At 71.9% G+C, this 113,884-nt stretch carries 102 protein-coding genes, 1 other RNA gene and 1 riboswitch (2 of these 104 cut by a window edge); of the genes, 39 read left to right on the plus strand and 64 right to left on the minus strand.

Annotated elements, in window-relative coordinates; translation table 11 throughout:
* Positions 1-1,177 carry the 5' portion of a PucR family transcriptional regulator gene (locus ADL05_RS04015; RefSeq protein ID WP_053615483.1) on the minus strand. The gene continues 260 nt to the left of window position 1, outside the view, so 1,177 of the gene's 1,437 nt are visible here — the first part of the coding sequence; it begins with the start codon at positions 1,175-1,177; its stop codon lies off the left edge, out of view.
* 283 nt (positions 1,178-1,460) lie between these two features.
* Between ADL05_RS04015 and gabT the strand changes: the two genes are divergently transcribed.
* Positions 1,461-2,801, plus strand: a complete 1,341-nt coding sequence (gene gabT, locus ADL05_RS04020; protein WP_053615484.1) for a 4-aminobutyrate--2-oxoglutarate transaminase — start codon at positions 1,461-1,463, stop codon at positions 2,799-2,801.
* A 277-nt stretch (positions 2,802-3,078) separates the two neighbouring features.
* Here gabT and ADL05_RS04025 read toward each other — a convergent pair whose 3' ends face one another.
* From ADL05_RS04025 to ADL05_RS30275, 5 genes are read right to left on the minus strand one after another with little or no spacing between them, the layout of a single operon-like run.
* A complete protein-coding gene (locus tag ADL05_RS04025) occupies positions 3,079-3,447 on the minus strand; it encodes a DoxX family protein (RefSeq protein ID WP_053615485.1) in 369 nt (122 codons plus the stop codon).
* Positions 3,448-3,493: 46 nt separating this feature from the next.
* The gene (locus tag ADL05_RS04030; protein ID WP_053615486.1) at positions 3,494-4,093 is read right to left on the minus strand and encodes a 3-phenylpropionate/cinnamic acid dioxygenase subunit beta; all 600 of its coding nucleotides are present in this window, start codon (positions 4,091-4,093) and stop codon (positions 3,494-3,496) included.
* 28 nt (positions 4,094-4,121) lie between these two features.
* Positions 4,122-5,402 carry an aromatic ring-hydroxylating dioxygenase subunit alpha gene (locus ADL05_RS04035; protein ID WP_053615487.1) on the minus strand — a complete coding sequence of 427 codons (1,281 nt, stop codon included), beginning with the start codon at positions 5,400-5,402 and terminating at the stop codon, positions 4,122-4,124.
* A gap of 45 nt (positions 5,403-5,447) precedes the next feature.
* Positions 5,448-5,795 (minus strand): non-heme iron oxygenase ferredoxin subunit, encoded by a 348-nt coding sequence (locus ADL05_RS04040; protein ID WP_053615488.1) that lies wholly within the window; start codon positions 5,793-5,795, stop codon positions 5,448-5,450.
* A 5-nt stretch (positions 5,796-5,800) separates the two neighbouring features.
* Positions 5,801-6,409, minus strand: a complete 609-nt coding sequence (locus ADL05_RS30275; RefSeq protein ID WP_053615489.1) for a TetR/AcrR family transcriptional regulator — start codon at positions 6,407-6,409, stop codon at positions 5,801-5,803.
* 139 nt (positions 6,410-6,548) lie between these two features.
* On the opposite strand from ADL05_RS30275, the gene ADL05_RS04050 reads away from it, so the two are divergent.
* Positions 6,549-7,781: an NAD(P)/FAD-dependent oxidoreductase gene (locus tag ADL05_RS04050; RefSeq protein WP_053615490.1), complete on the plus strand. Its 1,233-nt coding sequence runs from the start codon at positions 6,549-6,551 to the stop codon at positions 7,779-7,781.
* A 147-nt stretch (positions 7,782-7,928) separates the two neighbouring features.
* Here ADL05_RS04050 and ADL05_RS04055 read toward each other — a convergent pair whose 3' ends face one another.
* Positions 7,929-8,903, minus strand: coding sequence for an EamA family transporter (locus ADL05_RS04055; RefSeq protein WP_053615491.1), 975 nt, complete (start codon positions 8,901-8,903; stop codon positions 7,929-7,931).
* Positions 8,904-8,975: 72 nt separating this feature from the next.
* Here ADL05_RS04055 and ADL05_RS04060 point away from each other — a divergent pair, with 72 nt between their 5' ends.
* On the plus strand, positions 8,976-9,902 hold the full coding sequence (locus ADL05_RS04060; protein WP_053615492.1) for a LysR family transcriptional regulator: 927 nt from the start codon (positions 8,976-8,978) through the stop codon (positions 9,900-9,902).
* A gap of 24 nt (positions 9,903-9,926) precedes the next feature.
* Here the strand turns inward: ADL05_RS04060 and ADL05_RS04065 are convergent, their stop codons facing one another.
* Both ADL05_RS04065 and ADL05_RS04070 read right to left on the minus strand, forming a co-directional pair.
* Positions 9,927-10,415, minus strand: a complete 489-nt coding sequence (locus tag ADL05_RS04065; RefSeq protein ID WP_053615493.1) for an Lrp/AsnC family transcriptional regulator — start codon at positions 10,413-10,415, stop codon at positions 9,927-9,929.
* Between the two features lie 153 nt (positions 10,416-10,568).
* Positions 10,569-12,173, minus strand: coding sequence for a PucR family transcriptional regulator ligand-binding domain-containing protein (locus ADL05_RS04070; protein WP_053615614.1), 1,605 nt, complete (start codon positions 12,171-12,173; stop codon positions 10,569-10,571).
* 184 nt (positions 12,174-12,357) lie between these two features.
* On the opposite strand from ADL05_RS04070, the gene ADL05_RS04075 reads away from it, so the two are divergent.
* A complete protein-coding gene (locus ADL05_RS04075; protein ID WP_053615494.1) occupies positions 12,358-13,644 on the plus strand; it encodes an aspartate aminotransferase family protein in 1,287 nt (428 codons plus the stop codon).
* A 98-nt stretch (positions 13,645-13,742) separates the two neighbouring features.
* Positions 13,743-15,251: a CoA-acylating methylmalonate-semialdehyde dehydrogenase gene (locus tag ADL05_RS04080; protein ID WP_053615495.1), complete on the plus strand. Its 1,509-nt coding sequence runs from the start codon at positions 13,743-13,745 to the stop codon at positions 15,249-15,251.
* A 290-nt stretch (positions 15,252-15,541) separates the two neighbouring features.
* Here the strand turns inward: ADL05_RS04080 and ADL05_RS04085 are convergent, their stop codons facing one another.
* Both ADL05_RS04085 and ADL05_RS04090 read right to left on the minus strand, forming a co-directional pair.
* Positions 15,542-15,787, minus strand: coding sequence for a hypothetical protein (locus tag ADL05_RS04085; RefSeq protein ID WP_053615496.1), 246 nt, complete (start codon positions 15,785-15,787; stop codon positions 15,542-15,544).
* A gap of 246 nt (positions 15,788-16,033) precedes the next feature.
* Complete coding sequence (locus ADL05_RS04090; protein ID WP_053615497.1) at positions 16,034-16,834, minus strand: carbon-nitrogen hydrolase family protein; 801 nt, start codon at positions 16,832-16,834, stop codon at positions 16,034-16,036.
* A 272-nt stretch (positions 16,835-17,106) separates the two neighbouring features.
* Between ADL05_RS04090 and ADL05_RS04095 the strand changes: the two genes are divergently transcribed.
* The 4 genes from ADL05_RS04095 to ADL05_RS04110 all read left to right on the plus strand — a co-directional run bounded on the left by ADL05_RS04095 (position 17,107) and on the right by ADL05_RS04110 (position 21,310).
* The gene (locus tag ADL05_RS04095; RefSeq protein ID WP_053615498.1) at positions 17,107-17,778 is read left to right on the plus strand and encodes a TetR/AcrR family transcriptional regulator; all 672 of its coding nucleotides are present in this window, start codon (positions 17,107-17,109) and stop codon (positions 17,776-17,778) included.
* A gap of 52 nt (positions 17,779-17,830) precedes the next feature.
* Entirely contained in the window at positions 17,831-18,766 is a 936-nt protein-coding gene (locus tag ADL05_RS04100; protein WP_053615499.1) for an ABC transporter ATP-binding protein, read from the plus strand.
* Positions 18,763-20,361: an ABC transporter permease gene (locus ADL05_RS04105; RefSeq protein ID WP_053615500.1), complete on the plus strand. Its 1,599-nt coding sequence runs from the start codon at positions 18,763-18,765 to the stop codon at positions 20,359-20,361. The genes ADL05_RS04100 and ADL05_RS04105 overlap by 4 nt, the downstream gene beginning before the upstream one ends.
* A gap of 112 nt (positions 20,362-20,473) precedes the next feature.
* Positions 20,474-21,310: an alpha/beta hydrolase gene (locus ADL05_RS04110; RefSeq protein WP_053615501.1), complete on the plus strand. Its 837-nt coding sequence runs from the start codon at positions 20,474-20,476 to the stop codon at positions 21,308-21,310.
* Positions 21,311-21,320: 10 nt separating this feature from the next.
* Here ADL05_RS04110 and ADL05_RS04115 read toward each other — a convergent pair whose 3' ends face one another.
* From ADL05_RS04115 to rlmN, 4 genes are all read right to left on the minus strand, one after another.
* Complete coding sequence (locus ADL05_RS04115) at positions 21,321-21,647, minus strand: transcriptional regulator (RefSeq protein ID WP_053615502.1); 327 nt, start codon at positions 21,645-21,647, stop codon at positions 21,321-21,323.
* Entirely contained in the window at positions 21,647-22,252 is a 606-nt protein-coding gene (locus tag ADL05_RS04120) for a hypothetical protein (RefSeq protein ID WP_053615503.1), read from the minus strand. The genes ADL05_RS04115 and ADL05_RS04120 overlap by 1 nt, the downstream gene beginning before the upstream one ends.
* A gap of 391 nt (positions 22,253-22,643) precedes the next feature.
* A complete protein-coding gene (locus tag ADL05_RS04125) occupies positions 22,644-23,117 on the minus strand; it encodes a VTT domain-containing protein (RefSeq protein WP_053615504.1) in 474 nt (157 codons plus the stop codon).
* Complete coding sequence (gene rlmN / locus ADL05_RS04130; RefSeq protein ID WP_053615505.1) at positions 23,114-24,211, minus strand: 23S rRNA (adenine(2503)-C(2))-methyltransferase RlmN; 1,098 nt, start codon at positions 24,209-24,211, stop codon at positions 23,114-23,116. Before rlmN ends, ADL05_RS04125 begins: the two co-directional genes overlap by 4 nt.
* A gap of 175 nt (positions 24,212-24,386) precedes the next feature.
* Here rlmN and ADL05_RS04135 point away from each other — a divergent pair, with 175 nt between their 5' ends.
* Positions 24,387-25,472, plus strand: coding sequence for a suppressor of fused domain protein (locus ADL05_RS04135; RefSeq protein ID WP_053615506.1), 1,086 nt, complete (start codon positions 24,387-24,389; stop codon positions 25,470-25,472).
* A gap of 161 nt (positions 25,473-25,633) precedes the next feature.
* Here ADL05_RS04135 and ADL05_RS04140 read toward each other — a convergent pair whose 3' ends face one another.
* Entirely contained in the window at positions 25,634-26,128 is a 495-nt protein-coding gene (locus ADL05_RS04140; RefSeq protein WP_053615507.1) for a DUF3592 domain-containing protein, read from the minus strand.
* Between the two features lie 154 nt (positions 26,129-26,282).
* Positions 26,283-26,657: a BlaI/MecI/CopY family transcriptional regulator gene (locus ADL05_RS04145; RefSeq protein ID WP_053615508.1), complete on the minus strand. Its 375-nt coding sequence runs from the start codon at positions 26,655-26,657 to the stop codon at positions 26,283-26,285.
* Positions 26,658-27,303: 646 nt separating this feature from the next.
* Here ADL05_RS04145 and ADL05_RS04150 point away from each other — a divergent pair.
* Together ADL05_RS04150 and ADL05_RS04155 are read left to right on the plus strand one after the other, a co-directional pair.
* Positions 27,304-30,930 (plus strand): multifunctional oxoglutarate decarboxylase/oxoglutarate dehydrogenase thiamine pyrophosphate-binding subunit/dihydrolipoyllysine-residue succinyltransferase subunit, encoded by a 3,627-nt coding sequence (locus ADL05_RS04150; RefSeq protein WP_053615509.1) that lies wholly within the window; start codon positions 27,304-27,306, stop codon positions 30,928-30,930.
* 3 nt (positions 30,931-30,933) lie between these two features.
* Positions 30,934-31,113 carry a DUF6104 family protein gene (locus tag ADL05_RS04155; RefSeq protein WP_053615510.1) on the plus strand — a complete coding sequence of 60 codons (180 nt, stop codon included), beginning with the start codon at positions 30,934-30,936 and terminating at the stop codon, positions 31,111-31,113.
* A gap of 68 nt (positions 31,114-31,181) precedes the next feature.
* Here ADL05_RS04155 and ADL05_RS04160 read toward each other — a convergent pair whose 3' ends face one another.
* Both ADL05_RS04160 and ADL05_RS04165 read right to left on the minus strand, forming a co-directional pair.
* The gene (locus tag ADL05_RS04160) at positions 31,182-31,685 is read right to left on the minus strand and encodes a hypothetical protein (RefSeq protein WP_053615511.1); all 504 of its coding nucleotides are present in this window, start codon (positions 31,683-31,685) and stop codon (positions 31,182-31,184) included.
* A gap of 109 nt (positions 31,686-31,794) precedes the next feature.
* Positions 31,795-32,076, minus strand: a complete 282-nt coding sequence (locus tag ADL05_RS04165) for a hypothetical protein (protein WP_053615512.1) — start codon at positions 32,074-32,076, stop codon at positions 31,795-31,797.
* 89 nt (positions 32,077-32,165) lie between these two features.
* Here ADL05_RS04165 and ADL05_RS04170 point away from each other — a divergent pair, with 89 nt between their 5' ends.
* From ADL05_RS04170 to ADL05_RS04180, 5 genes are all read left to right on the plus strand, one after another.
* A complete protein-coding gene (locus ADL05_RS04170) occupies positions 32,166-32,927 on the plus strand; it encodes a Scr1 family TA system antitoxin-like transcriptional regulator (RefSeq protein WP_053615513.1) in 762 nt (253 codons plus the stop codon).
* Positions 32,924-33,100 carry a DUF397 domain-containing protein gene (locus ADL05_RS29320; protein ID WP_082376085.1) on the plus strand — a complete coding sequence of 59 codons (177 nt, stop codon included), beginning with the start codon at positions 32,924-32,926 and terminating at the stop codon, positions 33,098-33,100. The genes ADL05_RS04170 and ADL05_RS29320 overlap by 4 nt, the downstream gene beginning before the upstream one ends.
* A 27-nt stretch (positions 33,101-33,127) precedes the next feature.
* Positions 33,128-33,301, plus strand: coding sequence for a DUF397 domain-containing protein (locus tag ADL05_RS29325; RefSeq protein ID WP_082376086.1), 174 nt, complete (start codon positions 33,128-33,130; stop codon positions 33,299-33,301).
* 206 nt (positions 33,302-33,507) lie between these two features.
* The gene (locus ADL05_RS04175; RefSeq protein WP_053615514.1) at positions 33,508-34,359 is read left to right on the plus strand and encodes a DUF4097 family beta strand repeat-containing protein; all 852 of its coding nucleotides are present in this window, start codon (positions 33,508-33,510) and stop codon (positions 34,357-34,359) included.
* The gene (locus tag ADL05_RS04180) at positions 34,360-35,454 is read left to right on the plus strand and encodes a PadR family transcriptional regulator (RefSeq protein ID WP_053615515.1); all 1,095 of its coding nucleotides are present in this window, start codon (positions 34,360-34,362) and stop codon (positions 35,452-35,454) included.
* Positions 35,455-35,610: 156 nt separating this feature from the next.
* Here ADL05_RS04180 and ADL05_RS04185 read toward each other — a convergent pair whose 3' ends face one another.
* On the minus strand, positions 35,611-36,813 hold the full coding sequence (locus ADL05_RS04185) for an NADP-dependent malic enzyme (protein WP_053615516.1): 1,203 nt from the start codon (positions 36,811-36,813) through the stop codon (positions 35,611-35,613).
* A 384-nt stretch (positions 36,814-37,197) separates the two neighbouring features.
* Between ADL05_RS04185 and ADL05_RS04190 the strand changes: the two genes are divergently transcribed.
* From ADL05_RS04190 to ADL05_RS04220, 7 genes are all read left to right on the plus strand, one after another.
* A complete protein-coding gene (locus ADL05_RS04190; RefSeq protein WP_053615517.1) occupies positions 37,198-38,121 on the plus strand; it encodes an ABC transporter substrate-binding protein in 924 nt (307 codons plus the stop codon).
* Between the two features lie 34 nt (positions 38,122-38,155).
* A complete protein-coding gene (locus ADL05_RS04195; RefSeq protein WP_053615518.1) occupies positions 38,156-39,115 on the plus strand; it encodes an amino acid ABC transporter permease in 960 nt (319 codons plus the stop codon).
* The gene (locus tag ADL05_RS04200) at positions 39,115-39,930 is read left to right on the plus strand and encodes an amino acid ABC transporter ATP-binding protein (RefSeq protein ID WP_053615519.1); all 816 of its coding nucleotides are present in this window, start codon (positions 39,115-39,117) and stop codon (positions 39,928-39,930) included. The genes ADL05_RS04195 and ADL05_RS04200 overlap by 1 nt, the downstream gene beginning before the upstream one ends.
* A gap of 305 nt (positions 39,931-40,235) precedes the next feature.
* The gene (locus ADL05_RS04205) at positions 40,236-40,826 is read left to right on the plus strand and encodes a class I SAM-dependent methyltransferase (protein ID WP_053615520.1); all 591 of its coding nucleotides are present in this window, start codon (positions 40,236-40,238) and stop codon (positions 40,824-40,826) included.
* Between the two features lie 72 nt (positions 40,827-40,898).
* Positions 40,899-41,423: a GNAT family N-acetyltransferase gene (locus ADL05_RS04210; protein WP_053615521.1), complete on the plus strand. Its 525-nt coding sequence runs from the start codon at positions 40,899-40,901 to the stop codon at positions 41,421-41,423.
* A 91-nt stretch (positions 41,424-41,514) separates the two neighbouring features.
* On the plus strand, positions 41,515-41,940 hold the full coding sequence (locus tag ADL05_RS04215) for an anti-sigma factor (RefSeq protein ID WP_053615522.1): 426 nt from the start codon (positions 41,515-41,517) through the stop codon (positions 41,938-41,940).
* Positions 41,941-41,981: 41 nt separating this feature from the next.
* The gene (locus ADL05_RS04220; RefSeq protein WP_082376087.1) at positions 41,982-42,740 is read left to right on the plus strand and encodes an RNA polymerase sigma factor SigF; all 759 of its coding nucleotides are present in this window, start codon (positions 41,982-41,984) and stop codon (positions 42,738-42,740) included.
* A gap of 127 nt (positions 42,741-42,867) precedes the next feature.
* On the opposite strand, the gene ADL05_RS04225 is transcribed toward ADL05_RS04220, so the two are convergent.
* Together ADL05_RS04225 and ADL05_RS04230 are read right to left on the minus strand one after the other, a co-directional pair.
* A complete protein-coding gene (locus ADL05_RS04225; RefSeq protein ID WP_082376088.1) occupies positions 42,868-44,274 on the minus strand; it encodes an acyltransferase in 1,407 nt (468 codons plus the stop codon).
* Between the two features lie 136 nt (positions 44,275-44,410).
* Positions 44,411-44,800, minus strand: a complete 390-nt coding sequence (locus tag ADL05_RS04230; protein ID WP_053615524.1) for a hypothetical protein — start codon at positions 44,798-44,800, stop codon at positions 44,411-44,413.
* A 100-nt stretch (positions 44,801-44,900) separates the two neighbouring features.
* On the opposite strand from ADL05_RS04230, the gene ADL05_RS04235 reads away from it, so the two are divergent.
* Both ADL05_RS04235 and ADL05_RS04240 read left to right on the plus strand, forming a co-directional pair.
* Positions 44,901-45,833, plus strand: a complete 933-nt coding sequence (locus tag ADL05_RS04235) for a diacylglycerol kinase family protein (RefSeq protein ID WP_053615616.1) — start codon at positions 44,901-44,903, stop codon at positions 45,831-45,833.
* A gap of 366 nt (positions 45,834-46,199) precedes the next feature.
* Positions 46,200-46,463 carry a WhiB family transcriptional regulator gene (locus ADL05_RS04240; protein ID WP_053615525.1) on the plus strand — a complete coding sequence of 88 codons (264 nt, stop codon included), beginning with the start codon at positions 46,200-46,202 and terminating at the stop codon, positions 46,461-46,463.
* A gap of 648 nt (positions 46,464-47,111) precedes the next feature.
* On the opposite strand, the gene ADL05_RS04245 is transcribed toward ADL05_RS04240, so the two are convergent.
* Entirely contained in the window at positions 47,112-48,656 is a 1,545-nt protein-coding gene (locus ADL05_RS04245) for a sensor histidine kinase (RefSeq protein ID WP_053615526.1), read from the minus strand.
* A gap of 142 nt (positions 48,657-48,798) precedes the next feature.
* Here ADL05_RS04245 and ADL05_RS04250 point away from each other — a divergent pair, with 142 nt between their 5' ends.
* Positions 48,799-49,539, plus strand: coding sequence for a GntR family transcriptional regulator (locus ADL05_RS04250; RefSeq protein WP_053615527.1), 741 nt, complete (start codon positions 48,799-48,801; stop codon positions 49,537-49,539).
* 475 nt (positions 49,540-50,014) lie between these two features.
* On the opposite strand, the gene ADL05_RS04255 is transcribed toward ADL05_RS04250, so the two are convergent.
* The 4 genes from ADL05_RS04255 to ADL05_RS04270 form a co-directional block, all read right to left on the minus strand.
* Entirely contained in the window at positions 50,015-51,343 is a 1,329-nt protein-coding gene (locus tag ADL05_RS04255) for an HD-GYP domain-containing protein (RefSeq protein WP_053615528.1), read from the minus strand.
* A complete protein-coding gene (locus ADL05_RS04260) occupies positions 51,343-52,713 on the minus strand; it encodes an HD-GYP domain-containing protein (protein ID WP_053615617.1) in 1,371 nt (456 codons plus the stop codon). Before ADL05_RS04260 ends, ADL05_RS04255 begins: the two co-directional genes overlap by 1 nt.
* Before the next feature lie 848 nt (positions 52,714-53,561).
* Positions 53,562-53,879, minus strand: a complete 318-nt coding sequence (gene rsrA, locus ADL05_RS04265) for a mycothiol system anti-sigma-R factor (protein WP_053615529.1) — start codon at positions 53,877-53,879, stop codon at positions 53,562-53,564.
* Positions 53,879-54,550 carry a sigma-70 family RNA polymerase sigma factor gene (locus ADL05_RS04270; RefSeq protein WP_053615618.1) on the minus strand — a complete coding sequence of 224 codons (672 nt, stop codon included), beginning with the start codon at positions 54,548-54,550 and terminating at the stop codon, positions 53,879-53,881. Before ADL05_RS04270 ends, rsrA begins: the two co-directional genes overlap by 1 nt.
* 348 nt (positions 54,551-54,898) lie before the next feature.
* Between ADL05_RS04270 and ADL05_RS04275 the strand changes: the two genes are divergently transcribed.
* Both ADL05_RS04275 and ADL05_RS04280 read left to right on the plus strand, forming a co-directional pair.
* A complete protein-coding gene (locus ADL05_RS04275; RefSeq protein ID WP_053615530.1) occupies positions 54,899-55,720 on the plus strand; it encodes a methyltransferase in 822 nt (273 codons plus the stop codon).
* 149 nt (positions 55,721-55,869) lie between these two features.
* The gene (locus tag ADL05_RS04280) at positions 55,870-56,841 is read left to right on the plus strand and encodes an acetylxylan esterase (protein WP_053615531.1); all 972 of its coding nucleotides are present in this window, start codon (positions 55,870-55,872) and stop codon (positions 56,839-56,841) included.
* Between the two features lie 72 nt (positions 56,842-56,913).
* On the opposite strand, the gene thiC is transcribed toward ADL05_RS04280, so the two are convergent.
* From thiC to ADL05_RS04315, 8 genes are all read right to left on the minus strand, one after another.
* The gene (thiC, locus tag ADL05_RS04285) at positions 56,914-58,590 is read right to left on the minus strand and encodes a phosphomethylpyrimidine synthase ThiC (RefSeq protein WP_053615532.1); all 1,677 of its coding nucleotides are present in this window, start codon (positions 58,588-58,590) and stop codon (positions 56,914-56,916) included.
* A riboswitch (TPP riboswitch) is annotated at positions 58,584-58,695 on the minus strand. (Overlaps the previous gene by 7 nt.)
* 108 nt (positions 58,696-58,803) lie before the next feature.
* The gene (locus tag ADL05_RS04290) at positions 58,804-59,655 is read right to left on the minus strand and encodes an SOS response-associated peptidase (RefSeq protein ID WP_053615533.1); all 852 of its coding nucleotides are present in this window, start codon (positions 59,653-59,655) and stop codon (positions 58,804-58,806) included.
* Between the two features lie 10 nt (positions 59,656-59,665).
* Positions 59,666-60,781 (minus strand): DUF3068 domain-containing protein, encoded by a 1,116-nt coding sequence (locus ADL05_RS04295; RefSeq protein WP_082376090.1) that lies wholly within the window; start codon positions 60,779-60,781, stop codon positions 59,666-59,668.
* Positions 60,778-65,430 (minus strand): alpha-(1->3)-arabinofuranosyltransferase, encoded by a 4,653-nt coding sequence (locus ADL05_RS04300; RefSeq protein WP_231640588.1) that lies wholly within the window; start codon positions 65,428-65,430, stop codon positions 60,778-60,780. Before ADL05_RS04300 ends, ADL05_RS04295 begins: the two co-directional genes overlap by 4 nt.
* Positions 65,427-66,761, minus strand: coding sequence for a glycosyltransferase family 4 protein (locus ADL05_RS04305; protein WP_053615534.1), 1,335 nt, complete (start codon positions 66,759-66,761; stop codon positions 65,427-65,429). The genes ADL05_RS04300 and ADL05_RS04305 overlap by 4 nt, the downstream gene beginning before the upstream one ends.
* Positions 66,762-66,978: 217 nt before the next feature.
* Positions 66,979-67,119, minus strand: coding sequence for a hypothetical protein (locus ADL05_RS30990; protein ID WP_017542507.1), 141 nt, complete (start codon positions 67,117-67,119; stop codon positions 66,979-66,981).
* Complete coding sequence (locus tag ADL05_RS31525; RefSeq protein WP_231640589.1) at positions 67,116-69,542, minus strand: hypothetical protein; 2,427 nt, start codon at positions 69,540-69,542, stop codon at positions 67,116-67,118. The genes ADL05_RS30990 and ADL05_RS31525 overlap by 4 nt, the downstream gene beginning before the upstream one ends.
* Positions 69,543-69,579: 37 nt before the next feature.
* Positions 69,580-71,178 (minus strand): GDSL-type esterase/lipase family protein, encoded by a 1,599-nt coding sequence (locus tag ADL05_RS04315; RefSeq protein ID WP_156365714.1) that lies wholly within the window; start codon positions 71,176-71,178, stop codon positions 69,580-69,582.
* 528 nt (positions 71,179-71,706) lie between these two features.
* On the opposite strand from ADL05_RS04315, the gene ADL05_RS04320 reads away from it, so the two are divergent.
* Complete coding sequence (locus ADL05_RS04320) at positions 71,707-72,627, plus strand: hypothetical protein (RefSeq protein ID WP_053615536.1); 921 nt, start codon at positions 71,707-71,709, stop codon at positions 72,625-72,627.
* Between the two features lie 445 nt (positions 72,628-73,072).
* Here the strand turns inward: ADL05_RS04320 and ADL05_RS04325 are convergent, their stop codons facing one another.
* Positions 73,073-73,588, minus strand: coding sequence for an NADPH-dependent FMN reductase (locus ADL05_RS04325; RefSeq protein WP_053615537.1), 516 nt, complete (start codon positions 73,586-73,588; stop codon positions 73,073-73,075).
* 609 nt (positions 73,589-74,197) lie between these two features.
* On the opposite strand from ADL05_RS04325, the gene nagA reads away from it, so the two are divergent.
* From nagA to ADL05_RS04340, 3 genes are all read left to right on the plus strand, one after another.
* Positions 74,198-75,331 carry an N-acetylglucosamine-6-phosphate deacetylase gene (nagA, locus tag ADL05_RS04330; RefSeq protein WP_053615538.1) on the plus strand — a complete coding sequence of 378 codons (1,134 nt, stop codon included), beginning with the start codon at positions 74,198-74,200 and terminating at the stop codon, positions 75,329-75,331.
* A 99-nt stretch (positions 75,332-75,430) separates the two neighbouring features.
* A complete protein-coding gene (locus ADL05_RS04335; protein WP_053615539.1) occupies positions 75,431-75,739 on the plus strand; it encodes a hypothetical protein in 309 nt (102 codons plus the stop codon).
* 165 nt (positions 75,740-75,904) lie between these two features.
* Entirely contained in the window at positions 75,905-76,696 is a 792-nt protein-coding gene (locus ADL05_RS04340; RefSeq protein ID WP_053615540.1) for an isocitrate lyase/phosphoenolpyruvate mutase family protein, read from the plus strand.
* Positions 76,697-76,739: 43 nt separating this feature from the next.
* On the opposite strand, the gene ADL05_RS04345 is transcribed toward ADL05_RS04340, so the two are convergent.
* From ADL05_RS04345 to ADL05_RS04425, 18 genes are all read right to left on the minus strand, one after another.
* Entirely contained in the window at positions 76,740-77,000 is a 261-nt protein-coding gene (locus tag ADL05_RS04345; RefSeq protein ID WP_053615541.1) for a Txe/YoeB family addiction module toxin, read from the minus strand.
* 30 nt (positions 77,001-77,030) lie between these two features.
* On the minus strand, positions 77,031-77,306 hold the full coding sequence (locus ADL05_RS04350; RefSeq protein WP_053615542.1) for a type II toxin-antitoxin system Phd/YefM family antitoxin: 276 nt from the start codon (positions 77,304-77,306) through the stop codon (positions 77,031-77,033).
* 71 nt (positions 77,307-77,377) lie between these two features.
* Positions 77,378-79,321 (minus strand): glycoside hydrolase family 127 protein, encoded by a 1,944-nt coding sequence (locus ADL05_RS04355; RefSeq protein ID WP_053615543.1) that lies wholly within the window; start codon positions 79,319-79,321, stop codon positions 77,378-77,380.
* Positions 79,322-79,412: 91 nt separating this feature from the next.
* Positions 79,413-80,228 carry a carbohydrate ABC transporter permease gene (locus ADL05_RS04360; RefSeq protein WP_053615544.1) on the minus strand — a complete coding sequence of 272 codons (816 nt, stop codon included), beginning with the start codon at positions 80,226-80,228 and terminating at the stop codon, positions 79,413-79,415.
* Positions 80,225-81,205, minus strand: a complete 981-nt coding sequence (locus ADL05_RS04365) for a carbohydrate ABC transporter permease (RefSeq protein WP_053615545.1) — start codon at positions 81,203-81,205, stop codon at positions 80,225-80,227. Before ADL05_RS04365 ends, ADL05_RS04360 begins: the two co-directional genes overlap by 4 nt.
* A gap of 43 nt (positions 81,206-81,248) precedes the next feature.
* Entirely contained in the window at positions 81,249-82,496 is a 1,248-nt protein-coding gene (locus ADL05_RS04370) for an extracellular solute-binding protein (RefSeq protein ID WP_053615546.1), read from the minus strand.
* Between the two features lie 73 nt (positions 82,497-82,569).
* Complete coding sequence (locus ADL05_RS04375; protein WP_053615547.1) at positions 82,570-83,616, minus strand: LacI family DNA-binding transcriptional regulator; 1,047 nt, start codon at positions 83,614-83,616, stop codon at positions 82,570-82,572.
* Between the two features lie 307 nt (positions 83,617-83,923).
* Positions 83,924-84,409, minus strand: a complete 486-nt coding sequence (locus ADL05_RS04380; RefSeq protein ID WP_053615548.1) for a hypothetical protein — start codon at positions 84,407-84,409, stop codon at positions 83,924-83,926.
* Between the two features lie 56 nt (positions 84,410-84,465).
* Positions 84,466-84,801 carry a type II toxin-antitoxin system PemK/MazF family toxin gene (locus tag ADL05_RS04385; protein WP_053615549.1) on the minus strand — a complete coding sequence of 112 codons (336 nt, stop codon included), beginning with the start codon at positions 84,799-84,801 and terminating at the stop codon, positions 84,466-84,468.
* Entirely contained in the window at positions 84,798-85,070 is a 273-nt protein-coding gene (locus ADL05_RS04390) for a hypothetical protein (RefSeq protein ID WP_053615619.1), read from the minus strand. The genes ADL05_RS04385 and ADL05_RS04390 overlap by 4 nt, the downstream gene beginning before the upstream one ends.
* Positions 85,071-85,195: 125 nt before the next feature.
* Positions 85,196-85,567, minus strand: a transfer-messenger RNA (tmRNA) gene (gene ssrA / locus ADL05_RS29335).
* A gap of 359 nt (positions 85,568-85,926) precedes the next feature.
* A complete protein-coding gene (locus tag ADL05_RS04395) occupies positions 85,927-87,930 on the minus strand; it encodes a penicillin-binding transpeptidase domain-containing protein (protein WP_053615550.1) in 2,004 nt (667 codons plus the stop codon).
* Between the two features lie 23 nt (positions 87,931-87,953).
* Entirely contained in the window at positions 87,954-88,418 is a 465-nt protein-coding gene (gene smpB / locus ADL05_RS04400) for an SsrA-binding protein SmpB (protein WP_053615551.1), read from the minus strand.
* A 75-nt stretch (positions 88,419-88,493) separates the two neighbouring features.
* The gene (ftsX, locus tag ADL05_RS04405) at positions 88,494-89,405 is read right to left on the minus strand and encodes a permease-like cell division protein FtsX (protein WP_231640590.1); all 912 of its coding nucleotides are present in this window, start codon (positions 89,403-89,405) and stop codon (positions 88,494-88,496) included.
* 84 nt (positions 89,406-89,489) lie between these two features.
* Positions 89,490-90,179 (minus strand): cell division ATP-binding protein FtsE, encoded by a 690-nt coding sequence (gene ftsE, locus ADL05_RS04410; protein ID WP_017596794.1) that lies wholly within the window; start codon positions 90,177-90,179, stop codon positions 89,490-89,492.
* Positions 90,180-90,576: 397 nt separating this feature from the next.
* Positions 90,577-91,689, minus strand: coding sequence for a peptide chain release factor 2 (prfB, locus tag ADL05_RS04415; RefSeq protein ID WP_369800889.1), 1,113 nt, complete (start codon positions 91,687-91,689; stop codon positions 90,577-90,579).
* A gap of 172 nt (positions 91,690-91,861) precedes the next feature.
* Positions 91,862-96,733, minus strand: a complete 4,872-nt coding sequence (locus ADL05_RS04420; RefSeq protein ID WP_053615553.1) for an NAD-glutamate dehydrogenase — start codon at positions 96,731-96,733, stop codon at positions 91,862-91,864.
* A 333-nt stretch (positions 96,734-97,066) separates the two neighbouring features.
* Entirely contained in the window at positions 97,067-97,762 is a 696-nt protein-coding gene (locus ADL05_RS04425) for a haloacid dehalogenase-like hydrolase (protein WP_053615554.1), read from the minus strand.
* A 312-nt stretch (positions 97,763-98,074) separates the two neighbouring features.
* Between ADL05_RS04425 and ADL05_RS04430 the strand changes: the two genes are divergently transcribed.
* On the plus strand, positions 98,075-98,467 hold the full coding sequence (locus tag ADL05_RS04430) for a MerR family transcriptional regulator (RefSeq protein ID WP_053615555.1): 393 nt from the start codon (positions 98,075-98,077) through the stop codon (positions 98,465-98,467).
* A 2-nt stretch (positions 98,468-98,469) separates the two neighbouring features.
* The gene (locus ADL05_RS04435) at positions 98,470-98,820 is read left to right on the plus strand and encodes a co-chaperone YbbN (RefSeq protein ID WP_053615556.1); all 351 of its coding nucleotides are present in this window, start codon (positions 98,470-98,472) and stop codon (positions 98,818-98,820) included.
* Here ADL05_RS04435 and ADL05_RS04440 read toward each other — a convergent pair whose 3' ends face one another.
* From ADL05_RS04440 to ADL05_RS04465, 6 genes are all read right to left on the minus strand, one after another.
* Entirely contained in the window at positions 98,821-99,252 is a 432-nt protein-coding gene (locus ADL05_RS04440) for a DUF6912 family protein (protein ID WP_053615557.1), read from the minus strand.
* Between the two features lie 31 nt (positions 99,253-99,283).
* Positions 99,284-99,931 (minus strand): HAD family phosphatase, encoded by a 648-nt coding sequence (locus tag ADL05_RS04445; protein ID WP_053615558.1) that lies wholly within the window; start codon positions 99,929-99,931, stop codon positions 99,284-99,286.
* 82 nt (positions 99,932-100,013) lie between these two features.
* Positions 100,014-101,651: a glycoside hydrolase family 3 protein gene (locus ADL05_RS04450; RefSeq protein ID WP_053615559.1), complete on the minus strand. Its 1,638-nt coding sequence runs from the start codon at positions 101,649-101,651 to the stop codon at positions 100,014-100,016.
* Between the two features lie 109 nt (positions 101,652-101,760).
* Entirely contained in the window at positions 101,761-102,249 is a 489-nt protein-coding gene (locus ADL05_RS04455; protein ID WP_053615560.1) for a PTS glucose transporter subunit IIA, read from the minus strand.
* 15 nt (positions 102,250-102,264) lie between these two features.
* The gene (locus ADL05_RS04460) at positions 102,265-102,513 is read right to left on the minus strand and encodes a glucose PTS transporter subunit EIIB (RefSeq protein WP_053615561.1); all 249 of its coding nucleotides are present in this window, start codon (positions 102,511-102,513) and stop codon (positions 102,265-102,267) included.
* A 133-nt stretch (positions 102,514-102,646) separates the two neighbouring features.
* Positions 102,647-103,690: an SIS domain-containing protein gene (locus ADL05_RS04465; protein ID WP_053615562.1), complete on the minus strand. Its 1,044-nt coding sequence runs from the start codon at positions 103,688-103,690 to the stop codon at positions 102,647-102,649.
* Between the two features lie 306 nt (positions 103,691-103,996).
* Between ADL05_RS04465 and ADL05_RS04470 the strand changes: the two genes are divergently transcribed.
* The 3 genes from ADL05_RS04470 to ADL05_RS04480 all read left to right on the plus strand — a co-directional run bounded on the left by ADL05_RS04470 (position 103,997) and on the right by ADL05_RS04480 (position 107,035).
* Positions 103,997-104,734 (plus strand): GntR family transcriptional regulator, encoded by a 738-nt coding sequence (locus tag ADL05_RS04470; protein WP_053615563.1) that lies wholly within the window; start codon positions 103,997-103,999, stop codon positions 104,732-104,734.
* Between the two features lie 45 nt (positions 104,735-104,779).
* A complete protein-coding gene (locus ADL05_RS04475) occupies positions 104,780-106,333 on the plus strand; it encodes a PTS transporter subunit EIIC (protein WP_053615564.1) in 1,554 nt (517 codons plus the stop codon).
* Positions 106,334-106,438: 105 nt separating this feature from the next.
* The gene (locus tag ADL05_RS04480; RefSeq protein ID WP_053615565.1) at positions 106,439-107,035 is read left to right on the plus strand and encodes a DM13 domain-containing protein; all 597 of its coding nucleotides are present in this window, start codon (positions 106,439-106,441) and stop codon (positions 107,033-107,035) included.
* 286 nt (positions 107,036-107,321) lie between these two features.
* Here ADL05_RS04480 and secA read toward each other — a convergent pair whose 3' ends face one another.
* Positions 107,322-110,216 carry a preprotein translocase subunit SecA gene (gene secA / locus ADL05_RS04485; RefSeq protein WP_053615566.1) on the minus strand — a complete coding sequence of 965 codons (2,895 nt, stop codon included), beginning with the start codon at positions 110,214-110,216 and terminating at the stop codon, positions 107,322-107,324.
* A 471-nt stretch (positions 110,217-110,687) separates the two neighbouring features.
* On the opposite strand from secA, the gene ADL05_RS04490 reads away from it, so the two are divergent.
* On the plus strand, positions 110,688-111,176 hold the full coding sequence (locus ADL05_RS04490; protein WP_053615621.1) for a hypothetical protein: 489 nt from the start codon (positions 110,688-110,690) through the stop codon (positions 111,174-111,176).
* Positions 111,177-111,325: 149 nt separating this feature from the next.
* On the opposite strand, the gene hpf is transcribed toward ADL05_RS04490, so the two are convergent.
* From hpf to ADL05_RS04505, 3 genes are all read right to left on the minus strand, one after another.
* Positions 111,326-112,000 (minus strand): ribosome hibernation-promoting factor, HPF/YfiA family, encoded by a 675-nt coding sequence (gene hpf, locus ADL05_RS04495; RefSeq protein ID WP_053615567.1) that lies wholly within the window; start codon positions 111,998-112,000, stop codon positions 111,326-111,328.
* 801 nt (positions 112,001-112,801) lie between these two features.
* Positions 112,802-113,527: a ComF family protein gene (locus ADL05_RS04500; protein ID WP_053615568.1), complete on the minus strand. Its 726-nt coding sequence runs from the start codon at positions 113,525-113,527 to the stop codon at positions 112,802-112,804.
* Positions 113,528-113,722: 195 nt separating this feature from the next.
* A protein-coding gene (locus ADL05_RS04505) for an LpqB family beta-propeller domain-containing protein (RefSeq protein ID WP_053615622.1) crosses the window boundary here: on the minus strand, positions 113,723-113,884 show its 3' portion. Its footprint extends 1,755 nt past the window's final position; only the last 162 of its 1,917 coding nucleotides appear in the window; the start codon falls outside the window, past its right edge; its stop codon occupies positions 113,723-113,725.

Raw genomic sequence — 113,884 nt, forward strand, 5'->3', positions numbered from 1 at the left:
CGAGCCCGAGCAGCCCGCCCGGCAGGTCCCCCGCCCGCACCAGCCCGCCGTCGCCCTCCTCGGCCGCGGCCAGGGCGCGCTCGGCCTGGGACAGGGCGGGGGCCAGGTCGCCGTACCCCGCCGCCTCGCTCACCCCGGCCGGCCCCTCCAGGGCCTCCGCCAGCGCCTCGTCCGGAGTGTCGGCGGGAGCCAGGAGCAGTCCCCGGCCGTCGTGCTCGGTGGCGAGCACGCCCTCGGCCGGGCCGGAGTCGCCGAGGCCCGCGGCCACCGCCACCACGACGGGTTCGGGCGGGAGCAGTCGGCGCAGGTCCGCCGCGCCGGGGGCCCGGGGGTCCAGTGCCCCGGTGACCAGCGCCGCCAGGACGCCCTCGCCCCACGCGGCGCCCCGGCCCGGCGCGGTGCGCTCCAGTTCCAGGGAGAGCAGGGACACGGCCGCGTTGACCAGGGTGCGGTCGTCGGAGCCGAGCCGGCGCTCGGTCCCGACCGCGAGGAAGCCCCGCACGCGGCGCCCGGCGGACAGGGGCTGCGCGGAGAGGTGCAGGCCGTCCGCGGTCAGTGACACGCTGGCGCGGGGTCCGGCACCGCGCAGGCGGGACAGTTCCGCCGCCACGACGGCGGAGGACTCGGCCGCCCGCGCGGGCGCGGCGTGGCGGACGCCGCCGTCGGAGGCCAGCAGCAGCACCCGGCCGTCGAGTTCGCGCGCCAGGCGCTCCACGACCGCCGCCGCCCCCGACAGCGCGGCGCGGGTCAGCGCCCGTTGCGCGGTGAAGGCCCGGGTCAGGCCCTCGTACTCCTCCTTGGCCAGGAGCCGGGAGACCTCCTTGCCGACCGCGATGAACGGGGTCTCGCGGGCCACCTCGATCAGGGCGAGACCGAACTCGGCCGCCGCGGCGCGCAGCGGTTCTGGGGTGCGCTCCAGCACCACGCCGGCTCCGAAGCCGAGTCCGGCCACGCGGCGCTCGGCGAGGCGGCGGACGTACTCGCGCGGGTCCGGGGCGGCGTCGGCCCAGCGCACGCCGGTGGTGAGGACGAGTTCGCCGCCCGCCAGGTAGGGCGTGGGGTCGGTCAGCTCGCTGACGGCCACCCACTCCACCCTCTGGTCCAGCCGTTCGTGGCCGGTCAGCAGGGACAGCCGCAGGTTGGGCGTGCGCAGCAGGGCGCCCAGGGTCGGGGGCATCGGGGCCTCCCCTCCACGTGTTCGACCGCCCGGACCCCGCCGCATTGGCACAGGGCCCTGGATCGATTATCCACTGTGTCCATGTGTGTCGGCGACCGCCGACCTTAGGGTCACTCTCTGAGACCGCCCGGCCCGTGGGGCCGGGTCGGGCGCCGCCAGGATTCCGGCGGGTCCGGAGGCGGGTTCGCAGGAAGAGCCCGCGCCGCAGGCATCCGCCGAACGTGGTGGCGGGCGGGGGCGCGGGAGAGCGCAGCGAATAAGCAAGCACAGAGGAGGCAGCCGCATGGCCACGACCGAGGTCGTCCAGTCCCGTCGGATCGTCACGGAGATCCCCGGCCCGAAGAGCCGCGCGATCCAGGAGCGGCGCGCGTCCGCCGTCGCCCAGGGCGTGGGCAGCGTCCTGCCGGTCTACGTCGAGCGCGCCGGCGGCGGGATCGTCGAGGACGTCGACGGCAACGCCCTCATCGACTTCGGCTCCGGCATCGCGGTGACCAACGTCGGCAACGCCGACCCCCGCGTGGTGGAGCGGGCCGCCGAGCAGATGGGCCGCTTCACGCACACCTGCTTCATGGTCAACCCCTACGAGGCCTACGTGGACGTGTGCGAGGCCCTGAACCGGGTCACGCCGGGCGACCACGAGAAGCGGTCGATCCTGCTCAACTCGGGCGCCGAGGCGGTGGAGAACGCGGTCAAGATCGCCCGCAGCGCCACCGGGCGCCAGGCCGTCGTCGTCTTCGACCACGCCTACCACGGCCGCACCAACCTCACCATGGGCCTGACCGCGAAGAACATGCCCTACAAGCAGGGCTTCGGCCCGTTCGCCGGTGAGATCTACCGGGTGCCCATGGCCTACCCGTACCGCTGGGCGACCGGCCCGGAGAACTGCGGCCCGGAGGCCGCGGCCCAGGCGATCGACCAGATCACCAAGCAGATCGGCCCCGAGAACGTCGCCGCCGTGGTGGTCGAGCCGATCCAGGGCGAGGGCGGCTTCATCGAGCCCGGCGCCGGGTTCCTGCCCGCCGTCGTCGACTTCTGCCGGGCCAACGGCATCGTGTTCGTCGCCGACGAGGTGCAGACCGGCTTCGCGCGCACCGGCGACATGTTCGCCTGCGACCACGAGGGCATCGTCCCGGACCTGATCACCACGGCCAAGGGCATCGCCGGCGGCCTGCCGCTGGCCGCGGTGACCGGCCGCGCCGAGCTCATGGACGCCGTGCACGGCGGCGGCCTCGGCGGCACCTACGGCGGCAACCCGGCGGCCTGCGCGGCCGCCCTGGCCGCGCTGGAGGCCATCGAGTCCGACGGCCTGGTCGGCCGCGCGCGGGAGATCGGCGACCTGATGCTGGGCCGCCTGCGCGAGCTCGCCGCCAAGTACGACGTCATCGGCGACGTGCGCGGGCGCGGCGCGATGGTCGCGATCGAGCTGGTCCGGGGCGAGGACAAAGCGCCGAACCCCGAGGCGCTGGCGAAGATCCTGTCCTACTGCCACGCGCAGGGGCTCGTGCTGCTCAGCGCGGGCACCTACGGCAACGTCGTGCGCATGCTGCCGCCGCTGGTGATCGGCGACGAGCTCCTGCACGAGGGCCTGGACATCCTGGCCGAGGCGTTCGCCGGGCTTTCCTAGGGCGTGCTCCGTGGACGCTCTCGGTTGGCTCGGCGCTTGCGCCGATCGCCGCGAGCCCGGAATGATCCGCGGAACACGGCCGAGGGTCTCCGCGCTCTCCTCGCTTCGGCCCGTGCTCGGGCCGGCCCCTCGCGAGACCCCCTTGGCGGACATCGCCCGGTCACGGCGGCGCGTGCCCTGGTTCTGGTAGACCCCGCGCCCAGTGACCCCGCCGAGGTCCCGGCTCCGCCCGCGTCCCCTGTCCGGGACGCGGGCGGAGCCGCGTGGGCGTGTCTCCTCACGTCCACACCAGCAGACCGGCCAGCAGCACCACGAGCGCGCCCGTGTAGGCGGCCGGGATCCGGAGCGCGGCCGCGACCAGGGATCCGCGGTCCCGCTGGGCCCACACGTGGACGGCCACGGCGAGCGCCGACTGCACGGCCAGCACCGCGGCGGCGGCCAGACCGAGCGGGTGCAGCCACACCCCCGCGACCAGGCCCGCGGCGCACACCACCTCCACCAGTCCCGCCGTGCGCAGGACGCCCGCGCCGACCGGCAGGTAGGCGACCCGGTCCAGCAGCGCCCGGGAACCGAGTGCCTTCGCTGCGCCGGTCGCGCCGAAGGCGATGGCCAGCACCACCGACAGGACCGTCACGGCCAGGGGCATGGCCGCACCTCCTCTCGCTCCGCGCCGCCCGCGGCGGCGGTCCGGTTCACAGGAACAGCGACGCGTTCTTGGCCAGGATCACGCTGTCGGCCAGATAGACGGTGCGCTCGGCCAGCAACAGCCCCTCGGGCCCCCGCCTCAGCACGTCGGCCCGGAAACCCGTGAAGTGGTCGGTGTCGTCGGCGAGCCGGTTGCGGTAGGCGTTCACGACGCTGCGGACCGCGAAGACGTCCTCGCCCCGATCGGGCGGTCGAGTGGCCTGGACGTTGGTCACCGCGCGCACGACCCTCGGCGGCGGGTTGTCCGACCAGGCGACCGTCTGCTGCACGCGCGCGGTGCGCAGGCGCAGGGTGGCCAGGTCCTCGTCGTAGTGGCCCAGGTCGCCGGGGCCGCCCGCCTCCCTCGTCAGGTCGCGGTGCAGCCGGTTGCCCCGGGAGGGCATCCGGTAGGCGACCTCCTCGGCGAGCAGGTCCAGCCAGTCGGAGTAGCGCGCCTCGTCCAGGAGTTGGGCCTCGAAGTACAGGAACTGCTCGATCTCGTGCTGCTCGGCGGGGTCCACGGGTCGTGGCCGTTCCACGGGACCGGCTTCGGGCGGCCGGGGCCGGAAGGACTGTGTGGAGATCGTGGTGGTCGGGGTGGCTGTCATGGCGGCTCTTCACTTCCTCATCGGTGGGTCAGCGCCCGCTCGGGGCGGGCATGGGGGCGGGCGCGGTCTGGGGCAGCGTCGGAGCGGGGCCTTCCATGAGTTCGAGCCACCGGCGGTAGAAGGCCCGCGCGCCGACGTCGTTGAGGATGTGGCCGACCTCGCCGGTGAACCCGGGGACGGCCGGGTCTCCCGTGGTCGTCGAGCCCAGCCCCATCTGGTAGTTGAGCGCGGTCCGGCCGGTGACGTGGCCGCCGCCGACCGCCTGGATCTCGGACCAGTTCTCGCTGTCGTCGGTCTCGACGATGCCGGTGCTGGAGAAGGTGAGGGTGGCCATCCGCATCGCCTGCCGGCGCTGTTCGGGCGACCAGCTCGCGTCGACCAGCACCCAGGACCAGATCTCCATGTCGTCCACCGAGCGGGGGTGCCACACGCGCAGGACGCGGTCTCCGAGCATCGAGAAGTTGGGGAAGACGGTGCCGTGGATGAGCGCCTGGTGCCCGGGCTCCGCCGAGTCGGGATCGCGCCCGAAGGTGAAGGCCGCGTAGTTGGGGTCTTCGGGCAGGATGATCGTCCAGCCGTGGCCGTAGCGGCTGCCCAGTTCGCGGCCCTCGGTGGGCATGTTGACGCCGAGCAGGGACGTCGCGGACAGGTGCGCGGTCTGCGGGTGGTAGGTGTCGTTGGCGAACTGCTCGGCGGCGAGCTTCCAGTTGCCCTGGAGGCGCCACTTGATCGGGCCGACGAGCTCGGGCTCGTCGAGTCCGTCCGTGGCCCAGTCCAGGACGCCCCGGTAGCCGTCGAGGTACTCGGCCAGCGGGGGCGCGTCCTCGTCCCAGCAGCCGAAGACGAATCCGCGGTAGGACTCGACCCGGGTGACCGGGACCAGGCCCCAGCGGTCCAGGGGCAGGCGTCCCTCGTAGCCGTCGTCGTGGTTGGGCACCTCGACCAGCGCGCCCGTGCCGTCGTAGGACCAACCGTGGTAGGAGCAGGTGAACCGGGTGGCCGACCCGGAGTCGGCCCGGCACACGCGCATCCCGCGGTGGCGGCAGACGTTGAGGAAGGCACGGATCCGGCCGTCCCTGCTCCTGGTCACGATGACGTGGTCCTGACCCATGACGGCGGTGGTGAAGTCGCCGGGGCGGCTTAGCCGGGACTCGTGGCCCAGGAACAGCCAGCTGCGGGTGAAGACGGTGGCCAGCTCCGTGCGCAGGAGGGGCCCGGACTCGAAGACCTCGCGGTTCAGCGTTCCGAGGTCGAGGTCGATGAGGTCCCGTGCGGCGGCCGACGGGCCCTCGGGAGGTGCGGTGGTCATGTTCGCTCCGATCGTCGTGGTGTGTTCGGTCCGGTCGATGGCGGGTCAGCCGGCGCCTTCCGGCCCGGTGGCGTCGAGGAGGACGCCCACCGTGTCGCCGCGCACCTCGACCCGGTAGGCGGTGGCGGGCTCGGTCGCGGGCCCGGACAGGGCCTGGCCGGTGCGCAGGGAGAACACGGCCAGGTGGGCTGGGCACTCGACGGTGCCGTCCTCGACCCAGCCCTCGCAGAGCGAGGCCTGGCCGTGCGTGCAGGTGTCGCTGAGGGCGCGCGGCCCCTCAGGGGTGTCGAAGACGGCGATCGCCCCGCGCGGCCCTGACACCACCAGGGCTCCCTCGGCGGCCAGGTCGGCTCTGGACCCGGCGGGCAGCCAGGTCGGCTCGCGGTCGGTCATCGGTCTCACTCCTCCGGTCCGGGGCGGGGGGCGATGCCGTGGACGACGAGTGCGGCGAGGCCGAGAACGTGCTGTTCGGCCAGACGGTCCCACTGCTCGTCGTCGTCGCGGCGGTGTTCGAGGAAGAAGAACGACAGGGACGAGGTCACGGCCGAGGCCGCGGCCGCCGCGGGGGCGTCGGGCCCGGCGGCACGGGTGAGCCACTGGGCCAGTTCCGCGCGGAACTCCTCGACCACCTGCCAGAACAGGCCGTTCAGCTCGCCGTCGAGCTGGCCCTCGGCGGCCAGGACCGCCATGAGGTCCGCGCGTTCACGCAGGTGGGCCAGCAGGGCCGTGCCGAAGGCGCGCACGCCCTCACCGGGCGACGCGGGGTCGCAGGCGCGCAGCGTGCCGGTGACGGCGGCGCGGTCCAGCTCCGGGGAGTCGGCGATGTCGCGGAGCAGCTCCACCTTGTTCTTGAAGTAGTGGAAGAGCAGCCCCTCGGCCACCCCGGCCTCCTTCGCGATGAGCTTGGTGGTCGTCGCCGCGAACCCGTACCTCGCGAAGAGCTGTAGCGCGACCTCGCGGATGTGGCGGCGCCGCTCCTCGGCCGCCTGCTGTCGGCTCGTCGCCATCGGTGCCTCCTGTGGGTCGGAATATTCGTTGAGCAATCACTCATTGAGTATTTGCTCATTGAGCGTATGCTCAACGAAGACTCCGGTCAAGGGGACGCGCCGACGGGGCGCGTCGGCCGGAGGAACGAGGAGGTTCACGATGCGGACCACAGGCGATGTCGTGGTGGTCGGCGGCGGAATGGCCGCGGGCCACCTGGTGGCGTCGATGCACCGGAGGGGCCTGGCCCACCGGCTGACGGTGCTCGGAGCCGAGCCCCACCCGCCGTACGAGCGCCCGCCGCTGACCAAGGACGAACTCACCGGCGCGGCGGGCACGGAACCGGTCGGCACGGAGGCGGACCTGGCACGGCGGCTGTCGATGTACTCGCCCGCGTGGCTGGCCGAACAGGGCGTGGCGGTCCGCGTCGGCGCACGGGTCATCGGCATCGACCGCACCCGGCGCACGGTGGCCGTGGACGGCGGCGAGGCGGTCTCCTACCGGCACCTGGTGCTGGCGACCGGCTCACGCCCGGTGGTCCCCCCGCCGTGGGCGGAGCGGCCGGGCCTCGTGCACACCGTCCACACGGCCGCTGACGGAGCGCGGCTGCGACCCCTGCTGCGCGAGGGGGTCCGGCTGGTCGTGGTGGGCGGCGGCTTCGTCGGGCTGGAGGTCGCCGCGGCCGCACGAGGGCGCGGCTGCCCGACCGCGGTGGTCGAGGCCGGCCCCCGCGTCCTGGGCCGCGTGTGCACCCCGGTGACGTCGGCGGCGGTCGCCCGCCTGCACGAGGAGCACGGGGTGCGCGTCATCACCGGCACCAGGTGCGTGGACGTGGCACCAGGGGAAGGGGGAGCCCCCCGGGTGGTTCGCCTGGCCGACGGCACCGCGCTGGCGGCGGATCTGGTGGTCGTCGGGCTGGGGGTCCGCCCCGAGACCGGACTCGCGTCGGCCGCGGGCCTGGAACAGGACTCCGGGACGGGCGGGATCGCCGTGGACGACGCGCTCCGCACGACGCGCGACCCGCTGGTCAGCGCGGTCGGCGACGTGGCCGCTTTCCCCCGCGCCGGGTACGGCGGGCGACTGCGCCTGGAGTCGGTCGGCCACGCCTCCGCCTCGGCCGAGCACGTCGCGGCCCGTCTGGCGGGCGAGGACCCGGGCCCCTACGCCGGGCAGGGCTGGGTGCCCGTGTTCTGGTCCGACCAGTACCACCACACGCTGCGGATCGCCGGGCTCTCGACGGGCTACGACACGACCGACGTCGGCGGAGCTCCCGGCGAGGGCCCGTTCACCGTGCGCTGCCTGGCCGGGGGCGGCCTGCTGGCGGTGGAGAGCCTGGACCGCCCGCGCGACCACTCGGCCGCGCGGCGCGAACTGCGGGCCGCACCCGTGCCCTGAGCCGGTCCGTGGTCTCGAACCCTCGCTTCGCCTCGTACCCCGTGGCGCGGGAGCCGTTCCGGACGGCACCTGGGGCAGGTGTTTGGCCGCGGCCCGGGCCCGTTCCACCGTCCCGGACCGGGCTCATCCCACCGTCCCGGACCGGGCTCATTCCACCGCCCCGGGGCGGGAGGCGCCCACCCTCCCGCTCCGGGGCGGTCCCACCGCCGCCACCGGCTCCGCCGTCGCGCGGACGTCCGGCACCGGCACGCGTGGCGCGCGGCGCCGGGTGCTGCCCAGCAGCACCCCGCCCACGACCAGGGCGCCGCCGATCAGCTCGCCGGGGCTGACGGTCTCGCGCAGGACCACCCAGGCCGCGGTCATCCCGACGACCGGGACCAGCATCGAGAACGGCGCCACCACGCCCGCCGGGTGGCGGGCCATCAGCCAGGTCCACACACCGGACCCGAACACGGTGCCGACCACCACGGTGTAGGCCAGACCGGCCACGGCGGCGAGCGCGCCGGGTTCGTCGAACGAGGTCAGGGACGTGCCGATCCGCGCGGGCCCCTCGACGGCGAGGGCCAGGGCGAGCATCGGCAGCGGCGGGACGACCGACATCCACAGGGTCAGGCGCAGCGGATCGGCCGGCTTGGCCAGCCGGTTGCAGGTGTTGCCGATCGCCCATCCGAACGCGCCCGCCAGGGTCAGCAGGAACGGGACGACCGTGGCGTTCTCCGCGCGCTGCCAGCCCACCAGGGTCATCCCGCACACGGCGACCACGATGCCGACCAGCTGCCGACCGCTGACGCGTTCGCGCAGGAACGTCGCACCGAGCAGCACGGTGAACGGCGCGGAGGACTGCAGGACCAGGGAGGCCAGGCCCGCGGGCATCCCGGCGGCCATGCCCCAGTACAGGAACAGGAACTGCAGGGTGCCGAAACCGAGCCCGTAGCCCACCAGCCAGCGCGCGGGCACCTTCGGCCACGGGACGAACAGCACCGTGGGGACGGCGATCAGCGCGAAGCGCAGGGCCACCAGGAAGAACGGGGGGAAGTGCGCGAGCGAGGCGTCGATGGCGATGAAGTTGAGGCCCCACATGAGGGCGACGGACAGGGCGAGCAATCGGTGACGGATCGGCATGTGTCCAAGATCAGCAGCCTTTTTCCTTAAGCACAATCAATAGTTTCGACAACTACTCTGTAGGCTGCCTACATGGACGTTCGACATCTGGAGTTGTTGCGCGAACTCGCCGAGCGCGGCAGCGTCACCGCCGTGGCGCAGGCCACCTACCGGACCCCTTCCGCGGTCTCGCAACAGCTCAAGACCGCCCAGCGGGAGTTCGGGGCGGAACTGGTGGAGCCGTTCGGCCGGGGCCTGCGGCTGACCGAGGCGGGCCGCGTCCTCGCCGAGGGCGGCGCCACCGTCGCGACCGCCGTCGAACAGGCGCGGGCGCGCTGGGACGCGTTCCGCGGCGAACCGGCCGGCACGGTCGCCGTCGCCGCCCTGCCGAGCGCGGCGACGTTCCTCCTCCCCGACGTCCTGCGCGAACTCGCCGACACCGCCATCACGCTGCGCTGCGCCGACGTCGACCTCGCCGAGGCCGCGTTCGCCGACCTGGCCGCCGACCACGACATCGTCGTCGCGCACAGCCTCACGAGTGTCCGGCCCGCCGGCGCCGAGGGGCTGACCGTCGTACCGCTGGCGCGCGAACCCCTGGACATCGCGATGGCCGCGGACCACCCGCTCGCCGACCGCGCCTCGGTCAGCCCCGGGGACCTGGTGGACTGCGAGTGGATCGGGGTGCCCGAGGGCTACCCCTTCGACACGGTCCTGCGGATGATCGCGCAGGTGACCGGCCGGGAGCTGCGGGTCGTCCAGCGCCTGGTGGACAACCGGCTGATCGAGGCGCTGGTGGCGTCGGGCGACCAGGTCGCCGTCCTGCCGCGCTTCACGACGCCGGCCACGGTGCCGGCCGGCGGGGGCATGGTGCTGCGCGAACTCACCGGCCTGCCGTCCGCGCGGCACGTCTCCGCCGTCCTGCGCCCGGACAAGGCCGAGCGGCTGGCCGTCCAACGGGTCCTGCGCTCCTTCGAGCGGGTGGGCGCGGAGGTGGAGCACCGCTTCCAGGGCCCGGCGTGAGAGCCCGGCGGACGGGACGACCGCTCAGCGCGTACCCCAGGCGTAGGTCTGCTTGCGCAGCTTGAGGTAGAGGAAGGTCTCGGTGGTGTCCACCGAGTCCACCTCGCGGATGTCGGCCAGGATGTCCAGCAGCTTGGGGTCGTCCTCGGCCACCACCTCGACCAGGAGGTCGAAGGAGCCCGCGGTGATGACCACGTACTCCACGCCCTCGATGTCGGAGATGGCGTCGGCGGCGACGTTGAGGTCGCCGTTGGTGCGCACGCCGATCATGGCCTGGCGGCTGAAGCCCAGCATCATGGGGTCGGTGACGCCCACCACCTGGACGACGCCCGCCTCCAGCAGCCGCTGGACGCGCTGGCGCACGGCCGCCTCGGACAGCCCGACGGTCTTGCCGATGGCGGCGTAGGACCGGCGGCCGTCCTCCTGGAGCACCTCGATGATGCGTTTGGCCGTGTCGTCGAGCACGACGCCGTTGTTGCGCCGGGGGTGACCCGGATCCGACTGCTCACTCACGAGGCTCTCCGTTGGTTCCGAAGGAATCCGAGAATACGCGGTGCGGCCAGGGGCGGAAAACCTCGCCGCGATCACGACCGACAACGGAATCAAAGTTACTGCACGGTTCGGTCACGGGTGGAGGGAGCGTCGCCGACCGGGTCTTCGTGCTGCTCAGCGCTCGTCCCGCACCGAGTCCAGCGACAGCAGGGCCACGTGCAGTGACAGGCAGGTCTCCACCGACTCCAGGTCGGCGTCGAGGATGTTGGCGATCCGGCGCAGCCGTTCGTAGAAGGCCGGCCGCGACAGGTGTGCCCGGCTCGCGGCCAGCGCCTTGTTGCGCCCCGCGCCCAGGTAGCACCGCAGCATGTCGGTGAGGTCCCCGGCGTGCCGGGCGTCGTGGTCCAGCAGCGGCCCCAGCTCCCGCTCCACGTAGGTCTGCAGCCGCTCGTCGTCGCGGAACAGGTGCAGCAGGCCGCGCACGTGCAGGTCGGGCAGGCGGTAGAAGGGCCGCTGGTCGCTCTGGCGGATGGCGACGTCGCCGACCTGGCGGGCCTCCAGGAAGGAGCGCCGCACCTCGCGGATGTCGTCCGCCGACGACCCGACCGCGAGCACGGCGGCACCGCCGACCGCCTGGTGGACGCGGTCGGCGAGCATGTTCAGCGTGGGGTCCAGGCGCTGCTTGGTCGGCAGCGCCAGCAGGACGCCCACCCGCAGGTCGTCGAGCGAGCCCACGAGCGCGGGCAGGCGCAGCTCGCGGCAGGCACGCGCGGCGCCCTCGGCGGTGTCGGACAGGCGGGCCTGGGCGGCCAGACCGGTGCCGCTCTCCCGCAGCCGCAGGACCAGGCCGACCAGCGCACGGCCCTTGAGGGGAACGCCGACCGCGCGGGCCCGCACCAGGGCCTCCTCCGGGTCGGAGTAGGCCCGGTCGATGATGCCCGCGATGATCGTCCGGTGCGTCTGGCGCTCCAGGCTCTCCTGGTGGCGTTCCAGGAGCCGGCCGAGCGCCAGCGTGGTGGCGGCGCGCTCGATGAGCATGCTCTGGCGCGGGGTCGGCGCCGCGCCCGCGATGAGGATGAGGCGCCCCCAGTCCTGGCCGCGCGCGCCGACCATGGTGACCAGCCAGCCCGTGGCGGGGTTGTGGACCGTGCGGGAGCCGGAGCGGATCGCGCGCGAGCGGCTCTCCCACGAGGTCAGCAGCGTCCCCGGGTCCTCGCCGTTGAGGTCGCAGGCCAGCACCTGGTGGGTGAGGTTCTCCAGGACCACCGGGCACCCGGACAGCTGCGCGGCCTCGTGCAGGATCTGGGCGGTGTCGGCGCCCTCGACGGAGAGCTGGGTGAACACCGAGTGCAGCTTCTCGGACTCGCGCAGCTCCTCCAGCTGCTGGTTGACCACGCGGACGTGGACGGCCTCGGTGATCTCGACGAAGCGGGCCTCGCGGTCGAGCTGGATGACGGGGACGCGGGCGTCCCGGGCCGCGTCGAGGAAGGCGGCCGGCAGCTCGGCGTGGTACTTGCGGCCGAGTTCGACGGCGATCCCGCTCACCCCCGCGGCGGCCAGGTCGTCGATGTAGCGGCGCAGGGCGTCGGGGTCGTCGGGCATCGCGATGCCGGTGCTCAGCACCAGCTCGCCCCCGCGCAGGAGGTGGGCGAGGTCGGTCACCTCGGCGATGTGGACCCAGCGCACGGCCACGTCCAGGTACTCGGATCCGACCACCACACGGGGACGGGCGCGCTGGAGGGCGGGCAGGCTCAGGACCTCGGCGAGAGTGGGTAGCACCCCCACATACTAGGACGGGGTGTCGTCTCCGGGACGAATCGCCTTACACGTTGGCGTACGCGGCAGGCGCCCTGACCACCGGTTCCGCCCGCGGGGAACCGGGTTTACAGTCCGTAACACCGGCCACCATGTTGTCAACACACTGACGCTGGCCAAGCGCCCGGGGCGGGGTGAGACTGGGATCATGTCCGAACTTCTCTCGCGCCACCGCGCGGTCATGCCCTCCTGGCTGCCCCTGTACTACGAGTCCCCGCTGGAGATCGTCAGCGGCAAGGGCTCCCGCGTCACGGACGCCGACGGCCACACCTATCTCGACTTCTTCACCGGCATCGTGACCAACATGCTCGGCTACGACGTGGCCGAGGTGCGCGAGGCGGTGGAGCGCCAGATCGCCAAGGGCGTCGTGCACACCTCCACCCTGTACCTCATCCGCGGCCAGGTCGAACTCGCCGAGAAGATCGCCCGCCTGTCGGGCATCCCGGACGCGAAGGTCTTCTTCACCAACTCCGGGACCGAGGCCAACGAGACCGCCCTCCTGCTGGCCACCTTCGCGCGCGGCAGCGACGAGGTGCTCGCGATGCGCGGCAGCTACCACGGCCGCTCCTTCGGCACCGTCGCGGTGACCGGCAACCGGGCGTGGAAGAACTCGTCCCTGTCGCCGCTGAACGTGCACTACCTGCACGGCACCGACCACGCCGCCCCGGCCTTCCGCGGGATGTCCGAGCAGGAGTACGTCGAGGCGTGCGTCGCCGACCTGCGCGACGTCCTGGACACCACCGCGCCCAACGTGGCGTGCCTGATCGCCGAGCCGATCCAGGGCGTGGGCGGGTTCGCGATGCCGCCGGACGGGCTCTACGCCCGCTACAAGGAGGTCCTGGACGAGCACGGGATCCTCTTCGTCTCCGACGAGGTGCAGACCGGCTGGGGCCGCACCGGGACGAGCTTCTTCGGGATCGGCAACCACGGCGTGGTGCCCGACGCCATGACCTTCGCCAAGGGGCTGGGCAACGGCTACGCGGTCGGCGGCGTCGTGGCGCGCGGCGACCTCATGGACCGCCTGGGCGCGCTGGGCGTGGCCACGTTCGGCGGCAACCCCGTGTCCATGGCCGCGGCCGGGGCCACCCTCGACTACGTCCTGGAGCACGACCTCCAGGGCAACGCCCTGCGCCAGGGCGCGCTGATCACCGACGGGCTGCGGGCCCTCACCGAGCTGCCGAGCGTCAGGGACGTGCGCGGCAAGGGCCTGATGTTCGCCGTGGAGATGGTCGACCCCGCGACCGGCGCTCCGTCGCCGTCCCTGGCCGGCCGCGTGCTGGAGGAGGCCCGCGAGCGCGGCCTGCTGGTGGGCAAGGGCGGCGTGCACGGCAACGTGCTCCGCATGGCCCCGCCGCTGACCCTGTCGGCGCAGGAGGCGGCGGAGGGCCGCGACGTCCTGCTGGACGCCGTGCGCGCGGTCGACGCCCGGGCCTGAGCGCCCCGCCCCAGAGGCCGTGTTACGTGGGCGCCGCCCGCCACGAGCGGCGCGGGCACCCGCGGGACACGGCCGCACAACACCGAGGAAGAGGAAGTATGAGCAAGCACGTCACCCACTGGATCGGTGGGGCGCTCTTCGACGGCGGCGCCGAGCGCCGCGGGGACATCTACAACCCGGCGTCGGGCCGGGTCACGGGCACCGTGGACCTGGCCGGGGCCAAGGAGGTCGACGCCGCGGTCTCCGCCGCCCGCGAGGCCTTCCCCGGCTGGCGCGACACCTCGCTGTCCAAGCGGGTGCAGATCCTGTTCCGGTTCCGCGAGCTGCTCAGCGCGAACAGGGACAGGCTGGCCGAGCTGGTCAGCGCCGAGCACGGCAAGGTGTTCTCCGACGCCCAGGGCGAGGTGGCGCGCGGCCTGGAGGTCGTGGACTTCGCCTGCGGCATCCCCCACCTGCTCAAGGGCGGGTTCTCCGAGAACGTGTCCACGGGCGTGGACTCCTACTCGATCCTGCAGCCGGTCGGCGTGGTCAGCGGCATCACACCGTTCAACTTCCCGGCGATGGTCCCGATGTGGATGTTCCCGGTGGCGATCGCCTGCGGCAACACCTTCGTCCTCAAGCCCAGCGAGAAGGACCCCTCGGCGTCGCTGCTCATCGCCGAGCTGTGGACCGAGGCGGGGCTGCCCGACGGCGTGTTCAACGTGGTCCACGGCGACAAGGCCGCGGTGGACGCCCTGCTGGAGCACCCGGACGTCGCGGCGGTGAGCTTCGTGGGCTCCACCCCGATCGCGCGCTACATCTACCGGACCGCCGCCGAGCACGGCAAGCGCGTGCAGGCGCTGGGCGGGGCCAAGAACCACATGGTCGTGCTGCCCGACGCGGACCTGGACCTGGCGGCGGACTCGGCGGTCTCGGCCGGGTTCGGCTCGGCCGGTGAGCGGTGCATGGCCATCTCCGCGATCGCGGTCGTGGAGTCGGTCGCCGACGAGCTGGTCGAGAAGATCCGCGAGCGCGTCTCCCGCCTGCGGGTGGGCCCCGGTGACGACGACCGCAGCGAGATGGGACCGCTGGTGACCCGGGAGCACCGGGACAAGGTCGCCTCGTACCTGGAGTCGGGCGTGCGCGAGGGCGCGACCCTGGCCATCGACGGCCGGGTGCACCCGGTACTGGGCGGCGGGGAGGACGGGTTCTGGCTGGGCCCGACCCTGCTCGACCACGTCGGGCCCGAGATGTCCTGCTACCGGGACGAGATCTTCGGGCCGGTGCTGAGCGTGCTGCGCGTGGGCGGCTACGACGAGGCCGTGAAGCTGATCAACGACAACCCGTACGGGAACGGCACCGCGATCTTCACCAACGACGGGGGCGCGGCCCGCCGGTTCCAGAACGAGGTCGAGGTCGGCATGGTGGGCATCAACGTGCCCATCCCGGTGCCGATGGCCTACTACTCGTTCGGCGGGTGGAAGCAGTCGCTCTTCGGCGACTCGCACGCGCACGGCACGGAGGGTGTCCACTTCTACACCCGGACCAAGGCGGTCACCGCGCGCTGGACCGACCCGGGCAAGCGGCCCGAAGGCGGCGTCGACCTGGGGTTCCCGACCAACGGGTAGCCCAGAGTTCAGCGAATTAACGGATGGATGTCTCTCACTGACGGTCGGTGGTGGACAACACGGAGTATCGTTGGTGACGGTCGCCCCTCACAGCACGTGGTCGGCTGCCGTGACGGCGACCGGAGACCATCCGGGATAGACGCGCTCATTTCCCCTCCTCCCCATGGAAGCGGGTGCGTCAGCGGAAGCGCTCCGGGTCCGATTCTCCCCCTGGACCCGGAGCGCGACCGTACCTCCCGACCTCCGCGGCGGGGCGTGCTCCGTGGAGCGCGCCCCCGCCGCGCGACGCGCTAGCGCGCGGCCACCATCACCTCGCGTGCGGGGATCCGTGCCTCGGCGCCGATGATCCGGGCGCACTCGTCACAACCGAACACGGGGCCTCCGTCCGGCAGTACTCCCAGGACCCGGCGGGGGCGGGGCCACTTGGTGTGGCAGGCGACGCAGGCGTCCCCCTCGCACTGCGCCCGGCTCAGCAGCCCTGGGTCGTAGACGTGGAGGCCCGGCGAGTGATCGGGCCGCGTGTCTGGTTGGCACATCGTGCTCGTTCCGCGCAATGTCCTTGCTCCCCCCGTGGTTTAGGACAGTCTGGCGGGCCGATAGATACCGGCTCTCAAGTGAATCAAAGTCTGCGGGCGTCCGGAAGGCCCCGGACCAATCTAAATCACTCCGTGCAGGGCAATCATAACCCTAAGTAACGAAGCCTGGGAAGACCCCAGGTCACAGAGGATCTTTACTGCCCTTCGTCCGTTACTCCCCAGGGGATGGAGCTCGGGACCTTCGGCCTACGCGCGCGGAACGACGCCGAATCGGCGCATCGACAGGCTCGGATTGGTCACACGAACCTCGTCCACCCTTGCGGCCGAAACCCCGGCCGCGGCGACCGCGAAGGCCTGCTCCCCCAGGGCCGCGAGGGGGGTGCCCATCGGGTCGATCACCATGCTGTTGCCCGCCCCGGAGGGCGCCGCCTGCCCCGCCGCCGCCACGTACACGGTGTTCTCCACCGCGCGGGCGCGGGCGAGCGTGCGCCAGTGCTCCTCCTTGAGCGGGCCGGGCACCCACTGGGCGGCCAGCAGCACCACGTGCGCGCCCGCGTCGGCGATCCGCCGGGTCACCTCGGGGAAGCGCAGGTCGTAGCAGGTCTGCAGGCCGAACACGACACCGTCGACGGTGAAGGTCTCCGGCTCCTCGATGGGGCCCGGCGCGACCACGTCCGACTCCCGCACGCCGAAGGCGTCGTAGAGGTGGATCTTGCGGTAGTGCGCGACCCGCTCGCCCTGCGGGGACAGGGCCACCAGGGTGTTGGTGAAGTGGGTGGGACCAGCGGTCTCGTTCACCCCCACCACGAGGTGGACGCCCTCCTTGCGCGCGGCCTCGGCCGCGGCGGCGACGAAGGGGCCCTCCAGCGGCTCGGCCGCCTCGACGTAGCGGTGGTCGGTGCGCGGCGCCGTGAACATCGCGTACTCCGGGCACAGGACCACGTCGGCCCCCTCGGCCGCCGCCCGGCCGGCCAGCTCCGCGACCGACCGCTGGTTCTCGGCCTTGTCCTGACCGGGGGCGAACTGGGCGACCGCGACGCGCACCATCGGACCACTCCTCACACACTGCTCGTGCGGGCGCGCCCCGGCGGGCGGCCCGCGGGACGTCTGCCCGGGACGGGCGTCTCCCGAGTGTACGACCCGGAGGGCCGACGGCCCGGCCGCGCGGTTCGTGCGGTCGGCACGGTCGGCACGGTCGGCACGGTCGGCACGGTCGGCACGGTCGGCTCCTGCGTCCCGGGCGGGCCCGGTGCCGCGGTCGAGATCGGCGGGGCTGAACGGCTTGCCAGGAAGCTGAACACGTGTTTAACCTATTGAACATGAGTTCAACACCGAAGCGCCCTCCCGACCGGGACGAGGACCTCACCGCACGCGCCCGCATCCGCGACGCGGCCGTCGAGTGCTTCGCCCGGCACGGCTTCGACGTCACCGTCCGGGCCATCGCCGAGCGCGCCGGGGTCTCCCCCGGCCTGGTCCTGCACCACTTCGGGTCCAAGGCCGGGCTGCGCGAGACCTGCGACGAGTACGTCCGCCAGACGATCCGCGAGACCAAGACCGAGGCGGTCACCGCGCACGGGGAGCAGACGTTCCTCCAGCAGCTGGCCGAGATCGACGAGTACTCCGACCTCCTCGGCTACGTGCTGCGCTCACTCCAGGCGGGCGGGCCGATGGCCGTCGCCCTCTTCGAGCACATGGTCGAGGACATCGAGGAGTACCTGGCCAAGGGCGAGGAGGCGGGCACCATCCGCCCCAGCCGCGACCCGAAGGCACGGGCGCGCTGGCTGGCCGCCAACGGCCTGGGCTCGATCACGATGCTCTTCACGCTGCAGGGCCTCGGGCCGGACACCGACTTCCGCGAACTCCTGCGCCGCGCGACGCACGACATCATGCTCCCCGCGCTGGAGGTGTACACCGAGGGCCTGCTCACCGAGCGCACGATGCTCGACGCCTACCTCCTGTACATCAGCGATCCGCCGGAGGAACCGCGCTGAACGGCCCCGAGACCAGAGCACGCCCACCCCCCGCCGCACGAAGGAATCTCCCATGCCATCACCCGCCATCGACGTCCGCGGACTCGACAAGTACTTCGGCCGGTTCAAGGCCCTCGACGGCCTCGACCTCACCGTCGGGACCGGCCAGGTCGCCGGCTTCCTCGGACCCAACGGCGCCGGGAAGTCCACCGCCATCCGGGTCCTGCTCGGGCTGCTCAGAGCGGACGGCGGGACCGCCCGCGTCCTGGGCGGCGACCCGTGGACCGACGCCGTGGCCCTGCACCGCCGCCTGGCCTACGTGCCCGGCGACGTGGCGCTGTGGCCGAACCTGACCGGCGGCCAGGCCATCGACCTGCTCGGCCGGCTGCACGGAACGGCCAACCCCGCCCGGAAGAAGGAGCTGCTGGCCCGCTTCGAGCTCGACCCGGGCAAGAAGGCGCGCACCTACTCCAAGGGCAACCGCCAGAAGGTCGCCCTGGTGGCGGCCCTGGCCTCGGACGCCGAGCTGCTCATCCTGGACGAGCCCACCTCCGGGCTGGACCCGCTGATGGAGTCCGTCTTCACCGAGTGCGTCCGCGAGGCGAAGGCGCAGGGCCGCTCCGTGCTCCTGTCGAGCCACATCCTGGCGGAGGTCGAGAAGCTCTGCGACACGGTCACCATCATCCGCAAGGGTGTGGCCGTGGAGTCCGGGACGCTGGACGAGATGCGCCACCTGACGCGCTCCACCGTCCGCGCCACCACCGACGGCGACCCGTCCGTGCTCCGCGGCATGGCCGGGGTCCACGGGCTGGAGGTGGACGGCGACACCGTCACCTTCGACGTCGACAACGCCGAGCTGGACGACGCCGTCCGCGCGCTCTCCGGCCTGGGCCTGCGCTCCCTGGTGTGCAACCCGCCCTCGCTGGAGGAGCTGTTCATGCGCCACTACGGCGACGAGCTGGCCGCCCTCAACGGCAGCGGTGCCGGGAACGGGACCGGTGCCGAATGAGGACGTTCACCGGAACCGGCAGCCTGATCCGGTTCATCCTGCGCCGTGACCGCGTCCGCATGACGGTGTGGACGGTCTCGCTGGTCGGCATGATGGCGATGACCGTCCCGACGCTGGACGAGATGTTCCAGACCCCGGAGCAGCGCCTGGGGCGCGCGGCGATCATGGAGACCCCGACCGGGATCGTCCTCGGCGGCCCCGGGTACGGGCTGGACACCTACGGGCTCGGCGCGATGGTCGCCAACGAGATGACCATGACCCTGCTGGTCGCGCTGGCCGTCATGAGCGTCCTGCACGTGGTCCGGCACACGCGGGCCGAGGAGGAGAGCGGCCGCGCCGAACTGCTGCGCGCCAACGTCGTGGGCTCCGGCGCCCAGATGACCGCGGCGCTGGCCACCAACGCCGTCGTCAACGCCGTCATCGGCGGGCTGATCACGCTGTCCCTGGTCGCCAACGGCCTGGACGCGCCCGACTCCGTCGCCTACGGCGCGGGGCTGGCCCTGGCCGGGATCACCTTCGGCGCGATCGCCGCCGTGTGCGCCCAGGTCTCGGAGCACTCGCGCGGCGCCAGCGGGCTGGCCTTCCTGGTCGTGGGCGTGCTGTTCATGTTCCGCGTGGTCGGCGACATCGCCGAGCGCGGCGGCAGCGCCCCGTCGTGGTTCTCGCCGTTCGCCTGGGTGCAGCAGACCCGGATGTACGACGACCTGCGGTGGTGGCCGCTGGCGCTGTACGCGGTGGTCATCGTGGCGGTGTTCGCGGTGGCCTTCCTCCTGGCGGGCCGGCGCGACCTCGGCGCCGGGCTGGTCGCCGCGCGGCCGGGCCCGGTCAACGCGAGCCCGCTGCTCAACGGGGTGTTCGCGCTGCACCTGCGCCAGCAGCGGACGTCGATCGTCGCCTGGACGGTCGCGGTGGCCCTGTTCGCGCTGTCCTTCGGCACGCTCATCGCCGAGATCGACACGATGGTCGAGCAGAATCCGGAGCTGGTCACGCGGATGGGACTGGACGCGCAGAACATGTCCAGCGCGTTCCTGGGGATGCTGCTGCTCTACGTGGTGATGACGGCGGCCGCCTTCGCCACGCTGTCCGTGCTCCGCACCAGGGCGGAGGAGACGTCCGGTCGCGCGGAGCTGGTCCTGTCCACGGCGGTCGGCCGGATCCGGTGGATGGGTTCGGCGATGCTGGTCAGCACGCTGACCGCGATCGTGATGACGCTGCTGGGCGGCGCCTCCCTGGGACTCGGCGCGGCCCTGGCCACCGGGGACGACGACTGGGTGGGCACGGTGACCGAGGCCGCCGCGGCCCAGCTGCCGGTGGTCCTGATGTTCGTCGGGCTCACCGCGCTGTTCGTCGGCGTCGCGCCGCGCCTGGTCGGCGTGGTGTGGGCGTGGTTCGGCTACGGCCTCGTCGCGACGATCTTCGGACCGCTGCTGGACCTGCCGGAGTGGATGATGGACTACGGCCCGTTCGGGCTCGTGGCCCAGCTGCCGGTCGAGGAGTTCGAGACGGCGCCCTTCATCGTGGTGCTCGGCGCGGCCCTGGCCACGGCGGCGGTCGGCCTGGCCGGGTTCCGCCGCCGGGACCTGGCCACGGTCTGAGGTGGCGTGCCGCCGGTGCGCACCGGCGGCACGCCCCCGCGCCGGGCCTCCGCGCGTCGGGGCCGCCGCTCCGGGGGAGGTACTCCGGGAAGGCGACCCGGAAGGGGGTCACATGGCCACGCGCCGCGGGCGCCGCCGCGTGCTCGTACCGATCGCCGCCGTCATCGTCGTCGTCGCGCTCCTGGGAGTGTGCATGTGGAGCCTGCAGCGCTCACTGGTCTACCTGCCCGCACCCGGCGGGGTGCCCCCGGCCGGGAGCGTGCTCCAGGGAGCCGAGGACGTGCGCCTGCGGACGTCGGACGGACTCGGCCTGGGCGCCTGGCTGGTCCCGCCGAGCGGCGCCGACCGGGACACGGCCGTGCTGGTGGCCAACGGCAACGCGGGGAACCGGCAGACCCGCGCCCCGCTGGCCCGCGCGCTGGCGGACGAGGGCTTCACGGTGCTCCTGTTCGACTACCGCGGCTACGGGGGCAACCCCGGGCGGCCCTCCGAGGAGGGACTGGCCGCGGACGCGCGGGCCGCCTCCGACCTCCTCGTCGCGCGCGGCCACCCGCCGGAGCGGACGGTCTACTTCGGGGAGAGCCTGGGCACGGGCGTGGTGACCGCGCTGGCCGCCGAGCGCCCGCCCGCGGCCCTGCTCCTGCGCTCCCCGTTCACCTCGCTGGCCGACGTCGGCGCCCACCACTACCCGCTGCTTCCGGTCCGCGCCCTGCTGTGGGACCGCTATCCCGTGCTCGACACCATCGGCGGGATCGAGCGCCCGGTCACGGTCGTGCTCGGCGACGCGGACGGCATCGTCCCCCCGCGACAGAGCCTGGCCGTGGCCGAGGCCGCCCCGCACCTGGTCGAACGGGTGGTGGTGGCGGGCGCCGGACACAACGACGCCGCGCTGGCGTTCGGCCCCGAGGTGGTCGCCGCGACCGTCCGCCTGGCCGACCACGCCCTCTGACCGGCGGGGCTCAGGCGACGGGCGCGGTCCACGTCCGGGCCGCCTCGCGCAGGCGCATCAGCCGCTCCCAGTGCTCGGCGACCAGGGTCCGGCCGCGTCCGGTGAGGCGGACGGTGGTGCGCGGCCTGCCGTCGCCGCTCTTGTGGACCTCCACCACCTCCGCCGCCGCCAGCTTGGACAGGTGGCTCGACAGATTGCCCTTGGACAGGCCCGTGATCCGCTGGAGGAAGAGGAAGTCCGCGCTCTCACAGGAGAGCAGCGCGCTCGTGATCGCCAGCCGGGCGGGCTCGTGCACCAGACGGTCCATCTCCGCCATGTCCTCGAAGGGCGTCCCCATCATCCGCTCCCGTTCGCGGTCCCCACCGCGGGGAGGGTGCGCACGAGCACGCGGTGGTCGAACAGGCCCGCGACGCACACGGCCGCGCCGCCGACGGCCGTCAGCACGACCATCGACGTGAAGCCCAGCGGGTGCTCGCCCGTGGGCGTCCAGAGCCCGAGGGGCAGCAGACTCGCCACCGCCAGCGCGGCGCCCACCACCAGGTGGTGGACGCGCAGACGCCAGTGCGGGTAGGCGCACAGGGCGATGGCCGCGGCGAACACCAGGCCGCCGACGCCCACCGGCCCCGGCGGAACGAGGTTGGCGGCGAACAGGGCCCCGACGCAGAGGGCGGCGAGCAGGAGGACGTGGGCCGGGATCCGCGGCCGTCCGGCCAGGGCCTCCACGACGCCGAAGCGCCGACGGTAGTACCAGCGGACCAGCAGGGCCAGCCCCGCCGCCACGGGGATCGCGGCGAACAGGGGTTCCACGCCGCGGCCGTGCAGGAGGGCGAGGCCCATCAGGAGCAGCCCGGGGGGAACGAGGTTGAGCCCCTGGTAGTCACGGAACCCGGCGGTGACGTCACGCAGCCGCCGGAGTCGGTCGAAGTCGGGTTCGGTGGGCATCCGCGCCTCCGGTTTGTATCGCAAACCTTTACTCCACCTTAGGCTCCGCTCCCCTCCGGCCGCAAGGGGGCCGTGGCACCGGACGGGCGGGACCGTTATGGGACGGAGCCCCGTCTGCGGGAGACCCGTGGAGGGGAGCCCCATCGCGCAAGCCCCGTGGGAACCCTGCGAGTGGGCCCCCGTCAGCGGGAGGTCGGTGAGCGGGGAGCCCTGTGGGCGGGAGCCTCCTCGCGGGAGCCTGGCGGCTGTGCATGAGGGCACCGCACAGGCGGGAGTCCCGTGAGAGGGGGCCTGGGGGCTGCGTATGGGGGCACCGGACGGGTGGGAGCCCCATGAGAGACGCGAGGGAACGGTTAGGCCGAGGGGCGCGGAGCTGGGGACGCGAGCGCGGTCAGCCGGGGAGATAGGTGAGGGCCCAGGCGGGCGCGTAGACCACGATGAGGAACCGCGCCGTGCGGGTGACGAAGGTGATGACGGCGAACCGCCACACGCCGATGCGCACGACCCCGGCCAGCACCGAGACGATGACGAAGGGCGGCACGCTCGCGAACGAGCTCAGGGCCACCAGCCCCAGGCCCCACACCGGGCGCTCCTGCGCCTTCTCGCGCCAGCGCTCGGCACGCGCGGTCCAGCGGCCCGGGGTGGCGGCCTTGCGGCGCAGCCAGGGCGCGGAGATCGTGCCGCGGCCCACGTAGTAGTACGGCAGCTTGCCCAGGGTCTGACCCAGTCCCGCCGCGGCGGCCATCGCCACCAGGGCGCCGTCGTCCACCGCGACGACGGCCCCCACGAGGTAGAGCTCGATGTTGAGGACCGGGATCAGCCCGGAGAGCAGGGCGACCAGGAAGGCCAGCCCGGTCTCGATCACCCCTCGGCCGCGGCCAGCTGGCCGCAGGCCCCGTCGATCTCCTGGCCCCGGGTGTCGCGGACCGTGACGGAGACCCCGTGGGACTCGAGCCGCCGGACGAACTCGCGCTCGTCCTCCGGCCGGGAGGCGGTCCACTTCGACCCCGGGGTGGGGTTGAGCGGGATGAGGTTGACGTGCACCAGGTGGCCCTTGAGCAGTTCACCGAGCAGGTCGGCGCGCCAGGCCTGGTCGTTGATGTCCTTGATCAGCGCGTACTCGATCGACACCCGGCGGCCGGTGGTCCCGGCGTAGCGCCAGGCCGCGTCCAGGACCTCGTCGACCTTCCAGCGCGTGTTGATCGGCACCAGTTCGTCGCGCAGCTCGTCGTCGGGCGCGTGCAGCGAGATCGCCAGGCGCACCTGCATCTTCTCGTCGATGAGCTTGTTGATGGCGGGCACCAGGCCGACCGTGGACACGGTGACGCCGCGCTGGGAGATGCCCATGCCCTCGGGCACGGGGTCGGTGATCCGCCGGACCGTCTGCAGGACCCGCTTGTAGTTGGCCATGGGCTCGCCCATGCCCATGAACACGATGTTGCTGATCCGCCCCGGGCCGCCGGCGACCTCGCCGCGGGCCAGGTCGCGGGCGCTGGCGACCACCTGGTCGACGATCTCGCCCGTGGACAGGTTGCGGGTGAGCCCCGCCTGGCCGGTGGCGCAGAACGGGCAGTTCATGCCGCAGCCCGCCTGTGAGGAGATGCACAGGGTGACGCGGTCCGGGTAGCGCATGAGCACCGACTCGAACATCACCCCGTCGAACGCCTTCCACAGGGTCTTGCGGGTCATGCCGTTGTCGCAGGTGATGTGCCGGACCGGTGTGAGCAGGGTCGGCAGCAGCGCCTCCCCCAGACGCTCACGGGAGGCGGCGGGCAGGTCGGTCATCGCCCCGGTGTCCGACTCCAGACCGCCGAAGTAGTGCTTGGCAAGCTGCTTGGCGCGGAACGGCTTCTCGCCCAGGTCGGCGACGACCTCGGCACGCTCCTCGGGGCTGAGGTCGGCCAGGTGCTGGGGCGGCTTGGCGCGGCGGGGGGCGACAAAGGTGAGCTCGGCGGGCATAAGCATCCGTAACAAGTGGGTGGTCGATGCCCGGAGTGGAACGGCGGTCGTTATACGACCTATACGCGGTCGCAGTGCGGCTCCGCCGGAGAGGGCACTACCTTCGATTCTACGTCCGGACGGACCGGACTGGTCCGCCGACGGGTACGGCGACGATCGGCGTCTGGGAGGGCCGGTGACCGGAATCGACGTCCTGCTCGACGAGATCAGTCCCTATCAGAGCCGCCGCGTGGTCGTCGAATGCGACTCCCACACCACGGCCGCCTACCTCCTCGACGCGCGCGGGCGCATCCGCGTCCCCGTCTGGCTGGCCAACCATGAGAGCGCTCCCCGCACCAGCGAGTCGAGCGGCCTCTACGAGGGCCGGGCCCCGCTCATGCCGGAGGCCTACACCAAGCACCCGCAGGGCCGCCCGCGGTTCGACCCCGCGTGCCTGCGCGCCGTGTGGTTCGAGGAGGGCGACGGCGTCGCCCTGGTCGACGAGGAGGGCCTCCTGGCGGTCATCCCGGGCTGGGCCGAGGCCGACAGCGGGCTCCCGGGGTACGCGCGCGAGGCGATCGGCCGCAGCGCCTACGCCTGGGAGCTGGACTCGGTGCGCGGACAGCTCTGGCCCCGGGTCGTGCACGCCGAGGCCTACTGGGACTGGCGCCGCGCCTCCGGCGCCTGGCGCAGCGTCCAGCGCACGGTGCTGAGCCACCTGAACCGGCGTGTGGGCGAGGCCGGGCACTACTGGGACGTCTCCGACGGCCATCCCCCGCTGCTGCGGGTCTCGGAGCGCCCGCCCACGGCGGAGCGGCCGTTCACGATCCTGTCCACCGTGGGGATGTGCGGGCAGCGCATGCCCACGCTGGACCGGTACATGGCCAACACCGCCCAGCACGCACGGGTGGAGCTGGCGCTGGCCACGACGCTGCCCGCCCACCACGCGGCGCGCGTCTTCCGGTGGATCGGCGCGTTCCCCTGGCGGGCGGTCACGTGGTTCGGGACCGGCCACACGGTCAAGTGGCTGGACAACCCCGAGGACCGGGCGATGCGCGGCGGCGCGGGCGCCGTCCTGCTCCTGGAGGACCCCGATCCGCTGGTCACGCGGCCGGAGCACCGGCCGCCGGACACCTCCGGGCTCTCCTTCCAGGGCGACCCGGTGCGCTGGCTGTGGATCGTGCCGATCACCCGGCCCGAGCACCTGTTCGCCAAGGAGCACGACAGTGCCACGCTCGTCGACAAGCTCGCGGCGGAGGGCCGCAGCTGGGTGCTGGGCTGACCGGACGGCGCTTCGCCCGGCTGTCGCTCGACCGGGCGGCCGTTTCGACCGGCTGCCGCTTCGCCCGGCTGTCGCTCGACTGGGCGGCCGTTTCGACCGGCTGCCGCTTCGCCCGGCTGTCGCTCGACCGGGCGGCCGTTTCGACCGGACGGCCGTCCCCCTCAGCCGCGCGCGTCCACGACGAGCGCGTACACGGGCAGCACGTAGAAGAAGCCCACGAGCAGGATCCCGGCCACGACGAGCACCGTCGCGGCGGCGACCTGGGAGCGCGCGGTGACGATGTCGGCGCTCGAAGGGTCGGCCGGGTCGTAGGCGATCTCCACCCACTGCCCGCCGCGCAGCCCGTTGTGGCCGAGGGTGAGCCGCTGGCGCGCGGCCACCTCCACACCGTCCAGGGTGTGGAAGGTGAAGGGCGCCCGCGTCCGGCCGCCGCGGAGGAGCCGCCGGGGCTCGTAGTCCGCGTCCACCCGGCCGGCCACCCGCGTGCCGGTGCGGCGCAGCCGGGCGATCCGCCACAGGTGGGTGATCCCGGTCCACCCGACGAGGAGCGGGAACAGCCACAGCGTGAGGAAGAGCAGGGCGTAGCCCAGCAGTTCGCCCAGGATCTCCTTGGGCACGCTCAGGCAGCCGCCGCGTTCCCCACCGTTCCCGCCCATCGCCGTCCGCTTCCCTTCGCTCCGCAGGGTCGCGGACCAGCAAAGCACGACGGCACACCGGCCGGACAGCCCCGGTGGGCGAAAACGCGCTGACGGCCGGGGCGGGGCCGGAGCACGCCCGCACGCCCGCACGGCGCCGGAGGCGGCGTCCCCGTCAGCGGGCGATGCCCCGCCCGTCCCGCGCCTGGTCCAGCACGCGGTGGAAGCGGGCCATGTCCTCGTCGCTGAAGCGCTCCACGAAGCTGCGCAGCGTCGCGCCGGGGTCGGGTCCGGCGTTGAGCACCTCGTCCATCATCCGGGCGGTGTACTCGGCGTGGCTCTCCTTCGCCCAGTACACCCAGGCGCGGCCGGACTTCCTCCGGTCCACCAGGCCCTTGTGGTAGAGGATGTTGGCGACGGTCATGACGGTCGTGTAGGCGATCTCGCGGTCGTAGACCATGGTCTCGCGCACGCGTCGGACGGGCAGCGGTGTCTCGGACCGCCACAGAGCGTCCATGATGGCCGCTTCGAGTTCCCCTAGCCCCCTCAAGGCGATGTCACTCCCCGTGTGTCCAGAGTTCGTATCGCGATCGTAGACACGAGAGGGCTTCATGTGTGGGAAAACCCGGGAGAGGACACAGATACGCCCGCCCCCGTCGGCCGGAACCGGCGATTCCGCACCGGCCGGACCCGCGCGGGAGAGAAAGGGCGCGGTCGGGGCCGCCGACCACGCGCTGGAGGCCGGGCCCGGGTCCCCTCCATCCCCGCTGGAACCGGCGGAGGGGACCCGGCCGTCCTGCCCGGCCTCGCACACACGTTCCGACGCCGCCCCGCGCCGACCGGTTCCACGTGTTCCGCGCCACACTCCCCGTGGCCAGGGGCGGCCATCTCTTTCACACGTCCGAACCACCTGGAATCATCACAAAAGCGACAGGATAGACACGTTGGGCAAGGGGAACCACACGCAGAGGCAACAACCATGTGAAAGATTGTTAGCTATCTCCTAGTTTCAACAACCCTCGTGTTCCCCCGCAGGAGGCCGGGACAAGTAGCCTTGTACCCGACGAGTGCTGGCCAGGTCAGATGCTCCCCACTGGCGTGGGGACGCTCCCGATTCTTCTTGAGCCCGCCTTGCCAGCAGCCACCCGTCTTCCTACACATTCACAAGCGAGCTGCGGAAGTGGGCGATCTCCGCCGTGTCGTCTGAGGCGTCTCAACCCCTGACAGATTTCGGCCCGAACGAGTGGTTGGTCGAGGACCTTTACCAGAAGTACCTCACCGACCCGAATTCGGTTGACAAGGCTTGGTGGAACTTCTTCGCGGACTACAAGCCCGCGGAAACGGCCAACGGGAGGGGTGGGGGCCCTGCGAAGGCGCAGGCCGAGAAGACCCCCAAGGCCCCTGCCGCACCGGCACAGAAGAAGTCCGCCGCGGCCCCGGCACCCAAGAAGGACGAGTCTCTCGAGGTCAAGCAGGAGCGTCTGCGCGGGGCGACCGCGCGGACCGCGACCAACATGGAGTCGAGCCTGACCCTGCCGACCGCGACGAGCGTGCGTGCGGTACCGGTGAAGCTGCTGTTCGACAACCGCATCGTCATCAACAACCATCTCCGGCGCGGGCGCGGTGGGAAGGTCTCCTTCACCCACCTCATCGGGTACGCCATGGTCAAGGCCCTCGAGGCCATGCCCGAGATGAACCACTCCTACGTGGAGGTCGACGGCAAGCCCGGTGTCGCCAAGCCCGAACACGTGAACTTCGGCCTGGCGATCGACCTCCAGAAGCCCGACGGCTCCCGTCAGCTCGTCGTGCCCTCCATCAAGGGCTCCGACCAGATGGACTTCACGGAGTTCTGGAGCGGCTACGAGGACCTGGTACGCAAGGCCCGCAACAACAAGCTGGGCGTGCCGGACTTCCAGGGCACGACGATCAGCCTGACCAACCCGGGCGGCATCGGCACCGTGCACTCCGTGCCGCGGCTGATGCCCGGACAGGGCACCATCCTCGGCGTGGGTGCCATGGAGTACCCGGCCGAGTTCCAGGGGGCCAGCCAGGACACCCTGGCCGACCTGGGCATCAGCAAGGTCATGACGCTGACGTCCACCTACGACCACCGCATCATCCAGGGCGCGCAGTCCGGTGAGTTCCTCAAGCGGATCCACCAGCTGCTGCTCGGCGAGGACGGTTTCTACGACGAGATCTTCCGTTCGCTGCGCATCCCCTACGAGCCGGTGCGCTGGGTCCAGGACATCCGCGTCAACCCCGCCACCCAGCTCGACAAGACCACCCGGGTCCAGGAGCTGATCCACGCCTACCGCGTGCGCGGCCACCTCATGGCCGACACCAACCCGCTCGACCACGAGCAGCGCCGCCACCCCGACCTGGACGTGCTGGAGCACGGGCTCACCCTGTGGGACCTGGACCGCTCCTTCCCGACCGGGGGCTTCGGCGGCAAGCAGGTCATGAAGCTCCGGGACATCCTGGGCGTGCTGCGCGACACCTACTGCCGCACGGTGGGTATCGAGTACATGCACATCCAGAGCCCGGAGGAGCGGGAGTGGATCCAGGCGCACGTCGAGCGCGAGCACGAGAAGCTCGACCGCGACGAGCAGCTGCACATCCTGCACCGGCTCAACAGCGCCGAGGCCTTCGAGACGTTCCTGCAGACCAAGTACGTCGGGCAGAAGCGCTTCTCGCTGGAGGGCGGCGAGTCCCTGATCCCGCTGCTGGACGGCGTGATCTCCCGGGCCGCCAAGGCCGGGCTGGACGAGGCCGTCATGGGCATGGCCCACCGCGGCCGGCTCAACGTGCTGGCCAACATCTGCGGCAAGTCCTACGGGCAGATCTTCGGTGAGTTCGAGGGCAACCTCGACCCGCGCAGCGCGCACGGCTCCGGTGACGTCAAGTACCACCTGGGCACCGAGGGCACCTTCGAGTCGCACGAGGGCGACCAGATCCAGATCACGCTGGCGGCCAACCCGTCGCACCTGGAGACGGTCGACCCGGTCGCCGAGGGCATCGTCCGCGCCAAGCAGGACCTGCTCAACAAGGGCCCGCACGGCTTCACCGTCCTGCCGATCCTCATCCACGGCGACGCGGCGTTCGCGGGCCAGGGCGTGGTCGCCGAGACGCTGAACCTGTCGCAGCTGCGCGGCTACCGGACCGGCGGCACGGTGCACATCATCGTGAACAACCAGGTGGGCTTCACCACCTCGCCGTCCGACAGCCGGTCCAGCGTGTACGCCACCGACGTCGCGCGGATGGTGCAGGCGCCGATCTTCCACGTCAACGGGGACGACCCCGAGGCCGTGGTCCGGGTCGCGCACCTGGCCTTCGCCTACCGTCAGGCGTTCAACAAGGACGTCGTCATCGACATGGTCTGCTACCGGCGGCGCGGTCACAACGAGGGCGACAACCCCGCGTTCACCCAGCCGCTGATGTACGACGTCATCGACGCCAAGCGCTCCACCCGCAAGCTGTTCACCGAGGCCCTCATCGGCCGCGGCGACATCACGGTGGAGGAGGCCGAGTCGGCGCTGCGCGACTACCAGACCGAGTTGGAACGCGCCTTCACCGAGACGCGCGAGGTCGAGAAGAGGCCGATCGAGGCCGGCTCCGTCATCAAGCCGGAGGTGTTCACCGAGGGCCGCCTGGACCACTCCAGGGTCGAGACCGCGATCAGCACCGAGACGGTCAAGCGCGTCATCGACACCCAGGTGTCGCTGCCGGAGGGCTTCAAGCCGCACCCGCGGCTGGCGCCGCAGATCGCCCGGCGGGCGCAGACCGTCCAGGACGACGCCATCGACTGGGCGACCGGTGAGCTGCTGGCCTTCGGGTCGCTGCTGCTCGACGACCACCCCGTGCGGCTGATCGGCCAGGACAGCCGCCGCGGAACGTTCGGCCAGCGGCACGCCACGCTGATGGACCGCGAGACCGGCGAGACGCACACGCCGCTCAAGCAGTTCGACTCGGGCACCACCCGGTTCCACGTGCACGACTCCCTGCTGAGCGAGTACGCGGCGCTGGGCTTCGAATACGGCTACTCGCTGACCCGGCCCGAGGCACTGGTCATGTGGGAGGCGCAGTTCGGTGACTTCGTCAACGGCGCGCAGACCATCATCGACGAGTACATCAGCGCGGGCGAGCAGAAGTGGGGCCAGCGCTCCAGCGTGACCCTGCTGCTGCCGCACGGCTACGAGGGCCAGGGGCCGGACCACTCGTCCGCCCGCATCGAGCGGTTCCTGCAGCAGTGCGCGCAGGAGAACATGACCGTCGCGATGCCGACCACCCCGGCGAGCTACTTCCACCTGCTGCGCTGGCAGGCGAAGTCGCCGCTGGAGCGTCCGCTGGTCGTGTTCACGCCCAAGTCGCTGCTGCGCCTCAAGGCCGCCACCTCGGCGGCCGAGGACTTCACGACGGGCCACTTCCAGCCGCTGATCACGGACGACTCGATCGCGCCGGACAAGGTCCGCCGCGTCGTGCTGTGCTCGGGCAAGGTCTACTACGACCTGGACGCGGCCCGCCGCAACAGCGGTGACAAGCACACAGCGATCATCCGGGCCGAGCGGCTCTACCCGCTGCCGATCGAGGAGATCCGCGAGCAGCTCAAGGCCTTCCCGAACGCGGGCGAGGTCCTGTGGGTGCAGGAGGAGCCGGCGAACATGGGCCCGTGGCCGTTCGTGGCGCTGGTCTTCTCCGAGCAGCTCGACCGCCCGTTCACCCGGATCTCGCGTCCGGCCTCCTCCGCGCCCGCGGCCGGTTCGGCCAAGCGCCACGAGGCCGAGCAGCGCGCCCTGGTGGACACGGTGTTCCCGCCGGCGGACTAGCCCATGTACTACACCGATCGCGGAATCGAGGAGCTGGAGAAGCGCCGCGGCGACGAGGAGGTCAGCTTCGGCTGGCTGGCCGAGCAGCTGCGGACCTTCACCGACGTGCACCCCGAGTTCGAGACGCCCGTCGACCGGCTGGCCACGTGGCTGGCGCGGCTGGACGACGAGGACGAGGAGTAGGCGGCACCTGACGGAAGGGGCCCGGATCGCCGATGCGATCCGGGCCCCTTCCGCGTGCGCGGGGCGCCTCAGGCGGCGGTGCGGAACCAGTCCCGGCTGGCCCGGGTGAGCAGCAGCAGGAGGAAGAGCCCCGGGAAGACGAGGCCGAGCACGGACACGGCCACCGCGACGACGAGTCCCTCCGTGTTGCTGATGGTGGGGATGAGCGCCAGCTGCAGGCCCACGTCGGTGCCGATCGCGATGAGCGCCCACTGGAGTGCGATCGCGTCTCCGCGGCCGAGCCGGGCCGCCGCGATGCCGTAGCTCACTCCCGTGATGATTCCGACGGTCGGTATCAGGACGTGGTCGAGGAGGAGCAGATCCTCGCCTCGGTCCATCCCGGGTGGTGGTGCGAGGTAGGCGCCGATGAGGGCCAGCACGAGCGTGGCGAGGCCGAACAGCGCGAGCAGCGACGCCAGTCCGAAGAGGATGCGGAGGACCCTGAGTCGGCGCGGCATGACCGGAGGCCGGTCGTCCGGCACGCCGATGGGGATCGGCTCCGGTGAGTAGGAGACGGGCTCTGGGGGATGCACGGGGGATCTCCTGACTGTTTTGTCTGGATTGACGAACAGCATCCCATTGAACCCCAGGTCAGGGAGGCCCCGTGCCACCGGGCCGAGCCGGGAACGGTTCTCGTGAGCGCTACGTCGAGATCGTGCGTCCGGCGCGCTGCCGGATGAGTTCGTTCACGCACTCCTCGGGCCGGGTGACGGAGACCCGCACTCGGGCCGTCGTGACGCCCAAGAAGGTGAACTGGTCGTCCTCGACCCGCACCGCCGCCTGGCCGAGATAGGGGTCGCAGCACAGCGTGGGCGTGAGTTCGCCGCGGTGCATGGTCTGGGCGAGCTTGCTGCCCAGCTGTCGGTCGGCCAGCGCTCGCTGGAGATCACGGAGATAGGTGACGCGAGGGTCGTGGAGTTCCATGCTCTGAGCCTCGCCACTCACGGCTGACTTCCACAGCCTTCTGCACGAATCCCGCCACATCCCGGCGTCACTCCCGGTAGTGTCCCCGCATGCCTCCCAACATCTTCACTGATGAGCTGATCCGGTCCCGGGAAGCTCTCGGGCTGACTCAGACCCAGCTTGCACGGCAGGCCGGTATCTCCCTGTCCTCCCTGAATCGGTGGGAACAAGGTGGTTCGCTTCCCAAGAGAGAGAACGCGGAGCGGCTCGACAACGAGCTTCGGACGGACGGGCGGCTGCTCGCCCGGTTCGACGAGGCGAAGGACGGCTTCACGGTTCCCCCGTGGGCCCGAGATCTGGTGTCCATCGAGACCGCCGCCAGGACGGTCCACGTGGTGGCGCTCGCCCTGGTTCCCGGGTATCTCCAGTCGCCCCTGTACGCGTCGATGCTGTTCCGGGCGTCCCGCCCCTGGGCTCCGGACTCGGAGATCGAGCGCCTGGTGCAATTGCGCTGCCAGCGGTTGGAGCAACTGCCCGAGCTTCGTGTGACGGCGGTGTTCCCGGTGTCCGCGATCGACTCGCTTCCCACCGAGATCCGCGCGGAGCAGGTGGCGGCACTTCAGCGGTGGGTCTCGACCGGTCGAGTCACCCTGCACCTGGTCCCGCACGAATCGCTCCTGTTGGTGCCGACCGCTCCCGTGATGGTCTTCCAGTTGGCGAACGGCGAACAGGTGATCTCGTCCGACCACGCGACCGGTAGCGTGGTGGCGGAAACGTCGATGCACCCCCGATTGACCTCCATGGTGTCGACAGCTCTGGCAGCAGCGCTCCCCTCCCGTATGTCCCTTGAAGTGTTGGAAGGTTTCGCGTGAACCACGAATGGCGCACCAGTAGCTACAGCCCCAACGGGAGCGACTGCGTTGAAGCCCGCCGCGTCACGCGGGTCGCCGAGATCCGAGACTCCAAGAACCCCACCGACGCGACCCTCGCAGTACCCGCCGCCGAGTGGACCGCCCTGCTCGCCGGAGTGCGGTCCGTAGCGTAGACCTCCGACTCTCCTGAAGGATCTCGCATGAACGATTGGCACAAGAGCACCTACAGCAACACCGGGGGCAATTGCGTTGAGGTCCGCGAGCATGCGACTGGCGCGGACGTCCGCGACACCCAGAACCGGGACGCCGGGCACCTGACGGTCCCCCGGACCGAGTGGACCGCTCTGCTCGCGGGAGTGCGATCCGTGGCGTAGGGCGCCACGCTGGCGACGGGCCCGAACCGGCCTCCAGGCACCGGAACCATGACGAACCCCCGGACCGGCGTCCGGGGGTTCGTCGTGTCCGGGTCCGGGGGAACCCGGAGCCGCCCCTGAAACACCCCCGGAAAGCCGCGACATATCTTGAGTTACCCCCACTCGCGACATATCGTGAAGACATCGAGCGAGTGAAAGGGTGCACGATGGCACGTTGGACCATCGACCAGCCGATGACACAGACCCTGGACGGCATCGTCGCGCTGCGGGTCCGGATCATCGGCGGTCACGTCAACATCCTCCCCACCGACGACCCGGTCACCTTCGAGGTGACCGACATCGTCGGCGAGCCCGTCCTGGTCACCCAGGAGGCGGGCATCCTCACCATCCACTACGAGGACCTCACCGGCCACGGCCTGCTGGACCGGCTGCGTCCCATCCAGCTCAACAGCTACAAGGGCATGGGCGGCCGGAAGGCCACCGTGAACCTGCGGATCCCCGCGGAGTGCCCGGTCGAGGTCTCCACGGTCAGCGCGCCCGTGGTCGCCGCCGGTCTCAGCTCCCGCACGAGCATCAAGACCGCGTCCGGCGAGATCACGCTGGACGACGTGACCGGCGAGACCGAGGTGACCACGGCATCCAGCAACGCGTCCGTGCGCGGACCGCGCGGCAGCCTCAGCTTCAACAGCGTCAGCGGCCAGCTCGCCGTGGCGGGGGGACGGCTGTCCGACTTCAACGCCAAGACCGCCTCCGGGCAGGTCCTCGCCGACACCGACCTCGCTCCGTCCGGGCGGGTCCGCCTGCACTCGGTCTCCGGTGAGATCGCCCTGCGGATACCCTCCGAGACCTCCGCGACGGTGGAGATGCGCTCGGTCAAGGGCAAGCTGGAGTCCGACTACGGCCTGGACCGCCGCAGCGCGCCCGCCCGCAGCATCCTCAGCGGGAAGATCGGCGTCGGCGTCGACCCCGCGACCATCACGACCACCACCGTGTCCGCCCGCACCGCGCTGCTGCGCCGCGCACCCGAGGCGCCCGCGGCGATCCCCGAGGGAGCCTGAATGAGCACCATCTTCGGCCACGGCAGACTCCGGCTGTACCTGCTCAAACTGCTGGACGAGAGCCCGCGCCACGGTTACGAGATCATCAGCCTGCTGCGCGACCGCTTCCTGGGCGTGTACTCGCCCTCCCCCGGCACCATCTACCCCCGTCTGGCCCGGCTGGAGGAGGAAGGGCTGGTCACGCACACCGAGGAGGGCGGCCGCAAGGTCTACAGCCTCACCGACAAGGGGCGCGCCGAGCTGCGTGAGCGCAGCGGCGACCTGGACGACCTGGAGCGCGAGATCACCGACTCCGTGCGCGACATCGCACGCGCGGTCAAGCAGGACGTGCGCGCCACCATCAGCTCGCTGCGCGAGGAGCTGAAGTTCGCCGCGGGCGGCGTGCGCCGCCCCGCGTCCGGCCCCGAGTCCACCGACCAGGAGCCCGGCACGGACCGGGCCCAGGAGGAGAAGGCCTCGGCTGACGCGGCCGACGCCTCCGGGTCCGGGAAGGCCGGGGAAGCCGGTGAGGAGAAGTCCCAGCGCGGCAAGGACGGCGACCGGGACCGCTGCGGCCCCGAGGGCAGTCCGTGGGCCCGCGAGTGGGAGCGCTTCGCGCAGGGCTTCGGCGCGTTCGGCGCCGTGTGGGGCCGGGGCGACTCCGAGCGCCAGGGCGCACCGGAGTTCGACCAGGCGCTGCGCGACTTCAGCGAGCGCGTCCGCGACGTCACTCGCGAGGCGGGGCACGTGGGCGAGGCCGCCGCGCGCGACCTGCGCCGCATCCTCGACGACACCATCGAGGTGATCCGCAAGGACATGCGCCACTGGGGCCCGCCCCGCGAGGACCCGAAGGGGGACTCAGGCGCCGCCCCGGGCGAAGCACCGTCCGGAACCGGGACACCGGAGCCGAAGACCGAGTCCAGACCCGCGCCCGAGGCACCCGCGCCCGAGGCCGAGCCGAAGGCCGACGCGCCGTCGGACTCCGCTACCGATGGGCAGGGCACCGAGGAACCGCGGGCCACACCGATGCCGCCGTCCGGCGGCGACCCGTGGAGCGCGGCGGTCGACGACCCCTCGCGGCCCGGCGAGGACAAGAACGACAGGAACGACTCGTAGGACCACACACGGACAGGTCCGGAGGTGCCGCGGGGGCGCGCCCTCCGGGCCTCTCCGTGTGTCCGGCCACGGCTCGGGCCGTTCCAGGACCGCGACGGAAAAGCGGGCCCGGCGCGATTCGCGCCGGGCCCGCCTCATACAGGGGTCGCTGCCGGGTCAGCGGCGGGCGACGCCGTCCTTGCGGGCCTGCTCGGCGATCGCGGCGGCGACCGCCGGGGCCACGCGCTCGTCGAAGGGGCTCGGGATGACGTAGTCGGCGCTCAGGTCGTCACCCACGAGTGCGGCCAGCGCGGTGGCGGCGGCCAGCTTCATGTTCTCGGTGATGTCCGTGGCCCCCGCGTCGAAGGCGCCCCGGAACACGCCGGGGAAGGCCAGCACGTTGTTGATCTGGTTCGGGAAGTCGCTGCGCCCGGTGGCGACGACGCTCGCGTACTTGCGGGCGACGTCGGGGTGCACCTCCGGGTTGGGGTTGGCCATCGCGAAGATGATCGCGTCGTCGGCCATGGTGGCCACGACCGTCTCGGGCACCTCGCCCGCCGACAGGCCGATGAACACGTCGGCGCCGACCAGCGCGCTCTCGATGGAACCGCGCACCCCGGCCCGGTTGCTGATGTCGGCCAGCTCCTGCTTGACCGGCGTCAGGCCCTCGCGGCCCTGGTAGATCATGCCCTTGGAGTCGGCCACGGCGATGTCGCCGATGCCGCCGTCGAGCAGCATCTTGGTGACGGCGACGCCCGCGGCGCCTGCACCGGACACCACGGCGCGCAGGTCGCCCAGGGTGCGCCCGGTCAGGCGCGCGGCGTTGTGCAGGGCGGCGACCGTCACGATCGCGGTGCCGTGCTGGTCGTCGTGGAAGACGGGGATGTCCAGGCGCTCGCGCAGCTTGCGCTCGATCTCGAAGCAGCGCGGCGCGGCGATGTCCTCCAGGTTGATGCCGCCGAAGGACGGCGCCATCCGGACGACGGTCTCGACGATGTCGTCGACGTCGGTGCAGGCCAGCGCGATGGGCACGGAGTCGACGCCGCCGAACTGCTTGAACAGCAGCGACTTGCCCTCCATGACCGGCAGGGATGCCTCGGGGCCGATGTCCCCCAGGCCGAGCACGGCGGTGCCGTCGGTGACGACGGCGACCAGGTTGCTCTTCCAGGTGTGGGTCTCGACGAGCTCGGGGGTCTCGGCGATGGCGTCGCACACGCGGGCGACACCCGGCGTGTAGGCCAGGGCCAGGCCCGCGTGGTCGCTGACGTCGACGGAGGAGGTCACCTGCAGCTTGCCGCCCCGGTGCAGGGCGAAGGCGGGATCCTCATCCAGATGGGCATGGGCGTTCTGGGTACGCGAAGTACGCGATTCGGTGGTCACTACTCAAACCCCTCGGTCTGCGTGTACGCCCGCGTCGGCCATGACGGGGCGGACTGAACGATGGAGCGGGTCGCGCGCGATGACGTGTGGGTGCTAGGGGAGCCCTCCCCGGCGCCGGTCGGCCATGACCGGATGTGTCACCGGAGGGGGACAGTCTTCGCCTGACTCTTATGCGAGTGCTGCGCGGCCGCCTCTCACGGGGATGACCCGTTACGCAATCCTCTCACAACGGTGACCCGAGGAGCATCGCGGGTCGGGACGATGTGATGTCACCGGTACACAATGGTTTGACACATAATGTCCTGAACGGTGCTGATGATCGACATGCGGCCTGTCTGCCGACTGTTCATCGGGCACGCCGTGAGCTAGAAGGAGACCCTCACCATGGCCACGTACACGCCACTGTCGCATCGCACGTCACTCGCGGCCCTGGCGGCCGCCGGCGTGCTCACCCTGGCCGCCTGTGGCGGCGGCGGGGAGGACGACACCGCCTCGAACACCCCCGAGGCCCCCGAGGTCTCCGCCGACGAGGAGCTCGCGGCCCTGGTGCCGGACGACATCCGCGAGGCCGGCACCGTCAGCATCGGTGTGGAGTCGGAGTACCCGCCCGGCGAGTTCCTGGACGAGGACGGCCAGACGGTCCTGGGCTTCAACGTCGACCTGCTCGACGCCGCCCTGGCCAAGCTGGACCTGGAGTCGGAATGGGTCTCCGCCAACTTCGACTCCATCATCATCGGCGTCGACTCCGGCACCTACGACCTCGGCTCCTCCTCCTTCACCGTCACGCAGGAGCGCATGGACGCCGTGAACATGGTGGGCTACTTCTCCTCCGGCACGCAGTGGTTCGTCCAGGCGGGCAACCCCGAGGGCGTCGACCCGGAGAGCCCCTGCGGTCTGCGCGTGGCCGTGCAGTCGGGCACCACCCACGACGAGGACATCGAGGCCCGCAGCGACGCCTGCGTCGAGGCGGGCGAGGACGCGATCACGATCGAGAAGTTCCAGAGCCAGCCGCAGGCCACCGAGACCGTCGTCTCCGGCCTGAACCACGCCTCGCTCGCCGACATGCCGACCTCCGCCTACGCGCTGGAGCAGACCGGCGAGGGCGTCCTGGAGTTCGTCGGGGAGCAGTACGACGCGGCCCCGTACGGCATCGTCACGCACAAGGACGACACCGAGATGGCCGAGGCCCTGGCCGCGGCGTTCAACTCGATCATGGAGGACGGCACCTACCAGGAGATCCTGGACGAGTGGGGCATCAGCGCCGGTGCGATCGACGCCGCCGAGGTCAACCCCTCCGTCGAGGAGTAGTCGAGCCGGAACCCCACGAGCGAAGGTCTGACCCTTGTCTTCACCGACCGAGCCGTCGACCGGCGCGGAGACGGCGACCCCGTCCCCGGGCCGGTCGGCCGACCCCGTCACCGCCGTCCCCGTCCGCTACCCCGAGCGGTGGGTGGCCGCCGGGGTCATCCTGGTCCTCGCGGCCATGTTCGTGCACATGCTGTTCACGAACGACGCGTTCAACTGGCCGTACATGTGGGACAACATGTTCTCGCCGCCGGTCGTGCGCGGCGTGTGGATCACCCTCAGCGCGACCGTCCTGTCCATGGTCATCGGCGTCGTCCTGGGCGTGCTCCTGGCGGTCATGCGGCTGTCGGGCAACCCCGTCCTGGTGACGGTCTCCTGGATGTACACCTGGTTCTTCCGCGGTGTGCCCCGCCTCGTGCTGGCGGTGCTCTTCGGCAACCTGGCCATCCTGTACTCCACCGTCGCCATCGGCCTGCCCTTCGACAACTACTGGATGCCGTGGCTCGGCCTGGAGGGCGACGCCCGCTTCTTCGAGATCGACGCCCGCACCCTCCTGAGCGGCTACACCGCGGGTCTGCTCGCGCTGTCGCTGTCCGAGGGCGCCTACATGGCGGAGATCATCCGCGCGGGCCTGCAGTCGGTGGACAAGGGCCAGACCGAGGCGGCCCAGGCCCTGGGCATGAGCCGGACCAAGGTCCTGAGCCGGATCACCCTCCCCCAGGCGATGCGCGTGGTCATCCCGCCGACGGGCAACGAGACCATCGCGATGCTCAAGGACACCGCCCTGCTGGCCTACGTGCCGGTGACGATCGAGCTGTTCTACCAGCTCCAGGCGATCGGCACGCGCAGTTACCAGATCTTCCCGATGCTGGTCGCGGCCTGCCTGTGGTACCTGGCGATCACCAGCGTGCTGATGGTCGGCCAGTACTTCATCGAACGCCGGTTCAACCGGAGCGAACGCGGGGTCCGGGACCGCGTCGTGGGAGGTACGCACTGATGTCACAGACCAACGAGCCGGTCCTGGAGACCGACGAGGGCACCGCGCTGCCCGCCGACGCCCTCGTCGTGGCCGAGGACGTGCACAAGAGCTTCGGCCGCCTGGAGGTCCTCAAGGGGATCGACCTGGAGGTCAAGCGCGGCGAGGTCATGTGCATCGTCGGCCCGTCCGGGTCCGGCAAGTCCACGTTCCTGCGCTGCGTGAACCACCTGGAGAAGCTCTCCTCCGGGCGCCTGTGGGTCAACGGCGAGCTGATGGGGTACCGGCAGAAGCGCGGGCGCCTGTACGAGCTGCGGGACACCGAGATCGCCCTGCAGCGCAGCGACATCGGCATGGTGTTCCAGCGCTTCAACCTGTTCCCGCACCTGACCGTGCTCGGCAACATCATCGAGGCTCCCACGCAGGTCAAGAAGAAGTCCAAGGCCGAGGCGGTCGCCCTGGGCGAGGAACTGCTCGAACGGGTGGGGCTGCCGGACAAGGCCAACGCCTACCCCGAGCAGCTCTCGGGCGGCCAGCAGCAGCGTGTGGCCATCGCCCGCGCGCTGGCCATGGAGCCGTCGCTGATGCTCTTCGACGAGCCCACCAGCGCCCTGGACCCGGAGCTGGTCGGGGAGGTCCTGGACGTCATGCGCGACCTCGCCGAGGGCGGTATGACGATGGTGGTCGTCACCCACGAGATGGGTTTCGCCCGCGAGGTCGGCGACTCCCTGGTGTTCATGGACGACGGCATGGTGGTGGAGACCGGCGTGCCCGCCGACGTGCTCCGCGACCCCCAGCACGAGCGGACCCGCGCGTTCCTGTCCAAGGTCCTCTGAGCCCCCGGACCCCTCGCACGAGGACGGGCCCCGCGACTCCCCGGAGCGCGGGGCCCGGCGCGTTCCGGCAGGCGGGCCCCGGCTCGGAGCCTCGCGGGGCCCGGCGCGCGACCACCCCGCGTGGCGCATCGGGAGTCTCGCGGGTACCCGGTGCCCGACAACCGTCGTTGCGCGCCTCGGAAGCGTCGCGGGGCCCGGCGCGCGACCACCCCGCGTGGCGCGTTCCGGCCAACTCGCGCGGTCTCCTTGACCGCGCGTCGCGCCGGTACCAGAGTCGGAGCACGGGCCCGCCTCAGGGAGTGACGATGGACGCGCGAACAGAAGAGACACGCAGGCTGTGGGACCGGCGGGCGGCCGCGTTCGACCGCTGGGGCCGCACCGAGCGGGTGGCGCTGCGGAGCAGCCGTGAACTGCTCTGCTCGGGCGCCCGGGGGCGCACCCTCGAAGTGGCCGTCGGAACTGGGCGCAACCTGGAGTTCTACCCGCCCGGCGTGGAGCTGACCGGGATCGACCTGAGCCCGGAGATGCTCGGCAGGGCCCGGGAGCGGGCCGGGGAGCTCGGCCGCCACGTCACGCTGGTGGAGGCCGACGCCCAGAGCCTGCCCTTCGACGACGGCTCCTTCGACACCGTGCTGTGCACCCTGTCGATGTGCACGATCCCCGACCAGGGCCGCGCCCTGGCCGAGATGTACCGGGTGCTGGTGCCGGGCGGCCGGCTGCTCATGGTGGACCACATCGAGTACGCCCGGCTCCCGCTGAGGTGGATCGAGCGCCGGCGCGAGCATCCGCGGGGCCTGCCCCGTGACCTGGCGCTGGAGGCCGGCTTCGCGGTCGGCCACCACGACCGCCTGTTCTTCGGGCTGGTCGAGCGGCTGGTCGCCCACCGGCCCGCCTGAACCGGCCCGCCTGAACCGGGCCGGCCCCCGCATATCCTGGGCTCGACCGCGCCCCGCGACCGAGGTGATCCGATGATCCGTCCTGCCCGTCCCGACGACGTCCCCGCCATCTTCCGGATGATCGGGGACCTGGCGGAGTACGAGAAGGAGCCGGAGTCGGTCACCGCCACCGAGGACGACATCCGCGCGGCCCTGTTCGGACCCGACCCGGCCGCGTTCTGCCACGTCGCGGAGCACACCGGGGAGGACGGCTCGGTCGAACACGCCGGTTTCGCCCTCTGGTTCCACACCTTCTCCACGTGGACGGGCAGGCGCGGCATCCACCTGGAGGACCTGTACGTCCACCCGCACCTGCGCGGGCACGGCTACGGCCTGGCCCTGCTCCGGGAACTCGCGGCGCTGTGCGTCGAACGCGGCTATCCGCGGCTGGAGTGGGCCGTTCTGGACTGGAACGAGTCCGCGATCAGGTTCTACGACTCGCTGGGCTCCACCGCGCTGGACGAGTGGACGGACCGTCGCCTGGACGGGGCCGCGCTCGCCGCGCTGGGCGCCGGAACGGGTCGGGGGGCTCCGTCCGTCTCGCCCGGTCGGGGATGATGTGGACACGATCTCGTCTCCCTGCGTCAGCGCGGGGGTGAAACGAGATACATTGCAGTCAAGCGGCAACCTCGCCCCCCGAAGGAGGGACGTGACCGAAGAAACCGCTGTGCCCACGGCCGACGCCATCGGCGTCCGGGACGCCGTCACCGTCAACATGCCCGCGGACAGCGCGTATCTGTCCGTGCTGCGGACGGCGACGGCGGGACTGGCCGCACGCCTCGACTTCACCCTCGACGAGATCGAGGACCTGAGGATCGGGGTCGACGAGGCGTGCGCGATGCTCCTCGCCCAGGCGCTGCCCGGCACAGAACTGACCACGGAATTTGAACTCACCCCTGAGGGGATGCGCATCTCCGTCTCGGTCCACACCGCCGACGGACGCCTTCCCGCCCGCGACACCTTCGCCTGGACCGTCCTCTCCGCGCTCGCGGGAGACGTCGACGCGGGGGTCGGTCCGGACGACAGCGTCTACATCGTCCTGTACAAGCGCCGCGGCACCCTGGAGTCGGCGTGAGCGAAAGGGGGCCCGCTCTGACAGCGAAGACCGAGCACGCGGTGCCCGACCGGGCCCGCGCGAGACAGTTGTTCGAGCGCCTGAACGAACTCGACGCCGACTCGGCCGAACGGCGCCGGATCCGTGACGAGCTCGTGGAACTCCACCTGCCCTTGGTGGAGTATCTGGCCCGCAGGTTCCGCAACCGCGGCGAGTGGCTGGACGACCTCACCCAGGTGGCGACGATCGGGCTGATCAAGTCCATCGACCGCTTCGACCTGGAGCGCGGCGTCGAGTTCTCCACGTACGCCACCCCGACGATCGTCGGGGAGATCAAGCGCCACTTCCGGGACAAGGGCTGGGCGGTGCGGGTGCCCCGCCGCCTGCAGGAGCTCAAGCTCTCGCTCACCAAGGCGGTGAGCGACCTGTCCCAGCGGGAGGGCCGCTCCCCCACGGTCGCGGAACTGGCAGCCCACCTGCAGATGACCGAGGAGGAGGTGCTGGAGGGCCTGGAGTCCGCCAACGCCTACTCGACCGTCTCCCTGGACGCGCCCGACAGCGGGGACGAGGACGCGCCCGCGGTCGCCGACTCGCTCGGCATCGTGGACGAGTCGCTGGAGGGCGTGGAGTACCGGGAGTCGTTGAAGCCGCTCCTGGAACAGCTGCCGCCACGGGAGAAGCGGATCCTGTTGCTGCGGTTCTTCGGCAACATGACCCAGTCACAGATCGCCCAGGAACTGGGCATCTCCCAGATGCACGTCTCACGTCTGCTGGCCCGTACCCTGGCGCAGCTGCGCCAGGCCCTGACCACGGACGACTGAGCGGTGCCCCGGACCGCCACGGTTCGGGGCACCAGCACCGCCCCGCGCGGCCGCGTCACCGGCGCCGGCCGCCAGGGCGTGTTCGGCGGACGCCCTCCCGGTACCGCGGCGACCCGTCGTCGCGGTCCTACTCCTCACGCCCCGTCCCGCCGGGCCCGTCGCGGGCCCTGGCACGCCGCGCCAGACGCAGCGTGCTCGCCCCCACCGCGTACACGAGGCAGGCCGCGGTGGGCAGCGTGCCGATCCCGTGGTGCTCCGGACCGGCCAGCGCGATCCACACCAGGCCGCCGATGACCATCGGTGACGCCACCAGGACCAGCAGGTTCGACACGGCCCGGCCCGCCGGAACGCCGCGCAGGGCACCCGCCCGCCAGCCCGCGCTGGAGGCCGCCGTACGCGCCTCGACGCCGCCGAACACCGCCGCCAGGACCAGCAGCACCGGCAGCACGGCGAGCAGCCACGGGATCCGCATCAGCAGCCACGCCCCCGAGTCCACCGGCGGCTGCGGGAACAGGCCCGTGCCGTACACCAGCGCCCCGGTGAGCACCGCCGCCGTCATGTGCCAGAGGAACAGCGTCAGGACCACCGCGTTCACGGCGATGACCGCCATCCACGGACGGCGCCGGTCCAGCGCCCGCCGGACCGGACCCGCCACCGCGACGACCAGCGCCGTCTGCGTCAGGCCGAGGACCAGCAGGGCGAACGTCGGCGGCGAGGTGTTGCCCAGGTCCGCCCCGGGCACGTCCACCATGCTCGCGGGGTAGGGCCCGGCGGTGGTGAGCAGCACGAGCGCGCCGACGCCGCCGACCGCCAGGGCCGCGGGCACGGCCGGGCGCACCCCCGTCCAGCGGTCGCGCCACACGAAGCCCAGCTGGTGCATGGCCAGCCAGACCAGCAGGTAGTTCGCCTGGCCCACGATCGGGACGCCCCCGCCCAGCCGCAGGGCGTCGAGCGCGAGGACGGCGACGACGAGCACCGCGGGCACGGCGAGGCCGTGGCGGCGGTGCAGGCGGTACATGGCCGGCGCGCACAGGACCACGCCCAGGTACGCGGCGAGGAACCACAGCGGGATGGAGGCGGCCCACACGCCCAGCCCCAGCGGCCCGGGGGGCGCGCCCAGGAGGTAGGCCGCCAGCGCCGTCGTCCACAGCACCGTCAGGAACGCGGTCGTGGGCCGCAGCAGCCGGTCGGTCCGGCCGAGGAACCATCCGGCGCCGTCGCCGCCCCTGCGCCGGTGCGCGTCAATGGAGGCGGCGTTGGCGTAGCCGCCGACGAGGAAGAACACCGGCATGACCTGGAAGATCCAGGTGAGCGATTGCGCCCAGTCCAGGTGGGCGAGGGCGTTGTCGCCGCGCACGCCGTTGTCGGTGACGATCACGGCGGCCAGCCAGTGCCCCACGACCACGAAGCAGATGGCGAGGGCCCGGAGGAAGTCGACATAGCGGTCGCGACGCGCAGGAGTGGCGTCGGCCGCCCTCCTCAGGTACTGGAGGAGGCCGAGGGTTCCGCCCTCCCGCCCGCGTTCGTCCCCCACTGGTCCGCCGTCTCCCCGCGTCCGCGTGGCGGCGCGGGCGAGCGATCCGCGGATCCCGTCCGCGCCCCGTTGCCGACACCATGCCCGCCCCGCGTGCTCCTACGCACTCCGGTGCCGCGCGGGGGCGTCCGCGCCGCTACCCCTCCGGGTCGTGGGGGAACAGCGCGGCGGTCGTCGGCGGGGAGAGCACCGCCGCGGCCGCGGCCACCGCGACCGCGGCCATGACCGCGCCGAGGACGTACTGCCCGCTGGTGAACATGTAGTAGGCCACGACCCCGAGGAAGATCTGGGTGACGAAGACGGGCGTGCGGGCCCAGTCGCGCATCTGCCAGAGGCCGCGGGCGACGTAGACGAGCAGTGCGCCGACCCCCAGGCCCAGGACGGCCAGCGGAATCGCCGACGTGACGTCGGCGGCGTTGCCGGAGACCGCGCTGACGAGGCTGTAGAGGCCGCCCGCTCCGGCGGCGAGCCCGATCAGGGCCTCCAGCGCGGCGGCGATGACGATGGTGAAGGGACGCGAGGACACCCATCGAGACTAGGGCATGTCCCGTGCCGCCCCGCGGCGCCCCGGCCCGCCCGCGCGGCCGTCCCGCGCGTGGCGCCCCCGGGAGACCTACACTGATCTCGTGCGCGCCCTATTCATCGTGAACCCCCAGGCGACCACGACCACCTCGCGCACCCGTGAGGTGATCCTGGGCGCCCTGGCGTCCGAAATGGACGTCACCGTCGCCGAGACCCGCTATCGGGACCACGCCGGGACACTCGCCCGAGACGCGGCGGGCGACGGTTTCGACCTGGTGCTCAGCCTGGGCGGCGACGGGACGGTCAACGAGGTCGTCAACGGGCTGCTGTCGGCGCCGGCCGGACTCAAACGGCCCCGGTACGCGGTCATCCCGGGCGGCAGCGCCAACGTGTTCATCCGTTCCCTGGGCGTGCCCGGCGATCCCGTCGAGGCCACCGGGGTGATCCTGGAGGCCGTGCGCGAGGGGCGCGAGCGGGAGATCAACCTGGGGCGGATCACCAGCGACCGGGACGACCGGTTCTTCACGTTCAGCGCGGGGTTCGGCTGGGACGCCGACGTCGTCCAACAGGTGGAGCACGAGCGCTCGAACGGGCGCAGGGCCACTCCCGCCCTGTACGCGGAAGTGGCCGTGAAGCTCTTCTTCCAAGGGGATATCCAGGATCCGTCACTCACCGTGGCCACGCCCGGAAGGACCCAGGAAGGGGTGTATTTCGCTCTCGTCACGAACACCACCCCGTGGACGTATGCGGGGGCCCTGCCACTCCAGCCGACGCCGTCCTCACGTTTCGAGCTGGGGCTGGACGCTTTCGCGCTGACCCAGTCGTCACACGCCCTGACGGGCTGGATTCTGTCCCAGATGTTCTTCCCGAAAGGGCTTCCCGCGCGTGGCGACGGCTACCTGACCTGGCACGACCAGCAGACGATCACCATCACGTCGAGCCACCCGCGAGCATTCCAAATCGACGGTGAATACCTCGGAGACCGCGAGCAGGTCAACTTCCATTCGATATCGAAGGCATTACGAATCGTGTGCTAATTGGACCGCCGCGCCCTTTCGGGGAGTGCGTGTGCGGAGGTCAGAGGCTGTGTGACGCACCTGACACGCCGATTGGGACCTTTGACCTCGGGAAGCCTTGCACGCGCCCTACAAGCCTGTCACGCTCAACATATCGCCGCGGGTTACGGGCGAGTTAATTGGGGCGCTTCCCATGTGGCCATGGGGTGAAAGCTGGACCTCACTGGCTGCGACTCCCTCCGGTGGAACCCATCCACCGGGCGCTCCACGCACGATACGCGGACACATTCGTACAGGCATACGCACCGCGAGCGTAGACGCAGGTTACGCACACGGTCGTGAAAAGCTTCACAAAACCCGATCGCCTCACCGTGAGGAGTGGACCGCATGGACTGGCGCCATGACGCCGCCTGCCGTGACGAAGACCCCGAGCTCTTCTTCCCGATTGGCAACTTCGGCCCCGCACTGATCCAGATCGAGGAAGCCAAGGCGGTCTGCAACAGTTGCCCCGTCAGCGCCGCGTGCCTGCGCTGGGCACTCGACAGCGGCCAGGACGGCGGTGTCTGGGGCGGGACCAGCGAGGACGAACGCCGACGCATCCGCAAGAGGGAGACCGCCCGGCGGCCGATGGTCCGACTCGGGCGCCCATAAGACGGGGCCTTCGCGCCCTCCGGTGTGCCCGCTCGTTCCTCACGGACCCACCTCCAGGCCCTCACAGGACCCGTCGGCGCCCTCGCCGTGCTTGCCTCGGGCCTCCGCTCGTGCCCACACCGTGGCCCGCCACCACCCTCAACGGACGCCTACGGCGCGGTTCTTCCTGCTTCGGCCCGACCAACCCCCTGCACACCTGTGGGCTGAACGGCCTACCTCTCACCCCCACGGGGTCACGCGGGCCCAACATGTGCACCCTCCACCCCCTGGGGCACAGGCAGGCGCGTATCCATCGCGAACCCCTCCGCGCCCCGGGCACACGGGACTGCCTCTCACCCCCACGAGGTCCCGCGGGCCCAACATGTGCACCCTCCACCCCCTGGGGCACAGGCAGGCGCGTATCCATCGCGAACCCCTCCGCGCCCCCGAGCGCACGGCGCTACCTCATCCCCAGGGGTCCCGCGGGGCCGATCCCGTAGCTTTCCGGGCCCCGGGACAACTCGGGTGGCCCCCGGGAGCAGGACGTCCTGCGTGTGCCCCGGACAGGTGACCATGCGAAAGCCCCGCGGTTCCGCTGACCGCGCGTGAGGACTTGGGCCCAAGGCCCCGAGGGACCGTGCCCGTGGCTTTGATGCTTCGGGGGCGTGTTCAGGGGAGTTCCGGCTCCTCCTGTTCCACGGGCAGGGTGATCGCCACCTCGGTGCCGCCGGTCTCCTTGGGCTTGATGGCCAGCGTGCCACCCAGTTCTCCCACGATGAGGGTGCGCACGATCTGCAGTCCCAGACTCGTGGTCCCCTCCAGGTCGAAGTCGGCCGGCAGGCCGCCCCCGTCGTCGGAGACGGCCAGTTCGAGACTGCTGGTCCCCGGGAACCCGGGACCGGCGTCGTAGCGCTGGACCCGGACCTCGATGCGGCCGGGCCCCTGGCCCAGCCCGTGCTCGACGGCGTTCTGGACCAGCTCGGCCAGGACCATCGACAGCGGCGTGGCCACCAGGGCGGAGAGCAGGCCGAACCCTCCCACGCGGCGGGGCACCACCACCCCGTCGGTCGAGGAGACCTCCGCCGCCATCTGGATGACGCGGTCGGCGATGTCGTCGAAGTCCACGACCTCGTCGGGCGTGTGCGAGAGCATCTCGTGCACGATCGCGATGGAGCCGACCCGGCCCACGGCCTCGTCCAGCGCCGCGCGCGCCTCGGGGATGTCCAGGCGGCGCGACTGCAGCCGCAGGAGGGCGGCGACCGTCTGCAGGTTGTTCTTCACCCGGTGGTGGATCTCCCGGATGGTGGCGTCCTTGGTCATCAGCTCGCGCTCGCGCCGCCGCAGCTCGGTGACGTCGCGGACCATCACCAGGGCGCCGATGCGCACCTCGTCGATCACCAGGGGGATCGCCCTGATCTGCACGGTGACCCCGCGCGCCTCCACCTCCGCCTCCTGGGGCGCCCGGCCGCTGGCCGTGTAGGTGAGCGCCTCGTCGCGCGCCTCCGTCGACTCCGCCAGTTCCAGCGTGGTGCGGTCCAGCCGTGCCCCGACCAGGTCGGCCGCCAGCCCCAGCCTCCGGTAGGCGGACAGGGCGTTGGGGCTGGCGTAGACCACCTCGCCGTTCTGGTCCAGTCGCAGCAGGCCGTCGCCGACGCGGGGCGAGCGCACCATGAGCGGGCCCTGGTCCACGAAGGGGAAGACGCCCTCGGCGATCATCTGCGCCAGGTCACCGGCGCTCTGCAGGTAGGTGAGCTCCAGGCGGCTGGGGGTACGCGCCGAACTCAGGTTGGTGCTGCGCTGGATGACGCCGATGAGGTGCCCCTGCCTCCGGACCGGAACCGTCTCCTCCCGGACCGGGACGCCCCCGGACCAGTCGGGGTCCCCGTCCCGGCATATGCGCCCCTCGTTCCACGCGCGGTCGATCAGGGCCCGGCGGCCGACCACACGGGGCGCCGTCCGCGACGTGAGATCGGTCATGTCGTCGAGCAGCACGGTTTCGACCAGGTCGTCCTGGAAGGCCGTCGGTCCGGTCGTCGGGCGCATCTGGGCGATCGCCACCCAGCCGTCGTCGCCGCGCAGACGCACCCACAGCACGAGGTCCGCGAACGAGAGGTCCGCCAGGAGCTGCCAGTCGGAGACCAGGGCGTGGATCCACTCCAGGTCCGCTTGCTTGAGCGACGTGTGGCGTCTGATGAGATCACTGAGGTGAGGCACTCACAAATCATCCCATGAAGGCGTGCATACTCAAGGGATACGACTCGACCAGTGGTCCACACCAATCGGCGGCCCGCCCCCGCCGCCACGACCACCTCCGGACGGGCGTGTGGCAGAGCTCGGATCGCGGTGGAGGAGACTGATGACAGGTCAGAGCACACTGGACGGCAACCCCAGGGTGCCGAAGTACTACCAGGTCAAGAAGCAGTTGCTGGAGCTGATCGAGGCCATGCCCGCGGGCAACCCCGTGCCCCCGGAGCGGACACTGGCCGCCCAGTTCGGGACCTCGCGCACCACCGTGCGGCAGGCGCTGACCGAGATGGTGGTCGAGGGCCGCCTGCTGCGGATCCAGGGCAAGGGCACCTTCGTGGCCAAGCCGAAGGTCGCTCAGGTGCTGCAGCTGACGAGCTACACGCAGGAGATGCGGGCACACGGACTGCACCCGGCGACTCGGATCCTGGACGTGAGCTACATCAACGCCGACGACCAGCTCGCCGAACTCCTGGCGATCCGGTCCGGCGGACGCGTGCTGCGGATCGAGCGGCTGCGCTTGGCCAACGGCGAGCCCATGGCCGTGGAGACGGCGCACCTCGCCGCGCGGCGCTTCCCGGGGCTCCGACGCCAGCTCGACCGCTACGCCTCGCTCTACGAGGCACTGGCGAGCGCGTACGACGTCTCCCTGGCCGAGGCGGAGGCCTCCATCGAGACGGTCCTGGCCACACCCAACGAGGCCCGCCTGCTGGGCGTGGACGTCGGGCTGCCCCTGGTCCTGCACTGCCAGCACAGCTTCGACGGCGACGGCCACCCCGTGGAGTGGGTCCGCTCGCTCTACCGCGGCGACCGGTACAAGTTCGTCACCCGCCTCCGCCCCCCGACAGACTGACTCGTCCTACCCGAACCCCAGACCCAATGGTCCAGCAACCCACTCCCGCCCCCAAGTGTGAAACCGCGCTCAGCCCCCGCCCCCGTGGCCAAAGGCGCACACCCGAGCCTTCGGACCTCGGGAGCTGAGACACAGGCCGTTCAGCGTGCCCGCCCCGCGGGTCGGACATACCCCATATGTCCCTGTCTGAGCCCCAGGGGGTTGGAGGTGAGCGGTTCCGCTTACCGGCACCACAGGGGGTCGGCCGTGAGCGATGTGCTCTCAGCGATGTGCTCTCGGGGACCACTGGGGGGTTGATTGGGCCAAAGCAGGAAGAACCGCGCCGTAGGCGTCCGTTGAGGGTGGTGGCGGGCGACGGTGTGGGCACGAGCGGAGGCTCAAAGAAGCACGGCGAGGACGGCGACGGGTCCTGGAGTGGCTGGAGGTGCACTCCCGAGGAACGAGGGCGTGCACCGGAAGGCGCGAAGGCCCCGTCTTAGAGCCGTCCGAGCACCACGGCCAGCGCGTCCACCACACGGGGGTCGTACTCGCTGTCGGTGTCCATCCGCAGCCGTTCCAGAACGGCGGCGCGGCGCTCCTCGTCGCTGTTGCCGCCCACGAGGTCGTCGAACGCGTTGGCGACCTTGATGATCCGGCTCCCCAGCGGCGGCACGCCCTCGTCCCCGTCGCCGTCCAGCGGCTCGCACTGGCGCCGGACGAGCTCGGCGACGTTGTCCAGGACCCCGGTCTCGCGGATGATCGCCGATCCCAGCTCCGCGATGCGCCGCTGCTCCCGCGGGGAGGCCAGCACGGTCGCCCCGCCCGCGATGGGCTCGCGCAGGGACAGCTGGCCGATGTCGTGCATCAGGGCCGCGTACTCCAGTTCCAGCAGCTGCGCCTCGACCAGGCCGAGCTCGCACCCCACGGCGCGGGCCAGGTGGCCGACGCGGCGCGAGTGGCCGTTCTCGACGTAGCCGCCGACCTCGGTGACCCGGCTGAGCGCGCGCACGGTCTCCAGGTAGGTGCGCCGCACCTCCGCGTGTCTGCGGAAGGCCACCTGCGACACCAGTAGGGGCGCGGTGAACACCAGCAGCCCCACGAGCCCGGTCACCGTGCAGGCCAACGCGATGAGCACGCCGCTGGAGCCGATGGCGGCACCCGCCGCGGACTGGGCGCGGACCTCGTCGCCGACGGCCACCAGCACACGGGTGCGCAGCCGTTCGGCCCGCAGGACCGCGGCCACCAGGGTGTCCGCCAGCCAGGCGAACACGACCAGGGCCGCCATCAGCAGCGTGGCGGTCGCCGACGGCCCGGACAGGGACAGCCCCTCGACCAGGGGCCGGAAGGCGACCGCCAGCAGCATCGCGACGAGGATCCGCCGGGCGACGCCCTCGACCTGCGGGCCGCGGCCCACGGCCACGTGCGGCAGTTCGCCCAGGGCCACGCCCAGGGCGACCACGGCCACGACCTGCCAGGCCGGGTACAGGACGGGCTCGTCGCCCAGGCTCAGCAGCAGCGAGTAGCTGATCGCCCCGGCCGAGGCGATGGGCGCGAGTTCACGGTGGCCGGGCAGGGTGATGCGCGCCAGCTCACCGATGGCGATCACCAGGCAGAAGGCCAGTGCCGTGTAGGGCCCGGTGAAGCCGGTGACGGCCGTCCAGCCCACGGCGGCCAGGGCGCCCGCCCCCACCGCGCCGACCAGGGCGGCCCGCACGGGCCGGTCGGTCCAGGGCACGCCCGCGCGCCGTCGGCCGGGCGGGCCGACCGCGGTCGGATCGGTCTCGGATCCGACGGACGCGGGTCCTTCGGACTGCCGCTGCGTCATCACCGGTCACGCCCGCCCGTCACTGCCTCGGCCGGCGCGGAGCCGGTGTCGGCGTCCGCGTCGGGCCCGGGTGTCCGCACGGTCGCGGCGTCCTGCTCGGGGGTGTCGGGCACGGGTGCCTCCGGCCCCTCGGGATCGGGGCGGTCGTTCCGGTCGTAGCTGCCGCCGGGCGGCTCGGCGATGTCCGGGGTCTGCCAGCCGTCCCGCTCCACGGCCCGGACCAGGGCCTCGACCATCCGCGGGTCGAACTGGGTCCCGGCGCACCTGCGGAGTTCGGCGATGGCGTCCTCCACCGACCACGCCTTGCGGTAGGAGCGCGTGGAGGTGAGGCAGTCGAAGACGTCGGCGACGCTGATGACACGGGCCGACTCGGGGATCTCCATCCCCACCAGCCCCATGGGATAGCCGCGTCCGTCCAAGCGTTCGTGGTGGTGGCGGATCCCGGCCAGGGCCTCGTCCAGGAAGCTGATCTCGCGGACGATCTCGTACCCGCGCGTGGGGTGCAGCTTGATCGCCGCGTACTCGTCGTCCGTGAGCTTGCCGGTCTTCTGCAACACCTTGGTGGGCACCCCGAGTTTGCCGATGTCGTGCAGCATCCCCGCGTAGCGGATCTTCTGCACCCGCTCGGCGGGCATACCCAGTTCCCGGGCGATCATCGCGGCGCCCTCGCCGACGCGCATGCTGTGGCCGCGCGTGTAGTAGTCCTTGGTCTCCACCGCCTGGCAGAGGGTGGCGAGCGTCGCCTCGTGGGCGCGGGCCTCACCGGACTGCTGCGCGAAGGTCCAGCGGGCGATGAACAGCGGGAGCAGGACGAGCAGCGGCGCGATGAGTCCGACACCGCCCCACACGGCCGCGATGGCCAGGCCGAGCATCTGGTAGCCGATGGACGACAGCTCGACGGCCATCAGCGGGCGCCAGCGGAACCGGCCGCCGCGGCGCTCGCGGACCGCCCCCAGGGTCCACATGAGCAGGCCGATGAGCACGGAGTTGACCAGCGTGTGCGTGAGCACGGCGGCGACGTAGGGGAACACGACCGCAGGGAAGTCCTCCTGGGCCGGTTCCCCCACGGTGCCGCCGAGCAGTAGGTAGACGTGCCCGGCGGCGAAGGCCGCCAGGGCGAACTGGGCCCCGTTGAAGGAGCGCTTGACGATGTTCTGCCTGCGGATGGTCAGGCAGGAGGCGAAACCGACGACGGCCGCGCCCACCGGGCCCACCAGGACCACGGCCGCCAGTGCCACCGCCGAGCTCGGCGAGATCCCGGCCTTGACGTCCGCGACGACGATCGTGCTGATCGACTCCGCGACCACGAACAGAACCGCGACGAAGATCAGTGTCTTCAGATCGATGCCCGAATAGGGCCCGACGAGCATGATGGTGACCGCACTGACAACGACGATTCCGACGTAGACACGCGCGCCCGCGGGAAGAGCCCGCACCCCCGTTCACCCCCCACCAACGACGACCGGACTGTCATGGTTTCACCGGTTCTGTTCTACCACCAAGACCATCCGGAGACAGTGGTCGCGACCCATTGGGTGATAGCCAGCGCCTGGATCATGTGTACGAACATGTCTTGTCCCCTCTCCCCCGACACGGGCGTGCGCGAATTCCCCGGCGCACGCCGCGTAAATTACCCCATTCGTTGGATATGGCGTCCAGTTTAACGGGCCCTCACCGCGCCATGATTCACCACAACCCGAACCGGGGGCGCAGGGGCCCGCCAATTGGGTCACGGATTCCGAAACATGGAATTACGAATTCCATTAGTAATGATGGCCAATGACTCTGCGTAATCAGACGACATCGGACACTCGCCACCGATCGACGGGCACAACGGCACGGAGCGACACCCCCTCGCATCCCTTGGCCAGCATCAACTACAGCCAGTGACCACAGGAACCCCCCAGGCATCGGCCTGGTAAAAATCATTCCGAGTCGGTCACGACGGCGATTCGGCCGGGCGCGCCGGGCGTGTCGGGTCAGTACCGCCGCGGACGCCCGGGGGACGGCATGACCAAAACCCCGACAGGGAAGGGGAATCCGGCACGACGCTCCCACAAACGGCGACAAACAGACCGCATCACGACATAGGACGCCAATGTCCATAAACTCTGGCACGCACGCAGAAAAGCGGCGACAGCTGGCATTTCAGCTGTCGCCGCTCCGGTGTTCGCCGGGGCCCGGCGTTCGGGGAGGACCCTTCTTCCCCGGACGAAGGTCAGGCGGGAGCCCCCGGGGACTCCAGGCGCTCGGCACGCCCCTCGCGTGCCAATTCCTCGTTCCGGGCCCGCGCCAGGCGCCCGAGCACCTTGTCACGCAGATCCTTGGGCACCGGGTCGCACCCGCAGTGCTTGGCGACGAGTTTCTTCACGGCCTCCTCGAGCCCGTACTCGTCGAGGCAGGGGCTGCATCCGTCCAGGTGCCGGCGGATGTCCTCGCAGTTGCCCTCCTCAAGCTCCCCGTCGATGTACGTGTAGAGCTTGTCGAGCACCTCGCTGCACGGGGTGTCGTGGTCCTTGCCGTGGCCGCCGCCCATCACCGATCTCCTCGATCCGACCCAGTCGCCTCTACCCGTCCGGCCGCGGACGACCCCGAGGCGACGGCACCGGCGGCCTCGGCCGCGCGCGTCGCTCCGAGGAAACCGCGGTCCACCGCGTACTCCTCCAGTAGAGACCGGAGCTGGCGACGCCCTCGGTGGAGTCGGGACATGACCGTCCCGATCGGCGTCCCCATGATCTCGGCGACCTCTTTGTAGGCGAAGCCCTCGACGTCGGCGAGGTACACCGCGATGCGGAAGTCCTCGGGCAGCTCCTGGAGCGCCCGCTTGACGTCGCTGTCGGGAAGGTGTTCCAACGCCTCGGCCTCGGCCGACTTCAGGCCCGCGGCCGTGTGCGAGGCGGCCTGCGCCAGCTGCCAGTCCTCGACGTCCTCGGTCCCGGCCTGCTTGGGCTCACGCTGCTTCTTGCGGTAGGAGTTGATGAAGGTGTTGGTGAGGATGCGGTAGAGCCACGCCTTGAGATTCGTCCCCTGTTTGAACTGGTGGAACGAACCGAACGCCTTGGCGAAGGTCTCCTGGACCAGGTCCTCGGCGTCCGCGGGATTTCGGGTCATCCGCAGGGCGGCTGAGTAGAGCTGGTCGAGAAAGGGCAGAACGTCCCTCTCGAAGCGCTCGTCCCGCTCCTCGGCTGTCTCCTGGCCCTGTTCCAAGCCCGTCGGCCTCCTCGCGCTGGTCCCAGCTGCGGCATCCATATCCACACGATACGATCCCATACCTGTGACCCGCGCATCGACGCCGCGAGGCGCCGACACCTCCTCCTCGCGTACGAGGCACGCACCGGCTGTCGCCATGGTCTGGCGCTCCTCCTTGTGATGTCACCCTCATCGGCCCGGAATCCTGACTCCGGGCGCGGTGTCGATCTCAACAACGCGTCCGCCGGACTGATTCCGCCCTGGGCGAAGCCGGTCCCCGCGACCTGCACGACTTTGTCGTTTGCCTCGGTCGACGAGGTGAGGCATGGCAGAGTGCGGGTAGGACCAATGAAGGATGGGAGAGGAGTGCACGTGCGTCCGTCCTCGACTCCGGCGTCCGATCGCCCCCGGTCTCCCGCCGCTCAGTTCGCCACCCCCGACCGACTGTCGGACTACTGGCGTTTCTACTGGGCGGTGGCGGAGGCCCAGACGGCGCGCTGGCTCCCGCCCACACCCTCACGGCTGCTGGACCTGTCCAGCCCCGACTTCCAGGGCACGCCCCGTGCCGTGGCCGCCGGCCACGACGTGGTCACCCTGCTCCCGTCGCTGGACCTGGCCCTGCGCGGCCCGCTCACCCTGGTGAACGGACGCGCCATGGTGCCGCCGCCCGCCCGCAGGGGGCGCCTGCGCCGCGTGGTGGGCGACTCCGACTTCCTGCGCGGGTTCGCCTCCGAGGTCTTCGACGGTGTCATCGCCGACAACCGCGTCCTGTCCCGCCACCTGGCCACCGAGTCGTCGATGGCGGAGATCGCCCGGGTACTGCGGCCCGGCGGGCGGGCCCTGGTGAGCGTGGACTCGGTGGTGCTGGGCATGGCCCTGCTGGCCGAGCAGGACTGCTGGCCGGAACTGAGCCACGCCCCGAGCGCCGACGTCCTGCTGGTCCCCTGGCCGGACGGCTCCATCACCCGGTGCTTCACCGGCGAGCAGCTCACCGAGACCCTCGTCGACGCGGGGCTGGAGCTGGAGTGGATCAAGCCGCGCACGGTCCTGTCGGCGTCCACGGTGGAGATGATGCTGGCGCGGGACCCCCGGTCGATGGGCCGACTGGTCGAGATGGAGCTGCGGGCCACCGAGTCCGACGACTACGTCGGCGTGCACATGGTGGCCAGCGCCCGCAAACCGGACTGACCGGCGGGGCCCCACGGGGGCGGCCCGGCGGGAGCGGCGAAGGCGGGACCAGGTGCGCAACGAGGGTCCTGGCTCCGGGCCCGACGCGGGCAAGCGCTTACACTTGCGCCCGGCGACCCCCGCCGACCCGCCACGGACCCTGGAGAGACATGGCCCTGTTCGACCTCCCCCTCGACGAACTCCGGACGTACAAGCCCGAGCGCACCGAGCGGGCCGACTTCGACGACTTCTGGAGCAGGACGCTCGCCGAGGCCGCCGAGTTCGACCTGGCTCCGGAGTTCGTCCCCGCCGACACCGCGCTGACCGGCGTCGAGGTGCACGACACCTCGTTCTCCGGCTGGGGCGGCCACCGGATCAACGCCTGGCTGCTCGTGCCCAGGGGTGCCGACGGGCCCCTGCCGTGCGTGGTGCGCTTCATCGGCTACGGGGGCGGCCGGGGCTTCGCCGAGGACCACATCGTGTGGGCGGCGGCGGGCCACGCCGCCCTGATCGTGGACAGCCGGGGCCAGGGCGGGGCCGCCCACCACGCGCCCGGCGCCACCGCCGACCCCGACGGCGGCGCGTTCGCGCAGGCGCCCGGGATGATGACCCGGGGCGTGCTCGACCCGGAGACCTACTACTACCGGCGGCTGTTCACCGACGCGGTGCGGGCCGTGGACACCGCCGCCGGCCACCCGGCGGTCGACGCCGACCGGATCACCGTGTCGGGCGCGAGCCAGGGCGGGGCCATCGCCCAGGCCGCGGCGGCCCTGCATCCCGGGGTCCGCGCGGCGGTGATCGACGTGCCGTTCCTGTGCCACATGCGCCGGGCCGTGGAGATCACCGGCAAGGAGCCCTACGCCGAGCTGGTCCGCTTCCTGGCCGCCCACCGCGGCCAGGAGGAGCGGGTGATGGAGACCCTGTCCTACTTCGACGGGATGAACCTGGCCGCGCGGGGCCGGGTGCCCGCGCTGTACTCGGTGGCCCTGATGGACGAGGTGTGCCCGCCCTCCACCGTGTTCGCCGCCCACAACCACTGGGCGGGCCCCAAGGACATCACGGTGTGGCCGTGGAACGGGCACGAGGGCGGCGGCGGTGAGCAGATGCGCGCACAGCTGCGCTTCCTCGCCGACCTCGACTGAAGCGGTCGGGGACCGGCCGGTGTCCGACCGGTCCCCGACGCCGCCGTCCGGCGGGGGCGGCGTGCCCGGGCCTCAGTCGGCCAGGGGCAGGTACACCCGGTTGCCGTGCTCGGCGAACTCCTCGGACTTGTCCGCCATGCCCTTCTCGATCGCGGCGACGGTGTCCAGTCCGTTCTCCTCGGCGTACTTGCGCACGTCCTGGGAGATCTTCATCGAACAGAACTTCGGCCCGCACATGGAGCAGAAGTGCGCGGTCTTGGCCGGTTCGGCGGGCAGGGTCTCGTCGTGGAAGGCCTGCGCGGTCTCGGGGTCGAGGGCGAGGTGGAACTGGTCCTGCCAGCGGAACTCGAACCGCGCCTTGGACAGCTCGTCGTCCCACTCCTGCGCCTTGGGGTGGCCCTTGGCGATGTCGGCGGCGTGCGCGGCGAGCTTGTAGGTGATGACGCCGGTCTTGACGTCGTCGCGGTTGGGCAGGCCCAGGTGCTCCTTGGGAGTGACGTAGCAGAGCATCGCGGTGCCCAGCCAGCCGATCTGCGCGGCACCGATGGCGGAGGTGATGTGGTCGTAGCCGGGGGCGACGTCCGTGGCCAGGGGGCCGAGCGTGTAGAACGGCGCCTCACCGCACAGCTCCTCCTCCAGGCGCACGTTCTCGGCGATCTTGTTCATCGGCACGTGCCCCGGGCCCTCGATCATCACCTGCACGTCGTGGGCGCGGGCGATGTGCGTGAGCTCGCCGAGCGTGCGCAGCTCCGCGAACTGCGCCTCGTCGTTGGCGTCGGCGATGGAGCCGGGGCGCAGTCCGTCACCGAGGGAGAAGGTGATGTCGTACTCGCGGAAGATCTCGCAGAGCTCCTCGTAGTGCGTGTAGAGGAAGCTCTCCCTGTGGTGGGCCAGGCACCACGCGGCCATGATCGAGCCGCCGCGCGAGACGATGCCGGTGACCCGACGGGCCGCCAGCGGCACGTAGCGCAGCAGCACGCCCGCGTGCACGGTCATGTAGTCGACGCCCTGCTCGGCCTGCTCGATGATGGTCTCGCGGTAGACCTCCCAGCTCAGCGCGGTGGGGTCGCCGTTGACCTTCTCCAGCGCCTGGTAGATGGGGACCGTGCCGATGGGGACCGGCGAGTTGCGGATGATGCGCTCGCGGGTCTCGTGGATGCGCTTGCCGGTGGACAGGTCCATGACGGTGTCGGCGCCCCAGCGGGTCGCCCACACCATCTTCTCGACCTCCTCGGGGACGGAGGAGGTCACGGCCGAGTTGCCGATGTTGGCGTTGATCTTGACCAGGAAGTTCTTGCCGATGATGGTCGGCTCGGACTCGGGGTGGCAGCGGTTGACCGGGATCACGGCCCGGCCCAGCGCCACCTCCTGGCGGACGTACTCGGGGTCCATGCCCTCGCGGGCGGCCACGAAGCGCATCTCGGGGGTGATGGTCCCGGCCTTGGCGTGGGCCAGCTGGGTGACCGCGCCGCCGACCGGTTCCCTGGCCTCGATCCAGGGCTGCCGCGTCCTGGGCAGACCGGAGTGGACGTCGATGAGCGCGGAGTCGTCGGTGTACGGGCCTGAGGTGTCGTACAGGTCGAAATGGCTGCCGTTGCTGAGTTCCACCCGCCGCTGCGGGACGCGGAGCGTGAGCCCCTCGGGGGTCTCGATCTCCCGGTGGACCTTGACCGATCCCATGATGGGACCGGTGGTCACCTGGTGGACGTCGGTGGTGGAACCGGTGTCGCGGCCGTCAACAGCCGTCATGGCATGCCTCCCTACGTCGGAATTACCCGAACAGGTTCTGCGGTCGGCGACACCGTTGAGTCGCCCTCTCAGCCCGCCATGGTGCGAGCTCCCGCGTTGCTTATTCACATGTGGCACGTCGCGCGTGCGGGGCGGCCCCCGTGGGGGCGCCCGGCCCTGTGGCCTCGCACACCATATCCGTCCCCCACCCGGACCTGTCCAGGGGCCCAGGGGTCAGAAAAGTGTGTCCGGCTCCGGCCCGGCGACCGCGGCGACCGGTGTGAGCAGGTCGGCGGAGTTGTTCTTGATGGTGTTGACCTCGGTGGAGACCTCGTCCACGGCGAAGGCGTCGGCGGGGGTCTGCGCCAGCACGTGGAGGAGGTCGTCCGGCGCCGCCTCGGGGTCCAGCCAGGTGGACCAGGTGGCCGGGGGCAGGATGACGGGCATCCGCTCGTGGATGTGGGCGAGCGCGGGCGCGGCGTCGGTGGTGACGACCGCGCAGCTCCAGAGCCAGCCGGCGGGGTCGTTCTCGTCGGCCTCGGGGTCGCGCCACCGTTCGAAGATCCCGGCCATGGCCAGGGGCGCGCCGTCCGGGTAGCGGATGGCGTAGGGCTTCTTGGCCGCCTTGGCCTTGCGCTTCTTGTGGTGGGGGTCGGTGACCGGCGAGGTGCTCGGCTCGACCCGGCCGTCCCTGCCGACCAGCTGCCACTCGTAGTAGGCGTCGGCTGGCAGCAGGCAGCGCCGGCGGCGGAAGGCGGTCCGGAAGGCGGGCTTGTCGGCGATGGTCTCGCTGCGCGCGTTGATCATCCGGTAGCCGATGTTGCGGTCCTTGGCCCAGGAGGGGACCAGGCCCCAGCGCAGGGTGTGCAGGGAGGCGGGTCCGGGCTCGGCGGAACCGGGGCCCTGGGGCGGCGGGCCGAGCACCGCGTACACGGGCCGCCCGGGCGAGACGTTGTAGTCCGGGGGCAGGTCCTCCAGCGGCGGCCAGGCCCGGGGGTCGGGATTCTCGGGCAGGGCCTCCTCGGGCAGGTCGAAGGCGAGCTGGAGCTCGTGCTGGTTCCGGGACTGGGCATAGCGACCGCACATGGGTGTGATCCTACGGCTCCGCCGTGACATCCTTCCGGGGGTCCGGCGTCCGGGAGCCGTCGGGGCCGGGGCGGCGCGCGCCGGCGTCCGCGGCGTCGTCGGCCGCTGCCTGCACGGGCGCGGGGCCGGACGGGGCCGGTTCCAGGGGATCGCCCGGGTCCGGGGAACCGGTGTCCCGGGCCCGCCAGGCGCGGCCCAGTCCGACCAGGACGGCCAGTGCGCCCAGCGGCCCCAGCACCGCGGGCGCCCAGGAGTCCAGCGCGCGCAGCAGGACCGAGCGCACCCGGGCCTGCTCGGCGTTGGCCGCGACCTGCGGTTCCTCCAGGGCGAGCGCGGCCCTGAGCAGCGGGATCCCGCCCTGGCCGTCGCGCGGGCGCAGGGTCTCCTCCCGCTCTTCCGTGGCGTTGACGACGACGCCCGTGACGGGCTCCACCCAGAACGTGCGCGTGACCTCCAGCCACCGGGTGGCGGTCACGGTGCCCTCGGCCCCGGCGGAGAACAGCACGGCCGGGACCGGGCGCGCCGAGTCCGGGACCTGGGTGGCGCTCACCGTCTGGGTGTACCGGCCGGTCCGGAGCCCGGCCACCTCCTCCCAGTCGTCGAACTCCAGCAGCGGGGCGGCGCGCACCTCGGCGTCGTAGTAGGGGTAGTCGCCCTCGTCGGCGCCGGCGGGCCAGAAGTGCACCAGGCCCGCCTGGCGCACGGCGCGGTCGCCGTTGACGTGCTCGCCGCAGCAGTTCACGGCGCGCCCGGTCTCGCGGTCGACGATGACGCGCCGGCTGGAGTGGTCGATCATGCGGTCCGGCAGCGAGGTGTCCACGACCATCTCCCACGCCGACCAGTCACGACCGTGGGCGGTGGCGTCGACGCGGGTCACGCGCCGCATCTCGACGCCCTCGACCCAGGCCCACCGGGACGTGTCCAGGTAACCGGCCTCCGCGTCGACCATGGCCACGGAGAACTCGGTGGAGGCCGGGATGAGGGCCACGCGGTCGTGGACGTACAGGGGCAGCAGCGCGGCCAGGGTCAGCAGGAACGCCCCCGCGGCCACGGCGAGGGTGCCCGTGGGCAGCGATCGCCGCGGCGCGGTGAGGGGGCCGACCTGGCTCCCGGTGCCGGTGGTCATGTCCGGGCCTCCTCGGTGTCGGCCGTCGCGGGTCCGTCGGCGTCCCGGCCCCGGTCCGCGTGACCGTTGGCCGCGTGACCGTTGGCCGCGGGTCCGTCGGCCGCGATCGCTCCGTCCGGCTCGGGCTCAACGCCGGACTCGGGCTGGATCGCTCCGTCCGGCTCGCGCGGGTCCCCGGAGTGGGCGTCCGCGACGGCCCCCGGAGCCGGGCCGGGCCCGGTCGTCCGGCCCGCGGCGGTACCGCCCGCCGTGCCCGCACGACCGGACATGCCTGCGGCGGTTTCCTGGGCCGGGTCCGCACCCGTCGTCCAGCCCGCGGTGGAGCCGGAGGCGGTGCCGACTCGGCTGCCGGTCCGGGTTCCGGCGCGTACGCCGGGCGGGTCGTCGTCGGCGTCCTCGTCGAGGCCGCGCTGGCCCAGGGCGAGTACCAGCCGTGCCAGGGCCGGCAGGCACAGCGCCTGGGGCACCCAGCCGCGCAGGGGGCCGCCGAACACCTGGGAGACGTCGTGGAAGGGCATGTACAGGGCCAGGTAGGTCCCGGCGCCCATCGCCAGTCCGGCCAGGGCCAGCGACACGGTCACCGGCCACGGCCCCGCCAGGTGGGGCAGCAGCCGCCCGCCCATCGACGGGCGCCCGGGTTTGGCGTGCCGCAGTGCCTTGGGCGCCCGGCGGCCCAGCCACCACACGCACAGCAGGATGGCGCCCACCAGGGCGGCTCCGGTCCAACCGGCGACCCACACGCCGTAGGCCAGTCCGAGGGGCAGGACGGCCCCGCGGCCGAGCCAGCCGGGTTCGGCGGCGGGCAGGGCGCGCTGGCCGCGCGGCGGCGACGTGCGCGCGGGTCGGCCCCGGGGCCACAGGGCCACGATGACGAGCAGCGCGGCCATCTGGAAGCCGACCAGCAGGGCCGCGTGGTAGGCGTGGTCGGGCGCGTACTCCAGGGTGACGGTCCCCGCGCTTCCCGCGGGCAGGACCCAGCCCTGCTTCCAGCCCTCCAGCCGGATCGGCTCCAGCGGCCCGTCCGAGCCCTCCAACCGGGCGGTCCAGCCCTCGTTGAAGTTCTCGTTGACCACGAGCAGGCTGTCCTCGTCCACGTCCACGTCGAAGCTGCGGCCGCTGGGCCCCCAGCCGTGCACCGCCTCCACCTCGGCCATGGCGACCTCGGAGCGGTCGGCGAGCGCGTCGGCGGAGTCCACCACGGCCGAGCGGACCTCGTAGCGGTTGCCCGGGTCGACCTCCAGACGGTTGGTGCCCCCGTCCAGGTCGAAGTCGGTGCAGGACTCATAGCGCAGCGGCAGGCCGGTGAGCTGGTCGGCCAGCGTGCCCTCGCTGATGCGCGACTCCACGCGCTCGCCGTTGACCCGCAGGGTCGGTCCCAGCCCGCACGCGGTGGAGGCGTCGCCGGAGGGCACCGCTTCCACGGGCTCGACGCCGGGCAGGCCGATGGAGCCGATCTCCAGCGCCTGGCCCTCGGGCCGCTCGAACGTCACGCGCAGGGTGTCGGTGGTCAGGGACGCGAAGTCCACGCGGCCGCTGCCGTCGAGCCAGCCCTCGCGGACGGTGTCCCCGCCCTCGACGGTGACCCTGATCGGCCGCAGCACGCTGTCGGCGCGGGGGAAGTCGACCTCCAGGTACCCGAGCGTGGTGGGTTCGCCGAGATCGATGTCGAGCCAGGGCTCCTTCTCCTCCGGGTCGGGGTACCAGACGGTGCTCTCGTCGTCGTCCAGGGCGCCACGGCCCATCGACGCCGGGTGCTCCACGGCGGTGGAGGAGGAGGTCACGGTCGGGTACCCGCCGGCGCGGTTGGCGGCGTTCTCCGCCTCGCGGGGGTCGGTGAGCACGACCTCGCCGGAGACCCGGTGCGGTCCCGACGCGGACTCCTCCGACAGCTCGAAGGTGCGGTCCAGGCGGCGCGCGTCCTCGCCCCGCACCTGGAGCCGCGAGTTGCACACCCACACGTGGGAGCCCTCCATGCACCCTGGCGCGGTGCCGGTGGAGCCGGTGAAGACCAGGGTGCCGGTGTCGGCGGGGCCGGGCACCACGAGGGTGCGGTCGACCTCCAGGCCGGGGAGGGAGAGCTCCGCGATCCCCACCCGCGTGCCGAAGCGGTACTCCGGTTCCCACGCGAGTTCGTCCACCCGCACGCGCAGGGTCGAGGTGAGCCCGGGCGGGGCCACGATGTCCTGGGGTTCGTCGGTCCCGGCGACGGGGACGTCGGCCTCGCCGTTGTCGGTGACGAGCGTGACGCGGGAGGGCGGCGGTTCACCGGGCAGCTGCTCGAAGGCGAGGCTGAGCCCGTCGAGGTCGCGCGGTTCGGTGAACTCGACCTCCAGCCACTCGCCGAGGGCGCCCGTGAACGCGCTGGAGCGCCAGGAGGTGGCCAGGTCGCCGTCCAGGGCCGCGTGCGGGGCGTTGCCGGGGTCGCGGTCGGAGCCGCGGGCGTCGGCGCCGCTCTCGGCGGAGGAGGCGGTGACCGAGGCGATGCCCAGGTCCTGGGCGTGGGCGACGTGGTCCTCCCACGCCGGGTCGAGGACGTCGGGCGCGGGGACGTCGCGTTCGAGCTCCTGGTCCTCGGTCAGCGTCGCCGAGACGTTGCGGCGGACGTCGGAGTAGACGACCTCGCGGCGGCGCGCGGTGTCGGTGACGACCGTGTCGGCGGCGGAGACCTCCTCGGCGCCGGGGTCGTCGCCGAGCAGGACGGGGCGGTCGTCGGTGATCAGGCCCTGTTCGGCCAGGTGGAGCAGGGACTCGGGCCCGCCGGTGACGCGCACGGCCTCGTCGGCGGGCACGGTGCCGACGGTCGGTGCGGCGTCGGCGACCTCGTAGACGGTCAGGGCCCGGTAGGGCTGGTCGAACCACTGGGAGGCCGACTGGTGGTCCAGGGAGCCGATGACGGGGCCGAACTCCGCCGCCTCGGTGATGCCGGGCGAGGTGCGCAGGGCCTGGTGCACGCGGGCGGGCCAGCCGCCGTTGTTGCCGGTGCGCTGGAGGTCGTTGCGGACGATCAGGTGGGTGACGCCCAGGCGGGCGAAGGTGTCGGCGAGCCCCGGCGAGCCGCGACCGGAGGAGACCCGCTGGTCGATCTCGTGGGTGAGGCGGGAGACCCCCGCCGAGCCCCAGGGGATGATCTGGTGGTTGGTCCAGGCGCCCGAGAGCAGCGGCTGCATGGGTTCGTCCAGCGGGCGGCCCCACTCGTACTCACCGCGCGCCGACCCCGGCAGGGCCATCGTCATGCCGCGCTCGTCGGAGCGCTCGTTCAGCCAGTCGGCGGCCTCGGTCCAGTGCTCGGGCATCCGCTCGTAGCCGCCCGCCGGGGCGATGCCGACGGCGCCGATGGGCAGCAGCGTGACCAGGAAGGCGACGGCGGCCAGGGCCGTGACCGACCGGCGCACGCGCGCCGAGACGGGTGCCGAGCGGCGGTCGGCCCAGTCGCGGGCCACGACCACCGGCAGGTGGGCCAGCCCCAGGACGAGGGGCAGGCGGATCAGCGCGTCGAACTTGTGGACGTTGCGGAAGGGCGCGAGCGCGCCGTCGAGGAGGTCGCGCATGCCGCCCGCGAAGAGTCCGGTGAGGTCGCCGGTGTGGCCCGCGACGATCACCGCCGTCCCGGTGAGCAGGCACGCGATGAGGAAGAGGCGTTCGGGGGTGCGGCGGTTGATGAGTCCGGCCAGGCCGAGTCCGGCGACCAGGGCGGTGACGGCGATCAGCCAGGGGGTGGTGGACAGCTCGGCGCCCGAGGGCAGCGCGGTGTTGCCCTGGTCCGGCAGGAAGCCCATCCAGTTGGAGGTCCCGCGCAGCGCGTTGACCAGCGAGGTGACGCCGGTGGTGACGGCGGCGTCCTCGGTGTAGGGCATGAACGAGTACACGTACCGCGACATGAGCAGCAGCGGGGCGACGTACCAGAACGAGGCCAGCACGACCGCGACCGACCACCAGGCGATCAGCCGCCGTTTGCGGGGGCCGCGGGCGCGGGTCAGCAGGTAGAGGCCGGGAACGACCAGCACGGCCAGTTCGGAGGCCGCGTTGGTGCCGCCGCACAGCAGGAAGGCCGTGCCGGACAGGAAGGCCATCCGGAGGGGGGAACGGCCGTGGCGGGCGCCGAGGACCAGGGGCAGCAGGATCCACGGCATGAGCAGCATCGGCTGCAGCTCGGCGGAGTTGTAGGACAGCAGCGTGAGCACGCGCGGCGCGAGGGCGTAGGCGAGCCCGGCGAGGATGCGGGTGTTGACGGTGCCCAGGCCCAGGGCTCCGGCGACCTTGTACACGCCGGTGAACGCGGCGATGAGCAGGACCGCCATCCACAGCCGCTGGATGAGCCAGTCGGGCATGCCGGCCAGGTCGAGCAGCAGGTGGAAGGGGCCGTTGGGGAAGAAGTACCCGTAGGCCTGGTTCTGGATCTGCCCGAAGTAGGAGGCGTCCCACAGGAAGAGGGCGCGCTCCAGGAACCCCAGCGGGTTGGCCGTCAGGTCGATCTTGGTGTCGCTGACGATCCGGCCGGGGTCGATGCTGGCCGCCAGCGCGCCCAGGAGCACGCACACCGTGAGGACCTTCAGCCGCGCCCGCAGCGTCTCGTCCAGTCCTCCGCCGGGGGCGGACGGTGTCCTGGAATCCGCCGGTTCGCGCCTGACGGTGGATTCCGCCGAAGTCACATCGTCTCTTTCTTGCCTGCCGCGGAGTCGTGTCCACCGGGGGTGGTGGCCGGGTCGGGGAGCCGGAGTTCGGCGGCGACCAGGCGGGTCATCCTCGCGCCGCTGGCCTCCCAGGTGAACTGGTCGGCCCACGCCCGGCAGGCGCGGCGGACCTCCGCGGCCCTCCGGGGGTCGGAGAGCTCCTTGAGGGCCCGGTCGACGACGTCGGCGAGGTCCTCTCCCTCGCGTACGAGCCACCCGGTCTCACCGTCGCGTACCGAATCGCGAAGTCCGTCCACATCGTAGGCCACGGTGGGGACGCCGAGCCGGGCCGCCTCGATGACGGTCAGGCCCCAGCCCTCGAACTCCGAGGCGGTCACGTGCAGGTCGCAGGAGGCCAGGAGGCGGTTCTTGTCCGCCTCCGGGAGGAAGCCGTGCAGGCGGACGGCGTCGGCGAGGTCGTCGCGCTCGATCTGCTCGGCGAGGTGCTCGCCCTCCGGACCGCGGCCGATGATGTGCACCCGCAGGCCCGGGTGTGACGCCCGCAGGCCGGCGGCGAGGCCGACGACCCTGGAGACGCGCTTCTGCACGACGAGGCGGCCGAGGCTGACGATGGCCGGGGCGCCGGCGGCCGCGGGGCCCCCGTCCCCGTCCGCGGTGCGCGCGGGGAGCTGGGAGGGGACCGGGAGGGGTGCCGGGACGCCGCCGTTGTGGATGATCTCGATGGGCGCGCGCCAGCCGAGCTTGTCGCGCATCGCCGCGCGGGAGGACTCCGAGACGGTCACGGTGGTGCAGTCGCGGTAGACCCGGGAGGCGACCGCGGACTCCATGAAGCGCCCGAACCAGGCCAGCGGCGCCGGGAAGTAGGCGTTGAACTGGAGGTCGTGGACGTGGTGGACGACGCTGACGACGCGGGTCCGGCGTCTCAGCACCAGGCGCGACAGGAACGGGATGCCGTTCATGCAGTCGAAGGCGAGGTGGTACTCGCGTCGCCACAGGGCGAGCCAGGCCATGACGCGGGGGTAGACGGTGAACCGGCCGCCCATCCGTCGGATGACGATGCCGTCCTTGGTCTCCACGCGCGCCTGGTGGGGTTCGCGGCTGGTGAGGAAGGTGACGATGGCACCGCGTCCGGCCAGGTGGCGGCTGATCCGCCAGGCGTACTCCTCGGCGCCTCCGGCGGCGCTCTGCCAGGGGTCGCGCCAGTTGATCATGACGAGCCGCACGCCGTCCAGGCGCGGGCCCGGGTCCGCGGCGGGCGGCTCCGGAACCGTCACCGGTGCGGCCGCGACCGGGGCCGCGACCGTGGAGGTGTCGGGTTCGACCCGGTGGTGGACCTTCTGGAAGACCACGAGCTCTCCTTCCGCGCGGGGTCCGGTGGGAGTCGGACATCGTCGCCGTCCGCGCTGGGATGAACACTCGACGTGAGGGTCTGCGTGTAGCGCTGAGCGCACGCGGGACGGACCCGTCGACGGTCGGGTGGGAATGGGGGGCGGACTGAACCGCGGACCAGTGGACGGGGCGCCCCGCGGGGAGCGAGGCGCCCCTGGTCCTCACTGCACGGGCGGCCTAGCGGTCGCCGTAGTTGTAGAGGGTTTCGTTCACCGGTTCCGCGGTCGCCGTCGACTCGGTGGCGAGGTTGGTGGCCACGACGGTGGCACCTCCCGCCAGAGCCGCGCCGATCACACAGGCGGCGATTACCTTGATCACTTGGGGATCTCCTTCCGCGCGCCCGGCTTCGAGGCGAAGCCGAAGCGCTGGAAACCGAGACTAGAACCTGATCTAGCTATAGACCAGATGATTGCCCCAACTGTAACTAACCCCCCGGTAACTTCCAACCCCGGAATGTCAGGTTTGTCCGCGTTGATGTGCTGTTCCGGAACCCGCAGAAGGGTCAGATCCGCAGAGTGCAGCACGATCTCCATGCCAGCGCCCTGTGACCAGAACTGGTTATCAATGGGGGCCGAGACCACCACGTACCGCACGCCGAGCCCGCCGAGCACGTGCGCGAGCTCCTCGGTCCGGCCCTCCTCGGCGAGTGCGGGCAGGCCGGTGGCGGGGTCCACCTCCAGGGCCCGGGCCGCCTCCCGGGCGCGCGCGTCCTCGCCCTCGACCACCACCGCTCCCCCGCCGGGGGTGCCGACGACCAGGTCGTCGTTCCACAGCGTGCGGCGGTCGAAGGCCTTGGTCGCCGGGTCGAGCACGACGACGGGCGCACCCGACCACTCCAGGCCGCGGTAGGCGCTCCACGGCAGCACGAGCACCGCACCGGGTACGTCGTCGGCCGCGACGGCCTCCTGTGCGCGCGTCCACGCCTCCGGGTAGCCGACCGGGTCCAGGCGCCCGCCCGCGCCCCACAGCAGCCCGGGCAGCACCACGATCGGCGCCAGCACGGCGAAGGCCGCCGCGGCCGCCCCGACCGCACCCGGAGGTCGGTCGGCCGGAACAGCGGAGGGGCCCGCGGGGGGCGCGCCGGGTTCCGCGGGCCGCGGCGAAGGGAAGGCCCCGAACACTCGCTGCACGGCGGCGCCCAGCCCCAGCGCCTGCACCAGCGCGAGGGGGGCGACGTAGAGCTGACCGTCCCGGAGCGGGCCGAACCCCGGCCAGAACCCGATCAGGGCCCGCACCAGCGCCTGGCCGGTGGGAGTCGCCCCCAGCAGGGCGAGGCCCAGGCCGGCCGCCGCCGCCACGGACAGGCCCGCCCCGAAAGCCGGACGGGCGCGGCGCATCCACCACACCCATCCCGCGAGGGACACGAGCACCAGCAGCAGCCGAGCGGTCGCCGTCACCGGTTCGCCGTACCCCGCGGGGACCGCGCCCGAGTTCCACACGCCGCCCAGCAGTACGAGCGAGCCCACGACCCCGAAGGGGGTGTCCGAGCGCGCCGCGAAGGCCGCGACCCCCGCCGGATCGGTCGCCGCCCCGCTCACGAGCGACGGCAGCAGCCAGGGCAGGGAGACCAGGACCAGCGCCAGGGCCAGGAGCAGCCCCCGCCCCCACCAGTGCGCGGCCAGGCCGCCGTGCCCCTCCGGTTCCGGTCCCGCGGCCCCAGGCGTGGGGCTCGTGAGCCCGGTGGGAGCTTCGGAACCGGTAGGCCCAGCGGGGTCGGCAGGTCCCGTGTGCCCGGCGGAGCTGGAGGGCCCGGCGGAGCTGGGGGGTTCGGCGGAACTGGAAGGCCCGGCGGAACTGGAAGGCCCGGCGGAACTGGAAGGCCCGGCGGAACCGGAGGGCCCGGCGGAACTGGGGGGTTCGGCGGAACCGGAGGGCCCGGCGGAGCTGGGGGGTTCGGCGAAACCGGAGGGCCCGGCGGAACCGGAGGGCCCGGCGGAACTGGGGAGTTCGGCGGAGCTGGAGGGCCCGGCGGAACTGGAGGGCCCGGCGGAACTGGAGGGTTCGGCGGCTCCTGTGCGTGGTGTGGGCCCTGTGGGGGAAGTGAGGCCGGTAGGCCCGGGCGTAGTGGGAACCCTGGTGTCCGCGGGGCCGGTGGGGGCGGAACGCGTCAGCGCGACGGGGCCCGCGGTCAGCGCGGTCAGGATCACCGAGGAGAAGCCCCCGACCGCCGCGGGGATCAGCGCGCACACCAGGCGGGCCAGGGAGAGCCCGGTCGAGCGCGGCCCCGCCGTCCCGAGCCGGGACACCGCGCCCACGACCCAGGGCAGGCCCGCGTAGCCGAGCAGTACCGCCCACTGGCCCAGCAGCAGGCGCTCGGCCACGAAGGGGTTCCACACGAAGGCCGTACCGGCCGCCGCCGACGCCAGCAGGGCCGCCGCGCGTCCCGGAGCACGATCCGTCCCGCGATCCGGCCCCCGCCCCGGAGCGCCCCGAGCGTCCAGGGCGCCGAGCAGGAGCCGCGCCGCTCCCGCGCCGCCCACCGCGAACACCGCCAGCAGGGCCAGCGACTGCACCGCGTCCCCCGGCAGCACCAGGGAGGCCAGTGCCACCACCGCGTCGCTGGGGATCGCGCGGGGGAACCCGTCCGCCCCGCGCAGCACCGTGGCCAGGGGCAGGTCGGGCACGAACACCATGTCGTAGCGCAGGACGTAGCCGGGCCCGAGCGCGGGTCCCAGGGCCAGGGCCCCGGCGAGCACGCCCACCGCCCACGGCAGGAGCCGTTCCGGCCACCGTCCGCTCATCCGCCGCCCCCGCTCCCCCGGCTTCCCCGGCCGGTCCTCACAGGAGCACACTGTCGGAGAAGCGCCCCTCCACGTAGTCCCGGTAGGACCTGACCACGACCTCGTAGTTCCCGGACACCGTCGCCTCCCACCGGGTGTCCTCCCCCGTCGAACCCTGCGTGCGCCACCCTTCGCCGTCCTCGGGCCCCCGGCCGTCCCGTCGCTCGCAGTCGGTCCCCGGCGAGGGCGCGGGCGGCGGGTCCGTCGGAGGGTCGGGCGGTTCGGGTTCGGGCTGCGGTTCAGGCTCGGGCTCCGGTTCGGGCCGCGGCTCGGGTTCGGGCTCGGGCCGCGGCTCCGGCGATGCGTCGTCCGTCCGGGAGCCGTCGGGGGACGCGTTCCCGGTACGGGTACCGTCCAGGCCGTCCCGGGGCCACCGGAACTCGTCGGCCGGTCCGCACTCCAGCGCCCGCAGCCACACCTCGTAGTGCGTGGCCTCCGCCACCTCGTCCCACTCCACGACGGCCCCGCCGTCACGGACGCGCACCCCGCCCGGCCCGGGCGGCGGGTCGTCGTCCCACACGACCTCGACGGGCTCGGACGCCTCCCCCTCGTCCCGGCCCTTGACCGGCCGCACGACGAACTCGTAGCGGGCGCCGCTGAACAGCGCCTCCACGAGCACGGACCGCCGGTCCCCGTCGCCCTCCGCCTGGGCGGGCAGGACCGTCGCCTCGTCGGGGTCGGGGGCGATCCGGCGCTGCACGACCCGGTAACCGGTCGCGCCGGGCACGGACGGCCAGCTCAGCAGCAATCCGTCGGCGGCCTCCTCCGCCTCGGGCACAGGCGCCTCCAACGGTCCCACCGACACGCTCGGCAGCGGCCGGGGGTAGGACTCGCCCACGCCCAGGGGGTCGGCGAGCGCGTCGGCGAAGGCCGCCGCGATCTTGACCTCGCCGCGCGCGTTGGGGTGGACCTCGTCCCAGTTGTCGAAGGAGGGGGTGTAGTCCCTGGCCACCTGGGCGACGATCACGGGCGACTCGGAGGAGGTCAGCTGGTCGGCGAGGTCGACCACGCCCATGTTGAAGCGGGCGATCTCGTCGTTGACGCGGGCGTCGTCGCCGGTGCCCTCGACCGGTGGGAGCTCGCCGACCACGAAGCGGGCCTCCCCCTGGACGACGCGCACCGTCGAGACCATCTCGCCGACCCCCTCCAGGGCGTGGTCCGCGCCGCCTCCGCGCAGGATGTCCTCCATCCCGGCCAGGAGCAGGAGGTAGTGGGGGTCGTGCTCGGCCGCGATCTCGGCCAGGTCGGCGGACAGCTCCTCGGAGGTGGCGCCCCACCGGGCGGCGTGCCCGGTGTCGAACTCGGGGTCGGCGTAGGTCCGGTCGCCGCCGTTCCCGTGCAGCGCGTGCATGTCGTCGTTCGGGCCGACGAAGGCGGCGTCGACCCCGCTCCGCTCCAGATGCGTCCACAGGCGGTAGCGCCAGGTGAAGTCGCCGCTGCTGCCCTGGGTGAGGGAGTCGCCCACCGGCATGATGCGCAGCTCCCCGTCGGGAGGTCCGGGGACGCTGACGGGCCCGTCGGCGCGCTCGTCGGCACCGGCGCCGACCCCGGAGCCCGTGCGGATGATGAGGAGGGTGACCGCCATGGCGGCGAGCATGACCCCGAGCAGCCCGAGTGGGCCGGGCTCGAACCGGGCGGGGCCGTGGCCGCGGGTGAGCAGTCGGCGCCACGGGACGTCCCGCCACGCGAGGCCGCGCCAGTACGCGGGGGCGAACAGCCGGCCGGTGCGCGCCCACCTCGGCTCCCGCCGCTCCTCGGGCCGGGACGCGTCGTCCTTCTCCGGCTCGTCTGGGTCCGCCACCGTCACCCGATCCCTCACAGTCGCGCCGCGCGAGCGGCTCCGGAACAGGTTCTACCCTGCCGCCGGGACGCTCCGCCCGCACGCGGGGGCACGGGGCGGAGAATGCGTACCGCCCCAGGTTACTGGCCTGGAGAGCACGGTTGAAGGCCAGGCCGGACAACGAATGGGACATATCCGACCGGCGGCGCGCCGCACCCGGCCCGGGGGCCGCGCGGCCGGAGCGGATGACGGGTGATGTAGAACTGGTTATATTCAGTGCGTCAACCAGCGGTCGGCCGAACCGGAATGCCCCCGTCCGCCCGCGCCCCGACCGAGAGGCCTCCCGTGATCGGACTCCTGGTCGCGCTGCTGTCCGCCGTGGTCTACACCGTGGGACTGGCGGTGGAACAGCGTGCCCTGCACGGGTCGGAGTCGATCTCCGTCCACCGCCCGCTCCACCTGGCCCGGGTCCTGCTCGGCAACCCCCGCTGGGTGTTCGGGTGCGTCTTCGCGGCGATCGGCAGTGTCGGACTGATCGTGTCCCTGGGCCTGGCGCCCGTGTCGGTGGCCCAGCCCGCCTACGCGGCCGGTGTGGCCACGACCCTGCTGGTCATCACGCTCGTGACGGGCGAGCGGATCACCCGCGGCGAGTACGTGGCGCTGGGCGTCATGCCGGTCGCGCTGGCCCTGCTGAGCCTGTCCACCGCCGAGGGCGCCGAGGCCGGTACGAGTGCGGACACACCACTGCTGGTCCTGGTCACGGTCGTGACCGTGGTGGCGTGCGTAGGAGCCATGGGCCTGGCGGGCGGCCGCGGTCGGTACGTGTCGGCGGCGGCGATGGGCGCGGCGGCCGGACTCGCCCAAGGCAGCGCCGGGCTGCACGGCAAGGGCCTGGGCGGACTGCTGGCCGAGCACGGGGTGCTGGGGGCGGTCGTCCCCGCCCTGCTGTCGCCGTTCCCCTACCTGTACGCGGTGGGATGGGCCGTGGGCATCGTGCTGTTCCAGACCTCGCTGCAGCGCTCTCGGGCCTCGATCACGGCGCCGGTGTCGAACGTGGTGGGCAACGTCTTCATGGTCGTGGCCGGGACGATCCTGTTCAACGAGACCCTGCCGGACGATCCGGTGATGCTGGCGCTGCGGGTCGGCGGGTTCGCGCTCACCCTGATCGTCATCGTGCTCGTACGCGGCAACGTCGCCTCGGCCGAGGCCGACACCAGCCGCAGGCGCGCGGCCACCCTCGTCCCCGAGGCCACCGAACCCCACTGACCCGCCCTCCGGGCGCCCCGACCCGGCGGGGCAATCGGTAGACCGTCAGCCTGCCCTGCCCACAAGGGGTTGGAGGTAGGCCGTTCAGCCAACCGGTGTGCAGGGGGTTGACTCGGGACGCGCGGCGACCCATCCCCCAGGCTTTGAAGCCGCACACACGTGCCTGCGTGATCCCACGGGGGTGAAAGGTGGCCGTTGAGCCTGCCCTCACCCCCGGGGATTGGGCGTGCGCACGCGGGCCTGCCTCAGCCCCAGGGGGTGAGAGGTGGCCGTTCAGCCTGCGGGGCCACAGGGGGTGTCGCGAGGGGCGCGCCAGTGTTCTGCAGGAGGAGACGGGGCCGCCGCGAGGAACGAGCAAGGCAAGCACGGGGCCAAAGCGAGGAACGAGCGGAGGCCCCCAAAAAACACAGCACGGAGGCCCCCAGAAAACACAGCCCCACCCTCCTCAGGCGGCCACCGAGACGGCCTGGCGCAGGCCGGGTGCGGCGACGTCGGCCCACGCGCGCACCACGCTGTCGGGGCGGTGGGTCTCGTCGGCGGCCAGGACCAGACCGGGCTCGGCCACCCACGCGCCGAGGTCGGCGAGCAGGACCCGCAGGTCCTCCTCGATGCCACGGCTGTTGCGCAGGTCCTCGACCACGGCCAGCGGGACGGCCACGGTGTGGCCCAGACCCAGTTCGGGCAGGCGGTCGAGGAAGACCTTCAGCAGGCCGGTGTAGGTGCCGTGCACCTGCGGGGAGGCGACCAGCAGGACGTCGCTCTCGCGCACGCTCTCCAGAGCGGCGCTGACGGCGTCGGAGTCGTCGGTGAGCAGGTCGGCGCCCAGTTCGGCGAGGTCGACGACCTCGGGGCTGGACGTGACGCCCGCACGGGCGGCGACCTCGGCGGCGGCGCGCAGGGCGGTGGTGTACACGGCGGATCGGGGCTGGGGAGCGGCGACGAGCACGGTGAAGCGGGTCATGCGAGACTCCTGGGTTCGGTCAGAGCGAGCCGGGATCGACCGGAGGAAACGTCGGGGGGCGGTGACGGGGATGCGGTGACACCGGAGAGGACGGTTCCTCGTTCCGACGCGGGGACGGACTTCGTCGTCCGGATGCGTGCCGCGTCGGTCCTGGAGGGTGTGCTCCTCGGGCCTGAATCGGCCCGGGCCCAGAAAAGGGAAGAGAAGAGCGTCCGGTGTCTGCGAGGGCATGGGCGTACTGGGTACACCCGTAGCGCGGGGCTCGGCCCCGTTAGGCGCTAGCTACAACAGAGCGCGCTCGCCTGCTGTCGAAGATCGACATGCAGGCGCTGGACAAGCAGCTCACCGGCGGACATGTCTCCATCATGAGGTGAGCCGACCGCTATCGTCAATGCGTGCGCGGCCGCCGCCTGCGCGCCGCCGGTGCCCCGACCGGACCGTCCAGCTCGCGGACAACCGTTCCACGCATCGGGATTCCCCAGCTCCGCAGGGGGTTCCGAGCCCGGTGCGGCCGGGCTCCGACCCCCTTCCGGCGGCCGTGCGGCGCGCGTGTTATCTGCGACACACCGCGCCGAGCCACCGACCGCCCAGCCCAGGGAGTGCCCGAACATGCCCCACACCGTCACGCTCACCAACGCCCGCGTCGTGACCCCCGACGGCGTCCACGACGGCTGGCTGCGCGTCGCGGACGGTCGCGTACGCGATCTGGGCTCCGGGGAGGCCCCCGCCGGGCCGACCCACGACGCCGACGGCGGCTGGGTGGTCCCCGGACTGGTCGACACCCACGTGCACGGGGGCGCCGGACACGCCTTCCCCGAGGCGGATCCGGAGGGGGTGCGCGAGATCGTCGCGTTCAACCGGGCGCATGGTGTGACGTCGATGGTCGGCGGGCTGGTCGCCGCCACTCCCGAGGACACGCTCCGCCAGGTGGCGGCGCTGGCCGAGCTGTGCGAGTCCGGGGAGTTGGCGGGCGTCTACCTGGAGGGACCGTTCATCGCGCGGTCCAAGTGCGGGGCGCACGACCCCGCGCTGCTGCGCGACCCCGACACCGCGGAGTTCGACCGCTGGCTGAAGGCGGGCCGGGGACACGTGCGCATGGTGACCGTCGCCCCGGAGCTGCCGGGCGCGACGGAGCTGATCCGCGCCGCGGTCTCCCACGGCGTGGTCGCCGCCGTGGGGCACACCGAGGCGAGCTACGAGCAGACCCGCGCCGCCTTCGACGCGGGCGCCACGGTGGCCACGCACCTGTACAACGCGATGCGCCCGCTCAACCACCGCGACCCGGGGCCGATCGCGGCCTCCCTGGAGGACGAGCGGGTGTCCGTGGAGCTGATCGTGGACAACGTGCACGTCCACCCGGGGGCGGCGAAGCTGGTGTTCGCGGCGGCGGGGGCGGGGCGGGTGTCGCTGGTGACCGACGCGATGTCGGCGACGGGCCTGGGGGACGGCGAGTACACGCTGGGCGACCTGCGGGTTCGGGTCAGCGGCGGACAGGCCCGGCTGGTGGACACCGGGGCGATCGCCTCCAGCACGATCGTACTGCCGCAGGCCGTGCGCAACGCGGTGGAGGGGCTGGGCGTGGACGTGCCGGACGCGGTGCGCTCGGCGTCGTCGGTCCCGGCGGCGGCGCTGGGCGGCCTGGACGGCGCGGGCCGGATCGAGGCCGGTGGTCGCGCCGACCTCGTGGTGCTGGACGCCGATCTCGCGGTCTCCCGGGTGATGTTCCGTGGCGCGTGGGTGTGACGACGTGCCATCGTGTCGGTACGTACTAGTAACTTGACTCTGAGTGACAATAGAGTCAGGGCACCGAGGAAGCACGTGCTCGACACGAAAGGATCCGCCATGGCCCAGTCGAGACAGGCACACGACCAGCAGCCGACCCGCGTGCCCTCCGAGGAACGCGAGCACCTCGCCAAACTCGCCGGCGAACTGGCCCGCTACGAGGTCCGCGCGGACGTGGTCGACGGGGACGCCCCGTACCTGCGCGTGACCAACCCGGAGTCGGCCCACGCGGTCGAGGACGTCGTCTGCGAGCGCAGGGAACTCGACCACGCGTTCATCGCCTCGTTCGGGGTCTACCTCGGCAGCAGCGGCAGCCTCGGCGTCACGGCCCACAAGGTCGCCTGGCTCGTGGGGGCCACCGAGGCCTGAGGCCCGGTCACGGACGGGGCGGCGCCGACCGGGCGCCGCCCCGTACCTGTGCCGGGGGCCGTCCGCCGTCGGCCGCCCGCCGGGGCGCGACACTTCGGCGGGCGCCGAACCGTTCGCGGCCTAGGGTCGCCGTGTCGGCATCCGAACGGAAGGACACCACCGCCCATGACCCGCTTCGAGGAGTTCCGCGACCTGCACCGCGCCGGTGCGCCCCTGGTCCTGCCCAACGCCTGGGACCTGGCCTCGGCCGCCGCCCTGGCGGGGGCTGGCTTCCGCGCCCTCGGCACGACGAGCCTGGGCGTGGCGGCCGCGGCGGGCAGGTCCGACGCCCGGGGGGACACCCGGGCGGAGACCGTCCGGCTGGCCCACGGCATGGTCCGCCTGGACGCCCTGGTCAGCGTGGACGTCGAGGGCGGTTTCGGTGACGAGCCCGAGCAGGTCGCCGCCCTGGCCGCCGAACTCGCCGACGCCGGAGTCGCCGGGGTGAACATCGAGGACGGCCTGCCCGACGGCGGGCTGCGCGCGCCCGACAGGCAGTGCGCCCTGATCGAGGCGGTCAAGGACGCCGCCCCGGACCTGTTCGTCAACGCCCGCACGGACACACACTGGCTCCCGGGCCACACGGCGCGGACCGCGGAGCGCGCCGAGGCCTACCGGGCTGCGGGCGCCGACGGCGTGTTCGTGCCCGGGCTCACCGACGCGGCGGCCATCGCGGACCTGGTCCGGGCCCTGGACGTGCCGCTGAACATCCTGTACTCGCCCGCCGGGCCCTCCCTGCGCGCCCTCGCCGACCTGGGCGTCCGGCGGGTCAGCTGCGGGTCGCTCCTGTTCCGCGCCGCGCTGGGCGCCACCGTGGCGACGGCCCTGGCCGTCGCCCGCGACGAGCCCGTCCCCGCGGGGCTGCCCACCTACGCCGAGGCCCAGGCCCTCGCCGACGCCTACACCGAACTCCCCTGACCCCGGCCGAACGCGCCGGGAAGGGGACACCCTTCCCACACCTTCACCGGTAGTGATACCGGGCTTGAAGAATCCTCACCTCGTCCTCGGTCACCCGATATACGAGGCGGTGCTCGTCGGTGATCCGCCGCGACCAGTACCCGGACAGGTCCGCCTTCAGGGGTTCCGGCTTACCGAGACCATCGAAGGGCGTCCGCTGTATCTCGCCGATCAGGCGGACCGTCCGACGAGCGACCTTCTTGTCCGTCTCCAGCCAGTACTGGAAGTCATCCCATGCGGCGGGATCGAAGCGAACCGCCCTCACTCGTCCTCCGCCCTCACTCGTCCTCCGCCCTCACTCGTCCTCCGCCCACTCGACGAGTTCGTCCATGCTGGTGGTCACCGCTTCGCCGCTCGTCTGGTCGCGGGCGACAGCGTCCAACAACCGGGAGGCGTTCGCGGGAGAGCGCATCAGGTAGACCGTCTCCATCCATCCGTTCCAGTCCTCTTCACTCATCAGCACCGCATTGCCGTGCTGCCGAGAGGTGATGTGGACGACGTCGTGGTCGTCGTGAACCTTCTTGATCAGGGGATAGAGGTTCGCTCTGGCTTCGTTCGCGCTGATGGACATGACACTCCTTCCAAACCGTACGGCTTTACCGTACCAGTCGAGTCTATGCAGGGCCGCGGGCCGACCAGGGGTCACCGTGTGGGTCCGGCCGCCGCAGGAAGCCAGACGCGCATGGCGGTCGGACCGCGTTCGGCCCACTGGTGGTACGGGGTCAGCACGAGCTCGACGGCCCCGCCCCCGCCCTCCTCCGCCCGGTCCCCGTACGGCCAGACGCCTTCCGGCCCGGAACCGGTGCCCGTCAGGCCGCGCACCGCGACACCGCCCTCCCGGTCGTCCGGGGGCACGGAGGGGTCGACCCGGATCTCGTCCAGGTCGGTCCCGTCGGCCTGCCCGACCGCTTCGGCGCAGTACACGAGCGGCCCCCGCTCCACCGCGACACAGCCGCGCACCGCGTCGATCCGCGGGTCCGGCCAGGTGAACCGGGGCTCCATCGGCAGGTGCAGCAGGACCTCCTCCCCCGCGGAGAACTCCCGCTCGACGACCACCGGTCCCGGGGATACCGGCCGCCGGCCACCGCCCTCCTCCAGCTGCGCGCCCCGCGCCCACGAGGGCACCCGCAGCCGCAGGGTCGCCGCCCCGGGCGGCGCCTCGGTGACGCGGACCAGGACGGTTCCGCCGCGCGGGTAGTCGGTCTCCACCGCCACCCCCATCACCCGGCCGTCGCCGAGCTCCGCCCGGATCCGCGCCGAGGCGTACTGCAGGACGGCCAGGCCGTGCTCCTCCGCGACGGCGGCGTGGGTGTGCCAGGTCGCCAGCGTGCGCGCGAGGTTCGTGGGACAGCACGAGACGTCGAACCAGGGCGCGCGCACACCGCTCTCCGCGCGCGGGCTGAGGGCGTCCCCCTCCGGCTCCTCCCCCGCGACCCGCTGGTGCAGGGGGTTGGCGTAGAAGAACGCCCGGCCGTCCGCGCTGGGCGCGGCCGCCACCACGTTGAAGTACGTGCGCTCGACCAGGTCGGCGTAGCGCATGTCCCCCGTGGCCAGGTACAGCCGCCACGACACCATGACCGACGCGATCCCGGCGCAGCTCTCGCAGTAGGCGCGGTCGGCGGGCAGTTCCCAGTCCTCGCCGAACCCCTCGTCCTGGTGGCGCGAACCCATCCCTCCGGTGATGTGCGTGCGGCGCGCGACCGTGTGCTCCCACTGGCGCTCCACGGCGGCCAGAAGCTCCCGGTCACCGCGCTCGACCGCCACGTCCACGGCCGCCGCGGACAGGTAGAGCGCGCGCACGGCGTGCCCCCGCCAGGTGTGGGCGCGCCGGATCGGCACGTCGTCCTGGAAGTAGGCGCTGCCGAGCGGCACCCGGTCCTGGCGCAGGGTGCCGTGTCCGCGGCGGTCGAGGAAGATCCGCGCCTGCTCGACGTAGCGCTCCTCCCCCAGGGCCCGGCCCAGCTCCACCAGGCCCACCTCGATCTCCGGATGCCCGCACAGCCCCGTCCCCTCGGCGCCGAACTCGGCGCACACGTGGTCGGCCGCCCGCCTGGCGATGTCCACCAGCGCGTCCGGGCCCGTCGTCCGCAGCCGGGCCACCGCCGCCTGGAGCAGGTGCCCCGTGCAGTACAGCTCGTGGCCCGTCTCCAGATCGCTGTACCGGGGCTCCTGGCCGGCGTGCCCGTAGCAGGTGTTGAGGTAGCCGTCGGCGTCCTGGGCGCGGCCGACGCGCGCGGTGAGCCGGCGCACGGCGTCGTCCACCTCCCCCCGGCCGGAGCGCCCGTACTCCCAGGCCAGCGCCTCCATGAGCTTGTAGACCTCGGAGTCGGAGAAGCACCAGCCCGGCCGGTCCCGCCCGGTCGTGCCCCCGGCGACGCGGTCGAAGTTGGCCAACCAGCCCAGCCGCTCCATCCAGTACTCGCAGTGGTCGAGCGTGGCGGCGGCGTTGGTGTCCTGCAGGGCGGCCCAGAAGCCGGGCCCGAGGCCGACCTCGCCGAGTCCGAGCGGGCGGATCCGGCTCCGGGACGGGACCACCGGGCGGCCCCCGGACGGGTCCGTCGGGACGACTGGCTCGTGGACGGTCACACGTGCTCCTCTGGAAGGTGTGGTCGGGGTGCCGGGACAGGGCCCGCCGTGCTCGCCTGGCCCGCCGTGCTCGCCCGGCGCGCCGGGCGCCTCACTTGACCGCTCCGGCGGTCACGCCGCCGGCCACGAAGCGCTGGGCCACGACGAGCAGGACGGCGGCGGGAACGGAGGCGACCACGGCGGTCGCCATGATGGCGTTCCACTGCGTGGTGTTGTTGCCGATGTAGTTGTAGATGCCGAGGGTGATCGGGATCAGGTCGCCGTTGCGGTTGAGCGTGGACGCGAAGACGAAGTCGGACCACGCCCACAGAAAGGCGAAGAGCGACACCGTCAGGACGGAGTTGCGGCTGATCGGCAGGACGATCGACCGGAAGGTCCGCCAGGTGCCGGCCCCGTCCACCCGGGCGGCCTGGAGGATCTCCTCCGGGATGCCGGACATGAACGCGGTGAAGAGCATGACCCCGAACGGGACGGCGATCGTGGAGTCGGCGATGATCAGCCCCCACACGGTGTTGAGCCAGCCGAGCCGCACGTAGACGGCGTAGAAGCCCATCACCATCACGACGCTGGGGATCATCTGCGCGACCAGTAGCAGGAAGCCGATCGTGCCCCCGCCCGGTGTCCGCAGCCGGGCCAGCGCGTATCCCGCCGGCGCGGACACCACCAGCGTCAGGGCCACGCAGCCCAGCCCCACGAGCAGGCTGGTCGTCAGGTTCGGCAGCTGCTGGTCGAAGACGGCCGCGTACCCCTCGAACGTGGGATCACGGGGGAACCAGTGCGGCGGGTCGGCCCGCAGGTCGTTCGTCCTGGTCAGCGAGACGTTGACCATCCAGTAGACGGGGAAGAGCATGACCGCGGTCAGCAGGACGCCCAGCGCGGTCTTCCACCAGGTGCGTTGGCGGGTCATCGGCGCGCCTCCCTTCGCTGGAGGTAGAGGTGGACCACGCCGAAGACCAGGGCCAGGACGATGAGCAGGTTGCCGACCGCGGCCGCCTCGGAGAAGTCGGGCTGCCCGGTGCCGAAGGCCCGCCGGTAGGACCAGATCGCGAGGGTGGTGGAGCTGTCGCCGGGACCGCCCACCGTCATGATCCAGATGACGTCGACCACCTTGAGGGTGTAGACGAGGCCGAGCAGCAGGGTGATGGCCGAGACCGGCCGCAGCAGGGGCATCGTGACGTGCCAGAACCGCTTCCAGGGCCCCGCGCCGTCGAGCGCGGCGGCCTCGTAGAGCTCGTCGGGGACGTTCTGCAGCCCGGAGTACAGGATCACCAGGTTGAAGGGGATCCCCAGCCAGATGTTGGCGACGACCACTGACACCAGGGCCCACTCGGGTGAGGTCAGCCAGTTGATCTGGCCGATCCCGAACGCGGACAGCACCGAGTTGACGATCCCGTGGTCGCTGTTGAGCATCCACGACCAGGTGGAGGCCGACACGATCATCGGCAGCAGCCATGGGATGAGGAACATCCCCCGCAGCACGGGCGAGAGCGGGAAGCTCGTGCGGAAGAACACCGCGAGCGCCAGCCCGATGGCGTACTGGGCCGCGATCGAGGCCAGGGTGAACACCGCCGTGGTCCACAGGGCGGGGCCGAACGCCTCGGACAGGACGACGTCGGCGAAGTTCGCCAGGCCGGTGAACTCCGCGTCCCCCTGCACGAACGCGCGCGGGGTGTAGTCGTGGATGCTGAGGTCGATGTTGCGGTAGAGCGGATACCCGTAGAAGAGCACCAGGTAGGCGATCAGCGGGGCGATGAAGGCGAGTGCGGACCACCGGTGCCAGGCGGGGCCGCCCCGCCGGCCGGGCCCGCCCCGCGCGCGGCGGGACGGGCCCGGCTCGGCCGGTGCCTCTCGCGTGGCCGGCGGCCGGACGTGCGTCCGTGTCATGGCGTGCCGTCCTCGGTCGGGGTTGGGGGAACGGACCGGCGGGTCAGTTGATCGCCGTCTCGGCTTCGTCCTGGGCCTGCTCCAGCGCTTCCTCCGGACCCATGGCGCCGCTCAGGGAGTTCTGCACGGCCCCCCACAGCGCCTCGGAGATGAGCGGGTAGTCCGTGCCGAGGTCGTCGCTGGTCCGGCCCTTGGCGTTGCGGACCGCGTCCACCCACGGCTCCAGGTCCGCGTTCTCCTCCAGCAGCGCCTCCTGCCCGGCCGCGGTGGGCGGGACGTAGTAGGCGAAGGTGGTGGCCGTCTCCACCAGGCCCTCCGGAGTGGTCATGCACTCCACGATCTGCGCGGTGACCTCGTACCTGGCGTCGTCGCCCTGCACCGGGGCGACGATGAACTCCCCGCCGGTGGGCGTGGGCGCCACACCGCCGTCGCGGCCCGGCAGGGGGACGACCCCGACGGGGAAGTCGGCCCCGGCCGCGCTGTCGACCTGCCAGGTGCCGTTCTCCGCGAACGCGAACTCACCGGTCAGGAACTCCTCCCACACGGTGTTCTGGGAGTTGGTGATGACGGAGTTGGGCGCGTGGCCCTCCTCCAGCCAGCCGGTCCACAGCTCCAGCGCCTCGACCGACTCGGGGGAGTCCAGGGCGCCCAGGTCGGCGCCGCTGCCCCAGAACCACGGCAGGAACTGGAAGCTGCCCTCCTCCGTCCCGATGCCGGAGAAGGTGATGCCCTCGTGCCCCGCACCGGTGACCTCCTCCAGCGCCTCGGTGAGCGAGGCCCAGTCGGTGATCGAGGCGGGGTCGACACCCGCGTCGCCGAGGATCTCCTCGTTGTAGTACAGGCCGAGGGTGTTCGCGCCGATCGGGACGCCGTAGGCGCTCCCGTCGACCACACCCGCGGCCAGGAGGTTCTCGTCGAACTCGGAGGTGTCGAGGCCGAACTCGTCCATCGTGGTGAGCATGCCGGTGTCGGCCAGGGTCGAGACCGCCGGGTTGTCCAGCAGGATGACGTCCGGCGACGCGTTCTCCTGGGCGGCGAGCAGCGCCTGGTTGGTGAGGGCGGTCGTGTCGTAGGCGGTCCGCTCGATGGCGACGCCGGCCTCGTCGGCGCAGGCGTCGACCCGCGCCGCCCAGTCGGAGGACTCCTCGTGCTGGGGGTAGGGGTCCCACCAGGTGTAGGTGTCGGCGGCGGCGTCCGCGCCGTCGTCGGACGCCGAGCATCCCGCCGCGGCCGCGGCGCACACCGCGGCGGTACTGATGGCGCACAGGGTGCGCAGGGTCGGGTGTCGCATGATTCCTCCGGGGGGGGTGGGTGCCTGGTGGGCGGGGGTCGTGGGGTCGGGGGGTCAGGGGGCGTGGGAAGGGTCAGGAGCGGCCGGTCCCGCGAGGGCGCCGGGAGCCCGGCGCCGCGGTACTGCCCCGGTCGGCGAACTCCGGCGTGAGCAGCCGTACGACGTAGGGCTCCTCGCGCGCCTGCGTCGACCCGATCCGGCGCACCAGCTGGCGGACGGCCAGGTCGCCGAGCCGGTCCGGCGCGCTCTCGACGAACGAGTAGGGCAGGGAGAAGGAGCGCGCGAACTCGTCGGAGTAGCGGCCGACGACGGACAGGTCGCCGGGCACGTCGAGCCCGCGCGCGTTCAGGACGGACGGGAGGGCGGCCGCGGCCGCCTCGTTGTTGAGCAGCAGGCCGGTGGCCGAGGGGTGGGCGTCCAGCAGGGCGTGCAGCGTGGCGCCGATGTCCGGCTGGCTGGACTCCCCGAAGACGGCGTGCAGTCGGATCCCGAGGGCGCGCGCCCGTTCGAGCGCGGCGTCGCGTAGCCGCCACACGTAGGCGCCGCCCCGGGTCGCGACGTGTTCGGGCTGGGACACGAGGAGGAGTTCGCGGTGGCCCAGCCCGTGCATGTGGTCGACCATCAGTCGGCCGGTGCTCTCGAAGTCCAGGTCGAAGACGTCCAGGCCGGTGCAGTCGCCGGGGAGCCCGACGAGCGCCCCGGGCTGGGGTGCGGCCCGCAGCACGGGCAGCCGGACGTCGTCGTGGGCCACGTTGAGCAGCACGACGCCGTCCACCATCCGCGAGTCGGTGATCCGCCGCAGGGCGCGGGCCCCGTCGGCCTCGGTGACCAGCAGGATGTCGTAACCCAGCTCCCGGGCGTTGTCCGAGACCCCGAGCATGTACTGCAGCATGGCCGGGGCGAACTCGTCCTCCAGGAACCGGGCCAGCAGGCCGATCACCATCGTCTGCGACGTGGCCAGCGCCCGTGCGCCGGCGTTGGCGGTGTAGCCCAGGCGGCCGGCGGCGTCGAGGACGCGCTGTCGGACCTGCGCGGAGATCGCGCGCTTTCCGGAGAACGCGTACGACGCGGTACTGCGGGAGACTCCGGCCTCCCTCGCCACGTCACCGATGGTGACCAACGTTCCTCCTCGGGGTCGTGTGCGGGCGGGTGTCGGCGGCGGTGGCCCCGCGCCCTGGTGGGCGGCGGGTGACCAGTGCGGCAGTGGTTGTCGAACCGGTTCGACACCCGTCCGGAGCATGCCGCCGTCGTTTCGGATCGGTGTCGGCCCCGTGAACCCCAGGGGCATGGCGCCTAGTGTTAGCGCTCACAAGAGTGTGGTCAACCCCACAGGCGCCACTCTTTACCGATGTGAGACCTGGCGCACATGGTGACCGCCACGCGCCGGGGCCGGTGCGGAGCCGCCCCCACCCGGGCGTCAACGCAGGTCAGAGGCCCTGTTCGGGGAGGGTGAGCCAGTCCTCGGTCCTGCGGTACCGGCCCAGCCCGACCGCGTCGAATTCGTCGAGGTGATCCCCTCGGTCGATACCGAGGTGTCGGAGCGCGAGGGAGATCGGGCTGCCGTCGGCCACGGACGGCCGGTCCTCGGGCAGGTGGAGCGGGCCGAGCACCACACGCCCGCCGTTCCAGACCTGCGCGTTCTGTTCGCCCGCCCCGCCGAAGTACTCGGCCTCGACATAGGCCAGCGGACCGGCGGCCGAGCACGCGGCCAGAGCGCGGTCGAAACCCGGGGGCAGCTTCCAGAAACCCTCGGCCCGGGGTGCCCCGGCGACGGCGACCGAGTCGAACAGTTCGCCGGTCATCGGGAGCAGCGACAGCCGCGCGTCCAGTGGCACGACACGCGCGTGCGGATCGCCGCCGACCAGCGCGTCCAGCGTCGGCCGGACGGCCAGGACGGCTTCCAGGCAGTACATGGACAACCCTTCTCTTCGGCCGCTGGGACGCCCGGCTCGGGTTCGAGGGGTCCGCCTCAGGAGTCGGTCTCCACACGCAACCCGAGATAGCGCCCCAGGGCGTAGTCGACCTGGGCCATGTCGGTGCCACCGATGTAGTCGACCGCGTCTCCGACGACGTAGGCGGTGTCGATACTGCGGGTCTGGTCCACCAGGAGCCGCGTCGCCCGTCCGGCGATCGTCGCCTCGGGTCGGAACCGCGCCGGCTGCGCGCTGGTCGACGTGGGCACGATCGTGACGACCGACCACGTGTCCCGTTGCGTACTGACGACCAGCCCGAGGCGGCGGCCCCGCTGTTCGTGTCCGCGCTTGGCGTCTCCCAGGTCAACGGGGTAGACCGCGCCTCGGATCACGTGCGCACCTCACGGGCGTTCACTGTGACGTCCGTTCCGGAGACGCGGATACGCCCCTGGTCGTCATACTCCCAGGCATCCGGTTCACCGCTCAGGTCCTCACCGCTGGCCGCGATGCGCGCCATGTCCTCCCTCGCCTGCTCTTCCCACTCCTGGCGCTGGAGCGCACGCAGACCACGACGCAGCACGTCGCTGTTGGTCTCCCCGGGCCGCTTGTAGGAGTTCAGAATCTCGGCGTCGGCCTCGGTGGGCCGGAATCCAACACTCATGGACCCAGTGTACAACATTTGTTGTACGCCGGATCGGCGGCCACGTGGTCCCGTGGCGCGGCCGCCCGCGCAAAAAAACGGACCGCCGCCCGGGGGACACAGTCCCCCGCGCAGCGGTCCGTTTCTCGTGGAGGTGGCGGGAATCGAACCCGCGTCCTTCAGCACCGAGCCAGGGCTTCTCCGGGCGCAGTTCGTGGTGTCGTTCTACTCGGCCCCAGCGCTTGCACGAACACATCGCTGACAGGCCCAGCCACGAAAATGTCCCGCTCAGGCCCCGTGGCCTGATCTGAGCGGTAAGTCATCTAGCTGATGCCGGATCCCGAGCCGATGACGAGCCCGGACCGACAGAGACGCTATCGCTTAGGCAGCGAGAGCGAACTCAGTGCGCTTAGAATTGGCACTTGTGTTTACGCGAATGCAGGATTAACGAGGTCACAAACGCAACCCTCGGCCCGCTTCCCCTGAAACGACTACCGAAGTCGAAACCGATCACCCCCTGTGAAATTGTCAAAGCCACCGTCTCCGGTGACCGACATGCGAGTGCGAACACCCACGCTCGTCACTCTACCCGTACAACAGGGTGAGGGCCAAGCTGATTCCCGGTCGGCGGTACGGATCCGCCGGACAGGGAGAAACCCCCGCGGGCGCGGACGCATGATGTGGTCGACGCGGCCCACGGGGGCGGTCGGCAGGGTCGGGCCGACCTAGGGAACGGGCAGAAACTCCCCCGAGACGAGGATCTGCCTCTCACGCTGGCTCGCTACCCCCTGTCGCGGGCCAGTCATCAGGGAAGACGCGATCGGTCCCGCGGGGGGTTGCCCGCGGGACCGATCTTTGCCTGCTCAGGACGCTCCGGTTACCAGCCGGCCGCGTCCGTGCCGCCCTCGCCGCCGCCGGTGAGGTCGGCCTCGTCGGGCGAGGTCCCGTCGGGGATCGTCGCATCGCCGGCGGGCGCCGTCGGCTCACCCGGGACCACGCCCGTGGCGAGCGAGGTCAGGAACGTCTGGGCGCCGTTCACCGCGTGGTGCGTCACCAGGGTGGTCGCGGAGTTCGCCTCGGCCACGAGAGCGAAGGCCACGTCGCCCTGGTATCCCACGAACCAGTGCAGGTCGGTGCCGTCGCCGAGCGCGACCCGGGCGGCCTGCCCGAACACCTCTGTCTCCTGGCCGAGCAGTTCGGGCATGCGGGTGGTCACGGCGTCGCGCATCCCCTGCCGCACGACCTCCAGGTCGGCCTCGTCCAGCTCCGTCTCGGGCGACGGGGAGGGACCCTCCGCGGGGACCAGCGTCGGCGCGTTCCACTCGCCGTTCGCGACGGTCGCGGCGGCCAGCGCCATCGACAGCGGGCTCACCCGCACGCCGTCCTCGCCGACCATCGCCGAGGCGACACCGGCGTCGCCCTCGCCCACCGAGACCGAGCCCGGGGACGCCGGCACGGGCAACTGCCAGTCGGCGCCGATGCCGAGTTCCAGGGCGGCCCGTTCCACACTGTCGGCGCCGACCTCCGGCGCCAGACCGGCGAACCCGACCGTGCAGCTGTGCGCCAGGTTGCGGGCCAGGTCGGGCCCGCCGAACTCGGAGCTCAGAGCCCCCTGCCCGGGGTTGGTGAAGGTCTGGTCGTCGATGGTGGTCTCGTAGCCGCAGGGCACCTGGTCGTCCGGGCCGACCGCGCCCGACTCCAGGGCCGCCAGCGCGCCCACGATGGTGAAGGCGCCGCCCGGGACGAAGGAGCCGTTGAGCGCGGAGTCGTCGCTCGCGCTGCCCGACCCGTTCGCGGCGGCCAGCACCTCCCCGCTGGCCGTGTCCACGGCCGCCAGGTAGGCCCGGCCCGGCAGGGGCGCCAGCGCCGCCTCGGCGGCGCGCTGCACGTCGGCGTCGAGCGTGGTGTCCACGCCGCCGCTGCGCTCGCCCTCCCAGTCCTCCAGGACGTCGGTGACCGCACCGGACTCGTCCAGGGAGACCACCTGGGCGGTGCCGGAGCCCGCCAGCTCGCGCTGGAAGATGCTCTGCAGCCCGCTCAGGCCCACGGTGTCGCCCGCCTGGTAGGGGCCGGCGACCCGGGCGGACACCCGGTGCTCGGCGGTGCCCGCGACCTCGCCCAGCAGGGCCGGCGCGACCGTGGGCGACATGTTGATCCGCACCTCTTCGGTGGCCACGCCCTGGATCCGGCCGGCCTCGCCCAGCAGGGACTCGTCCACACTGGAGTCACGCATCAGGACCAGCGGCTGGAACTGCTCGGGCGGCGCGGAGCGCACCCGGTTCAGCAGCGGTTCGGGCTCCTCGTCGAGGAGCTCGGCGAGTTCGGTGACGCCGGCCTCCTTGTCGTCCATCTCGGCGGGGACGACGCCGAAGGCCGTGACGCTGTCGGCGGAGACCAGTTCCCGGCCCTCACGGTCGAGGATCTGGCCGCGCTCGGGCTGTTCGTAGCTGACCGCGAGGCGTTCGTCGTCGCTGAGCTCGGGGTGGATGACGGCGGAGGACCAGGTGATGCGCCAGCCGTCCGGCCCCCACTCCAGCGGCATCTCGCCCGTGTAGCTCCAGGTGGGGTCGCCGATGCCGAGGTCGGCCGTGACGTCGAACGCCGCGGTCGCCGACTCGCCCTCGCGTTCGATCAGGCCCAGGCCGAACCGCAGCGAGGCGAGGTCGAGCTGCTCGCGCACGTTCACCAGGGCCTCCTCGACCTCCGCCGGGTCTCCCGTGGTGTACCGGGCGGCCTCCGCGTGGTCGCCGTCCTGCCAGGCGAGGAGGAAGGAGCGTACCGCCACCTCGGGGCTGGGGTGGGGTGTACAGGCGGCCAGGGTGCCCGCGACGAGCAGGCCGCTTCCGGCGGCCAGGACGCGGCGAAGGGGACGGGGGGACACCTTGTGTGTTCCTTTCGAGGGCCTCATCGTCGACGGCGCAGCGCGCGTTCCATGTCGCGTTTGGCCTCGCGCTCGGCGATGGCGTGGCGTTTGTCGTACTCGCGCTTACCGCGGGCCAGGGCGATCTCGACCTTGGCACGGCCGTCGCTGAAGTACAGCGACAGCGGGACCAGCGTGAATCCGGGCTCCCGGGTCTTGCCGATCAGCCGGGCGATCTCCTGGCGGTGCAGGAGTAGTTTACGCCTTCGCCGGGCGGCGTGGTTGGTCCATGTCCCCTGGGTGTACTCGGGGATGTGCACCTGCTCCAGCCACACCTCGCCGTCGTGGACGTGCGCGAAGCCGTCCACGATCGACGCCCGCCCCTCGCGGAGCGACTTCACCTCGGTACCGGTGAGGACGATCCCCGCCTCGTAGGTCTCGTCGATGTGGTATTCGTGCCGGGCTCGCCGATTCTGCGCGATGAGCTTACGCCCGGTTTCCCGTGCCACTGGGTGTTTCCCTTCATACGTCCGGGGGGCACGTGGCCCCCCGGTACCCGCGAACGCCCCCGTCGGGCGGACCCGTCAGACCTTCAGGTAGCGGCGCAGGGTCAGGAACGAGGTGATGGTGCACAGCAGCACACCGAGGATCATCGACACACCGATGACGTAGAGCAGTGCTCCCGCCCCCAGCGCCACGTCGAACTGGAACCAGTCCTCGATCCTGGTGAGCAGCGTGTACCTGGTCGCCACGATGAACCCGGAGGCGATCAGACCGCCGATGAAGCCGGCGATCGCGCCCTCCAGCAGGAAGGGGAGCTGGATGTAGAAGTTCGACGCGCCCACCAGCCGCATGATGCCGGTCTCCCGCCGCCGGCTGTAGGCCGACAGCCGGATGGTGTTGCCGATCAGCAGCGCGGCCGCTGCCAGCTGCACGAGGGCGACCACCAGGGCGGCCCACTTGAGGCCGTCCAGGAGCGAGAAGAACTGTTCGAGCACGCGCTGGTCGTCGGAGACCGTGTCCACGCCCGGTGCGCCGTCGACCGCGGCGCGCACGGTGTCGTAGTGGTCGGGATTGGTGAGCTGCACCCGGTAGTTGTCCGGGATGTCACCCTCCTGCGCGGCACCGGCGAGGGCCTCGTTGGAGGAGCCGATGCGCTCCTGGAAGTCCTGCCATGCCTCGGCGGCCGTGAGGTAGCGGTACTCCTCCACCTCGTTCAGCCCGTCCAGCGTCTCCACGAGCTGGGTGCGGTCCTCCTCGGTGGCCTCGCCGTTCTCCTGGCAGGTCGCCGTCGGGGAGATGTCGGTGCACATGTAGATGGTCAGCGTGATCCGCTGGTCCCAGTAGTTGCGCATCTCGGACACCTGCTGGTTCACCAGCAGGCCCGCGCCGAACAGGGCGAGGGAGATGGCCACCGTCGTGATGACGGCGATGGTCATCGTCAGGTTCCGGCGCAGGCCGATCCACGTCTCGGAGAGAACGAATTGTGCTCGCATGATCTGTTAAAGGTCCATCCTTCGGGGCTTCGCAGCGCCGGTCCTCACTGTGGGGCGGCCGGCCGGCGCCGGACGCACCAGGGGTCAGTACGCCTGGCCGTAGACGCCGCGTGTCTGGTCACGCACTACGAGGCCCTCTTCCAACTCGATCACGCGCTTGCGCATCGAGTCGACGATGGCGGCATCGTGGGTCGCCATGACGACGGTCGTGCCCGTGCGGTTGATTCGGTCCAGCACCTTCATGATGCCGATGGAAGTCGCGGGGTCGATGTTTCCGGTGGGCTCGTCCGCGAGCAGGATCTGCGGACGGTTGACGAACGCGCGGGCGATGGCCACGCGCTGCTGCTCACCGCCGGAGAGTTCACCGGGCATGCGTCCGGCCTTGCCCTCCAGGCCCACCAGCTCGACGACCTCGGGAACCACCTTGCGGATGAACCGCCGGGGCTTGCCGATGACCTCCAGCGCGAAGGCCACGTTCTCGAAGACGTTCTTGTTGGGGAGCAGGCGGAAGTCCTGGAAGACGCAGCCGATCCTGCGGCGCAGGTGCGGCACCTTCCAGTTGGACAGGCGGGCCAGGTCCTTACCCGCGACGTGGACGCGCCCCTTGTCGGGCTTCTCCTCCTTCAGTACCAAGCGGAGGAAGGTCGACTTTCCGGAGCCCGAGGGGCCCACGAGGAAGACGAACTCGCCCTTGTCTACGTCAATGGAAACGCCGTCGAGCGCGGGGCGCTTCTGGGTCGGGTAGACCTTCGTGACGTTATCGAAGTGGATCACAGGCGCATCACAAGGTTCTCGAAGGTATGGGCACCCGCCTCGGAGGTGGCTCCGCGCGGGATCGTACCGGCCGCATGGCCAACCGACAGTGTAGAGGGGGGTGCGGCCCGGATTGTCCAGGCCGCGACTCGCCCAGGGATCCAAAGGATCACGTACCGCCGGACTGGCCCGAGCATATCGGAGGTGTCAACCGATGATAACGTTCACATATAGGAGTTCTGGTAAAACTGCGGAGTCACACTCATCACCATTGGGCCACAACCTGCCCTCGTGACACAGCCGCCACACGGGACGCGATCACTCCGCCACCCGGCGTGCCCCCGCCACGGGCCCGAGCGAAGCGCAGGGCCCGAAGGACACACCGAGGGCGCCCACGGGGTTCTGAAGGTCCCGGAGGCTACTGCGCGGAGTCGCCGCGCTCGCGGCTGCGCATCCACCGGATCTCGGCGTCGATGAAGGCGTCGATCTCGCCGTCCAGGACACCCGAGGTGTTGCCGGTCTCGGCGCCGGTCCGCACGTCCTTGACGCTCTGGTACGGGTGCAGCACGTAGTTGCGCATCTGCGTACCCCAGCTGCTCACCGAGTCGCCGCGGATCTCGTCCAGCGCGGCCTGCTCCTCCTCACGCTTGCGGGCGAGGAGCTTGGACTGGAGCATCGTCATCGCGGTCGCCTTGTTCTGCAGCTGCGAGCGCTCGTTCTGGCAGGAGACCACGATGCCGGTGGGCAGGTGGGTGATGCGCACCGCGGAGTCCGTGGTGTTGACGCCCTGGCCGCCGGGGCCGCTGGAGCGGTACACGTCGATGCGCAGCTCGGACTCGTCGATCTCGATGTGGTCGCTCTGCTCCACCGAGGGCACGACGTCCACGCCCGCGAACGAGGTCTGGCGGCGGTTCTGGTTGTCGAACGGCGAGATGCGCACCAGGCGGTGGGTGCCGTGCTCCCCGCGCAGGGTCCCGTAGGCGAAGGGCGCCTTGACCGCGAAGGAGGTGGACTTGATGCCCGCCTCCTCGGCGTAGGAGGTCTCGTAGACGTCCGTGGGGTAGCCGTGGCGCTCGGCCCAGCGCAGGTACATGCGCTGCAGCATCTGCGCCCAGTCGGCGGCGTCGACCCCGCCCGCCTGGGAGTTGATGGTGACGATGGCCTCGCGCTCGTCGTGCGGGCCGTTGAGGAGCGTGCGCACCTCCAGCTCGCCGATGTCCTTGCGGAGCTGTTCGAGCTCGCGGTCGGCCTCGTCGCGGGTCTCGCTGTCGCCCTCGGCCTCGGCCAGCTCGTAGAGCACGCCGATGTCGTCGAGGCGCTGGTCGATCCCCTCGATCTTGGTGACCATGGACTCCAGCGTGGACAGCTGCCGCGTCACCTTCTGCGCGTTGGCCTGGTCCGCCCACAGCTCCGGGTCGGCCGACTGCTCCCGCAGTTCGGCGATCTCCGTCCGCATCGCCTCCATGTCCAACACCGCGGACACGCTCGCCAGGGTCGCCGCGAGTTCCTTGATCTTCTCTGCTGGGTCCATGTCTGCCACGCCCCCCAGTGTAGGGCGTTCCCGGGGAGCCCCCGTGCCCCCGCGAGCGCTCCGACCCGGGTCGGGCCCGTGCCGGCTCCCCGACAGCCCCGGCCCCGGTTCCGTCCCGCCCCCGCCCAGCGCCGTGCCCCCGGCGGAGGCCGGGGGCACGGGGCGCGGGTGGCTAGTCGACCAGGGAGCGGACCGAGCGCAGGGCCACCGACAGGGTGGCCAGGTCGAAGCGCTCGTTCTCCTGGATCTCCGACAGGGTGATGCCCGCGCGGCCGACGATCTCCTCGTTCTGGGCGATCCACCCGGCGATGAGCCCGGACGTGGACTCCTCCGGCGCGCCCGACTCCAGCACGCGGGCGGTCAGCGCGGCGTGCGCCGCGTACAGGTCGTCGCGCAGCGAGGAGCGGGCCATCGTGCCCCAGCGGTCGTCCCGCGGCAGGTCGATGATGCGTTCGCGCCACCAGCTGATGTTGAGCTGGTCGGCGAGCTCGAAGTACAGCTCGGCGACCTTCTCGACCGGGCGGCCCGTGCGCTGGGCGATCTCCACCAGGTCCAGCGTGGAGTAGGCCGGCACCATGACGGCCACCTGCTCGGCCAGGTCCGCCGGCACCCCCATCTCGCGGTAGCGGTCGCGGCGCTCGACGAACGCCTCGCGGTCGCGGCCCTTGACCAGGTCGGCCAGGTGCGGGAGCACCTCGCCCACGCCGTCGGCGAAGTAGCCGATCTCGCTGCGCACGTCGAACGGGAAGGTGCGGTTGCGCAGCAGCCACCGGGCGGAGCGCTCGGCGAGCTTGCGGGTCTCCAGCAGCAGGACGAGCTGGCTGTCCACGGAGATGTGGTGGTCCAGCTCCTCGACCCGGCTCCAGAACCTGCGCAGCCGCAGGATCTCCTGGACGACCAGGTAGGCGCGGGCGATGTCCGCGGCGCTGGAGCCCAGCTCCTCGTTGAGGCGGAAGGCGAAGGTGACCCCGGACCGGTTCACCATCTGGTTGACGACCTGGTTGACGATGATCTCGCGGCGCAGCGGGTGCGTGGCCACTCCCTGGGCGAAGCGCTCCGAGCGCAGCGGCGTCGGGAAGTAGTTCGTCAGGGTGTCGGCCAGGTAGGGGTCCTCGGACAGGTCCGAGTCGCCGATCTGGTCCTTGAGGTCGATCTTGGTGTACGACAGCAGGGTCGAGAACTCGGGGGTCGTCAGCCCCTTGCCCGCCGCGCGCCGCTCGGCGATGGCCTTGTCCGAGGGCAGGTCCTCCTGCTTGCGCTTGAGGACCTTCGTGCGCTCCAGGTGGCGCATGTACCGGCCGTGGACGTGGAGCATCTGGCAGGTCTGGCTGCGCGCGGCGGCCAGCACGGTGTTCTGCGCGTAGTTGTTGTCCAGGACCAGATCGGCGACCTCGTCGGTCATGTCGATGAACAGCTGGTCGCGGTCGGCCTTGTCCAGGCTGCCCGAGCGCACCTCGCGGTCGAGCATGATCTTGATGTTCACCTCGTGGTCGGAGGTGTCCACGCCGGCGGAGTTGTCGATGAAGTCGGTGTTGATCCGGCCGCCCTCGCGGGCGAACTCGATCCGGGCGGGCTGGGTCAGGCCCAGGTTGCCGCCCTCGCCGACCACCTTGACACGCAGTTCGGTGGCGTCCACGCGCAGGCGGTCGTTGGCCTTGTCGCCGACGTCGGCGTGGGTCTCGCCGCTCGCCTTGACGTAGGTGCCGATGCCGCCGTTCCACAGCAGGTCCGCCGGCGCGGCCAGGATGCGGCGGATGAGCCCGTCCGGCGTCAGGCTGTCCACCCCGTCCTCGATCCCGAGCGCCTCCCGCACCTGCGGGCTGACCGGCACCGACTTGGCGTCGCGTGGGAACACGCCGCCGCCCTCGGAGACGAGGTTCGGGTCGTAGTCCAGCCAGGTGCTGCGCGGCAGCTCGAACATGCGCTTGCGCTCGGCCCACGAGGTGTGCGGGTCGGGGTCCGGGTCCAGGAAGACGTGGCGGTGGTCGAAGGCGGCCACCAGCCGGATCTGCTTCGAGAGCAGCATGCCGTTGCCGAACACGTCGCCGGACATGTCGCCGATGCCGACCACGGTGAACGGCTCCTCCTGCACGTTCACGCCCATCTCGCGGAAGTGGTACCTGACCGACTCCCAGGCGCCGCGCGCGGTGATGCCCATGGCCTTGTGGTCGTAGCCGACCGAGCCGCCGGAGGCGAAGGCGTCGCCCAGCCAGAAGCCGCGGGCGGTGGAGATCTCGTTGGCGGTGTCGGAGAAGGTCGCGGTGCCCTTGTCGGCGGCGACCACCAGGTAGGAGTCGTCGGCGTCGTGCAGGACGGTGCGCTCGGGGTGCACGACCCGGCCGTCCACCAGGTTGTCGGTGACGTCGAGCAGGCCGCTGATGAACTGCTTGTAGCAGGCGACGACCTCGGCCATCACCTGTTCGCGGGTGCCGCCCTCGGGCAGCCGCTTGCAGACGAACCCGCCCTTGGCGCCGCTGGGCACGATGACGGAGTTCTTCACCATCTGGGCCTTGACCAGGCCGAGGATCTCGGTGCGGAAGTCCTCGAAGCGGTCGGACCAGCGCAGGCCGCCGCGGGCGACGGAACCGAACCGCAGGTGCACGCCCTCCACGCGGGGCGAGTAGACGTACATCTCGAACCGGGGCCGCGGGTTGGGCAGGTCCGGGATCCGCTGCGGGTCGAGCTTGAGCACCAGGTAGGGATGCCCCTGGTAGTGGTTGGTGCGCAGGGTGGCCTCGATGACCGCGAGGAACGAGCGCAGGATGCGGTCGTGGTCCAGGCTGGCCACGCCCTCCAGTTCGGCCTCGATCTTGTCGACGAGGGCCGCGGCGCGCTCGTCGCGGCCCTCGTCTGGCAGGTCGGGGTCGAAGCGGGTCTCGAACAGCTCCATGAGCAGGCCCGCGATCCCGACGTTGTTGCCCAGGACGTCGGCGAGGAAGTCGGGTGTGTAGGTGGCGCCGGTCTGGCGCAGGTACTTGGCGTAGGCGCGCAGGACGGAGATCTGGCGCCAGTCGAGGCCGGCCCGCACGACCAGGGCGTTGAACCGGTCGGACTCGCCGCGGTCGCGCCAGGTGGCCTCGAACGCGTCCTCGAACAGCTCCCGCAGACGGTCGGCCGGCAGCTCGGTGGTCGCGGAGCGCCGCAGCCCCAGGTCGTAGATCCAGACCCGGCCCACGCTCTCGATGGACAGGTCGTAGGGCCACTCGTCGACCACGTCGACGCCCAGGTGCTCCAGGACGGGCAGCATGCGGCTCAGCGTGACGGGCTCGCCGATCCGGTAGAGCCGGAACCGCCACTCCCCCAGCCGGGGGTCGTCGGGGTGGTAGAGCCGGCCGACGAACTCGCCCTGGCGGCGGTCGGGGTCGGTGCGCTCCAGCAGCTTCTCCAGCTCGCCGATGTCGGCCGCCGCGGTCTCGGGCGAGTTGTCGACCTTGTACGCCTCGGTGAGGCCGCTGGAGTAGCGGTCCTTGTAGGCGGTCGCGCGGCCGGGGCCGAACGCCTCGGTCAGGGCGGCGTCGAAGTCGGTGTCCCAGGAGCGGGCGGCCTCGCGGACCTTCTCCTCCAGGGCCACCTGGTCGATGTCGGCCAGGGTCTGCTTGGACTTGGCGCGGGCCACCAGGTAGAGGCGGGCCAGCGGGGCGGCGCCGATCATGACGTTGTGGTCCATCGTGGCGCCCTCGAAGGCGTCGGCGAGGACCTTCTGGATGTCCAGGCGCACGCGGGTGCTGTACTCGTCGCGCGGCATGTACACGAAGCAGGACATGTAGCGGCCGCCGTAGGGGTCGCGCCGCATGAAGAGCTTGGTGCCGCGCCGGTCGCGCAGGCGCAGGACGCCGCGGACGATGTTGTACAGCTCGTTGACGGGGATCTGCAGGAGTTCCTCGCGCGGGAAGGTCTCCAGCAGCTCGATGAGGTCCTTGCCGTCGTAGCTGTCGGCCTCGAACCCGGCCAGCGACAGGACCTCGGCCTGCTTGCGGCGCAGGATCGGGATCTGGGCGATGGACTCGGTGTTGGCCTGGGGGGTGAACAGCCCGAGGAAGCGCCGCTCCCCGACGATGTTGCCCTGGGCGTCGAACTTCTTGACGCCGATGTAGTCCAGGTACTTGGGGCGGTAGACGGTGGCGCGGGAGTTGGCCTTGGTCAGGACCAGGATGAAGGGTTCCCTGGCCTTGGCGCGGATCTCCGGGGGCAGCGCGGCGAAGCCCGTGGACGAGGGCGAGTCCATCCGCAGGATGCCCAGGCCCGAGCCGGGTTCCGGGCGCAGGGCGTCGTCACCGTTCTCGTCGGTGACCAGGGTGTACTCGCGGTAGCCCATGAAGGTGAAGTGGCGGCTGGCGGTCCAGCGCAGGAAGTCGACGCTCTCGCCGATCTCGCGGGAGTCGACGCCTCCGGCCACGAGGCGGTCGGGGTAGGCGGCCAGCTCGTCGGCGATCCGGATCGCCCGGTTGCTCATCTTGGCGGCGTCCTCGTCCACGTAGCGGACGTCGTTGAGGACGTTCTCCAGCCGGGTGGTGATCTCCTTGACGCGCTCGGGGTCGTCCTGGCGGTCGATCTCGATGTGCATCCAGGACTCGTCGGTGGGCAGCAGCCCGTCGCCGCCGATCTCGGGGTCGATCTCGCGCAGGACGCCTTCGAGGTCGCGGCCGACCGTCATCTGGGGGTGGATGATCAGGCGGGCGCCGGCGCCGAGGTCGTGCAGCGCCATGGTGACGGAGGAGACGAGGAAGGGGGCGTTGTCGGTGACGATCTCGACGATGCTGGTCTGCTGTTCCCAGCCGTCGCGCGCGCGTTCGGGGGTGTAGACCCGCACCTTGGCGCGGCCGGGGACGCGGTGGGCGCCGAAGAAGCGGTGCGCCCCGGCGGGGCCGCAGATCTGTTCGGGGGTGCGACCGGAGATCTCCTCCGGGTCCGCGTGCCGGTAGTAGAACGGCAGGAAGCGTCGGACGGCGTCGGCGTCCTCGGGGGTCAGGCCCGCTCGGGGCGACCACTTCGCGGCCGCGTCACTGAGCAGCTTCTGGAGGATGACGTCTGATGGCCCGGACATAGGGATCTCTCACTCCTTTGTGAGCAACGTCGCACGAGCGCTGGAGAAACAGCCGGTCATGTGACCTGTGAACTTCCGTGCTGATGGGTGGTTCTGGACGCGTCCCGTGACGGGGCGCGCGGGAACGGTGACGGGACGGCACCTGTGCGCACAGGCGGAACAATGGAGAGGCGGCAGACGCCGTTGTCCCCACCTCATCCGCTGACCAGGCTACTGGTTTTCGCGCGGGAGGACAGGTGCAACACCGTTACGCGGTAGTTACAACCTGTAAGAAGCGGATTGCGGTGGTCACGGGCACGGGACACATGGACCTCCGGGGCCTTGCGCTGTGAACTATCGGGCCGTCGCCTGGTGCACTGCCGTCATGACCGCCTGGGGATCGCCCAGGTCGGGCAGGACGGCCACGGCTCCGGCGTCCCGGAGCTGGGCCTCGGTGGCCGAGCCGGTGCGCACGGCGAGCGGGACGGCGCCGCCGATCCTGGCGGCGCGGACGTCGGAGACGGCGCTGACGACGAACACCGTCTCCTGCTCGGTGTAGGGCCGTCCGCCGTCGCCGGCGGCGTGCAGTCGGATGGACTGGATGAGGGACGACTTGGGGTAGTTCACCGAACCGTACCCGCCGATGGCCAGGTCCAGGTGGGCGTCCAGGCCGAAGGCCGCGAGCTTGGCCACGGCGTTGGCGCGGGTGCTGCCGCTGACCACCGTCTGGACGGTGTCGGGCATCCCGGCGACGGCCGCCAGCGAGGCCGCGGCGCCGGACATCACCCGGCCCTGGGAGAGGAGTTCGTCGGCGCGCCGGCCGAACGCCTCCTCCAGCAGGGCCATGAACTCGGCGAGGACGTCGCCGTCGGGTTCGACGTCGACGTCGTTGCGCGCGCAGAACTCGAAGAACATCTCCGAGTCTGTGCGCCCCTCGGCGGAGGTCAGGTAGACCAGCGGTTCGCCCGTGACCTTCTCGAAGGCCTCGGCGTAGGCGGCCCTCATCACCCGTCCGACGTCCAGGAGGGTGAGGTCGATGTTCCAGAGCACCAGGCGGCTGATGGCTGACTCCTCGACGTTCGGGGACGGGGCTACCCCCATCTTGCCGCATGGGCGATTCTCCCAGGAACCGCGCGTCCGGGACCGGCCACGGGGCGGCGGGCGCCCCCGGGCCCGGCGCGGTGGACGGGTGGTCGCCGAGGGCGCCCGGATCCTCCGCGACCCCGCGGACCAGCCCTACGGCGACCGCGGATACTCCGCCCGCGATCCCGAGGGCGCGCTCTGGTCGTCCATGGCGCCTTTGGACTGATGCCGACCCGTGCCCTTGCGTTGACGTCGGCGTCAAGGTCTAGCGTGTCGGGCATGCGCATCGGTGAACTTGCCAGGCGGGCGGGGGTCAGTACGCGGACCCTGCGCTACTACGAGTCCCGCGGTCTGCTCCCCACCCGCCGCGAGGTCAACGGATACCGCGTCTACGACGACGGCGACCTGCGGCTGGTGGAGCAGATCCGCACGCTCCAGGACTTCGGGTTCGGGTTGGAGGAGACCCGCCCGTTCGTGGAGTGCCTGCGGGCCGGGCACCCCACCGGGGACTCCTGCCCCGCGTCGCTGGACGTCTACCGAGGCAAGCTCGCCGAGCTCGACACGCTCATCGACGAGCTGCGAGCCGTGCGCCACGAGGTGGGCGCACAGCTGGCCCGGGCCGAGTCGGACCTACCCGACCCGCCCGACCCGCTGTGCCAGATGAAGGGATGACCATGCAGCAGACCACGGACGCCGGTTTCGACGAGGACGTTCTGCGCTCGGACCTGCCGGTCCTGGTGGAGTTCACCTCGGACTCGTGCCCGCCGTGCCGCCAGATGGAGCCGGTGCTCAGGTCCCTCGCCGACGACCTGCGCGGGCGGTTGAGGGTCGTGCAGGTCGACGTGCCCGCCAGCCCCGAGACGACCCGTCGCTACCAGGTGATGGCTACGCCGACGCTCTTCCTCTTCCAGGGGGGCGAGCCCGTGCGGCAGATGGTGGGCGCCCGCCCCCGGCGCCGCATCCTCCAGGAGGTCGAGCCGTTCGTCGAGCGGTCCGTTCCCGGTACCGCGGGTTCGCGCGCCTAGCTAGGCGCCGTCCTCGCCGACGAGGTGGCGCAGTTCCTGGACGGCGAACCACAGCAGTTCGTGGTCCTCCGCGTCGCCGGCGGCGATGTCGTCGGCCGCCGCCTCGTCGTCCACGTGCGCCGACGCCAGCTTCTTGTAGGAGACCGGCTGGGTCACGCTGACCCGGACCACGTTCGGTCCGGCGCCGCCCCGGCGCTCGACGACCTGGTCCGGCATGACCGCCGCCAGGACGACGCGGCGGCGGGGCGCGTCCGGGTCGGCGGCCAGGAGTTCCAGGGACGCCTCGGCGGCGGCGTACATGGCGTCGTACCCGGCCTCCTCGTCGTCGGCGCCGGGGCGCGGGTCGGCGGCGAAGGCGGTGGTGCCGTCGGCCGTCCCGGTGGCGAGGACGTCGGCGAGGCCGGGGATGGTGCTGGGCAGGAAGACGTACATGCGGGCGGCTCTCAGGTGCGTGGATCGAACCCTATGAGTGTGCCACCGTCGACGTCAGGAAGCGCTCCAGCGCCCGCTGGGTGGACTCGGTGTCGGTGTGCAGGATGCCCGTCATCCCGAGTGCCTCGGCGGTGCGGACGTTGTGCTCCAGGTCGTCGATGAACACGCAGTCCTCGGGAGCCAGGCCCAGGCGTTCGCACGTGTGCAGGTAGATGCGCTCCTCGGGCTTGCGCATGCCCACCTCGCCGGAGATCACCACGGTGTCGAAGGTCGCCTCGAAGTGCTCGTGCGGATAGCCGTTGCCCCAGGAGTTGGACAGCAGCGCGGTGGCGGCGCCGTCGCGCCTGGAGCGGCGCAGGAGTTCGTACATGCCGTGCACGGGCTCGAAGTTGGCGAACATCCGGTGGATGAGTCCCTCGGCCACGACCGGCCCGCCGTGGGTGGACCGCAGCAGGCGCGCCAGGTCGCGCTCGAACTGCGCGACGGGGATCTCTCCCCTCTCCAGCGCGTGGACCGGGTTGGAGCCGTTGAGGCTGCCGTCGAAGTAGGGCCGCATCACCTCCTGGTAGTGGTCGATGTCGATCCGGTCGGCGCGCAGCCAGGCTCGGATTCCGTCGATCAGCGGCGGCGTGAGGACGCCGCCCCAGTCGGAGATGACCCCTCGGCGGGTGCTGTCCATCCGCGTCCTCCATCTGTTCGGGCGGGGAACGGTTCTTCCCGTTCCCCACCCGGTTCAATCTCCCCGAAGAGGGACGAAGCACTCAGAAGGAGAGGCCCTCGCCCGCCGTCGCGACGTCCGGAACGTCCACCGGGAGCGTCCCGGTGGGCTCGACCTCACCGGCGATCACCCGGGCCGCGGCGGCGCGCGACACGTCCACGGACGAGTACACGGCCAGGAAGGCGTCGACGCCGGGGAAGGCCGCCAGGTCGTAGGGGCCGCCCTGGGAGACCACGATGACCGGCCCCTGGGCCGACTCCACCAGGGCGCGCTGCTCCTGCGTGGCCCCGTCCGAGCCCACGACCAGGGTCGGGGCGGCGGGGTCGACGGTGACGCCGGCCTCGGTGAGCGCGGCGGAGATCGTGTCCGCGCCCGCTCCCGCGACCCGCACGGGCGTGTCCCGCAGCGGTAGCAGGCCGTCCTCGTTGCGCAGCAGGGTGACGGAGGCCTCGGCGACGGTCCGGGCCGCCTCCTCGTGGCCCAGGGCGTCGGCCGCGGCGGCCGGGTCCACCGGGTCCGCCTCCAGGATCCCGCGCTTCTCCTTGAGGGTGAGCACCCGCAGCACCGACTCGTCGATGCGCTCCTCGGTGATGCGGCCCTCCTCCACGGCGGTGCGCAGGGCGGCCACGGCGGCGGCCGGGTCCGGCGGCATCAGCAGCTGGTCCACCCCCGCCTCGACGGCCCTGACGGCGACCTCGCCGTCGTCGTGGCGCTGGCGCACGCCCTCCATGTTGAGGGCGTCGGTGGTCACGACGCCGTCGTAGCCGAGCTCCTCGCGCAGGATGCCGCCGATGATCGACGGCGAGAGCGTGGCCGGGTCGGGGTCCTCACTGCTGTCCAGGCCCGGCATGAGCACGTGGGCGGTCATGATGGCGTCGACGTCGGCCTCCACGGCGGCGCGGAACGGCGGCAGGTGCTCCCGTTCCCACTGGTCGCGCGGCAGGTCGATGACGGGCAGGCCGGTGTGGCTGTCCACGTCGGTGTCGCCGTGGCCCGGGAAGTGCTTGACGACGGGGACGACACCGCCCTCGGCGAAGGCCCCGGCCTCGGCCACGGCCATCTCCGCCACCAGCTCGGGGTCGGAGCCGAACGAGCGGATCCCGATCACCGGGTTGTCCGGGTCGGTGTTGACGTCGGCCACCGGGGCGTAGTCCAGGTTGATCCCGAGCGCGGTCAGTTCCGCCGCGGTGGTCCCGGCCAGCAGTTCGGCCATGGCGGGGTCGTGGCTCGCCCCGACCGCCATCGCGTCCGGGAAGCGGGTGCCCACGGGAAGCCGCGCCACCATGCCCTGTTCCTGGTCGACCCCGACGAACAGCGGGACGCCCTGTCCCAGGTCGGCCGCCAGGGCCTGGACGCCGACGGACATCTCGGCGATCTGCTCGGCGCCGGTCAGGTTGGCGTCGAAGTAGATCAGGCCCCCGGGCCGGTAGGCCTCGATCTGGGCCGCGTTCGCGGCGGCGGTGGTCCCCTGGGCGGTCAGCACCAGGAGCTGGCCGATCTTGTCGTCCAGGTCCATCTCCGCGAGCAGCTCCGGAGCGAGCACGGGCTCGAAGGCCTCGGCGGTCGGCGACGGTTCGTCCTCCTGCGGCGAGGAACCCACCTCCTCGGTGGTGCACGCGCTGGCGATCAGGGTCAGGGCCGCACAGGCCGTGGCGAGGGCGCGCGGTAGGAGCGGTCTCATGGCGGGTGTCATCTCCGGTGGTCAGAGGGTCGCGGCCGGAGAATACCGCCCCGAAGGGGGTGACCCGGTGCACGGTCGCCCGCGCGCCGGGTCCTGGAACCTGAGGGGCCTACTCCCAGGTGAAGAGGGACTCGCCCGTGCGGACGGCGCCCTCCACGAGGTCGCGCAGCGTTCCCTCACCGGCGTCCAGGGCGACCACCGGCACGACCGACGGCTTGCCCTGGGCCGCCACCAGGCCCGGCGACCAGCGGATCACCGGAGTACCGGCCTCGACCCGGGCGCCCTCCTCGACCAGGAGGGTGAACCCCCGCCCGGCGAGTTCCACGGTGTCGATGCCCAGGTGCACCAGCACACCGCGGCGCTGGTCGGGCGCCATCACCACGAACGCGTGGGGGTGGAGCTTGACCAGGTCCCCGGTGATGGGGGCGAGCGCCGACTGCGTGCCCTCCTGGCCGCCCTCCTGCCCCGGCTCGGGGTGGACGGCGACACCGGGGCCGACCATCCCCTCCGAGAAGACGGGGTCGGGCACGGTCGAGAGGGAGAGCGCTGTCCCGGTCACGGGAGAGAGGACGTCGAGCGCGTCCGTCACGTCTGGCATGGGACATCCCTTCCCTCACACGGAGAGTTCATCCAGCAGGTCCCTGATGTCGTCGGTGAGGGAGTCCGCCTCGGGACCCACCACGACCTGCACGACGTTGCCCGACATCAGCACCCCGTGGGCGCCCGCCGCGCGCAGGTCGCCCTCCTTCACCAGTCCGGGGTCGGCCACCTCGGTCCGCAACCGGGTGATGCACGCCTCGATGTCCTCGATGTTGGCCGGGCCGCCCAACCCGGCGACGATCGCCGCTGCCTTGTCCGCCATCTGTCCTCCGTGCTTGCCTCGGGAACGGGAGTCCCCCGGGACGAGCCTAGGGGTGACCCATCCCACACACCAGGGTCCGCGCGACCGCGCTGAGTACGCGGGGGGTACTCGGTCGCCGGACGGGGTCCCCGCGTCAGGAGGTCTGGGTGACCTTGTTGAGGCCGCGCGGCACGTCCGGGTTGTAGCCCAGCCGCCGCGCCAGGCGCTCGGTGAGCAGCTGCGCGGGCACGATGAGGTTCATCGGCGACACCCACTCGGGCACGTCCGGCACGGGGACGGCCAGGTCGCTCGCGGCGGCCAGGGCCGGGCCGCCGCCGAAGCCGAACACCGGGGCCCCGGCGGAGCGGGCGCGTTCGGCGAGCGCGACGGTCCCCTGCAGGGTCGGACCGGAGGGCGCGGCCACCAGCAGGGCCGGGGTGCGCGGGTCGACGACGGCGATGGGGCCGTGCAGCAGGTCGGCGTAGGACAGGCCCATCGCGTGCAGGTAGCAGGCCTCCTTCAGCTTGAGGGCGGCCTCCAGCGCGGTCGAGAACGCCATGCCGCGGCCGGAGATGACCGCGCCCTGCACGGCGACCATCCGCTCGACGATCTCCTCCAGCGCGTCCGCGGGCGCCGCGAGTGTCTCCTCGATGCCGTCCGGCACGCGCTCCAGGTCGCCGGCGTCCAGGTCCGCGCCCAGGCCCAGGGCCAGGACCGCCAGCGCGGCGAGCTGGGTGTTGTAGGTCTTCGTCGCGGGCACCGCCAGCTCGTCGCCGGCCCGGGTGACCAGCGCGACGTCGGCCTCGGCGGCCAGCGGGGACCCGGCGCCGTTGGTGACGGCGACGGTACGGGCACCGCAGTCGGCGGCCCAGCGCATGGTCTCAACGATCTCCTCGGTCTTGCCGGACTGGGAGATGGCCACGGCCAGGACGTCGGACAGGTCGATCTTGGCGCCGTAGGTGGTCGCGATGGAGGGCGAGCCCAGCGTGGCCAGTCGGCCGGTGTGCGCCTGGAGCAGGTAGCCGCCGTAGACCGCCGCGTTGTCGGAGGAGCCGCGGGCGATGAACAGCACGTGCCGGGTCCGTCGGCCCAGGGCCTCGATCTCGGGTCGCAGCGGCAGCAGTTCGGCGAACGTGCGGCGCAGCGCCTCGGGCTGCTCGGCGATCTCGGAGCGCATCACGCTCGTCGTGGTCGTCATGGAGAACCTTCCGTGAGTGGCGGGCGGCCCGGCCCGGGTCCGGGATCCGCGTCGGCCGCTGCTCCAGGGTGGGCCGGACACCGTCCGACCTGCCCCGGTTCTGGCACGAACCGCCTGCTGTCAGGCGTATTGACACGCGGGCGGAGCTATGGTCTAGTCCGGACTATACCAGTCAGATCGGAGAGGTCACCGGAGCCGGGGACGCCCCGGGCACCGGCGCCGCGACCGCGCTGGGGCGCGTCCGTGGAACATGCCCTAGGGTCGAACGCCCGATCCTCCCTGCGACCGAGAAGGCCGGCCCGACCCATGTCGATCGACCCCACGAACCCGCTCCCGAAGTACAGCCAACTCCGTGACCTGCTCCTGGACTGGATCACCGAGAGCGGCCTGGGCGTGGACGACATGATCCCCTCTGAGCGCGAGCTCAGCACCACCTACGGCCTGTCCCGCATGACGGTCCGGCAAACGATCGACCTGATGGTCTCGGAGGGCCGGCTGTACCGCGTCCCGGGCAAGGGGACCTTCATCGCGCGGCCCAAGATCGAGATGTCGCTGGTCCTGGCGTCCTTCAGCGAGGACATGCGCGCCCGCGGCTACGAGCCCGGCGCGCGGGAGCTGATCCGCCAGGTCATCCCCGCCAGCGGGCACACCGCGCGGATGCTCGACATCGGGCCGGGCACGCTGGTGCACCACATCGAGCGGATGCGGACCGCCGACGACGAGCCGATGGCGGTGGAGCGGTCCAACATCCCCGCCGCCATGGTTCCGGGACTGGAGGACTTCGACCTCGCCGAGCGCTCGCTGTACGAGGTGCTGGAGAACGAGTTCGACATCCTCCTGGACTCCGGAGAACAGACGATCGAGGCCGGGATCTGCGACTCCGCGGACTCCCGGCTCCTCGGTCTGCCCGCCGGGAGCCCGGTGCTGATCATGCAGCGCCGCAGCTTCTTCAAGGGGCAGTGCGTGGAACTGGCGCTGTCCACCTACCGTGCCGACCGCTACCAGCTGCACTCCCGTTTGGACCCGCGGCGGCACGGCGACTGATCACCCCCCGCGCCCACGAGGCGCGCCTCCCAGGGAGGACCCCCCATGAGTACGGACCACAGCACACCCCCGGACCCGGAACCCGGTGGTGGCGCCACCGCCCGAACCGCCGAGCCGGCCAAGCGCGCCAAGCGCCCCTCGTCCGCGCTGGCCGTCCTGCAGCGTCTGGGCCGCAGCCTCATGATGCCCATCGCGGTGCTCCCCGCCGCCGCGATCCTGCTCCGCCTGGGCCAGCCCGACCTGCTGGGCGCCGACGGCCTGGCCGGGATGCCCGGCATGGGGTGGATGGACCCCGTCGCCGGCGCCGTGGGAGCGGCGGGCGACTCCATCTTCCAGGCACTGCCCCTGCTGTTCGCGGTGGGTGTGGCGATCGGCTTCGCCAAGCGGGCCGACGGGTCCACCGCCCTGGCCGCGGTCGTCGGGTACCTGGTGTTCGACCGGGTGGCCACGTGGACGATGGTCACCTTCAACGGACCCACGGGCGACCTCGGGTCGCGTCTGGTGACCTATCCGCTGCCGGTCGACCCGGTCACGCGTGAGCCCATGGTGGACCAGGCGTCGGCCGAGGCGGTCGGCGCGGTCATCAACAACGCGGTGAAGAACCCCACCGACGTGCTCGGCGGCATCGCGATGGGCCTGGTCGCCGCCCTGCTGTGGCAGCGCTACCACCGCATCAAGCTCCCGACCTGGCTGGGCTTCTTCGGCGGCCGACGGTTCGTCCCGATCGTCACGGCGCTGGCCGGCCTGCTGATCGGCGTGGCCCTGGGCATGCTGTGGCCGGTCGTGGGCTCCTGGATCCAGGACCTCGGCGAGGGCATCATCGGCGCCGGAGCGGTGGGCGCGGGCCTCTACGGGGTGGTCAACCGGCTCCTGCTCCCGCTGGGCCTGCACCACGTGGTCAACTCGTTCATCTGGTTCGTCTCGGGCTCCTACACCGACGACGCCGGGAACGTGTCCAACGGCGAGATCACCCGCTACCTGGCGGGCGACCCCTCGGCGGGGACGTTCCTGTCCGGGTTCTTCCCCGTGCTGATGTTCGGCCTGCCGGGCGCGGCCCTGGCGATGTGGCTGGCGGCGCCCAAGGCGCGGCGCGCACAGATCGGGTCGATCATGATCCCGGCGGCGCTGACCGCGTTCGCCACGGGGATCACCGAGCCGGTGGAGTTCGCGTTCATCTTCGTGGCGCCCGCGCTGTTCGCCGTGCACGTGGTGCTGACGGGCCTGTCCATGGCCATCCTCAACGCGCTCGACGCCCAGTTGGGCTTCGGCTTCTCGGCGGGCCTGATCGACCTGCTGCTCAACGCCACGAAGGACAACACCTCGGGGCTGGGGCTGATCCTGCTGTTGGGCCTGGTGTACTTCGGGCTCTACTTCGGGATCTTCTACGTCCTCATCACCCGGTTCAACCTGCCGACCCCGGGCCGGGAACTGGATCCGGAGGAGAACACCGCCGCGCACACCGTGCCCAGCGCGGCCGAGGACCGGCCCGGGACACGGGTCGACGGCTCGCTGGAGCCGCCTGAGCAGGGGTCCTCGGACGGAAGGTCCGGCGGGAAGTCCGACGGTGGCCCCGACAGCAGGTCCGACGCCTCCGGCTGAGCCCCGCCGCCGCATCGTGACGGATCCGACGCGCGTGCCGGGGTCGCCAGGGCGGCCCCGGCTCCGAACCCAGCGCGACGGATCCTTCCACGAGAGAGGCACACGATGAACGCGGGTACCGAGAAGCGTCCGCTGCTGCGACGGCCACTGGTGCTCTGGCCGGTGGCCGGGCTCGTCCTGGTCCTGGTGGCCGCGGGCCTGTGGGCCTTCCAGCCCTGGCGGCTGTTCACCACCCGGACCGTGGACGAGGCCCCGCCCACCGCGGTCGCCGCGTCGGAGGAGGCCCCCGAGGCGGCCGGGACCGACGACGCGCAGGGCGGCGCGGACTCGGACGAGGACGCGGAGGAACCGGCCGACGAGCCGGTGGTCCTGGGCGAGGGCGCGTTCATCACCCAGGAGCACGAGACGTCGGGCACCGCCACGGTTCTGGAACTGCCCGACGGCACGCGGCACGTGCGGTTGGCGGACCTGGTCACGAGCGACGGCCCCGACCTCAAGGTGTGGATCACCGACCAGGAGGCCGGCGGCGACTGGTACAAGTACGGGGACGGGCGCCACGTCGCGCTCGGCGAGCTCAAGGGCACCGAGGGCAACGCCAACTACGAGATCCCCGCGGACGCCGACCTGGACGGGATGACCAGCGTGGTCATCTGGTGCGAACGCTTCTCGGTGGCCTTCGGCTCCGCGCCGGTGGAGCTGTAGGCCCAGCGACCGCAGCCCGGGGCAGAGCCCGGGGCGGTCGTCGCCGGAAGGCGTGGCCGGGATGCCCTGCCCAGGGGGCCGTGGCCGAGCAGTCCTGGCCGGAGGCGGCGGCCGAGGGGCCGGGGCTGGAAGGCCTGGCCCAGGCAGCCGTAGCCGGAAGGCCGTGACCCTGGGGCCCTAGCCGGAAGGCCGTGGGCAGTCGTGGCCGGGGACGGCGGCCGAGCGACAGACGGGGGGCGACCCGCGCGGACGCGCGGGTCGCCCCCCGTCTCGGTTCCGGTGCCGGTTACTTGGCCGCCGGGTCCCCGTGGCACTTCTTGTACTTCTTGCCCGAGCCGCAGGGGCAGGGCGCGTTGCGCGCCGTCCCGGCGAACTCGTCGGTCGTCTCGCTGTGCCGCTCGACGGTGCCGTCCTCGCTCGGGGCGGAGTACTGCAGCCGGGTCGGCTGGTTCTCGCCGAAGCCGGGGACCACCACGTCCTCCGGGTCGCCGGTCTCCTGGGCGGGCGCCTCGGCCTCGGCGGCCTCCTCGTCCTCGTCCTCGTCCACGGCCGTCGCCACGGCCGTGACACCGGCCTCGCCGCCCACGGTGGACGCGGTCTGCGCGGCGGCCGCGGCGGTCAGGGTGGGCTCGGCCTTCTTGGGAACGCGGACCTCGACGTTGAAGAGGTAGCCGACCGACTCCTCCTTGATGGCCTCCAGCATCTGCTGGAACATGTCGAATCCCTCGCGCTGGAACTCGATCAGCGGGTTGCGCTGCGCCATGGCGCGCAGCCCGATGCCCTCCTGGAGGTAGTCCATCTCGTAGAGGTGCTCACGCCACTTGCGGTCCATCACCTGGAGGATGACCTTGCGCTCGACCTCGCGCATGGTCGCCTCGCCCAGCTCGGACTCACGGGCGGCGTAGGCCTCGTTGGCGTCCTCGACGACGCGGTCGGCCAGCAGCCGGCCGGTGATCGCCTCCAGGCCGCCGTTCTCGTCGATGAACTCGTCGACGGTGAAGCTGATCGGGTAGACCTGCTTGAACGCCGTCCAGAGCTTGTCGAGGTCCCAGTCGGAGGGGTCGCCCTCGGCGGTCTCCTCGGAGACGTAGCCGCGGAGCACCTCCTCCAGCATGCTGACCACCTGGTCGCGCAGGTCCTCGCCCTCCAGCACCTTGCGGCGCTCGGCGTAGATCACCAGGCGCTGGCGGTTGAGCACCTCGTCGTACTTGAGGACGTTCTTGCGGATCTCGAAGTTCTGCGTCTCAACCTGGCCCTGGGCGGAGGCGATCGCCTTGCTGACCATGCCGGACTCGATCGGCTGGTCGTCGGGGATGTTCATCTGGTTCATGAACACCTCCAGCCGACTGCTGTTGAACAGGCGCAGCAGGTCGTCCTGGAGCGAGAGGTAGAACCGCGAGATGCCCGGGTCGCCCTGGCGGCCGGAACGGCCGCGCAGCTGGTTGTCGATGCGCCGCGACTCGTGGCGCTCGGTGCCGAGCACGTACAGGCCGCCGGCCTCGACGACCTTCTGGTGCTCCTCCTCGAACTCGGCCTTGGCCTTCTCCAGTGCCTCGGGCCAGGCCGCCTCGTACTCCTCCGGAGTCTCCAGCGGGCTCAGACCGCGCGACTGGAGCTCCTCGTCGGCGAGGAAGTCCGGGTTGCCGCCCAGCATGATGTCGGTACCGCGACCGGCCATGTTGGTGGCCACGGTGACCGAGCCGAGCTTGCCCGCGCGGGCGATGATCGACGCCTCACGCGCGTGGTTCTTCGCGTTGAGGACCTCGTGCGGGACGCCCTCGCGCTTGAGCATGTTGGAGAGGCGCTCGGACTTCTCGACGCTGGTCGTACCGACCAGGACGGGCTGGCCCGCCTCGTGCCGCTCCGCGATGTCCTCGGCGACCGCCTGGAACTTGGCGTCCTCGCTCTTGTAGACGACGTCCTTGACGTCTTCACGGATCATCGGCTTGTTGGTGGGCACGGGGACCACGCCGACGTTGTAGGTCTGGTGGAACTCCGCCGCCTCGGTCTCGGCGGTACCGGTCATGCCGGCGAGCTTCTCGTAGAGGCGGAAGTAGTTCTGGAGGGTGACCTTGGCGAGAGTCTGGTTCTCGTCCTTGATCTTGACGCGCTCCTTGGCCTCGATGGCCTGGTGCATGCCCTCGTTGTAGCGGCGGCCCGGCAGGACGCGGCCGGTGAACTCGTCGACGATGAGGACCTCACCGTCCTTGACGATGTACTCCTTGTCCTTCCGGTAGAGCTCCTTGGCCTTGAGCGCGTTGTTGAGGAAGCTGATGAGCGGGGTGTTGACGGCCTCGTAGAGGTTGTCGATGCCCAGCCAGTCCTCGACCTTGGCCACGCCGGCCTCGGTGATGCCGACGGTGCGCTTCTTCTCGTCGACCTCGTAGTCGCCCCTGACGGCGTCCGGGTCCTCGCCGGGCTCGGGCGGGGTGTCCCGGCCGCGCTTGAGCCGCGGGGCGATCTTGGCGAACTCGGCGTACCAGCGCGAGTTCTGCTCTGAGGGGCCGCTGATGAGCAGCGGGGTGCGGGCCTCGTCGATGAGGATGGAGTCGACCTCGTCGACCAGCGCGAAGTAGTGCTCGCGCTGCACCGTGGCGTCGAGCGAGAGCGCCATGTTGTCGCGCAGGTAGTCGAAGCCGAACTCGTTGTTGGTGCCGTAGGTGATGTCGGCCTGGTAGGCCTTGCGCCGCTCGGCGGCGGGCATGCCGGGGCTCAGGACACCGACCTCGAGGCCGAGGAAGTGGTAGATGCGGCCCATGTTCTGGGCGTCGCGGCGGGCCAGGTAGTCGTTGGTGGTGACGACGTGGGCGCCCCTGCCCGCGAGGGCGTTGAGGTAGACGGCGAGCGCACCGGTCTGGGTCTTGCCCTCACCGGTCTTCATCTCGGCGATGTTGCCGAGGTGCAGCGCGGCGCCGCCCATGATCTGGACGTCGAAGTGGGGCTGGCCCAGGGTGCGGCGGGCCGCCTCGCGGACGGTCGCGAAGGCCTCCGGGAGCAGGTCGTCCAGGGACTCGCCGTCCTGGTAGCGGTCCTTGTACTCCTGGGTGAGCTGCCGCAGTTCGTCGTCGGTGAGCTCCAGGTAGTCTTCCTCGAGCGAGTTGACCTGGTCCTTCAGCTTCGTGAGCCGGCGCAGGATCTTACCTTCACCCGCGCGCAGGAGCCTGTTGAGTATGCCTGGCACTTCCTATGCGCTCCTCGGAGATCGCGTTTGGCTCCACGCACGTGGAGTTCAGATCTAGGCCCGCGGACCGCTTCCCGTGGCCGTGAAGGACGGCGGGGGTTCCTGGGCCCTCGGGCCTACATCCTAGAGGAACCGAGCCGCAAGCCCGGCCCGCTCTCGGGTGGGGCCCTCTCGCCTGGTCACTGTCGGCACGCGCCACCAAGTGAACGATCGGGGACGTCCCGGATGTTCCCCGCCCCACAGACCTGCCCGCCCCTACCGCCCTCGGCCCGGGCGTCGCGGGAGGCGCCTCGGGATATTTGCGCGTGGAGGCGGGAAAGGGCGCGGCAGTGGGTAGTTCACCCGTAGGGGCGACCGCGCCGCGGGGCACCCGGCGCACCGCCGGAGGACTCCGCCGCCGCCCCGGAAGGTCACGACGGTGACCGGCCGTCGCGACAGCGCAACGTGGACGTGTTCCCGGGAGGGATCACCATGCGAACGAGCCTGAACCGCGAGGAAGCCACGAGGCAACCGCCCCGGAGTGGTGGACCGCGCACGCCGTTGGAGGCCATCGAACACGTGGTGGAGCGGCTGCACCGCACGCCCGACCATCCGATGGAGCAGGGCGATCCCGGGCAGGCCTGGGAGCGTCACCTGCCGGACGACGAGGAGAAGTACGGCCGGATCCGCGGATTCCAGCGCCAGGGCGGCAACCTGGCCCCGACCAACACCCACCGGGGGCGCCTGCCCTCCTGGGTCGCGGTGGCGCTGGCCCTCGGCGGGTTCGTCTCGGGCGGCGTGGCGATCGTCATGGGCGGCCAGGTCGTCCTCCTGGTCATCGCCGCCGTGCTGATCGTCGCGGCCGCGGTGGTCGCCATGGCCTTCGACATCCTGGGCGACGTGGTGCTCGACCCGCCGCGGGTGGAACCGGAGGAGCGGCACGACACCCCGCTGCACCGGATCAAGAAGCAGGAGTCCTAGGGCTTCCCGGGACTTCCCGGAATCGCCTCTTGCCTCGGGGCTTCCGGGAGTCGCCACAGGAGCTCGCGGAACGCGGCCGCGCCCGCCGGAACCAACCGGCGGGCGCGGCCCTCGTGCGTGGTGCTCGGGGGCGGTCCCCCGCACCGGCCTCAGTCCACGAGTCGAAGGACTCCGTAGTTGAAGCCCTTGCGGCGGTAGACCACGCTCGGGGCGTCCTTCACTTCGTCGTGGAAGAGGTAGAAGTCGTGTCCGACGAGTTCCATCTCCATCAGCGCCTGGTCGATGCTCATCGGCTTGGCCCGGTGGAACTTCTCCCGCACGATGACGGGGACGTCCCCCTGGGTGTCCAGCTCGACGAACTCGTCGGAGAAGCGGCCGTCCACCGCGGCGCCGTCGATCTCGTCCTCCTGGGATCGCTGCGCGGGAGGCGTCCGAGGTGCGGCGGAGGGACTCGTCGAGGGCAGTTCTCCGGGGAGGCTCGCGGTGGCGGCCGCGACGGAGACGGGTGTCCGGTTGCCGCGGTGCACCTTGCGCCGGTCCGCGGACTTGCGAAGTCGGGCCTCGATCTTGTCGATCGCCAGGTCGAGGGCGCCGTGCCGGTCTGAGGACGCCGCCTCGCTCCGGATGACGGGCCCGTTGGAGTGGATGGTCAGCTCAACCCGCTCGCGAACGTCGGCGAGCTTGGGGTTGCGCTCCGAGGACACCTCCACATCGATGGTCATGCCCTTCTTCTCCCACTTGGAGAGCCTCTCGAGCTTGTTCTCGACGTGCTGTCGGAACTTCTCGTTCACACCGGTGCGTCGACCCTTGACGATGATGTCCATAGGACCCCCTTCATCGCGTGACCGCCGGGAAGGCGACGGCCAGGCTGGTTCTGCATACCTCCCGCCATGGGGGACGGAAGGAGTTTCGCGCTCTAGCCCCCTTCCGCGGGCGGTCCGGTCAGGCCCGGCCCTCGACTCGCTTGGATGTGCGTATACCCATCAGAGGCAGGCTCCTCACGCGCACCACCAGTGCGATTCGTGGGGCCCTCCCCCAGGGGAAGCAGGACGTGTGCCGCCGGCAGGACGACGTGACACTCGGTGACGGGTCGTCGCCGGCCGAAGGGCTCGGCGGCGGGAGGGGCGATGAGGCGCGACGCGGGCGCGTAGGCGCGGGGCACTGGTGGGAATCCGGGGCTCCGACGCGCACCGGGCGCCGCCCCGTGGGACCCGCCGATGACGGCGGGTCCCCCAGCGATGGCATGCCACCCGTCCGGCCGACCTGGTCTTCGTCCCCACATCCGCCTGCTGAGAGTGTCGCCGCTCTTGTACGCGACTACTGCTCTTCTCCCTGTCATGAGGGACATCGGGACCCTCCGCGGGGCAGGGCTTACCTCTAAGGCGCACCGTGATCGGTCGACGAAAAGTCGCCTTACGTGGGCCGTTTCGCCTGCGCCTGGCATCGGCTTGCCGAAGTCGCTCCCCGGTATCCCCAGGGGCGATGAAACTCCGACGCAACCACGGACCCGGACGGGTGCCATACCTGGACCGTAACCTGTCCTGGCGCGTCTGTCAGGTAGCGATCACCCCCTCAACCCCCCGACAACCCCCGCAAACCCCCACGAGCACTGACTTTTCACCTGTTCACGAGGGTTCGTAAAACCTTGGTGACCGCTCTGCGCCCTGCGCGGACAGGTGGGGCGGCAGGCGCTCGGCGAGGACCACCGCGCCCATCACGCGGATGCCCTCGGCCCGCAGCGCACGGGTCGCCTCCGCCACCGTGGCGCCGGTGGTGAGGACGTCGTCCACCACCACCGCCCGGCTCCCGCTCCGCCCGGCCGCAGCCCCCGCCGCGGTGAGGACCCCGTGCCGGTTCGCCCTCCGGTCGGCCCGGCCGAGCCCCACCTGGCGACGGACCCGGTGGCGGTAGCGCAGGAGTTCGGCGACCCGGCCCGCGGAGTCCCCGCCCGCAGCCGCCGCGCAGGCGTAGGCCAGGCGGGCGACCGGCCCTCGGGGCGGACCGCGTCCGGGCACGGGCACGAGCAGGGTGTCGGGACCGGCCCACCCGGCGGCGGCGTAGGCGGCGGCCACCCGCGCTCCGAGGGGCGCGGCCAGGTCGTCCGTCCCCTGTTCCTTGAAGGCCAGCAGGACACGGCGGTCCAGCCCGGCGTAGGGCCCCGCCGTCCAGACCGGCGGGCACCCCGGCCGGGAGCGGCAGCGCACCGGCCGACGGTCGAGCCGGGCCAGGCAGGCGCCGCACAGCGGCCCGGAAGGGGCCCGGCACCCGGCGCAGGTGAGCGGGAGCAGGAGGTCGAGCACGGCGGCGAGCAGGCTGCGCAGAGCCCGCACCAGGGAGTTCGCGAAGGACATACGTCAAGGATCGGCGGCGTCGGGGCCGTCCGCCAGCCCCGATCCACGCCTGTGGACAACCTCCCGCCGGGCACCCGAAAGCGCCCCCCAATCGGCCGTCCCCGCGCGCGGGCCCGAAGACCACTGCCGCGCCGCACACCGGTCACCCAGCCCGCCCGAAGCCGCGCCCGCTCCCTGTCGGCGGGCGTGGCCCGGCTAGCCGGGGAAGGTGGGCGAGCCGCCCTCCACGATGTTCTCCCAGTTGAGGCGGTCCGTGGTGATCCAGATGTTGCCGTCGTCGGATCCGGCGACCAGCGGCTGCCCCGGGGCGCCGGAGATGTTCACCATGCCCGGTACCGGCGTTCCCGCGCTCGACGC

The sequence above is a fragment of the Nocardiopsis sp. NRRL B-16309 genome (assembly GCF_001279585.1).
In the GTDB taxonomy this organism is placed as follows: domain Bacteria; phylum Actinomycetota; class Actinomycetes; order Streptosporangiales; family Streptosporangiaceae; genus Nocardiopsis.

Excerpts from the sequence above, each read along its gene's own strand:
- rlmN (WP_053615505.1), bottom strand. The coding sequence starts at position 24,211 with ATGCCCGCCGAGCTCACCTTTGTCGCCCCCCGCCGCGCCAAGCCGCCC.
- ADL05_RS04445 (WP_053615558.1), bottom strand. The coding sequence starts at position 99,931 with ATGGACAGCACCCGCCGAGGGGTCATCTCCGACTGGGGCGGCGTCCTC.
- ADL05_RS04475 (WP_053615564.1), top strand. The coding sequence starts at position 104,780 with ATGAGTACGGACCACAGCACACCCCCGGACCCGGAACCCGGTGGTGGC.
- gabT (WP_053615484.1), top strand. The coding sequence starts at position 1,461 with ATGGCCACGACCGAGGTCGTCCAGTCCCGTCGGATCGTCACGGAGATC.
- ADL05_RS30275 (WP_053615489.1), bottom strand. The coding sequence starts at position 6,409 with ATGGCGACGAGCCGACAGCAGGCGGCCGAGGAGCGGCGCCGCCACATC.
- ADL05_RS04440 (WP_053615557.1), bottom strand. The coding sequence starts at position 99,252 with ATGTACGTCTTCCTGCCCAGCACCATCCCCGGCCTCGCCGACGTCCTC.
- ADL05_RS04200 (WP_053615519.1), top strand. The coding sequence starts at position 39,115 with ATGTCACAGACCAACGAGCCGGTCCTGGAGACCGACGAGGGCACCGCG.
- ADL05_RS29325 (WP_082376086.1), top strand. The coding sequence starts at position 33,128 with ATGAACGATTGGCACAAGAGCACCTACAGCAACACCGGGGGCAATTGC.
- ADL05_RS04350 (WP_053615542.1), bottom strand. The coding sequence starts at position 77,306 with ATGTCCATCAGCGCGAACGAAGCCAGAGCGAACCTCTATCCCCTGATC.
- ADL05_RS04255 (WP_053615528.1), bottom strand. The coding sequence starts at position 51,343 with ATGACGCAGCGGCAGTCCGAAGGACCCGCGTCCGTCGGATCCGAGACC.
- ADL05_RS04075 (WP_053615494.1), top strand. The coding sequence starts at position 12,358 with ATGTCCGAACTTCTCTCGCGCCACCGCGCGGTCATGCCCTCCTGGCTG.
- rsrA (WP_053615529.1), bottom strand. The coding sequence starts at position 53,879 with ATGGGCGGCGGCCACGGCAAGGACCACGACACCCCGTGCAGCGAGGTG.
- ADL05_RS04465 (WP_053615562.1), bottom strand. The coding sequence starts at position 103,690 with ATGACGACCACGACGAGCGTGATGCGCTCCGAGATCGCCGAGCAGCCC.
- ADL05_RS04460 (WP_053615561.1), bottom strand. The coding sequence starts at position 102,513 with ATGGCGGACAAGGCAGCGGCGATCGTCGCCGGGTTGGGCGGCCCGGCC.
- ADL05_RS04140 (WP_053615507.1), bottom strand. The coding sequence starts at position 26,128 with ATGGGCGGGAACGGTGGGGAACGCGGCGGCTGCCTGAGCGTGCCCAAG.
- ADL05_RS04325 (WP_053615537.1), bottom strand. The coding sequence starts at position 73,588 with ATGACCCGCTTCACCGTGCTCGTCGCCGCTCCCCAGCCCCGATCCGCC.
- ADL05_RS04450 (WP_053615559.1), bottom strand. The coding sequence starts at position 101,651 with ATGAGACCGCTCCTACCGCGCGCCCTCGCCACGGCCTGTGCGGCCCTG.
- ADL05_RS04030 (WP_053615486.1), bottom strand. The coding sequence starts at position 4,093 with ATGACAGCCACCCCGACCACCACGATCTCCACACAGTCCTTCCGGCCC.
- ADL05_RS04080 (WP_053615495.1), top strand. The coding sequence starts at position 13,743 with ATGAGCAAGCACGTCACCCACTGGATCGGTGGGGCGCTCTTCGACGGC.
- ADL05_RS04175 (WP_053615514.1), top strand. The coding sequence starts at position 33,508 with ATGGCACGTTGGACCATCGACCAGCCGATGACACAGACCCTGGACGGC.
- ADL05_RS04455 (WP_053615560.1), bottom strand. The coding sequence starts at position 102,249 with ATGCCAGACGTGACGGACGCGCTCGACGTCCTCTCTCCCGTGACCGGG.
- ADL05_RS04390 (WP_053615619.1), bottom strand. The coding sequence starts at position 85,070 with ATGAGTGTTGGATTCCGGCCCACCGAGGCCGACGCCGAGATTCTGAAC.
- ADL05_RS04430 (WP_053615555.1), top strand. The coding sequence starts at position 98,075 with ATGCGCATCGGTGAACTTGCCAGGCGGGCGGGGGTCAGTACGCGGACC.
- ADL05_RS04380 (WP_053615548.1), bottom strand. The coding sequence starts at position 84,409 with ATGTACTGCCTGGAAGCCGTCCTGGCCGTCCGGCCGACGCTGGACGCG.
- ADL05_RS04490 (WP_053615621.1), top strand. The coding sequence starts at position 110,688 with ATGCGAACGAGCCTGAACCGCGAGGAAGCCACGAGGCAACCGCCCCGG.
- ADL05_RS04100 (WP_053615499.1), top strand. The coding sequence starts at position 17,831 with ATGCCATCACCCGCCATCGACGTCCGCGGACTCGACAAGTACTTCGGC.
- ADL05_RS04500 (WP_053615568.1), bottom strand. The coding sequence starts at position 113,527 with ATGTCCTTCGCGAACTCCCTGGTGCGGGCTCTGCGCAGCCTGCTCGCC.
- ADL05_RS04170 (WP_053615513.1), top strand. The coding sequence starts at position 32,166 with ATGCCTCCCAACATCTTCACTGATGAGCTGATCCGGTCCCGGGAAGCT.
- ADL05_RS04360 (WP_053615544.1), bottom strand. The coding sequence starts at position 80,228 with ATGACCCGCCAACGCACCTGGTGGAAGACCGCGCTGGGCGTCCTGCTG.
- ADL05_RS04105 (WP_053615500.1), top strand. The coding sequence starts at position 18,763 with ATGAGGACGTTCACCGGAACCGGCAGCCTGATCCGGTTCATCCTGCGC.
- ADL05_RS04055 (WP_053615491.1), bottom strand. The coding sequence starts at position 8,903 with ATGCCGATCCGTCACCGATTGCTCGCCCTGTCCGTCGCCCTCATGTGG.
- ADL05_RS04155 (WP_053615510.1), top strand. The coding sequence starts at position 30,934 with ATGTACTACACCGATCGCGGAATCGAGGAGCTGGAGAAGCGCCGCGGC.
- ADL05_RS04470 (WP_053615563.1), top strand. The coding sequence starts at position 103,997 with ATGTCGATCGACCCCACGAACCCGCTCCCGAAGTACAGCCAACTCCGT.
- ADL05_RS04480 (WP_053615565.1), top strand. The coding sequence starts at position 106,439 with ATGAACGCGGGTACCGAGAAGCGTCCGCTGCTGCGACGGCCACTGGTG.
- ADL05_RS04180 (WP_053615515.1), top strand. The coding sequence starts at position 34,360 with ATGAGCACCATCTTCGGCCACGGCAGACTCCGGCTGTACCTGCTCAAA.
- ADL05_RS04165 (WP_053615512.1), bottom strand. The coding sequence starts at position 32,076 with ATGGAACTCCACGACCCTCGCGTCACCTATCTCCGTGATCTCCAGCGA.
- hpf (WP_053615567.1), bottom strand. The coding sequence starts at position 112,000 with ATGGACATCATCGTCAAGGGTCGACGCACCGGTGTGAACGAGAAGTTC.
- ADL05_RS04435 (WP_053615556.1), top strand. The coding sequence starts at position 98,470 with ATGCAGCAGACCACGGACGCCGGTTTCGACGAGGACGTTCTGCGCTCG.
- thiC (WP_053615532.1), bottom strand. The coding sequence starts at position 58,590 with ATGACGGCTGTTGACGGCCGCGACACCGGTTCCACCACCGACGTCCAC.
- ADL05_RS04420 (WP_053615553.1), bottom strand. The coding sequence starts at position 96,733 with ATGTCCGGGCCATCAGACGTCATCCTCCAGAAGCTGCTCAGTGACGCG.
- ADL05_RS04240 (WP_053615525.1), top strand. The coding sequence starts at position 46,200 with ATGGACTGGCGCCATGACGCCGCCTGCCGTGACGAAGACCCCGAGCTC.
- ADL05_RS31525 (WP_231640589.1), bottom strand. The coding sequence starts at position 69,542 with ATGAGCGGACGGTGGCCGGAACGGCTCCTGCCGTGGGCGGTGGGCGTG.
- ADL05_RS04250 (WP_053615527.1), top strand. The coding sequence starts at position 48,799 with ATGACAGGTCAGAGCACACTGGACGGCAACCCCAGGGTGCCGAAGTAC.
- ADL05_RS04260 (WP_053615617.1), bottom strand. The coding sequence starts at position 52,713 with ATGCTCGTCGGGCCCTATTCGGGCATCGATCTGAAGACACTGATCTTC.
- ADL05_RS04050 (WP_053615490.1), top strand. The coding sequence starts at position 6,549 with ATGCGGACCACAGGCGATGTCGTGGTGGTCGGCGGCGGAATGGCCGCG.
- ADL05_RS04110 (WP_053615501.1), top strand. The coding sequence starts at position 20,474 with ATGGCCACGCGCCGCGGGCGCCGCCGCGTGCTCGTACCGATCGCCGCC.
- ADL05_RS04060 (WP_053615492.1), top strand. The coding sequence starts at position 8,976 with ATGGACGTTCGACATCTGGAGTTGTTGCGCGAACTCGCCGAGCGCGGC.
- ADL05_RS04095 (WP_053615498.1), top strand. The coding sequence starts at position 17,107 with ATGAGTTCAACACCGAAGCGCCCTCCCGACCGGGACGAGGACCTCACC.
- ADL05_RS04315 (WP_156365714.1), bottom strand. The coding sequence starts at position 71,178 with ATGCTCGCCGCCATGGCGGTCACCCTCCTCATCATCCGCACGGGCTCC.
- ADL05_RS04335 (WP_053615539.1), top strand. The coding sequence starts at position 75,431 with ATGGCCCAGTCGAGACAGGCACACGACCAGCAGCCGACCCGCGTGCCC.
- ADL05_RS04205 (WP_053615520.1), top strand. The coding sequence starts at position 40,236 with ATGGACGCGCGAACAGAAGAGACACGCAGGCTGTGGGACCGGCGGGCG.
- ADL05_RS04025 (WP_053615485.1), bottom strand. The coding sequence starts at position 3,447 with ATGCCCCTGGCCGTGACGGTCCTGTCGGTGGTGCTGGCCATCGCCTTC.
- ADL05_RS04190 (WP_053615517.1), top strand. The coding sequence starts at position 37,198 with ATGGCCACGTACACGCCACTGTCGCATCGCACGTCACTCGCGGCCCTG.
- ADL05_RS04040 (WP_053615488.1), bottom strand. The coding sequence starts at position 5,795 with ATGACCGACCGCGAGCCGACCTGGCTGCCCGCCGGGTCCAGAGCCGAC.
- ADL05_RS04295 (WP_082376090.1), bottom strand. The coding sequence starts at position 60,781 with ATGACCACCGGCACCGGGAGCCAGGTCGGCCCCCTCACCGCGCCGCGG.
- ADL05_RS04090 (WP_053615497.1), bottom strand. The coding sequence starts at position 16,834 with ATGGTGCGCGTCGCGGTCGCCCAGTTCGCCCCCGGTCAGGACAAGGCC.
- ADL05_RS04115 (WP_053615502.1), bottom strand. The coding sequence starts at position 21,647 with ATGGGGACGCCCTTCGAGGACATGGCGGAGATGGACCGTCTGGTGCAC.
- ADL05_RS04340 (WP_053615540.1), top strand. The coding sequence starts at position 75,905 with ATGACCCGCTTCGAGGAGTTCCGCGACCTGCACCGCGCCGGTGCGCCC.
- prfB (WP_369800889.1), bottom strand. The coding sequence starts at position 91,689 with ATGGACCCAGCAGAGAAGATCAAGGAACTCGCGGCGACCCTGGCGAGC.
- ADL05_RS04035 (WP_053615487.1), bottom strand. The coding sequence starts at position 5,402 with ATGACCACCGCACCTCCCGAGGGCCCGTCGGCCGCCGCACGGGACCTC.
- ADL05_RS04120 (WP_053615503.1), bottom strand. The coding sequence starts at position 22,252 with ATGCCCACCGAACCCGACTTCGACCGACTCCGGCGGCTGCGTGACGTC.
- ADL05_RS04365 (WP_053615545.1), bottom strand. The coding sequence starts at position 81,205 with ATGACACGGACGCACGTCCGGCCGCCGGCCACGCGAGAGGCACCGGCC.
- ADL05_RS04085 (WP_053615496.1), bottom strand. The coding sequence starts at position 15,787 with ATGTGCCAACCAGACACGCGGCCCGATCACTCGCCGGGCCTCCACGTC.
- ADL05_RS04290 (WP_053615533.1), bottom strand. The coding sequence starts at position 59,655 with ATGTGCGGTCGCTATGCCCAGTCCCGGAACCAGCACGAGCTCCAGCTC.
- ADL05_RS04280 (WP_053615531.1), top strand. The coding sequence starts at position 55,870 with ATGGCCCTGTTCGACCTCCCCCTCGACGAACTCCGGACGTACAAGCCC.
- ADL05_RS04370 (WP_053615546.1), bottom strand. The coding sequence starts at position 82,496 with ATGCGACACCCGACCCTGCGCACCCTGTGCGCCATCAGTACCGCCGCG.
- nagA (WP_053615538.1), top strand. The coding sequence starts at position 74,198 with ATGCCCCACACCGTCACGCTCACCAACGCCCGCGTCGTGACCCCCGAC.
- ADL05_RS04210 (WP_053615521.1), top strand. The coding sequence starts at position 40,899 with ATGATCCGTCCTGCCCGTCCCGACGACGTCCCCGCCATCTTCCGGATG.
- ftsX (WP_231640590.1), bottom strand. The coding sequence starts at position 89,405 with ATGCGAGCACAATTCGTTCTCTCCGAGACGTGGATCGGCCTGCGCCGG.